Annotated in this window: 112 protein-coding genes, 2 tRNA genes, 1 other RNA gene and 1 pseudogene (2 of these 116 only partly in view); 45 read left to right on the top strand and 71 right to left on the bottom strand. The window is 46.9% G+C overall.

All coding sequences use genetic code 11. From position 1 onward, the window contains the following. The 14 genes and pseudogenes from ICV32_RS02400 to gyrA all read right to left on the bottom strand — a co-directional run. Positions 1-207 carry the start of a ComEA family DNA-binding protein gene (locus tag ICV32_RS02400; protein ID WP_215371624.1) on the bottom strand. It extends 240 nt beyond the left edge of the window, so only the first 207 of its 447 coding nucleotides appear in the window; it begins with the start codon at positions 205-207; its stop codon lies beyond the left edge, outside the window. 95 nt (positions 208-302) lie between these two features. Next, positions 303-1,322 (bottom strand): ADP-glyceromanno-heptose 6-epimerase, encoded by a 1,020-nt coding sequence (gene rfaD / locus ICV32_RS02395; protein WP_215371622.1) that lies wholly within the window; start codon positions 1,320-1,322, stop codon positions 303-305. Next, entirely contained in the window at positions 1,319-2,251 is a 933-nt protein-coding gene (gene rfaE1 / locus ICV32_RS02390; RefSeq protein WP_215371620.1) for a D-glycero-beta-D-manno-heptose-7-phosphate kinase, read from the bottom strand. The genes rfaD and rfaE1 overlap by 4 nt, the downstream gene beginning before the upstream one ends. Positions 2,252-2,273: 22 nt before the next feature. Continuing rightward, positions 2,274-3,638, bottom strand: coding sequence for a UDP-glucose/GDP-mannose dehydrogenase family protein (locus tag ICV32_RS02385; RefSeq protein WP_215371618.1), 1,365 nt, complete (start codon positions 3,636-3,638; stop codon positions 2,274-2,276). 48 nt (positions 3,639-3,686) lie between these two features. Then, positions 3,687-4,898 (bottom strand): lipopolysaccharide assembly protein LapB, encoded by a 1,212-nt coding sequence (gene lapB / locus ICV32_RS02380; RefSeq protein ID WP_215371617.1) that lies wholly within the window; start codon positions 4,896-4,898, stop codon positions 3,687-3,689. 115 nt (positions 4,899-5,013) lie between these two features. Then, positions 5,014-5,310, bottom strand: a pseudogene (locus tag ICV32_RS02375) (integration host factor subunit beta); the annotation flags it as partial. Positions 5,311-5,349: 39 nt separating this feature from the next. Continuing rightward, on the bottom strand, positions 5,350-7,023 hold the full coding sequence (gene rpsA / locus ICV32_RS02370) for a 30S ribosomal protein S1 (protein ID WP_215371615.1): 1,674 nt from the start codon (positions 7,021-7,023) through the stop codon (positions 5,350-5,352). Between the two features lie 110 nt (positions 7,024-7,133). Continuing rightward, the gene (cmk, locus tag ICV32_RS02365; protein WP_215371613.1) at positions 7,134-7,799 is read right to left on the bottom strand and encodes a (d)CMP kinase; all 666 of its coding nucleotides are present in this window, start codon (positions 7,797-7,799) and stop codon (positions 7,134-7,136) included. Between the two features lie 23 nt (positions 7,800-7,822). Next, a complete protein-coding gene (gene aroA / locus ICV32_RS02360; protein WP_215371612.1) occupies positions 7,823-9,142 on the bottom strand; it encodes a 3-phosphoshikimate 1-carboxyvinyltransferase in 1,320 nt (439 codons plus the stop codon). Then, on the bottom strand, positions 9,142-10,011 hold the full coding sequence (locus ICV32_RS02355) for a prephenate dehydrogenase/arogenate dehydrogenase family protein (RefSeq protein ID WP_215371610.1): 870 nt from the start codon (positions 10,009-10,011) through the stop codon (positions 9,142-9,144). Before ICV32_RS02355 ends, aroA begins: the two co-directional genes overlap by 1 nt. Beyond that, on the bottom strand, positions 10,008-11,144 hold the full coding sequence (hisC, locus tag ICV32_RS02350; RefSeq protein ID WP_215371608.1) for a histidinol-phosphate transaminase: 1,137 nt from the start codon (positions 11,142-11,144) through the stop codon (positions 10,008-10,010). The genes ICV32_RS02355 and hisC overlap by 4 nt, the downstream gene beginning before the upstream one ends. A gap of 11 nt (positions 11,145-11,155) precedes the next feature. After that, positions 11,156-12,238 carry a prephenate dehydratase gene (pheA, locus tag ICV32_RS02345; RefSeq protein ID WP_215371606.1) on the bottom strand — a complete coding sequence of 361 codons (1,083 nt, stop codon included), beginning with the start codon at positions 12,236-12,238 and terminating at the stop codon, positions 11,156-11,158. After that, complete coding sequence (gene serC / locus ICV32_RS02340) at positions 12,238-13,332, bottom strand: 3-phosphoserine/phosphohydroxythreonine transaminase (RefSeq protein WP_215372501.1); 1,095 nt, start codon at positions 13,330-13,332, stop codon at positions 12,238-12,240. The genes pheA and serC overlap by 1 nt, the downstream gene beginning before the upstream one ends. Before the next feature lie 28 nt (positions 13,333-13,360). After that, entirely contained in the window at positions 13,361-16,042 is a 2,682-nt protein-coding gene (gene gyrA, locus ICV32_RS02335; protein WP_215371604.1) for a DNA gyrase subunit A, read from the bottom strand. 146 nt (positions 16,043-16,188) lie between these two features. On the opposite strand from gyrA, the gene ompA reads away from it, so the two are divergent. The 4 genes from ompA (at position 16,189) to ssrA (ending at position 18,666) form a co-directional block, all read left to right on the top strand. After that, positions 16,189-16,791: an outer membrane protein OmpA gene (gene ompA / locus ICV32_RS02330; RefSeq protein ID WP_215371602.1), complete on the top strand. Its 603-nt coding sequence runs from the start codon at positions 16,189-16,191 to the stop codon at positions 16,789-16,791. A 92-nt stretch (positions 16,792-16,883) separates the two neighbouring features. Continuing rightward, complete coding sequence (ubiG, locus tag ICV32_RS02325; RefSeq protein WP_251371906.1) at positions 16,884-17,582, top strand: bifunctional 2-polyprenyl-6-hydroxyphenol methylase/3-demethylubiquinol 3-O-methyltransferase UbiG; 699 nt, start codon at positions 16,884-16,886, stop codon at positions 17,580-17,582. Continuing rightward, a complete protein-coding gene (locus ICV32_RS02320) occupies positions 17,579-18,250 on the top strand; it encodes an HAD family hydrolase (RefSeq protein WP_371817067.1) in 672 nt (223 codons plus the stop codon). The genes ubiG and ICV32_RS02320 overlap by 4 nt, the downstream gene beginning before the upstream one ends. A 57-nt stretch (positions 18,251-18,307) precedes the next feature. Further along, positions 18,308-18,666, top strand: a transfer-messenger RNA (tmRNA) gene (ssrA, locus tag ICV32_RS02315). Positions 18,667-18,701: 35 nt separating this feature from the next. Here the strand turns inward: ssrA and ICV32_RS02310 are convergent. Then, entirely contained in the window at positions 18,702-19,010 is a 309-nt protein-coding gene (locus ICV32_RS02310; RefSeq protein ID WP_251371905.1) for a hypothetical protein, read from the bottom strand. 122 nt (positions 19,011-19,132) lie between these two features. Between ICV32_RS02310 and ICV32_RS02305 the strand changes: the two genes are divergently transcribed. Next, positions 19,133-19,711: a hypothetical protein gene (locus tag ICV32_RS02305; RefSeq protein WP_215371596.1), complete on the top strand. Its 579-nt coding sequence runs from the start codon at positions 19,133-19,135 to the stop codon at positions 19,709-19,711. Here the strand turns inward: ICV32_RS02305 and ICV32_RS02300 are convergent. From ICV32_RS02300 to ICV32_RS02290, 3 genes are read right to left on the bottom strand one after another with little or no spacing between them, the layout of a single operon-like run. Continuing rightward, positions 19,689-21,041, bottom strand: a complete 1,353-nt coding sequence (locus tag ICV32_RS02300; protein WP_215371594.1) for an NAD(P)H-dependent oxidoreductase — start codon at positions 21,039-21,041, stop codon at positions 19,689-19,691. The two genes, ICV32_RS02305 and ICV32_RS02300, sit on opposite strands and share 23 nt — an antisense overlap. Before the next feature lie 9 nt (positions 21,042-21,050). Then, entirely contained in the window at positions 21,051-21,908 is an 858-nt protein-coding gene (locus ICV32_RS02295; RefSeq protein WP_215371593.1) for a pirin family protein, read from the bottom strand. A gap of 3 nt (positions 21,909-21,911) precedes the next feature. Continuing rightward, a complete protein-coding gene (locus tag ICV32_RS02290; RefSeq protein ID WP_215371591.1) occupies positions 21,912-22,469 on the bottom strand; it encodes a carboxymuconolactone decarboxylase family protein in 558 nt (185 codons plus the stop codon). Between the two features lie 62 nt (positions 22,470-22,531). On the opposite strand from ICV32_RS02290, the gene ICV32_RS02285 reads away from it, so the two are divergent. Further along, positions 22,532-23,326: a sulfurtransferase gene (locus tag ICV32_RS02285; RefSeq protein WP_215371589.1), complete on the top strand. Its 795-nt coding sequence runs from the start codon at positions 22,532-22,534 to the stop codon at positions 23,324-23,326. A gap of 6 nt (positions 23,327-23,332) precedes the next feature. Here the strand turns inward: ICV32_RS02285 and ICV32_RS02280 are convergent, their stop codons facing one another. After that, positions 23,333-23,635 (bottom strand): antibiotic biosynthesis monooxygenase, encoded by a 303-nt coding sequence (locus ICV32_RS02280; RefSeq protein ID WP_215371587.1) that lies wholly within the window; start codon positions 23,633-23,635, stop codon positions 23,333-23,335. Positions 23,636-23,703: 68 nt separating this feature from the next. Here ICV32_RS02280 and ICV32_RS02275 point away from each other — a divergent pair, with 68 nt between their 5' ends. The 3 genes from ICV32_RS02275 to ICV32_RS02265 are packed head-to-tail and all read left to right on the top strand — an operon-like array spanning position 23,704 to position 25,738. Beyond that, positions 23,704-24,681 (top strand): D-2-hydroxyacid dehydrogenase family protein, encoded by a 978-nt coding sequence (locus ICV32_RS02275; protein WP_215371585.1) that lies wholly within the window; start codon positions 23,704-23,706, stop codon positions 24,679-24,681. A 5-nt stretch (positions 24,682-24,686) separates the two neighbouring features. Next, positions 24,687-25,217: a chromate transporter gene (locus ICV32_RS02270; RefSeq protein ID WP_215371584.1), complete on the top strand. Its 531-nt coding sequence runs from the start codon at positions 24,687-24,689 to the stop codon at positions 25,215-25,217. Further along, on the top strand, positions 25,214-25,738 hold the full coding sequence (locus ICV32_RS02265) for a chromate transporter (protein ID WP_251371904.1): 525 nt from the start codon (positions 25,214-25,216) through the stop codon (positions 25,736-25,738). The genes ICV32_RS02270 and ICV32_RS02265 overlap by 4 nt, the downstream gene beginning before the upstream one ends. On the opposite strand, the gene crcB is transcribed toward ICV32_RS02265, so the two are convergent. Genes crcB through ICV32_RS02250 form a run of 3 tightly spaced genes read right to left on the bottom strand, consistent with a single transcriptional unit; the run spans position 25,731 to position 26,532 of the window. Continuing rightward, positions 25,731-26,117: a fluoride efflux transporter CrcB gene (crcB, locus tag ICV32_RS02260; RefSeq protein WP_215371580.1), complete on the bottom strand. Its 387-nt coding sequence runs from the start codon at positions 26,115-26,117 to the stop codon at positions 25,731-25,733. The two genes, ICV32_RS02265 and crcB, sit on opposite strands and share 8 nt — an antisense overlap. A 35-nt stretch (positions 26,118-26,152) precedes the next feature. Next, positions 26,153-26,290 carry a hypothetical protein gene (locus ICV32_RS02255; RefSeq protein ID WP_215371578.1) on the bottom strand — a complete coding sequence of 46 codons (138 nt, stop codon included), beginning with the start codon at positions 26,288-26,290 and terminating at the stop codon, positions 26,153-26,155. 53 nt (positions 26,291-26,343) lie between these two features. Then, positions 26,344-26,532 carry a hypothetical protein gene (locus ICV32_RS02250; protein WP_215371576.1) on the bottom strand — a complete coding sequence of 63 codons (189 nt, stop codon included), beginning with the start codon at positions 26,530-26,532 and terminating at the stop codon, positions 26,344-26,346. A 1-nt stretch (position 26,533) separates the two neighbouring features. Between ICV32_RS02250 and ICV32_RS02245 the strand changes: the two genes are divergently transcribed. Continuing rightward, positions 26,534-27,202, top strand: coding sequence for a site-2 protease family protein (locus ICV32_RS02245; RefSeq protein ID WP_215371575.1), 669 nt, complete (start codon positions 26,534-26,536; stop codon positions 27,200-27,202). An 85-nt stretch (positions 27,203-27,287) separates the two neighbouring features. Continuing rightward, positions 27,288-27,749, top strand: coding sequence for a cytochrome c (locus ICV32_RS02240; RefSeq protein ID WP_215371573.1), 462 nt, complete (start codon positions 27,288-27,290; stop codon positions 27,747-27,749). 30 nt (positions 27,750-27,779) lie between these two features. On the opposite strand, the gene ICV32_RS02235 is transcribed toward ICV32_RS02240, so the two are convergent. Genes ICV32_RS02235 through ICV32_RS02225 form a run of 3 tightly spaced genes read right to left on the bottom strand, consistent with a single transcriptional unit; the run spans position 27,780 to position 31,162 of the window. Then, complete coding sequence (locus tag ICV32_RS02235) at positions 27,780-28,433, bottom strand: cytochrome b/b6 domain-containing protein (RefSeq protein WP_215371571.1); 654 nt, start codon at positions 28,431-28,433, stop codon at positions 27,780-27,782. Position 28,434: 1 nt separating this feature from the next. Next, positions 28,435-29,376, bottom strand: a complete 942-nt coding sequence (locus tag ICV32_RS02230; protein ID WP_215371569.1) for a 3-hydroxyacyl-CoA dehydrogenase family protein — start codon at positions 29,374-29,376, stop codon at positions 28,435-28,437. A 1-nt stretch (position 29,377) separates the two neighbouring features. Beyond that, positions 29,378-31,162, bottom strand: a complete 1,785-nt coding sequence (locus tag ICV32_RS02225) for an IlvD/Edd family dehydratase (RefSeq protein ID WP_215371567.1) — start codon at positions 31,160-31,162, stop codon at positions 29,378-29,380. Positions 31,163-31,234: 72 nt separating this feature from the next. Between ICV32_RS02225 and ICV32_RS02220 the strand changes: the two genes are divergently transcribed. The 4 genes from ICV32_RS02220 to ICV32_RS02205 all read left to right on the top strand — a co-directional run bounded on the left by ICV32_RS02220 (position 31,235) and on the right by ICV32_RS02205 (position 36,194). Then, positions 31,235-32,164, top strand: a complete 930-nt coding sequence (locus ICV32_RS02220; protein WP_215371565.1) for a 2-hydroxyacid dehydrogenase — start codon at positions 31,235-31,237, stop codon at positions 32,162-32,164. 12 nt (positions 32,165-32,176) lie between these two features. Next, positions 32,177-33,097: a dihydrodipicolinate synthase family protein gene (locus ICV32_RS02215; RefSeq protein WP_251371903.1), complete on the top strand. Its 921-nt coding sequence runs from the start codon at positions 32,177-32,179 to the stop codon at positions 33,095-33,097. 67 nt (positions 33,098-33,164) lie between these two features. After that, positions 33,165-34,115: a TAXI family TRAP transporter solute-binding subunit gene (locus ICV32_RS02210; RefSeq protein WP_215371563.1), complete on the top strand. Its 951-nt coding sequence runs from the start codon at positions 33,165-33,167 to the stop codon at positions 34,113-34,115. A 63-nt stretch (positions 34,116-34,178) separates the two neighbouring features. Continuing rightward, a complete protein-coding gene (locus ICV32_RS02205; RefSeq protein ID WP_215371562.1) occupies positions 34,179-36,194 on the top strand; it encodes a TRAP transporter fused permease subunit in 2,016 nt (671 codons plus the stop codon). A gap of 62 nt (positions 36,195-36,256) precedes the next feature. On the opposite strand, the gene ICV32_RS02200 is transcribed toward ICV32_RS02205, so the two are convergent. After that, the gene (locus ICV32_RS02200) at positions 36,257-37,390 is read right to left on the bottom strand and encodes a mandelate racemase/muconate lactonizing enzyme family protein (RefSeq protein WP_215371560.1); all 1,134 of its coding nucleotides are present in this window, start codon (positions 37,388-37,390) and stop codon (positions 36,257-36,259) included. Between the two features lie 46 nt (positions 37,391-37,436). Beyond that, positions 37,437-37,694, bottom strand: coding sequence for a hypothetical protein (locus ICV32_RS02195; protein ID WP_215371558.1), 258 nt, complete (start codon positions 37,692-37,694; stop codon positions 37,437-37,439). Positions 37,695-37,808: 114 nt separating this feature from the next. On the opposite strand from ICV32_RS02195, the gene ICV32_RS02190 reads away from it, so the two are divergent. The 12 genes from ICV32_RS02190 (at position 37,809) to ICV32_RS02135 (ending at position 48,146) form a co-directional block, all read left to right on the top strand. After that, positions 37,809-39,248, top strand: a complete 1,440-nt coding sequence (locus ICV32_RS02190; RefSeq protein ID WP_251371902.1) for a M23 family metallopeptidase — start codon at positions 37,809-37,811, stop codon at positions 39,246-39,248. A 6-nt stretch (positions 39,249-39,254) separates the two neighbouring features. Further along, positions 39,255-39,881: a cytochrome c biogenesis heme-transporting ATPase CcmA gene (gene ccmA / locus ICV32_RS02185; RefSeq protein ID WP_215371556.1), complete on the top strand. Its 627-nt coding sequence runs from the start codon at positions 39,255-39,257 to the stop codon at positions 39,879-39,881. Then, complete coding sequence (gene ccmB, locus ICV32_RS02180) at positions 39,878-40,564, top strand: heme exporter protein CcmB (protein ID WP_215371555.1); 687 nt, start codon at positions 39,878-39,880, stop codon at positions 40,562-40,564. Before ccmA ends, ccmB begins: the two co-directional genes overlap by 4 nt. Before the next feature lie 65 nt (positions 40,565-40,629). Further along, positions 40,630-41,367: a heme ABC transporter permease CcmC gene (gene ccmC, locus ICV32_RS02175; RefSeq protein ID WP_215371553.1), complete on the top strand. Its 738-nt coding sequence runs from the start codon at positions 40,630-40,632 to the stop codon at positions 41,365-41,367. Further along, positions 41,367-41,546, top strand: a complete 180-nt coding sequence (gene ccmD, locus ICV32_RS02170) for a heme exporter protein CcmD (RefSeq protein ID WP_215371551.1) — start codon at positions 41,367-41,369, stop codon at positions 41,544-41,546. The genes ccmC and ccmD overlap by 1 nt, the downstream gene beginning before the upstream one ends. Positions 41,547-41,561: 15 nt before the next feature. After that, the gene (ccmE, locus tag ICV32_RS02165; protein ID WP_215371549.1) at positions 41,562-42,035 is read left to right on the top strand and encodes a cytochrome c maturation protein CcmE; all 474 of its coding nucleotides are present in this window, start codon (positions 41,562-41,564) and stop codon (positions 42,033-42,035) included. Next, the gene (locus ICV32_RS02160; RefSeq protein ID WP_215371547.1) at positions 42,032-43,969 is read left to right on the top strand and encodes a heme lyase CcmF/NrfE family subunit; all 1,938 of its coding nucleotides are present in this window, start codon (positions 42,032-42,034) and stop codon (positions 43,967-43,969) included. Before ccmE ends, ICV32_RS02160 begins: the two co-directional genes overlap by 4 nt. Position 43,970: 1 nt before the next feature. Next, the gene (locus ICV32_RS02155; RefSeq protein ID WP_215371546.1) at positions 43,971-44,495 is read left to right on the top strand and encodes a DsbE family thiol:disulfide interchange protein; all 525 of its coding nucleotides are present in this window, start codon (positions 43,971-43,973) and stop codon (positions 44,493-44,495) included. Then, complete coding sequence (locus ICV32_RS02150; RefSeq protein ID WP_215371544.1) at positions 44,492-44,977, top strand: cytochrome c-type biogenesis protein; 486 nt, start codon at positions 44,492-44,494, stop codon at positions 44,975-44,977. The genes ICV32_RS02155 and ICV32_RS02150 overlap by 4 nt, the downstream gene beginning before the upstream one ends. Then, complete coding sequence (gene ccmI / locus ICV32_RS02145; RefSeq protein ID WP_215371542.1) at positions 44,977-45,843, top strand: c-type cytochrome biogenesis protein CcmI; 867 nt, start codon at positions 44,977-44,979, stop codon at positions 45,841-45,843. The genes ICV32_RS02150 and ccmI overlap by 1 nt, the downstream gene beginning before the upstream one ends. A gap of 235 nt (positions 45,844-46,078) precedes the next feature. Continuing rightward, the gene (locus ICV32_RS02140; protein ID WP_215371540.1) at positions 46,079-46,495 is read left to right on the top strand and encodes a DUF2177 family protein; all 417 of its coding nucleotides are present in this window, start codon (positions 46,079-46,081) and stop codon (positions 46,493-46,495) included. 7 nt (positions 46,496-46,502) lie between these two features. Beyond that, on the top strand, positions 46,503-48,146 hold the full coding sequence (locus tag ICV32_RS02135) for a SulP family inorganic anion transporter (RefSeq protein WP_215371538.1): 1,644 nt from the start codon (positions 46,503-46,505) through the stop codon (positions 48,144-48,146). Here the strand turns inward: ICV32_RS02135 and ICV32_RS02130 are convergent. Genes ICV32_RS02130 through ICV32_RS02120 form a run of 3 tightly spaced genes read right to left on the bottom strand, consistent with a single transcriptional unit; the run spans position 48,143 to position 51,418 of the window. Beyond that, complete coding sequence (locus ICV32_RS02130; RefSeq protein WP_215371536.1) at positions 48,143-49,363, bottom strand: nitrate/nitrite transporter; 1,221 nt, start codon at positions 49,361-49,363, stop codon at positions 48,143-48,145. The two genes, ICV32_RS02135 and ICV32_RS02130, sit on opposite strands and share 4 nt — an antisense overlap. Positions 49,364-49,374: 11 nt before the next feature. Next, positions 49,375-50,109, bottom strand: a complete 735-nt coding sequence (locus ICV32_RS02125) for a 2OG-Fe dioxygenase family protein (RefSeq protein ID WP_215371535.1) — start codon at positions 50,107-50,109, stop codon at positions 49,375-49,377. Between the two features lie 7 nt (positions 50,110-50,116). Further along, positions 50,117-51,418, bottom strand: coding sequence for a TAXI family TRAP transporter solute-binding subunit (locus tag ICV32_RS02120; RefSeq protein WP_215371533.1), 1,302 nt, complete (start codon positions 51,416-51,418; stop codon positions 50,117-50,119). Between the two features lie 44 nt (positions 51,419-51,462). Between ICV32_RS02120 and ICV32_RS02115 the strand changes: the two genes are divergently transcribed. Continuing rightward, entirely contained in the window at positions 51,463-52,230 is a 768-nt protein-coding gene (locus ICV32_RS02115) for an SDR family oxidoreductase (RefSeq protein ID WP_215371532.1), read from the top strand. Positions 52,231-52,234: 4 nt separating this feature from the next. Here ICV32_RS02115 and ICV32_RS02110 read toward each other — a convergent pair whose 3' ends face one another. Then, positions 52,235-53,320, bottom strand: coding sequence for an extracellular solute-binding protein (locus tag ICV32_RS02110; protein WP_215371530.1), 1,086 nt, complete (start codon positions 53,318-53,320; stop codon positions 52,235-52,237). Between the two features lie 88 nt (positions 53,321-53,408). Beyond that, the gene (locus ICV32_RS02105; RefSeq protein WP_215371528.1) at positions 53,409-54,992 is read right to left on the bottom strand and encodes an iron ABC transporter permease; all 1,584 of its coding nucleotides are present in this window, start codon (positions 54,990-54,992) and stop codon (positions 53,409-53,411) included. A gap of 81 nt (positions 54,993-55,073) precedes the next feature. On the opposite strand from ICV32_RS02105, the gene ICV32_RS02100 reads away from it, so the two are divergent. Next, the gene (locus tag ICV32_RS02100) at positions 55,074-56,144 is read left to right on the top strand and encodes an ABC transporter ATP-binding protein (RefSeq protein ID WP_215371527.1); all 1,071 of its coding nucleotides are present in this window, start codon (positions 55,074-55,076) and stop codon (positions 56,142-56,144) included. 4 nt (positions 56,145-56,148) lie between these two features. Here the strand turns inward: ICV32_RS02100 and ICV32_RS02095 are convergent, their stop codons facing one another. The 7 genes from ICV32_RS02095 to rpsU all read right to left on the bottom strand — a co-directional run bounded on the left by ICV32_RS02095 (position 56,149) and on the right by rpsU (position 62,780). Continuing rightward, the gene (locus ICV32_RS02095) at positions 56,149-57,069 is read right to left on the bottom strand and encodes a DMT family transporter (protein ID WP_215371525.1); all 921 of its coding nucleotides are present in this window, start codon (positions 57,067-57,069) and stop codon (positions 56,149-56,151) included. Positions 57,070-57,092: 23 nt separating this feature from the next. Beyond that, complete coding sequence (locus ICV32_RS02090; protein ID WP_215371523.1) at positions 57,093-57,260, bottom strand: hypothetical protein; 168 nt, start codon at positions 57,258-57,260, stop codon at positions 57,093-57,095. Positions 57,261-57,346: 86 nt separating this feature from the next. Further along, positions 57,347-57,423, bottom strand: a tRNA-Ile gene (locus tag ICV32_RS02085). Positions 57,424-57,434: 11 nt separating this feature from the next. Beyond that, positions 57,435-59,861 (bottom strand): RNA polymerase sigma factor RpoD, encoded by a 2,427-nt coding sequence (gene rpoD, locus ICV32_RS02080; protein WP_251371900.1) that lies wholly within the window; start codon positions 59,859-59,861, stop codon positions 57,435-57,437. A gap of 233 nt (positions 59,862-60,094) precedes the next feature. After that, the gene (dnaG, locus tag ICV32_RS02075) at positions 60,095-61,987 is read right to left on the bottom strand and encodes a DNA primase (RefSeq protein WP_215371521.1); all 1,893 of its coding nucleotides are present in this window, start codon (positions 61,985-61,987) and stop codon (positions 60,095-60,097) included. An 11-nt stretch (positions 61,988-61,998) separates the two neighbouring features. Next, positions 61,999-62,445: a GatB/YqeY domain-containing protein gene (locus ICV32_RS02070; protein ID WP_215371519.1), complete on the bottom strand. Its 447-nt coding sequence runs from the start codon at positions 62,443-62,445 to the stop codon at positions 61,999-62,001. A gap of 122 nt (positions 62,446-62,567) precedes the next feature. Beyond that, a complete protein-coding gene (rpsU, locus tag ICV32_RS02065; protein WP_011903537.1) occupies positions 62,568-62,780 on the bottom strand; it encodes a 30S ribosomal protein S21 in 213 nt (70 codons plus the stop codon). Positions 62,781-62,866: 86 nt separating this feature from the next. Here rpsU and tsaD point away from each other — a divergent pair, with 86 nt between their 5' ends. Beyond that, a complete protein-coding gene (gene tsaD / locus ICV32_RS02060; RefSeq protein WP_215371517.1) occupies positions 62,867-63,940 on the top strand; it encodes a tRNA (adenosine(37)-N6)-threonylcarbamoyltransferase complex transferase subunit TsaD in 1,074 nt (357 codons plus the stop codon). Here tsaD and folE2 read toward each other — a convergent pair. Genes folE2 through xseB form a run of 4 tightly spaced genes read right to left on the bottom strand, consistent with a single transcriptional unit; the run spans position 63,927 to position 67,888 of the window. After that, a complete protein-coding gene (folE2, locus tag ICV32_RS02055; RefSeq protein ID WP_215371516.1) occupies positions 63,927-64,751 on the bottom strand; it encodes a GTP cyclohydrolase FolE2 in 825 nt (274 codons plus the stop codon). The two genes, tsaD and folE2, sit on opposite strands and share 14 nt — an antisense overlap. 57 nt (positions 64,752-64,808) lie before the next feature. Next, positions 64,809-66,719 (bottom strand): 1-deoxy-D-xylulose-5-phosphate synthase, encoded by a 1,911-nt coding sequence (dxs, locus tag ICV32_RS02050; RefSeq protein ID WP_371817066.1) that lies wholly within the window; start codon positions 66,717-66,719, stop codon positions 64,809-64,811. 13 nt (positions 66,720-66,732) lie between these two features. Further along, positions 66,733-67,641, bottom strand: coding sequence for a polyprenyl synthetase family protein (locus tag ICV32_RS02045; protein WP_215371512.1), 909 nt, complete (start codon positions 67,639-67,641; stop codon positions 66,733-66,735). A 19-nt stretch (positions 67,642-67,660) separates the two neighbouring features. Beyond that, positions 67,661-67,888: an exodeoxyribonuclease VII small subunit gene (xseB, locus tag ICV32_RS02040; protein ID WP_215371510.1), complete on the bottom strand. Its 228-nt coding sequence runs from the start codon at positions 67,886-67,888 to the stop codon at positions 67,661-67,663. 193 nt (positions 67,889-68,081) lie between these two features. On the opposite strand from xseB, the gene ICV32_RS02035 reads away from it, so the two are divergent. Together ICV32_RS02035 and ICV32_RS02030 are read left to right on the top strand one after the other, a co-directional pair. After that, a complete protein-coding gene (locus ICV32_RS02035; RefSeq protein WP_215371509.1) occupies positions 68,082-69,188 on the top strand; it encodes an SRPBCC family protein in 1,107 nt (368 codons plus the stop codon). 23 nt (positions 69,189-69,211) lie between these two features. Then, positions 69,212-70,045 carry a sulfurtransferase gene (locus ICV32_RS02030; RefSeq protein WP_215371507.1) on the top strand — a complete coding sequence of 278 codons (834 nt, stop codon included), beginning with the start codon at positions 69,212-69,214 and terminating at the stop codon, positions 70,043-70,045. 26 nt (positions 70,046-70,071) lie between these two features. On the opposite strand, the gene ICV32_RS02025 is transcribed toward ICV32_RS02030, so the two are convergent. From ICV32_RS02025 to polA, 3 genes are read right to left on the bottom strand one after another with little or no spacing between them, the layout of a single operon-like run. Then, positions 70,072-70,833, bottom strand: coding sequence for a ZIP family metal transporter (locus tag ICV32_RS02025; protein ID WP_215372493.1), 762 nt, complete (start codon positions 70,831-70,833; stop codon positions 70,072-70,074). 50 nt (positions 70,834-70,883) lie between these two features. Further along, complete coding sequence (locus tag ICV32_RS02020) at positions 70,884-71,783, bottom strand: dienelactone hydrolase family protein (RefSeq protein WP_371817065.1); 900 nt, start codon at positions 71,781-71,783, stop codon at positions 70,884-70,886. 37 nt (positions 71,784-71,820) lie between these two features. Next, complete coding sequence (gene polA, locus ICV32_RS02015) at positions 71,821-74,583, bottom strand: DNA polymerase I (protein ID WP_215371505.1); 2,763 nt, start codon at positions 74,581-74,583, stop codon at positions 71,821-71,823. Positions 74,584-74,705: 122 nt separating this feature from the next. Between polA and ICV32_RS02010 the strand changes: the two genes are divergently transcribed. The 3 genes from ICV32_RS02010 to ICV32_RS02000 are packed head-to-tail and all read left to right on the top strand — an operon-like array spanning position 74,706 to position 76,904. Further along, positions 74,706-75,116: a hypothetical protein gene (locus ICV32_RS02010; protein WP_215371504.1), complete on the top strand. Its 411-nt coding sequence runs from the start codon at positions 74,706-74,708 to the stop codon at positions 75,114-75,116. Positions 75,117-75,124: 8 nt separating this feature from the next. After that, complete coding sequence (locus tag ICV32_RS02005; RefSeq protein WP_215371502.1) at positions 75,125-76,102, top strand: homoserine kinase; 978 nt, start codon at positions 75,125-75,127, stop codon at positions 76,100-76,102. A 16-nt stretch (positions 76,103-76,118) separates the two neighbouring features. Further along, positions 76,119-76,904, top strand: coding sequence for a BPSS1780 family membrane protein (locus ICV32_RS02000; protein ID WP_215371501.1), 786 nt, complete (start codon positions 76,119-76,121; stop codon positions 76,902-76,904). Positions 76,905-76,913: 9 nt separating this feature from the next. On the opposite strand, the gene ICV32_RS01995 is transcribed toward ICV32_RS02000, so the two are convergent. Then, positions 76,914-79,250 (bottom strand): UvrD-helicase domain-containing protein, encoded by a 2,337-nt coding sequence (locus ICV32_RS01995; RefSeq protein WP_215371499.1) that lies wholly within the window; start codon positions 79,248-79,250, stop codon positions 76,914-76,916. 24 nt (positions 79,251-79,274) lie between these two features. On the opposite strand from ICV32_RS01995, the gene ICV32_RS01990 reads away from it, so the two are divergent. After that, a complete protein-coding gene (locus tag ICV32_RS01990; protein ID WP_215371497.1) occupies positions 79,275-82,175 on the top strand; it encodes a valine--tRNA ligase in 2,901 nt (966 codons plus the stop codon). Positions 82,176-82,188: 13 nt separating this feature from the next. Here ICV32_RS01990 and ICV32_RS01985 read toward each other — a convergent pair whose 3' ends face one another. Together ICV32_RS01985 and ICV32_RS01980 are read right to left on the bottom strand one after the other, a co-directional pair. Beyond that, positions 82,189-82,500: a HigA family addiction module antitoxin gene (locus ICV32_RS01985; protein ID WP_215371496.1), complete on the bottom strand. Its 312-nt coding sequence runs from the start codon at positions 82,498-82,500 to the stop codon at positions 82,189-82,191. A gap of 20 nt (positions 82,501-82,520) precedes the next feature. After that, positions 82,521-82,799: a type II toxin-antitoxin system RelE/ParE family toxin gene (locus tag ICV32_RS01980; RefSeq protein ID WP_215371493.1), complete on the bottom strand. Its 279-nt coding sequence runs from the start codon at positions 82,797-82,799 to the stop codon at positions 82,521-82,523. A 140-nt stretch (positions 82,800-82,939) separates the two neighbouring features. Here ICV32_RS01980 and galU point away from each other — a divergent pair, with 140 nt between their 5' ends. Continuing rightward, complete coding sequence (gene galU, locus ICV32_RS01975; RefSeq protein WP_215371492.1) at positions 82,940-83,812, top strand: UTP--glucose-1-phosphate uridylyltransferase GalU; 873 nt, start codon at positions 82,940-82,942, stop codon at positions 83,810-83,812. A 3-nt stretch (positions 83,813-83,815) separates the two neighbouring features. Here the strand turns inward: galU and dnaE are convergent, their stop codons facing one another. Continuing rightward, complete coding sequence (gene dnaE, locus ICV32_RS01970) at positions 83,816-87,406, bottom strand: DNA polymerase III subunit alpha (protein ID WP_215371490.1); 3,591 nt, start codon at positions 87,404-87,406, stop codon at positions 83,816-83,818. Between the two features lie 34 nt (positions 87,407-87,440). On the opposite strand from dnaE, the gene gluQRS reads away from it, so the two are divergent. Beyond that, positions 87,441-88,403, top strand: a complete 963-nt coding sequence (gene gluQRS, locus ICV32_RS01965) for a tRNA glutamyl-Q(34) synthetase GluQRS (protein WP_251371899.1) — start codon at positions 87,441-87,443, stop codon at positions 88,401-88,403. Here gluQRS and ICV32_RS01960 read toward each other — a convergent pair whose 3' ends face one another. Together ICV32_RS01960 and ICV32_RS01955 are read right to left on the bottom strand one after the other, a co-directional pair. Further along, a complete protein-coding gene (locus ICV32_RS01960; protein ID WP_251371958.1) occupies positions 88,404-89,750 on the bottom strand; it encodes a DEAD/DEAH box helicase in 1,347 nt (448 codons plus the stop codon). Between the two features lie 85 nt (positions 89,751-89,835). Further along, the gene (locus ICV32_RS01955; protein WP_215371487.1) at positions 89,836-90,252 is read right to left on the bottom strand and encodes a heme-binding protein; all 417 of its coding nucleotides are present in this window, start codon (positions 90,250-90,252) and stop codon (positions 89,836-89,838) included. A gap of 122 nt (positions 90,253-90,374) precedes the next feature. Between ICV32_RS01955 and ICV32_RS01950 the strand changes: the two genes are divergently transcribed. After that, a complete protein-coding gene (locus ICV32_RS01950) occupies positions 90,375-93,443 on the top strand; it encodes an FAD-binding and (Fe-S)-binding domain-containing protein (RefSeq protein WP_215371485.1) in 3,069 nt (1,022 codons plus the stop codon). A 24-nt stretch (positions 93,444-93,467) separates the two neighbouring features. On the opposite strand, the gene ICV32_RS01945 is transcribed toward ICV32_RS01950, so the two are convergent. The 5 genes from ICV32_RS01945 to queG are packed head-to-tail and all read right to left on the bottom strand — an operon-like array spanning position 93,468 to position 96,567. Then, positions 93,468-93,860: a type II toxin-antitoxin system HicB family antitoxin gene (locus tag ICV32_RS01945; RefSeq protein WP_215371483.1), complete on the bottom strand. Its 393-nt coding sequence runs from the start codon at positions 93,858-93,860 to the stop codon at positions 93,468-93,470. 1 nt (position 93,861) lies between these two features. Further along, positions 93,862-94,053, bottom strand: coding sequence for a type II toxin-antitoxin system HicA family toxin (locus ICV32_RS01940; RefSeq protein WP_215371482.1), 192 nt, complete (start codon positions 94,051-94,053; stop codon positions 93,862-93,864). Positions 94,054-94,097: 44 nt separating this feature from the next. Beyond that, a complete protein-coding gene (locus ICV32_RS01935; protein ID WP_215371480.1) occupies positions 94,098-94,481 on the bottom strand; it encodes an AzlD domain-containing protein in 384 nt (127 codons plus the stop codon). Beyond that, on the bottom strand, positions 94,478-95,341 hold the full coding sequence (locus ICV32_RS01930) for an AzlC family ABC transporter permease (RefSeq protein WP_251371898.1): 864 nt from the start codon (positions 95,339-95,341) through the stop codon (positions 94,478-94,480). The genes ICV32_RS01935 and ICV32_RS01930 overlap by 4 nt, the downstream gene beginning before the upstream one ends. Before the next feature lie 17 nt (positions 95,342-95,358). After that, positions 95,359-96,567, bottom strand: a complete 1,209-nt coding sequence (gene queG / locus ICV32_RS01925; protein WP_215371478.1) for a tRNA epoxyqueuosine(34) reductase QueG — start codon at positions 96,565-96,567, stop codon at positions 95,359-95,361. Positions 96,568-96,613: 46 nt separating this feature from the next. On the opposite strand from queG, the gene tsaE reads away from it, so the two are divergent. The 3 genes from tsaE to ICV32_RS01910 all read left to right on the top strand — a co-directional run bounded on the left by tsaE (position 96,614) and on the right by ICV32_RS01910 (position 98,804). Further along, a complete protein-coding gene (tsaE, locus tag ICV32_RS01920; RefSeq protein WP_215371476.1) occupies positions 96,614-97,159 on the top strand; it encodes a tRNA (adenosine(37)-N6)-threonylcarbamoyltransferase complex ATPase subunit type 1 TsaE in 546 nt (181 codons plus the stop codon). 8 nt (positions 97,160-97,167) lie between these two features. Beyond that, positions 97,168-98,550 (top strand): N-acetylmuramoyl-L-alanine amidase, encoded by a 1,383-nt coding sequence (locus ICV32_RS01915; protein WP_215371474.1) that lies wholly within the window; start codon positions 97,168-97,170, stop codon positions 98,548-98,550. 178 nt (positions 98,551-98,728) lie between these two features. Beyond that, positions 98,729-98,804, top strand: a tRNA-Lys gene (locus ICV32_RS01910). Between the two features lie 49 nt (positions 98,805-98,853). On the opposite strand, the gene ICV32_RS01905 is transcribed toward ICV32_RS01910, so the two are convergent. The 7 genes from ICV32_RS01905 to ICV32_RS01875 form a co-directional block, all read right to left on the bottom strand. Continuing rightward, the gene (locus tag ICV32_RS01905) at positions 98,854-99,087 is read right to left on the bottom strand and encodes a hypothetical protein (RefSeq protein ID WP_215371473.1); all 234 of its coding nucleotides are present in this window, start codon (positions 99,085-99,087) and stop codon (positions 98,854-98,856) included. 31 nt (positions 99,088-99,118) lie between these two features. Then, on the bottom strand, positions 99,119-99,931 hold the full coding sequence (locus tag ICV32_RS01900) for a hypothetical protein (protein WP_215371471.1): 813 nt from the start codon (positions 99,929-99,931) through the stop codon (positions 99,119-99,121). 212 nt (positions 99,932-100,143) lie between these two features. Further along, a complete protein-coding gene (locus tag ICV32_RS01895; RefSeq protein WP_215371470.1) occupies positions 100,144-101,025 on the bottom strand; it encodes a hypothetical protein in 882 nt (293 codons plus the stop codon). Positions 101,026-101,108: 83 nt separating this feature from the next. Beyond that, positions 101,109-101,555: a hypothetical protein gene (locus ICV32_RS01890; protein WP_215371469.1), complete on the bottom strand. Its 447-nt coding sequence runs from the start codon at positions 101,553-101,555 to the stop codon at positions 101,109-101,111. Between the two features lie 23 nt (positions 101,556-101,578). Beyond that, positions 101,579-101,965 carry a type II toxin-antitoxin system VapC family toxin gene (locus ICV32_RS01885; RefSeq protein WP_215371467.1) on the bottom strand — a complete coding sequence of 129 codons (387 nt, stop codon included), beginning with the start codon at positions 101,963-101,965 and terminating at the stop codon, positions 101,579-101,581. Beyond that, the gene (locus ICV32_RS01880) at positions 101,962-102,210 is read right to left on the bottom strand and encodes a type II toxin-antitoxin system Phd/YefM family antitoxin (protein WP_215371466.1); all 249 of its coding nucleotides are present in this window, start codon (positions 102,208-102,210) and stop codon (positions 101,962-101,964) included. The genes ICV32_RS01885 and ICV32_RS01880 overlap by 4 nt, the downstream gene beginning before the upstream one ends. A 115-nt stretch (positions 102,211-102,325) precedes the next feature. After that, positions 102,326-102,523, bottom strand: a complete 198-nt coding sequence (locus ICV32_RS01875) for a hypothetical protein (RefSeq protein ID WP_215371465.1) — start codon at positions 102,521-102,523, stop codon at positions 102,326-102,328. 107 nt (positions 102,524-102,630) lie between these two features. On the opposite strand from ICV32_RS01875, the gene ICV32_RS01870 reads away from it, so the two are divergent. Continuing rightward, positions 102,631-103,650 carry a YqaJ viral recombinase family protein gene (locus ICV32_RS01870; protein ID WP_215371463.1) on the top strand — a complete coding sequence of 340 codons (1,020 nt, stop codon included), beginning with the start codon at positions 102,631-102,633 and terminating at the stop codon, positions 103,648-103,650. Next, positions 103,647-104,297, top strand: a complete 651-nt coding sequence (locus ICV32_RS01865; RefSeq protein WP_215371462.1) for a recombinase RecT — start codon at positions 103,647-103,649, stop codon at positions 104,295-104,297. Before ICV32_RS01870 ends, ICV32_RS01865 begins: the two co-directional genes overlap by 4 nt. Positions 104,298-104,707: 410 nt before the next feature. Here ICV32_RS01865 and ICV32_RS01860 read toward each other — a convergent pair whose 3' ends face one another. After that, a complete protein-coding gene (locus ICV32_RS01860; protein ID WP_215371461.1) occupies positions 104,708-106,711 on the bottom strand; it encodes a nucleoside-diphosphate sugar epimerase/dehydratase in 2,004 nt (667 codons plus the stop codon). 446 nt (positions 106,712-107,157) lie between these two features. Beyond that, complete coding sequence (locus ICV32_RS01855) at positions 107,158-107,853, bottom strand: acetyltransferase (RefSeq protein ID WP_215371459.1); 696 nt, start codon at positions 107,851-107,853, stop codon at positions 107,158-107,160. Between the two features lie 430 nt (positions 107,854-108,283). Between ICV32_RS01855 and ICV32_RS01850 the strand changes: the two genes are divergently transcribed. Beyond that, the gene (locus ICV32_RS01850) at positions 108,284-109,603 is read left to right on the top strand and encodes an MBL fold metallo-hydrolase (protein ID WP_215371458.1); all 1,320 of its coding nucleotides are present in this window, start codon (positions 108,284-108,286) and stop codon (positions 109,601-109,603) included. A 12-nt stretch (positions 109,604-109,615) separates the two neighbouring features. Here the strand turns inward: ICV32_RS01850 and ICV32_RS01845 are convergent, their stop codons facing one another. The 5 genes from ICV32_RS01845 to ICV32_RS01825 form a co-directional block, all read right to left on the bottom strand. Further along, a complete protein-coding gene (locus tag ICV32_RS01845) occupies positions 109,616-110,803 on the bottom strand; it encodes a DegT/DnrJ/EryC1/StrS aminotransferase family protein (protein WP_215371456.1) in 1,188 nt (395 codons plus the stop codon). Between the two features lie 633 nt (positions 110,804-111,436). Next, positions 111,437-112,024, bottom strand: coding sequence for a sugar transferase (locus ICV32_RS01840; RefSeq protein ID WP_215371455.1), 588 nt, complete (start codon positions 112,022-112,024; stop codon positions 111,437-111,439). Further along, positions 112,021-113,232: a glycosyltransferase family 4 protein gene (locus ICV32_RS01835; protein WP_215371453.1), complete on the bottom strand. Its 1,212-nt coding sequence runs from the start codon at positions 113,230-113,232 to the stop codon at positions 112,021-112,023. Before ICV32_RS01835 ends, ICV32_RS01840 begins: the two co-directional genes overlap by 4 nt. A gap of 21 nt (positions 113,233-113,253) precedes the next feature. After that, positions 113,254-114,384, bottom strand: coding sequence for a non-hydrolyzing UDP-N-acetylglucosamine 2-epimerase (gene wecB, locus ICV32_RS01830; protein WP_215371452.1), 1,131 nt, complete (start codon positions 114,382-114,384; stop codon positions 113,254-113,256). A gap of 1 nt (position 114,385) precedes the next feature. Then, positions 114,386-115,343, bottom strand: the 3' portion of a protein-coding gene (locus ICV32_RS01825) for an NAD-dependent epimerase/dehydratase family protein (protein ID WP_215371451.1). 149 nt of this gene lie beyond the right edge of the window; 958 of the gene's 1,107 nt are visible here — the last part of the coding sequence; its start codon lies off the right edge, out of view; it ends in the stop codon at positions 114,386-114,388.

Below are 115,343 nucleotides of genomic sequence, written 5' to 3'. Positions count from 1 at the left end.
TCGCTCAGCAATAATTGCCTTTGCTTTTGAGGGTCCCAGTCCACGAATGCTCTCTAGCTCAGTTTGACTTGCCGTGTTGACGTTGACTGGAGCAGCATTTACAAAGGATGTACTAAGCGGCAATGCCAGCGCTAAAGCCATCATGCCAATCATCGATTGTTTGGATAAGGCGTTAGCGGATGTATGAAACAAAGACGATAAACCCATATATTTCTCCTTTGCGGTTGATGAATAATCCATGACGAATGTGTCACGGCTTTCCTCAACGCCCAATGGTCGATTGGGTTGACGAAATAAATGATCTAGAGGGGATTTGCTAAAAAATCAGAATTAGCCGATAGCCATTTGATATATTGACTGACACCGTGCTCAACATCTAGGAAGTGATCCGTATAACCTGCGGCCCTCAATTGTGTGAGATCAGCTTGGGTAAAACACTGATATTTACCTTGTAAATCATCCGGGAAAGGAATGTATTGAATAAGTCCCTGCTGAACTAGATCCGCTAAGGGTAACGCCGACTGATTGGCGAGCTTGCGCATAGTATTCACGGTTGCCAGTGCAACGTCGTTAAAGGGTTGAGCGCGACCGGTACCCAGATTAAAAATACCACTCTTATCTGGATGATCCAAGAAGAAGAGGTTCACTTTCACCACATCTTCAACGGAAACAAAGTCGCGCGATTGCTGACCTGGTGCGTAACCGCCATATTCTCCAAATAATTTGACTGTTTGGTTTTTTTTGAACTGATGGTAATGATGGAATGCAACCGAGGCCATCCGCCCTTTATGAGATTCGCGCGGTCCATATACATTGAAATACCGAAATCCTACAACTTGAGCTGTCGGAGCCTTCTCGGCCATACGTGCACGCATGTATTGGTCAAATAGGAATTTTGAGTACCCATAAATATTTAACGGCTTCTCATATTGCCGATCTTCCACAAACGTATCGGACCCTCCATAGGTTGCAGCCGATGATGCATATAGAAATGGAACCTTTTGATTAGTACAAATCTCGTAAAGATTGATGGAGTACTGATAATTATTGTTCATCATGAAAACTCCATCAGCCTCCATCGTGTCCGAACAAGCCCCCTCATGAAAAACTGCTTTTACTTTTCCAAACCAGCCTTCATGAAATCCCTCTAAAAAATCATTTTTATCAACGTAATCTGCGATATCCAAATCGGCCAAATTGCGATATTTGTCTGCAGGTCGCAAATCATCGACCGCAATAATATTTTTTTCACCACGGGCATTTAAAGCACGAACAATATTGGCGCCCACAAATCCGGCGGCACCAGTCACAATATAGGTCACTGTAGCTCCTCTGCACAAACGGTTGCCGTTCCCAGTTTACCGACCACTATGCCTCCAGCGCGATTGGCCAAGGCCATCGCACGCTCCAGAGGCCATTTGGCAGCCAATGCGACTGCTAAAGTAGCGATCACGGTGTCCCCAGCGCCTGACACATCAAATACCTCCCGCGCCTGGGCACGAACATGACTTGCGCCAGCCGATGTAAATAATGTCATGCCCTCCTCAGAGCGGGTTAACAGTAAAGCGTCGATCTCAAGCTGCTCTCTCAAGGCCTGAGCCTTTTGATTAAGCTCTGCTTCGCTCGACCACACGCCGACCACTTGCCGCAATTCGCTGCGATTGGGAGTTAATACGTTCGCACCTTTGTACTTCGCGTACGCATCACCCTTTGGGTCGACCAGAACAATCTTTTGTTTTGCCTTGGCTAGCGCAATCATGCTGGTCACTTGCTCTAAGGCGCCCTTACCGTAATCCGATAAGATGACAACATCGGTCTCGGGCAGTAATGTCTCAAACTGCTTGAGCTTCTGAGCCAGGGAACCCGAACTTGGAGCCTCCTCGAAGTCTAAACGAATCAATTGTTGCTGCCGGGCTATGACCCTTAATTTAACGGTAGTAGGCACCTGCGAATCCGTCTGTAAGCAGCTATGCACGCCACTGTCGTGCAATAAGGCTTCCACTCGTTTGCCGGCCTCATCAACTCCAATTACCCCTAGTAGACTAGTTTGCGCTCCCAAAGCAGAAGCGTTACGAGCTACGTTGGCTGCACCGCCTAAGCGCTCATCGATCTTGCCAACCTGCACCACAGGAACTGGGGCCTCAGGCGATATGCGACTCGTATCGCCAAACCAATAGCGATCGAGCATGACATCACCCACTACCAAAAGGCGGGTTTTGCTAAATTGTGTACGGTCGGCTTTTTCGGTCATCGCTCTAGATTCAATTCATAACTCAATTATGCCGACCAATACCGTAATACTCAAAACCAAGCTCAGTCATCGACTGGGGCTCATACAGATTACGCCCATCAAAAATGATCGGATTTTGCATTGCTTGCTTTAGGTGATCAAAATCGGGGCTACGAAATGCCTTCCACTCGGTCACAATGATTAATGCGCTAGCCCCTGCTAAGGCATCCTCAGGAGTCTTTACTAAAGAAACCCGCTTAAGTTCATCGGGCTTTGTCTGAAAATCCAATTCAAGTGCATGTTGGGCCTCGGTCATTGCTACTGGATCATGAGCGACCACTTGGGCACCCCGCTTAACCAGCTCCGCAATAATGAAGCGACTAGGCGCCTCTCGCATATCATCGGTATTCGGTTTAAATGCCAAACCCCACATTGCAAATCGATGCTTAGAAAGATCATTACCAAAACGTTTAGTGATCTTTTCAATTAATATCGTCTTTTGCTCGCGATTAACAGCCTCGACAGCCTCTAAGATTTTTAGATCTCGTCCATGCTGTAAGGCAGTTTTGGATAAGGCCGACACATCCTTAGGGAAACAAGAACCACCATAGCCAGTTCCTGCGTATAAAAATCCATAGCCAATCCGCGAGTCCGAACCAATACCCTGACGTACCGCTTCAATATCAGCGCCAACCGCATCCGCTAAATTAGCAAGCTCATTCATAAACGAGATACGCGTGGCCAACATCGCATTAGCAGCGTATTTTGTCAGCTCAGCACTCTTTACATCCATGTAATAGGTGCGCTCGTGATGCCGATTAAATGGCGCATAAAGTTTACGCATGAGTTCTTTAGCGCGCAGACCTGCAGCATCCTGATTAGTGCCAATCACAATGCGATCTGGGCGCATGAAGTCCTCGACTGCAGCACCCTCTTTCAAGAACTCCGGGTTAGAAACCACCGAGCACCATGCAGGATCTAAATTACGTTTTTTTAACTCCTCAACAATCGCTGCCGTGACTTTTTCAGCTGTACCGACCGGCACCGTCGACTTATCAACAATGACCTTTGAACAATTCATGTATTTACCGATATTACGAGCCGCAGCAATCACATACTGCAGATCCGCAGAGCCATCTTCATCCGGGGGGGTACCTACGGCAATAAACTGAATTTCACCATGTTCAACAGCCGCCGCAACGTCGGTTGAAAATTGAATGCGCCCTGCAGAGCGATTGCGAGCAATCATTTCTTGCAATCCGGGTTCGTAAATTGGGACTCCGCCAGAATTTAAGATATCGATCTTTTTTTGGTCGAGGTCTAAACAAAAAACCGTATTACCAAGTTCGGCTAAACACGCCCCGGTAACCAATCCTACATAGCCACTGCCAACGATAGTAACTTTCAATCCTTACCCCTAAATATCGAATATTAACTGGATGATTTGCATGATTTATTACATCGACGGACCACTTGGAACTGCGCCTTCAGTCCGTCGCGGTGAGTATGCCTCCCAATGATTACAGCCAGGGCATTGCCAATAAAAACGCCTTGCTCGAAATCCGCAATTTCCACAGGTATAACGTGCTAAGGCGGTTGTCCGCTGTTTTAACAATCCAAGAGTGGATTTAAGATCAGCCACCCGCGTTTCTGGACCAGTCACCTCTGCTAAGGCTAAACGGGTTTCCGCTAACTTTGATAATGCACTGAGCGTCGGTGAATGTTGCATCACATCGACCAACATCACCTCGGCCGCCTGAGCCCCCCGAATTTGCATCATATGCTTATGCACAATATCCAAGAGCTCACCAATTGCTTGTGTTTTTAGGAGGCCAAGTAATTGATCCAAGCCGAGATTCACCTGATTTACAGCATGGTGTGCCGCCATCCAACGATCAGCCACTAAGTGCATATAGGCCGGATTTTCTCTCGCCACGATTGCCCAGACATCGATCGCTTGTTGGGGGCGCTCATTCGCTAAATAGAAATCCCCTTGCAATATTAGAGCGCGCGCATGATTTGGAATTGCCGATAGCGCGTGATGGATTGCTCCCTCTGCCTCAGGAAAATCAGTCCGTCGCAAAGCCTCCTGAGCAATCTCACAGTAGAACTGCGCGATTTCTAATTGATGGCTTTTGTCTTGCAAACCCTGCAGTTCGTTAGCAGCAATGATTGCTTTTTTCCAATCCTTCTCAACCTGGTACATCTCTAAAAGACTCTCTTTGGCCGGTATGGCATATTTACCCGCACCGACTTGATTGAGAGACGCTTCAGCGCGATCCAATAAGCCTGCTCGCAAAAAATCACGGCCAAGCTCATAAGCAGCATGATCTCGATCACGCGGCTTTAAATCTTCACGGTTGGCCAGATGTTGATGAACGCGAATTGCTCGCTCGGTCTCACCACGACGACGAAATAGATTGCCCAGGGAAAAATGCAAATCAACCGTTTCTGGATCCAATTGAGCGACCTTGACTAGGGTTTCGATCGCCTGATCCGGTTGTTCATTGAGTAATAGATTTAAACCCTTGAACGTAGAGCGCTGCTGTTTTAGTCGCTCACGCTCATCCTGGCGTGCCTCTAAGCGCAAATCCCAGCGCGAAGCCAGCCAACCCAAACCAAAGAATATGGGGATCAGGAGTAACCAACCGGTTTCAATTTGAATCATTTCAGTGGCGAATGAATAGACGTACTATTTTTAGATCCTTGGGAGATCTACCACCACAGGATTAGGCACCCGAACTTCCTGAATCAAGAATAATTTTTTGATCGAGCGGCTTGTAATCAACGCGTTCACGAAGTTCCTTACCTGGTTTGAAGTGAGGAACGCGCTTTTCTGGAATGAGAACCTTTTCTCCTGACTTGGGATTGCGTCCGGTACGAGCAGGTCGATGATGCAATACAAAACTGCCCACACCCCGCAGCTCAATACGCTTTCCCTCAGCTAAAGCTTGGGTCATCGTATCAAGCAAGGTTTTTACTGCTAGCTCCACATCCCGAGGCAAGAGTTGCGGAAACTGCTCCGCAAGGCTCTCTACAAGCTCAGAACGGGTTATCGCTTGGTGCTCTTGATCTGACATATCTAATTAGCCCGCCACCGCATGGATGGCGGAATCACCTTAGTTTTGATTATCCATCTTCGCTTTCAACAGGGCGCCAAGATTAGTCGTGCCAGAGCCAGCATCGCCCTGTAACTTATTCATAGCATCTTGTTGATCAGCGCTATCTTTTGCCTTGATCGATAAATTAATCGAACGTGATTTGCGATCAATATTAATGATCATGGCGGTGACAGAATCGCCCTCTTTCAGAGCATTGCGTGCATCTTCAACACGATCAGTCGAAATCTCGGAGGCGCGCAGATAACCCTCCACCTCATCAGCAAGAGCAATCACAGCGCCCTTCGCATCAACACTCTTCACGGTACCAGTGACCATACTGCCTTTGTCACTCGTCGAGGTAAAGTTATTGAAGGGATCGCCTGACATTTGCTTGATACCAAGTGAGATGCGCTCTTTCTCAACATCAATTGCTAATACAACGGCCTCTAGCTCATCGCCTTTCTTAAATGCCTTGACTGCTTCTTCGCCTGGTTCATTCCAAGACAAATCAGATAGGTGAACTAAACCATCGATTCCACCAGGCAAGCCAATAAAGACGCCAAAATCGGTAATCGACTTAATAGCCCCTTTAATCTTGTCACCCTTTTGATGGCTACGTGAGAACTCTTCCCATGGATTTGCTTTGCATTGCTTGATACCTAAGCTAATACGACGCTTATCTTCATCAATATCCAAGACCATGACTTCCACTTCAGTTCCTAAGGAAACTGCTTTGCTTGGAGCCACGTTCTTATTGGTCCAATCCATTTCCGATACGTGAACCAAACCTTCAATGCCGCTCTCGATTTCAACGAATGCGCCGTAATCGGTCAGATTAGTAACCTTACCAAAAAGACGTGTGTTTGGAGGGTAACGACGCGCAATACCAACCCAAGGATCGTCGCCTAACTGCTTAATACCCAAAGAAACACGGTTTTTCTCTTGATCAAACTTCAGAATCTTCGCAGTTACCTCTTGACCAACGGTCAGCATCTCGCTGGGGTGGCGTACACGACGCCATGCCAAGTCGGTAATGTGAAGAAGACCATCGATACCACCGAGATCAACGAATGCGCCGTAATCGGTAATATTTTTAATGGTGCCCTGAACAACACTACCCTCTTGGAGGTTAGACATCATCTTCGCACGCTCTTCACCTTGGCTGGCCTCAACCACCGCACGGCGCGAGAGAACGACGTTATTGCGCTTACGGTCCAATTTAATGACCTTAAACTCCATCGTCTTACCTTCGTAAGGACTGGTATCTTTGATTGGACGGGTATCAACGAGCGATCCAGGCAAAAAGGCACGAATACCGTTCACCATCACGGTCAATCCACCTTTTACCTTGCCGGTAACAGTACCAGTAACGATCTCAGCCCCCTCGAGGGCTTTTTCAAGGTTCATCCAAGATGCAAGGCGTTTTGCCTTATCGCGTGACAAAATCGTATCGCCATAGCCATTTTCTAAGGCATCAATTGCGACGGATACGAAATCACCAGGGTTAACTTCGAGCTCGCCCTGGTCATTTTGGAATTCTTCAACGGGTATAAATGCTTCGGACTTAAGGCCGGCATTAACAACCACAAAATTATGATCAATACGAACGACTTCAGCCGAAATAACCTGGCCGGTTTTCATATTAGAACGAGTTAGGGATTCTTCAAATAGTGCTGCAAAAGATTCAGACATGAGGTTCACTTTGTGCCGTCAACTACTGACGGGTTAGGTTAATCAAACTCAAGTTAGCGGATTTTTTACCGTAGGAGCTAACTTAAGCACCAAACTTCAACTTCTAATTTCTATTTACGACTTGCAACTTGGTACCAAGAAAGTACCTGCTCAACTGCTTGATCAACGGATAACTTCGAGGTATCGAGCAAATAAGCCCCTTCTGCTTGCTTCAAAGGCGCGGTTGCTCGTTGAATGTCGCGGGCATCACGTTCCTGCAAATCTTGCAAAAGGACATTCATTCTAGCAGAAATTCCCTTAGCGATCAATTGCTTATATCGACGCTCCGCCCGAGCCTCGACACTAGCAGTTAAAAATACCTTTAAAAGGGCATTGGTAAAGATCCGGCTCGCCATATCTCGGCCATCGGCCACCAAGCCTGGACTCCTTCGAAACCCCCTCTGGAGGGCTAATAGAGCATCTCGTACCTCTGGATAAACTGCAATTTGAGATGCCAAAACCCCAATCGACTCATCTCGAATGGCCTCTGTGACATCCAGATTTCCGAGGAAAACTAGTCCATTTTTAAATTCAATCTGCATGGTGAGGGCAAGCTCACCCAAAGCGCCGTAATCGGATGGCGAAATACCATTTTGCTGGCTGGCAAGAGCCACTAGACGATACAGGGCACCGCTGTCCAGGTAATGAAATCCAAGGTGATTTGCAACGTGCATAGCCACTGTCCCTTTACCAGAGGCAGTAGGTCCGTCGATTGCAATAACTGGGGGCTGGTTCAACCCAAGTACTCCTTCACGAGAAATTAATTAGCGATTCGTGCTAACTCTGAAAAGTAATGCGGAAAGGTTTTAGCAACGCAAAGCGGATCATTAATCACGATTGGCTTCGGACCAAAAGCTGCTAACGAGAAACACATCGCCATGCGGTGATCGTCATAGGTATCGATTCCCATTGGTGGAGTCTGCCATTGCCCATTACTTAATGGATGAATCTCAATGAAATCATCACCCTCATGAACCACAGCCCCTAATTTGCGCAGTTCGGTTGCCATGGCTGCAATCCGATCGGTTTCTTTCACCCTCCAACTCGCAATTTTCTCTAATCGTGTTTTTCCTTGAGCAAATAATGCCATCACAGCTAAGGTCATCGCTGCATCTGGAATCGTTGTACAGTCAATTGTGATCCCTCGCAACATTCCATCAAGATGATTTACACCGCAAGTCTCTAAAAAATCATCGCCACGCAACACGCGTGCTCCCATTTGCTCAATGGCATCTGCAAAAGCAATATCACCTTGAATACTATTTTTACCAACCCCAAGAACGCGCACCGGACCACGGCCAAGTACACCGGCTGCCAAAAAATAGGATGCGGAGGATGCATCACCCTCAACCCAGAGGGTTTGTGGGCTCTTGTAAACGGCTCCCGTTTGGGTGGGGGCAATCACAAACTGATGCGGCGTAGGATTCTTAACCTTCACCCCAAACTGAGCCATTAATTGAATCGTAATGTTGATGTATGGCCTAGAAATGAGCTCGCCAATTACTTCAATCTGAATCGGTTTGCGCGTCACCAGCGGAAGCGCCATCAACAAAGCAGTTAAAAATTGGCTGGAGACATCGCCCCGCACTCGAATTACTTCAGGTGGTGCAACCCTAGCTGCATGGATTTGGATTGGTGGATAACCAACCGCTTGCTCGTAAGTAATCTGTGCACCAATTTGCTGAAGTCCATCAACTAAATCGCCAATCGGTCGCTCATGCATCCGCGGCACCCCAGAGAGCCGGTATTTGCCCTCTTGCATGACCAATGCTGCCGTGAGAGGCCGAATCGCGGTTCCAGCATTACCCATAAATAAATCAGCGTGCTTCACTGGAAAAATGCCAGCACAACCCGTCACTTCACAATCACGACCATGATCCTCAACCTTCACACCCAATTGGCGCAAGGCATTACGCATCACCTGGGTGTCATCCGCATCAAGTAATTGCTTAAGAGTGGTCGTACCGCTTGCTAATGCTGCGAGTAACAATGCCCGATTCGAAATACTTTTTGATCCAGGCAAGGTCATCTGACCCTTAGCGCCTTGAAAAGGTCCAATCTGCAATGACTCGCTCGCCATTACGACTCTTCCCACCGCTTGCGCGCTTCACTGGCTTTAAGAAAAACCTTCTCAAGCGCTTGCGAATCCTCTTTAGCAATCAGCTCACGTAGAGCCTTTGCAATCACAAGATATTGGTCCAGTTCCTGCAAAATCGCTGATTTATTAGCAAGGCAAATATCACGCCACATCTCTGGGCTGGAAGCGGCTATTCGCGTGAAATCCCTAAATCCTGCGCCTGCGTGACCAAGTTTTTGCTCCGCATCCTCAGAATTGAGAACGCTCGTCATTAATGCATATGACAACAAATGGGGCAAATGCGAAACCGCTGCGTAGATTGCATCGTGCTGAATTGCCGATATCCGTTTGATACGCGAACCCAGTGCCTGCCAAAAACTCTCGACCAAAGCCACATCCGCAGCAGAGTTCTCTTGCAACTGACAAATAATGGTTTGCTTTCCCTGAAATAAATTAGCTTTTGCGGCAACAACGCCATGCTGTGCCCCACCCGCAATCGGATGGGCTGGAACAAATTGACAAACCTTCTTACCCAAAATCTCCTTGGCCGCCACAATCAGGTCGCTTTTAGTGCTGCCTGCATCCGTAATTAAAGTGTGCGGATTTAAATGCGGCTCAATCGTTTGAAAGCATGCGCGCATTTGCGCAACGGGAACGCACAAAACGATCCACTGGGCTTGTTTACATGCGCCCTCAAGATTATCGATGCGATCAATCGCACCTAATTTTTTAGCCTCTTCTAGATTGCTTGCGCTTCGACCCACCCCGATCACTTCAGTGACAACCCCGGCATCCTTTAGTGCCAAGCCAATCGATCCGCCAATCAAACCAACGCCAACGATGGCGACCGTTCCAAACTGATTGCGACTCATGCCGTACCTTGTGGCTGATTCAAAATAGCGTTGAGGGCTTGAATGCAAATAGCATTTTCTTCTGGCAAACCGATCGAGATTCTGAGCCATTGGGGTAGCCCATAGTTACCAACGGGTCGCACGATCACACCCCGCTTTAATAACTCGCGGTTAACGCGTGCACCCGCTTCATTGTCATTGCCCACCTTCACTAAGACAAAATTTCCTGATGAGGGTAAGTAGGTTAAACCCATCTGTTCAAAAGCATTTGTCAACTGTTCATAACCGGCTCGATTTAATTCATAGCCCCGCTGTAAAAATGCGTCGTCGCCTAGGGCTGCAATTGCGGCAGCTTGTGCCAAGCTATTGACATTAAACGGCTGTCGAATTCGATTTAGCAGATCCGTTAAATGGGGCTGTGCAATACCGTAGCCAATCCGCAGTCCTGCCAATCCGTAAGCTTTCGAAAAGCTACGTGAGACCACTAAGTTGGGGTATTTTTTTACCCAAGCGATTGCGTCGTAGCGCTGCTCTGGGGCAAGGTACTCGTTATATGCCTCGTCTAGTACCACCACGACATGAGGTGGTACTTGAGTGAGAAATGACTCAATGACTTTGGGTTCAAGATAACTACCGGTAGGATTATTTGGGTTCGCTACGAATACCAACTTGGCAGTTTCCCCGAGTGATCGCAGGGTCTGTAGCATAGCCGGCAGATCGTGTCCGTACCTTGCATCGGCGGCAACTTCCACTGCTTTGGCACCAATCGCTTGAGTTGCCAAAGGGTAAACCGCAAACGCGTGTTTAGAAAATACGACAGCATCGCCAGCGTGCGCTACTGCTCTAGCAGTGAGCTCTAAAATATCATTGCTGCCATTTCCCAAGGTAATCCAGTCTTCTGGAACCCCAAGACGTTTTGATAAAACCTGCTTGAGTTCAAAGCCATTGGAATCAGGATAACGGCCCAGATCATTGGCGGCACGCAACATTGCTTCTTTGGCCGATGTTGGCATTCCCAAGGGATTTTCATTAGAAGCCAACTTCACAATCGCGCTTTCGTCTAAACCAAACTCGCGCGCTACCTCGCTAATGGGTCTACCACCAACATAGGGTGCAATCGCGTGCACATGGTCTAAGCCAATTTTTTTGGTCATGAATCAGACTCTTAATTTTTAGCGCGGGGATAGGAACCGAGGTTTTTATAAAAAGCAGCAATCGTTTTTAACTCAGCAATCGCAGTGGCTACCTTGGCATCACTGGTATGCCCTTCAATATCAATATAGAAATGGTATTCCCAAGATCCCTTGCGGGCTGGTCGCGATTCAAACCGTGTCATGGAGACGCCATGCTTAGCCAATGGTCCCAATAAGTGGTGAACAGCCCCAGGTTGATTGGCAACCGACAGTACCAAAGAGGTCTGATCTTGTCCGCATGGCTGGCAGGCATATTGGCCGATCACGACAAATCGTGTGCGGTTATTGGGATCATCCTGAATCTGCGCTGCAACGATTTGCAAACCATACGCCAATTGGGCTGGCTCACCTGCAATCGCAGCAATACTTGAATCCTTGCTCGCCATCCGCGCAGCCTCTGCATTACTACTGACGGCTTGACGCTGTAATTGCGGGGCATGCACACTTAACCACTGTTGGCATTGGGCCAAAGCCTGGGCATGGGCGCAAACCGTTTTTACGCCATCTAAATTTCCATGCTTTGTTAACAAATGATGCCGGATGGGCAACACAACTTCACCACTAATTTGCAGTGGGCTCTCTAGCAGCAAATCTAAGGTTCGAGAAACAGCGCCTTCGCTGGAATTCTCAACCGGCACAACGCCAAACGTGGCGGCTCCTTTTTCAACGGCTTTGAAGACCTCATCCAAACTCACGCATGGCAAACCAGAAATCGACTGGCCAAAGAATTGATGCGCCGCTTGCTCCGAGAAGGTACCTGTTGGCCCTAAATATGCGATAGTTTGCTTAGATTCCAAGGCGCGGCATGCGGACATGATTTCGCGCCAGATCGAAGCAAGGCCCTCAGCCAGTAACGGACCGGGATTTTTTTGCAAAACATTCTGGATCACCTGATTTTCTCGTTCAGGACGAAAAATAGGCGCAGATGACTCATTCTTAATATGGCCGACTTCTTGAGCAGCCTTTGCTCGCTTGGATAAAAGCTCTAATAGCTCTTGATCAATCGCATCAATTTGAGCGCGAAGCGGAGTCAATCGTTGATCATCATTTGACATTAGGCACGCCTTTCAAACTCTCGCATAAACTCCACCAAGGTCTTAACGCCCGCAACTGGCATCGCATTGTAAATACTAGCGCGCATCCCTCCAGCGGCCTTATGACCTCGTAAGGCCGCCAGACCAGCGGCGCTCGATTGTTCCAAAAACTCTGCATTTAAACCTTCGTCTTTCAGAAAGAAAGTAACATTGGTTCTCGAACGGCACTTTGGATCCACACGACTTTCATAAAGCGAACTTTGGTCAATAAATTCATATAGCATCGACGACTTTTGCTGACTACGACGCTCCATTTCCGCTACTCCACCTTGCCGCTTAATCCATTCAAATACTAAGCCGGAAACATAAATTGGGAAAGTGGGTGGAGTATTAAACATCGATTGATTTGCTGCTTCCTTTGCCCAATCCCAGATTGAAGGGGTAATGGGCATCGCATGACCCATGAGGTCTTTGCGCACAATCACAATGGTCACGCCAGCAGGACCAATATTCTTCTGAGCGCCTGCGAAAAGTACGCCACACTCGCTCACATTCATTGCTTTTGAAAGAATATTGCTCGAGATATCAGCAACCAAAGGGGTTTTACCAAGCTTTGGAAACTTAGCAAATTCAACGCCACCGATCGTCTCATTCGCACAAATGTGTACATAGGCTGCATCTTGGGATAAGGTCCATGTGCTTTGATCGGGAATCGATCGAAATCCCTGTGCTTGCGAACTAGCAGCGATATGAGCTTCCCCATATTTTTGCGCTTCCTTCACTGATTTCTCAGACCAAATTCCAGTCACTACAAAGTCTGCTTTGGGTTTACTTGCTAGCGGCATCAAGTTCATTGGAATTGCCGCATTCTGACCGATACCACCACCTTGTAGTAACAAGATTTCATAATCGCTTGGAATAGCCATGAGCTCACGAAGATCGGCTAGAGTTTTTTCATAGACCGCCATAAACTCTTTGCTGCGGTGACTAATTTCCATCACACTTGTACCGAGACCCTGCCAGTTCAAGAGTTCGTCGCGAGCTTGCTCCAAAACCTCATCGGGTAGGGTTGCCGGGCCCGCTGCGAAGTTATAAATGCGGCGGTCAAAACTCATCATGCAGTCCGGTTAGTCGAGGCTCAGCTTAGGCATCAGGCGATACATCTGACTCGCTATTGCTTTGCTCATCGCCCATGTCATCGCCTTCTTCATCCGAATCACTCTCCGCAATGCGTTGCAATCCAGATAAATGGGTTCCTTCATCGACGTTAATTAGAGTGACGCCCTGTGTGGCACGCCCCATCTCCCGAATCTCGGATACCCGCGTACGAACGAGCACTCCACCCGTGGTAATTAACATGATTTGATCTTCTGGTGAAACTAGGGCTGCGGCAACGACCTTACCATTTCTCTCGCTGGTCTGAATTGCAATCATGCCCTTCGTACCGCGCCCATGACGAGTGTACTCAGCAATCGGGGTGCGCTTACCGTAACCATTCTCGGTTGCGGTTAGAACACTATTTGGCGCTGCTGCATCTTCAACTGCCGCCACAGCCCCCTCGGCAACTTCCGCAGGAGCAACTAGCATGGCAATCACCTCTTGCCCATCCGAGAGATTCATGCCACGAACACCGCGGGCGGTGCGACCCATCGGTCGCACATCATTCTCATCAAAACGAACAGCTTTACCTGCATCCGAGAACAACATCACATCATGCTTACCGTCTGTAATAGCCGCTCCAACTAAAAAGTCGCCCTCATCTAAATCAACCGCAATGATTCCGGCTTTGCGAGGATTCGAAAAGTCTGATAAGCGAGTTTTCTTAACGGTGCCCCGGCGAGTTGCCATAAACACATAGTGATCATCTTCATAACCCTGAATCGGCAAAATCACAGTGATCTTTTCGCCCTCGACTAAGGGGAACATATTGACAATTGGTTTGCCGCGCGATGTTCGGCTTCCCTGTGGAACTTCCCAAACCTTTAACCAATACATCCGACCCCGGTCGGAGAAACACAAAATCGTATCGTGCGTATTGGCGACAAAAAGAGTGTCAATCCAGTCTTCATCTTTTGTTGCTGCCGCTTGCTTGCCCCGGCCCCCACGCTTTTGTGCCCGGTATTCGCTCAAGGGTTGGCTCTTCATGTACCCAGCGTGAGAAAGTGTTACCACCATATCGGTTGGGGTAATTAAATCTTCAGTAAAGAGCTCTGTGGCATTCATTTCGATGAATGAGCGACGACCTGAATCGCTGCCATCAGCACCAAACTCCGCCTTTACTTCGAGCAACTCGGTCTCAATCACTTTGGTAACGCGCTCAGGCCTTGCAAGCAGATCCAATAGATCAGCAATTTGATCCATCACTTCTTTGTACTCGTTCACGATCTTGTCTTGCTCAAGACCAGTCAAACGCTGGAGGCGCATTTGCAGAATTTCTTGGGCTTGATCATCGGATAAGCGGTAGAGTCCGCTGTCTTGCATGCCATATTCTGGCAAAAGACCTTCGGGTCGGAAGGCGTTACGACCACCTGGAGCCTCGCCTTCAGCGCGGGCTAGCATCTCGCGAACTAACGATGAGTCCCAAGCTTGAGCCATTAACTCCTGTTTGGCAACCACTGGATTAGCTGCTGCCTTAATGATGGCAATAAATCGATCGATATTGGCCAGGGCAACAGCAAGACCTTCAAGAACATGGCCTCGTTCACGCGCTTTACGTAACTCAAAAATGGTACGTCGTGTAATCACCTCGCGGCGATGTGCCAAGAAATACTCAAGCATTTGCTTAAGGTTTAGTAGACGAGGCTGATTGTCTACCAGAGCCACCATATTCATACCGAAGTTGTCTTGAAGCTGGGTGCTCTTATATAGATTATTGAGAACGACTTCGGGTACTTCACCGCGCTTCAGTTCGATTACAACGCGCATTCCCGATTTGTCAGACTCATCGCGCAAATCCGAGATGCCCTCAATTTTTTTCTCATTGACCAACTCGGCAATGCGCTCAAGCAGGTTTTTCTTATTCACTTGATAGGGCAACTCATCCACAATGATGGCTTGGCGCTGCCCCTTATCCATATCCTCAAAATGGGTCTTAGCACGCATCACGACTCGACCACGTCCAGTCCGATACCCCTCACGAACTCCCTGAACGCCGTAAATGATTCCAGCGGTTGGAAAATCGGGTGCCGGAATAATCTCAATCAATTCATCAATGGTGCAGTCCGGCTGATGCAGGACATGAAGGCAGGCCTTGATGACCTCGTCCAAGTTGTGAGGTGGAATATTGGTGGCCATTCCTACCGCAATGCCGGAGGAGCCATTAATTAACAAGTTGGGAACCTTTGCAGGAAGGATCAGCGGTTCTTTTTCACTGCCGTCATAGTTCGGCCCAAAGTCAACGGTCTCCTTATCCAAATCCGCTAATAGCTCATGGGCGATCTTACGAAGCCGAATCTCGGTGTACCGCATTGCCGCTGCATTATCACCATCGACCGATCCGAAGTTACCCTGACCGTCGACCAACATGTAGCGCAATGAGAAATCCTGGGCCATGCGGACGATCGTGTCATAAACCGCCGTATCGCCATGAGGGTGGTACTTACCGATCACGTCACCCACAATACGTGCAGATTTCTTAAAAGCCCGGTTCCAATCGTTGTTTAATTCATACATGGCGTATAAAACCCGGCGGTGTACGGGTTTTAACCCATCCCGCACGTCCGGCAAGGCTCTGCCGACAATTACGCTCATGGCGTAGTCCAAATAGGACCGCCGCATTTCGTCTTCTAGGGATATCGGGAGTGTTTCTTTAGCGGCTTGTTCCATCTCGAAATAATATCATTTCGTAGACACATAACCTGTGCTAATATTCTGATAGTTAGTACCTATTTATGTTGTAGCGCTTTAGGCTTTTTTGGGCTTTTAGGCGATTCGGTTGCATTAATTTATTAAATGTTTTTTGAGGATAAAAAATGAACAAAACCCTAAAACTGATACTCGCTGCAGTGATTACGATTTCTGCCGGTTCAGCGATGGCCCAGCCAAAGAATGTTGATAACTGGGTTAACTCCACTGGTACACCATGGAGAAACGGCGATGGCACCCTGTGCTGGCGCGATGCGACTTGGACCCCAGCAACTGCTGCTCCAAATTGCGATGGCTGGCTCGCTCCTAAGCCTGCTGCTGCTCCTGCTGCTGCAAGCAAAGTGACCCAGAAGAAAATTACTCTGCAAGCAGATACCTTGTTTGATTTTGACAAGTCCACTCTAAAGTCGGCTGGTGTTGCGACTTTGAACAAGCTTGCTCAAGACATCAAGAAGATGAAGCTTGAAGTAGTCATTATTGTTGGTTATACCGATAGCGTCGGTACCGATGCCTACAACATTGCCCTCGGCCAGCGCCGTGCCAATGCAGTTAAAGCATTCTTGACCAATGATGGCGGTGTAGAAGCAACTCGTGTTTATACCGAAAGTAAAGGTAAAGCCGATCCAGTTGCCAGCAATGCAACTGCCGAAGGCCGTGCCAAGAACCGTCGTGCTGTGATCGAAGTAGTTGGCACCCAAGCTGTTAAGTAATTTAGTCCTCTGGACTGCAAAAGCCCGGTTCGCCGGGCTTTTTTATTGCTTTTTTTGTATAGTCTTACTTATTCTTTTAAATGGGCTTTCCAATGAGCAATGTCGACCACAGTGAGATTGATAAATTTAGTGCCCTAGCGCATCGCTGGTGGGATCCGACTAGCGAATTCAAACCCCTGCATGCCATCAATCCCCTGCGGCTCGGCTGGATTCAATCGATTACCAATTTACAAGGCAAACGAATACTTGATGTGGGATGCGGCGGTGGGATACTTGCTGAGTCGCTCTCTAAAGCAGGAGCGACCGTAACTGGCATTGATTTATCAAGCAAGGCCCTTAAAGTTGCTGAGTTACACCAGCTTGAAAGTGGCACCTCTGTTCGTTATCTAACGATTTCGGCCGAAGACTTGGCAAAGGAAGAATCCCAATCGTATGATGTAGTTACTTGCATGGAGATGTTGGAGCATGTTCCCGATCCATCTTCAGTAGTTCAAGCATGTGCAAAGCTATGCAAACCCGGTGGGCATATTTTCTTTTCCACCCTTAATCGCAATCCAAAGTCCTACCTTTTTGCCATTATTGGCGCGGAGTATATTTTGCAACTGCTTCCAAAAGGTACCCACCAATATGAAAAATTTATTAAGCCGTCCGAGTTGGCTCAATTTACTCGGGCAACTGGTTTGGAAGTCATCGAGCTCAAGGGGATGACCTACAACCCCATCACACAAATTTATCGCTTAGGCAGCGATACGGATGTGAACTATATGATGGCAACCCATAAGCCACAATGATGGGCACGCCCGTATTTGAGGGGGTTTTTTTTGATCTTGATGGCACGCTCGCCGATACCGCGCCAGATTTGGTTGCTGCAGCCAATCGTTTGCTGATCGCTAATCAACGCGCCCCCATGGCGTATGAGATCCTTCGACCGATGGCATCGGCCGGAGCTCGAGGATTGATTCAGAAAAGTTTTGGGATTTATCCCGATCACCCCGAGTTCCTTGCCTTGCGTGATCGCTTCTTAAACTTCTATGAAGAGGCTCTTTTAGTTCACAGCAAACTGTATGACGGTATGGAAGCGCTTTTACAAAAGCTTGAAGAATGCAAGATCCCTTGGGGAATTGTGACTAACAAACAGAAACGATTTACGCAGCCACTTACCGAGCAAATGGGTCTATTAAAAAGAGCGCATTGCGTAGTCTCAGGCGATACCACCCCCCACTCTAAACCTCACCCAGAACCCATTTTGCATGCCGCACATCTTGCAAAAGTTGATCCGAGTCGAGCCATTTATATTGGGGACGATATTCGGGATATTGTGTCTGGTAAAGCTGCTGGAATGCAAACAGTAGCTGCGCTCTATGGCTATTGCGGATGTGAGGAACCACCGCACACTTGGGGCGCAGACTACATGATTCATCACCCACACGACCTCAATCAAATTTTGTTTACAAATTAACAGTGCAATTTATTCACTAAAGACTTAAAATATGTGTCCTAATGTTGAAATAATTCCGGGGTCGACATGGTTTCGACGTGGATTACAAAGCATCAAGGGCATACCGAGGACCCGTTATCTCGTAAATCAATGGGAATGCAATAACTGCTAACGACGAACGTTACGCACTAGCCGCTTAAATGCGGCTGCCCCTGAACTGATTCTCTCTTGGGTCAGGTAGCGCAAGCTACATCAGGGTCATTTACAAGAGATAAGATCAACTCGTGTCACGAGGGTTGATACGAAAATTTAGTGAATCGCTAATGCAAAGCGTGTCGATTCGCGTTGCCTTGGTTAAATTAAATAATTAGACTAAGTATGTAGAACTTGTTGTAGCGTGTTTGCGGACGCGGGTTCGATTCCCGCCGACTCCACCAATTTAGTATTGGGGCTATACAGAAATAGTTGCCAACTACCGTGTTTGTAAAACACTCTCCATTTGCATGGAGAGCTTTTCGTAGTGGCTCAAAGCTAATTTTGTTGGAATGATATGTTTTTTACGAGCATCGGCTTTATCAATTGATAATTTGATATAGCCCATTACTTGTAAATTTTTAATACGTCCGTGAAGGGTTGCTTGAGATCCAAGCTCATGGGCAGTTAATAAATCACCAACCAAAATTGTTTGTTCACGATCCCAAGCCAACATCACCCGATTTAATAACTGCTCCTCTGTAAAATCTAATTTCTTACCTGGATTAATGCGATCAAGAGCATCCAAGCAATTCAGAAAACGTAAATAAGACAAAGAGCGTTGTGGCATGAACTTTATTAGTTAAAAAAGAATAATATGCACACTATACTAAAAAATAATTTATTAACAATAATCATCGTCAACTTTTCATGGGTACGGCAAATTCTTCAACAGAATCAGTGATTTCTGCAAAAACGATTATTGCTTGTGCCCTCACTTATACCCTCTTGTTTTATCTAAATGATTGGCTGACCGCGTTCTTAGAAGTCGCCCCCGGCGTGAATTGGATTTATCTGCCAGCTGGACTCCGACTATTTTTAGTACTAATTTTTGGGTTGTCCGGAGCAATTGGCATTTCTATTGCCTCTACATTGATCACCTTTGAACGCGATCTGGACGATGACATCATTAGTATGATTGGGATTGGACTGATCTCAGGGTTTGGCCCTTACATTGCTCGTCTAGTGGTTGTTCGCAATCTCAAAATTAATGCTGATTTGAGTAACCTTAACATCCAGATGATCGCCATTAGCGTGCTGGTCTTTGCTCTTTTGAGTACCGCTCTACATCAGCTATGGTTTGTGCTAATCGGTATACCGAGTGGCAGCCTCTCCAATGCGATTGCAATGCTGGTTGGCGATGTTTTAGGAGCTCTGTTGTTTATCTCCCTTTGTAAATTTGGAATTGATCTTTATAAGAAATTGACTAAGCGCGAATCGCTTCTTTAAATAATCGCTCCATCTCCATTCGAATTTTGTAAGCATCGGTTTTTTTATCGATGAGCACATCATCCCAACAAAGACTTTGTCCTTTTTTTACCGGTCTGATGACTTTAATCTGGTGTGCCAAGCCCAGAGGTAATCCACCCATTGCACTCGATTTATTCGCGGGTAATAACTTCCCCCATACGGTATAGCCACCCTCACCATCGAGGACATCGCCTGGATTGAGATCACGTTTTGCGGTGGCAATGACATCGGCATTCCAACAATAGGGCACTCCGGTAGCCTCCTTACGAAGGGCCACACTTGCAACAGACAGACCAACCTCAAGCCCGATTAAATGCCAACGCTTATAAAGCGTGAAATACCGTCCGCTCGGATCGGTATGAGCTTTGTATTCCTCAAAGCAATTCTTAATGTAATCGGTTTCAGCCTCAACCGTGACCCAAACCCCCATCCGAATGTCGTAAGGCACCCTTCTGCCATCTTTTTCTAATGAAGAAATTACTTCGACCATTCCCTTTTGTTCCAAATGCCCACCCTCAGAAATAGGCCGTGTGACGACAGGGATATCTTCGATACTGGCTGGAGGATACAAGAGACCATTACTCGGTACGGCTAATCCGGTGGCATTAGCGACCGCAGTTGATTCAATAGCAGGCTTTGAGCCATCCAAAAAACTATTAAACATTTTGGGATTAAGACCGCCCCGTTTTGCCTGCTCAGGAGTTAAACCGTAGTAATTCCAAACTGTTTCTGGGGTTGAGTCGGCATAATGCGGCAACCATTGGTGTCCTCTTCCGGCTGCCACGACTGGGAACCCACAGGTGCGGGCCCAATCTACCAAATCGCAAATCAGTGCGGGCTGATCTCCAAAGGCAAGGGAGTAAATGACGTTCGCATCTCTTGCTTTTTTGGCCAACAAGGGTCCACAAAAAGCATCTGCCTCCACAGTGACGTTCACAACATGCTTACCCTCTGAAAATGCGCGCAAACAATGCTCGACCGCTGCAATCGGATTGCCTGTGCATTCGACAACAACGTCAACTGCTGGATGCTGCACAATCGCTTGCCAATCATCCGTCACATAGCATGTACGATCACGAAGCGCCAAATCAATCGATGAAGCCTCCAATTGAGCGGCATCCCAACCAACGGTGCATAAATTCTGTTTAGCAACAGCGGGCATCAAATCTGCTACTGCTACTAACTGCACTCCAGGGGTCTTTGGGATCTGAGCTAAATACATCGAACCAAATTTACCAGCGCCAATTAATCCAATCCGAATTGGTTTTTGCTCAGCGGCACGCTGAAGTAGTTGTTGATAAAGACTCATGACTTGCTCTTAGGGCGTAGTTAATCGATTTTGTTGATAGTCTGTGATCGCTTGCATGATCTCTTCTTGGGTATTCATAACAAAAGGGCCATGTTGCACAATTGGCTCATAAAGCGGTTTTGCTGCAAGCCAAATGGCTTTAGCCCCATTCGCACCAGATTGCATAGTCACTTGATCGCCCTCACCCAAAATGAGAGCTGCCTGACGTGGGGCTTGCTGCGCTTGATCGCCAATTGATAAATCACCTTCATAAACATAGATAAAGCTATGATGCGAGCTTGGTACCGGATGGCTAAAGACCTCATCACTGGATAAATGAATATCAAAGAACAGGGGTTCAGTACTTAAGCCGTGAATTGGGCCTTGAATGACCGTACCATTCGATGACTGGCACCTCCCAGCAATCACCTTTATTAATCCACCATGCGGTAAATGAAATCTCGGAATGGATGCATCTTGAATATCTTGATACCCCGCAGGCTTCATTTTTTCGCGCGCGGGTAAATTAATCCACAACTGAAACCCACGCATTACACCACTTTCCTGCTGTGGCATCTCGGAATGAATGATTCCGCGACCAGCGGTCATCCACTGGACACCCCCACTTTTTAAGTGACCACGATTGCCCAAATGATCTTCATGCAACATGTGACCCTCGAGCATATAGGTCACGGTTTCAAAACCACGGTGCGGATGAGCCGGAAATCCCGCAACATAATCATTCGGATCATTAGATGAAAACTCATCGAGCATCAAAAAAGGGGCTAAACGTTGCCGATGATGACCACCCAAACTGCGACGCAAGCGCACTCCCGCCCCGTCAGAGGTTGCAATACCCGGTATCACTTGGATAATCTGCCGATTCATAACTTACGCCTTTGGAGCTTGATCTTCAGGATGAATATCTAAGGCAATGAGGAATCGAGAGACCATGTTGTACGCTGCAATCACGGTCACCAGCTCAACTAAAACAGTATTACCAAAAGCCGCCTGCAGTCGTTTCATTAATTCAGAATCAACCTGAATCGTTCGGGTCATTTGCAAGGTTAACTCGAGAACATCCCGCTCCAATAGGCTAAACGGTGTTGGATCAAAATCATCCTCCCCCAAATGCCGCATTGCATCGACCTGCGCTTGGGTGCCTCCTGCTTTTAAAAAAGGTGGCGCATGATGGAAAAACTCATACTCAGCGCCATTGAGAACTGCGACACCACACATTCCGAGTTCGCGTAACTTAGGATCAAGTGACAGTTGTTGACGTACATTGCCAATAAAATGATTCCAGCCACGCGCTACTGGCTCGCTATGCAATAGCATTCGATCCAAATTAATGAGTTGGCCACCTCGCCGCTTACGAATCTCAGCGACCAGATCGGCCGGTTCTGCAAGATCTTGGGGCTGGTATGGAATTAAACGATCGTTTGTCATTGGAATCAGAGATGTGTTTTAGTGATAGTAGTGTACCCATAAACTTGATCGATAATAGTGCCATGAATCAAGAACATTTGGGTCCCAATGCCCTTCCCATCCTCAATATTGCCGGCTATCAGTTTGTCCGGCTTGATGAGCTCGATCGGCTCAGAGAATCTTTTTATCAAGCTGCTTCAGACCTGCGCCTTAAAGGGACCATCTTGTTATCGGAGGAAGGCATCAATCTATTTTTAGCTGGGCTAGAAACCAATATTCAGAGTTTTCTTTCCTTTTTGCGAAATGATCCTCGACTGGCATCGTTTCAAACAAAGGATAGCTGGTCAGCAACGCAACCATTTCGTAAGCTGTTGATCAAGATTAAAAAAGAAATTATTCGCATGAATCATCCGACCATCGCCCCAGAAAAAGGGCGGGCGAAATTTATTTCTCCTAAGAAATTAAAAGAATGGCTCGATCGCGGCCAAGATGATCTTGGACGTCCTGTTGTGATGATTGATACTCGAAATGGATTTGAAGTAGAGTACGGGACTTTTAAGAATGCGTTGCACTTTAATATCACTAAATTTAGTGAGTTTCCTCAAGCAATTGAAGAACGTCTACCCGAATTAAGCGATAAAACCCTTGTGAGCTTTTGTACCGGCGGAATCCGCTGTGAAAAATCAGGCCTCTATTTGCGCGAGCGCGGTCTTGAACACAGCTATCAATTGGATGGCGGGATCTTGCAATACTTTGAGGATATTGGTGGGGGTCACTTCGTGGGCGATTGTTTTGTCTTTGATGAGCGCGAAACCCTAGAGCCTAGCCTTTCTGCGAAGCCCCAGGGTCGACTCAAGCCTAAGAAAAGTCAGGCTTAGTCAAACTTAGTCAGATTTACCCACTAAGTTGAAATGCTCAACAGCGGGTGGTTGAGTGAAAAATGGGCCCACAATGCTTCGCCACTCGATAAACGCTGGGGATCCCCGAAAATCCACCATATGGTTCTCAAGGGTGTCCCAATAAATCATGAGTAGGTAGCGATTAGGCGACTCAATGCTGTGATTGACTTTAAAGCCCCGAAACCCTTTAGCGGGTGCGATCGCAGTGCGAACCCCCCGTAAAATTGCCTCATTAAACTCATCTTGCTTGCTTTCGTCGATACGAATATCAACCACTTCTAGAATCATTTTGCTTCCTTAGGATGAAGATTAAACATCAATTATCATCGATTTATTAATTAATTCTCCGAATTCCTATGCATACCAAACCCATCATTGCCGTCTTAGGAGACTATGAACGCTGCTTACAACACTATGCAGATTGGTCGCAAATTCAAGCACGTGCTGAATTGCGATTTTTTCATGAGCCCCTTGTTGGCGAATCACTCTACCAAGCCGTTCAAGATGCGCATGCCATTGCACTAATCCGTGATCGGTCCCCATTTGATGCATCGCTCATCAAACGCCTACCAAACCTCAAGTTATTTGTTTTTACTGGAGTCCGTAATGGCTTACTCGATCATGCGGCTTTGCTAAACCAAGGAGTAACGATTGCGTGTACGCGCGGCGGGCCCTCTAAAGAGACCACTGCCGAACTCACTTGGGCTCTTATTCTTGCTGCAAGCAAACAGATGGTCAATCAATCCCAGATGATGACTAGCGGGCAGTGGCGGAATGCCCAGTCCGTATTACCCATGCTTCACGGTCAACGTCTTGGCATTATTGGACTCGGTGGTATTGGCAGCTTAGTGGCCAAGGTAGGCGCTGCATTTGGGATGGATTTGGTTTGCTGGAGCCCGAATATGACCAAGGAGCGTGCGAATGCAGTGGGATGTGAGTTCTTGCCACTGGAAACGGTTCTACAAACCTCAAAAATTGTGAGTTTGCATTTGGTGGCTGGCGAGCGTACCAAAGGACTCATGCATCAAGATCGCTTAGCGATGATGCGCAATGACTCGCTGTTGGTCAATACCTCCCGCTCGAGTCTGATTGTGACCGAGGACCTAATCGCAGCACTGAGGCGTGGTCGACCAGGACAGGCTGCCCTCGATGTCTTCGATCAAGAACCGCTACCAAAAGACTCAGAACTGCATCGCATTCCAAATTTACTCATGACCCCCCATCTCGGCTTTGTGGCTGAGCCTATTTTTAAGACCTTTGCTTCGGGCCTTGTCGATACACTGGATGCCTGGCTTCATGGTAAGCCCGTACCGATGCCCTTCCCGTCAAATTAGAAGTTATGCAGCGAAGCCCGGCCCATTTATTCATTACGTTCACACTAATTGGTTTATCGGGCTTTGGGGGCGTACTACCATGGGCCCGAAGAACCCTAGTTGAGAAAAAGCAGTGGCTCACCTCGCAAGAGTTCAATGCGCTATTAGGTGTTTGCCAATTAGTTCCGGGGCCCAACATTGTGAATTTAGCAGTGTGTGTGGGCGAACGCTTTGGAGGGGTGCGAGGAGCATTTGCCGCCGTTGGGGGATTAATGCTCGCGCCAATGACCATCGTGATTTTGCTTGCTTTACTCTACGATCACTACGGCGAGTTTGAGCGCGTACAAGGTATTTTGCGAGGCATCTCTTCTGTCGGTGTTGGCTTAATCGCAGCTACGGGATTTAAGATGCTTAAAGACGAACTGGATTACCCACCAATGCTGGCGGTAATTGCCATCAGTATCGTAATTGCAACCATCTATCAGTTAGCGCTTGGCTGGGTTGTCGCCATCACCTTGCCGCTCGCTCTAGCGGTTGCGTGGAGAAAAGCACGATGATGATCGGCCTAGTTGGACTGTTTATCAAACTGTCCTTATTCTCATTAATTGCGTTTGGAGGGGTCAATGCCCTACTTCCAACCTTGTACGACATCTCAGTTAATCAAGAGGGTTGGATTGATCCTGAAACGTTTATTCATTATTTTGCAATTGCCCAGGCAGCCCCAGGTCCCAATTTATTAACGGTGACCTTGATTGGCTGGAATGCTTTTGGCTTAGCCGGCGCCGTAATGGCGACTCTAGCTGTTTGCTGGCCATCGTGTATCTTGATTTTTTATTTACAGCGGGTAATCGCTAAACTTCGGCATTTGCAGTGGAAGAAAACCATTGAGTACTCTGCCAGCGCTCTTGCGGTAGGCTTGGTGCTAGCATCTGCCTGGCAGATCGCCATCCGCATTAATGGCAATTGGGCAGCCTATGCATTAACTGTTTTTAGTATTCTGTTTGTCTTACTAAGTAAGCGCCATCCTCTTTATTTGATTGGCTTGGGTGCAATCCTAGGATTCTTTGGGCTTATTTGAAAGTGTGAACAGTCCAAATTCCAAGAAAGGTTAGCAATAAAGATCCGCAGACATGCATTAAGGCAAGGCCTAAAGCAAGCAGCAACTGATCGCGCTGCATCAATTGCACGACTTCAGCAGAAAAACTTGAGAATGTGGTCAAGCCACCCAGAAACCCGGTGATGATAAAGAGACGCCATTGGGGTGAAATGGTTGGTTGATCAATAAAATACGCCAGAGCAATACCAACTAAATAAGCCCCTAGAAGATTCGCAATCAATGTTCCTATTGGAATCGATGAAGAAAATGATTCTGCAAGAACATTGAATAAAGCGCGCAAGAGCGCACCAAGACCTGCTCCAAAAAAGATGGCGATGATCGATACAGAAGCGGTAGACATTACCGATTACTTCATCGCACTAATTGCATAGGCGTCTAGCCAAATACGTAACCCATGTGCGCAGCAACTAAGGCAAACAAAATCGCTAAGCTCGTTGCAGCCGCCAACATCACAACCAAGGTAATCATCTTTTTATTGATAACGTCTTTGCTCTCGTTTTGCCATTCGTTCATGGTGTACCCCTTTATCTAATCAATATAGGCCACATTATCCATATTTTGGGGGCCTATCGGCCTCGGCCGGCTTTACGCATCATGCCCTTACCACCTCCAAACCCTTGTTGTGGCTTACCCCCCATGCTTTGAGGGCCCTTACCTACGGGCGGGCGGGCTGGAAGCTTGGGAGCCTTCACGGCAGATTTAGCTAGGGGTTTCTTCTCATCGGTCACAATGGTCTCCTCTCGATATGATCTCAATATGATTTCTGACTATTCTATCCAAGCTATTGCAATTAATGCGATTCCCTTAGTTTTTGCCATTACGATCCATGAGGCTGCTCATGGCTACGCTGCTAAACGCTTTGGCGATAACACGGCTTTTCTTCTTGGTCGCGTCACACTAAATCCTATCAAACATATTGACCCTATTGGCACCGTTTTAATCCCGATCGCACTGATTTTGGCAAACTCTCCTTTTTTAGTTGGCTACGCCAAGCCCGTTCCAGTTCGTTTTGATCAATTACGCAACCCTCGGATCGACATGATCTGGGTGGCACTGGCTGGGCCCGGCTCTAATTTTTTCCAGGCGATCGCTTGGGCCATGGCTTGGATTGCACTCCAGGGATTTGGGGTTAATGAGCCATTTCTGATTTCCATGGCCAAAGCAGGTGTCTTTTGGAATATTGGCCTCTTGGTTTTTAACTTATTTCCCCTGCCGCCATTGGATGGTGGTCGAATTTTGGCCGGATTACTTCCTTACCGCCAAGCCCTTTTATTAGGCAAATTAGAGCCATGGGGCTTCTTTATTGTCTTGGGCTTAGTATTCACCGGAATTATTTCTCAATGGTGGATGATTCCTTTGAGCGATTTTTTTATCGCAATCGTTCGAGGATTAACCTATCCCCTAAGGATGCTTTTTGGGGCTTAGCTCCTTCAAACCCCGTGAAATATTTGCAGCCTAAAATTGGAGTATTCTTATTTGGATCAATTCTGATTAGTCTCTTGGAGGATTTATGAATAGTCAATTACTTCGCGTTTCCCTAAAAGCCCTCATTCCAGCCCTAACCCTGAGTATTGCCACCCCAGCAATGGCCCAATTTGCTAAGCCAGAAGATGCTATCAAGTACCGCCAAAGCGCCTTTGCGTTAATGGGCGCTCATATGGGTAGGCTCTCAGCAGTCGTCAAAGGTGAGGTTCCTTACAACAAAGATGATGTGGCGCGTAACGCTGCCATCATTAGCACCCTCTCAAGCCTGCCTTGGCAAGCATTTGGCCCCGGTACCGAAGGTGGCAAAGCTGAACCGGCCATTTGGAAAGAAAATGCCAAGTTCAAGTCAGCCGCTGATCGGATGCAAGCTGCGGTTGCTGAGCTCAATACTGCAGCGCAATCTGGTAACCCTGAGAATTTGAAGAAAGCCTTAGGTGCAACAGGACAAACCTGCAAAGCCTGCCACGACGACTTCCGCAAGAAGTAACTTCTTGATCACTCGGCTTGGATAATCCGATCAGGCGATCAAAAAATATAGGCCGAGGCTGATTAGCAAGAACACTGCCAGCGCGAGCATGCGCTGGCGAAACGAATCAATCTCCACCTCGAACGGTGGTTTAGTTGCAAGCGATTTATCCCCTGTGATCATTGGTCGGATTAAGTTTTCTCGTTTAACCAAGTGATAGTACGAAATTGCAGCAATATGCAACCCGACCAAAGCAAAGATGAAATACTGATTGAAGCGATGAATACTGGTGAGTAACGCTACTGTGTTATTCGATACGTATTTTGCGAATGGCCCCTGAAAAAAAATATCGTCATCTGCAAACAGGCCTGTCAAAGCCTGAATCAAAATCACGCTTAGTAAGGCAATCACCGAGAGCGCGCCAAGCGGATTATGACCAAGACCGCCATCGACTTGGCCTTGAAGAAAGGTCATTAGCTTGGCTGGACTGGGAATGAAATTAGTAAAGCGCGCATACCAAGATCCTATAAATCCCCAAATTACCCGAAACAGGATAAGTGCGAGTGCGGCATATCCGCAATAGGCATGCCACTGCATGGCATTACCACCGATTTTGACAAACACAATACCGAGCACAATACAGATTGCTAAAGTCCAATGAAATAGACGAGTGGGTAAATCCCAAATGCGAGCCGGTATGTTCACTTTATTTAATTTCAGGAAGCTCTTTTTGCAAGAGCTTTAGCCCAGCACGAAGCAAATCATCATAACGTTGACGCTCTGCATTAATCGCATTTGCATCCCAGGAATAAAACCCTTGGCCCGTTTTCATTCCGAGTTTCCCAGAGTCGACCTTTTCTTTGAGGCACTGCGCAATCTCACCCTTATTATTCAGTGAGGGATAGATGCTGGCCCCTGCGGCAGCATGAATCTCGACACCGGCATGATCGCGCTGCAATACAGGGCCTGCCGCTAAATAACGAAACCCAAAACCAAAGCGCACCGCTTTATCAACATCCTCCGGAGTCACAATCCCCGCGTCAATTAAGTCAAAAGCTTCGCGCGAGAGCGCGTGTTGCAAACGATTGGCCAAAAAGCCGGGCAAGTCCTTTTTAACCGTTACCGGAACCATGCCACAGGCGGTCATCAAACGACTTAAACTTTCAGCCACCAAACGCGAGGTTTTTTCACCATAGATCACTTCCACGCACGGCACAAGATGCGCTGGCATAAAAAAATGCAGGCCAATCATGCGCGCAGGGCTTTTTAAACCATTGGCAATGTCACTAATTGGAAAACTAGAACTATTGCTAGCAAGTACGGTTTCAGGATTAACCACCTGCTCAAGTTGGGCAAATAAATCCTGCTTGACTTCGAGTTTTTCTGGAACGCACTCAATGACTAAATCAATTTCGGACCAATCAAAATGATTAAGTGACGCAACTACCGAAATTAAATGCAATCGGTGTGGATAACCAATTTCTTGTAATTTGGTTTCAAAATAATTCGGTAATATGGCACGGCGCTCAGGGCTTGCCTCAAAAACTTGGGTGGCACATCCCCCGCGCGCGCAGACGAGGGCAACATCCGCCCCCATCGTTCCACCGCCCACAATTAATACTTTGGTCTCAGCAGGATTAAATAGCATCTCAATTTCCCTTCAGTAGAGGTACTACGCCGTGTGCGGAAGGAACCATAAAATCAAAGTCACATCCCACATCCGCTTGTGTAACCGTTGTTTGATAGAGATGCCGATAACCAGTTTTTGGAATATTTAAACGCTTTGCTGGTGCCTCAAGAGCAGCAATTCGGCGCTGAATTTCTGCATCATCGAGCTCTAATTGCAATAGCCGTTTTTCAACATCGAGCGAAATCATGTCGCCGTCTTGAACAATAGCAAGCGGTCCATTCTCGGCTGATTCTGGAGCGACATGCAGCACAATCGTGCCAAAGGCGGTGCCGCTCATGCGTGCATCCGAAATCCGGACCATATCCTTAACGCCTGCTTGAGCAAGTTTTTTGGGAATTGGTAGGTATCCCGCTTCAGGCATTCCTGGCGCTCCTTTGGGACCAGCGTTTTGTAAAACCAAGATGTCGTCTGCCGTGACGTCAAGATCTGGACTATCCACGCGCAAGGCCAAATCCTCGAGAGACTTAAACACGACCGCTCGACCCCGATGTTTAAGCAGATTAGGACTCGCTGCTGAATGTTTAATTACCGCCCCGCGTGGCGCTAAATTACCTTTCAAAACAGCCAAACCACCCACGGGGTAAATTGGATCACTGGCAATCCGAATCACTTTACGTGCTTTCGTAACCTTTGCTGCATCAATCTCCTCGCCCAACGTTCTGCCAGACACCGTGAGGCAATCCAAGTACAAATGGGGTTTTAATTCCCGTAAAACTCCCATTAGGCCACCATCTTCGTAAAGGTGTTCCATGTAATGGGAGCCGCTGGGCTTTAGATCAACCAATACCGGAATATCTCGACCCAAGCGATCAAAGTGCTCCAAATCAAGTTTGATTCCCAAGCGCGCGGCAATGGCTGTGAAATGAATCAGCGCATTTGTTGAACCGCCGATCGCATGCAACACAACCAATGCATTGGTCATTGCTTCGGGACTTAAGATGGTGCGCGGTGAGAAGCGACCTTCGCTGGCTGTTTTACCTAGCTCAACGGCTCTGCGTCCAGTCAGCTCCGATAAACGAAAGCGTTCGGCAGTGACTGCTGGGGCAGCGGCTGTACCAGGCAAACTCAAACCGGCGGCCTCAACCATGCAGGCAATCGTGCTAGCGGTTCCCATCACCATGCAGGTCCCAGTGGTTGGCGCTAATTTGCCATTGATTTCATCAATTTCCGCTTGATCAATTTCGCCCGCCCGAAATTTCCCCCAGTAGCGACGGCAATCGGTGCAAGCCCCCAAACGATCACCTTGATGTAAGGTGGTCAACATTGGGCCCGTCGGAATTGATAACACTGGCACATCAAGACTGGCCGCAGCCATTAATTGAGCAGGAATGGTTTTATCGCAACCACCGACAAGCACCACAGCATCGACCGGCTGCGAGCGCATCATCTCCTCAGTATCGAGCGCCATCAAATTGCGTAAATACATGCTCGTTGGAAACGCAAACGACTCATGAATGGAGATGGTTGGAAATACCATTGGCATGCCGCCCGCTTGCATTACGCCGCGCTTGATGGCCTCAATCATTTGCGGAACATTGCCATGGCAAGGGTTAAAGTCACTAAAGGTATTAGTGATCCCAATGATCGGTCGGTCTAAGGCGTTATCACTAAATCCCATCGCTTTAATGAAGGCTTTGCGGAGAAATAATGAGAATTCAGTATCGCCATAGCGCGTCAAGCCCTTACGAATTCCGGTTTGAGGATTATTCTTCGGTGCGGTTTTAGAATGGTTATTTGTGCTCAATGGGTGGTATCCAAAGTAATAAAAATATCGACTTACAATGTCACATTATTCCAATAAAAATAGAATCGAGACATGATTCCAGTCAATAGCGTATTACAAGTGGGATTTTTCCCTGAAATCATGCAAGATGAGGTCTTGCGGCGCCTAACGCCAGTGATGATGCCTGACCCCAAGGGATCAATCCCTCAAAGGGATGTTCAGGCCATATTAACAAGACCAAGCTATCCCATTGCCCCCGCTCTTTTAGATCAATTACCACAGGTCAAAATGATTGCCTGCTGTGGAGTTGGATACGACAATCTCCCGCTTGATTATTTAAAACAAAAGGGAATCATGGCATCGAACACTCCAGGGGTGCTCAACGATGCAGTATGTGAACTCACAATCGGTATGCTATTTGCCCTGCTACGCCAAATTCCTAGGGCGCATGAATTTGTTAGCAAAAAACATTGGGTCAATGGAGCATTTCCGTTTACAACCTCCTTGGCAGGCAAAACAATCGGTATTGTGGGCATGGGCAGAATTGGTCAAGAGCTGGCAGATCGCCTTAAGGCTTTTAAGGTAAAGATTGCTTACCATGGTCCACGCGACAAGCATCTACCCTACCCCTACATTTCTTCCTTAGTCGAGCTGGCAAAATGGAGTGATGTGTTGATCCTGTGCTGTCCTGGTGGCAAAGAAACTGAACGCATGATTCATAAAGAGGTACTCGATGCTTTAGGTCCCTCGTCCTATTTGATCAATGTTGCTCGCGGTAGTGTCGTCAATGAATCGGATCTGCTATTTGCCTTGCAAAACCAAATCATTGCTGGAGCTGCCTTGGACGTATTTGAGAACGAGCCAAATCTGGATCCCCAGTTCTTAGAGCTCTCTAATGTGTTGCTCACACCGCATATTGGCAGTGCCACCCAAGAAACACGCCAAGCGATGACCAACTTGGCGATCGATAATTTAGATGCTTTTTTTAATCAACGCCCCTTACCAACCCCTATTGCCATGTAATTGGAGATTGCGATGCCTGTTCACCCATCAAGTTTTTCTGCCGTTTTATCCCCGGTACTAACACCATTCAACGCGGATGGAAGTCCCAATGCCAAAAAACTTCTTCGCCAGTGCCAATGGTTGCAAAGTCACGGAGTAGGTCAGGCAGTATTTGGAACCAACTCAGAAGCAAATTCAATGTCGGCGCGCCAAAAGATGACAGTGCTGGAAGAATTAATTGACGGTGGACTAAACCCCAAGAATGTAATGCCCGGCACCGGCGCCTGCTCAGTCGACGATGCGGTCACGATGACGCGTGCCGCTGTGAACGCAGGATGTGCTGGGGTTTTGATGCTACCCCCCTTTTATTACAAAGACATCTCTGACGATGGCTTATTCGCGTTTTATGCAGAGGTCATCGAGAAAGTTGCCGATGCGATGTTAAAAATTTATGTCTACAACATTCCTCCGGTAACTAAAATTGGTCTGAGCCTCCCTTTATTGGAGCGCTTAGTGAAGACTTACCCCAACACCGTCATTGGAATGAAAGACAGTTCGGGAGATTGGCCATATACCGAATCAGTCATTAAGGCTTTAGCGGGTTCAGGATTTCGGGTCTATGCAGGCAGTGAAGTATTTCTACTACGCACCTTGAAAGCCGGGGGTGTCGGTTGCATCTCGGCCACTGCCAACGTGAATCCAAAAGCGATTGCCCAACTTGCCAAACGTTGGCAAGAGCCAGATGCCGATGCCTTACAAGAATCCCTCTCAGCCGTGCGGGCCATTTTTGCCCAGTTTCCAATGATCCCTGGCATGAAAGCGGCCGTTGCTCACTATAGCGGTGATTCGGATTGGCTTCGCGTAAGGCCACCCCTTCAATCCCTAACCGCAGAACAACAAGCCAAATTAGTGGGCGACTTGGGGAAAATTAACTTCCAAATGGAAGGGCTTTAGCCCAATTAAATTGGTATAGACTTATAGTCTGTTGTAACTATAAATAATGATCCCAGGAGATAACTTCATGAAATTACTTAAATTGTTGCCACTGTGCATTGCACTGCTTTGGGGCAGCGTCCAAGCACAAAATCTTTCCGTAGCGACTGGCGGTACTGGTGGTGTTTATTACCCCATGGGTGGCGGTTTAGCAGCCGTGCTGTCCAAAAAAGTACCTGGCATGTCTGCAACTGCCGAGGTGACTGGCGGCTCGGTCGATAACCTCAATCTCATCGGTACGGGTAAGCCTTACATCGGCTTCTCCATGGCGGATGCGGCCAAGGATGCGCAAACCGGTCAAGGCAAGTTTTCTGGCAAGAAGGTTGATTTAAGCACTTTATTAGTCCTCTACCCCAACCGGATGCATATTGTGACCACCGAGGCATCGGGTATTAAAACGATGCAAGACTTAAAAGGGAAGCGGGTAAGTACTGGAAGTCCAGGAAGCGCAACCGAAGTAATGGCTTTTCGTGTCATTGAAGCTGCCGGTCTTGATAAAGACAAAGATATGAGACGCGAGCGTCTTGGTGTGGCAGAGTCTGTTAATGCTGTGAAAGACCGCAAGATTGACGCATTCTTTTGGGTGGGCGGTTTACCAACTGCTGCAGTCACAGACTTGGCCAATACGCCTGGTACTAAGATTGTGATGATTGATCACTCTAAAGAGGTGGATGCCATGAACAAGAAATACGGCAACCTGTACTTTAAGGACGTGATTCCAAAGACCACTTACAAAGGCATGGATAAAGACAACAATGTAATCTCTGTAGCTAATATTTTGGTTACTAGCTCAAAGATGTCTGAAAAAGAAGCCTATGACATTGTCAAGGCGGTGTTTGATAACAAGATCGACTTGGTCCGCTCGCATTACGAGTACATCAATGTAACCCCTGAAGGTCAGAAATCTGCAGCAACGCCGGTACCATTTCACCCAGGTGCCCTAAAGTATTTCAAAGAGAAAAACATTAAAGTAAATTAATTCGATTCATCGATTTATTTGAATGGCCGCTGATGCGGCCATTTTTCAATAGAGACCAACATCATGAGCCAAAGTGCAATCGATAGCGCAACCCAAGAAAAATTAGACGCGCTGATTAAACAAGAAGAGGGCGACTCCAATAACTACAAAGGGATGTTTGCAATCTTTTTGACCCTAGTCGCAGTTGGCATGTCCCTGTTCCATTTGTATGCCGCCTACTCGATTGTTCCAACTCAGGTATTGCGAACCGTTCATGTTAGCTTTGTTCTTTTTCTAGTTTTCTTAAGTTTCCCTCTGATGGCGCGTTATAAGAATCGCTTAATGTGGTGGGATATTATTTTTGCGCTTGCGTCGATTGCGATTGCGTATTACGCAATTTCAGGGGGGGATGACTTTGGTGATCGCAATACCGCACCCAACCCAACCGATGTCCTTTTTGGTTCAGCCCTCATCCTATTAATCTTAGAGGCCGTCCGTAGAACCAATGGAATGATCTTGCTTACCGTCACCGTTTTATTCTTACTCTACGCATTATTTGGTGACTCACTACCAGCTCCATGGACCCATAAAGGCTATTCAGTTGATCGTTTGGTTGGGTTTATGTATATGACCCTTGAGGGCATCTATGGCACTGCCGTTGACGTATCTGCCACACTCATTATTCTGTTTACGATCTTTGGGGCATTCCTGCAATTTACGGGTGCGGGTAAGTTTTTTATTGACTTCTCGTTTGCCGCCATGGGTGGCAAATCATCCGGCGTGGGACGCACAATTGTTCTCTCTTCGTTTTTACTCGGCGGCCCCTCTGGCTCGGGTGTAGCCACCACCGTCACCGTGGGCTCTGTCGCCGCCCCCATGCTTAACAAAGTCGGTTACGAGAAAAATGCCGCAGGAGGGCTTTTGGCTGCAGGGGGCTTGGGTGCGATTATTTCCCCACCGGTATTAGGGGCGGCCGCCTTCTTAATTGCTGACTTTTTAAAGATCTCGTATTTAGACGTCTTATTGATGTCAATCATTCCGACTATTTTGTTTTACCTCGGACTCTTTACGATGGTGGAAATCGATGTTCGTAAATACGGCATGAAAGCGATGCATTTTGCGGCCGTGGAAAGTGCATGGTCACTCAGCAAAAAATACTGGTTTCATTTCTTCTCGTTAATATCGATTGTTCTTTTTATGGCGATGGGTTTTACGCCAGTCATGTCTGTGCTTTGGGCAACGATTATTTCTGCATTAACTAGCATGCTGCGTAGAGATACGGCCATCATTCCATATGATTGGTTCATGGGTAAACAACCCATCCTCAAAGGACTCTATGAGTCAAATTTCACAAAGGCGCTCGCCTCAGGCTCAACCGGCGTTTTAGCCATTGCGGCAACCTGTGCTGGTGCGGGTCTTATTGTTGGTACGGTGGTTTTGACGGGTTTAGGATTAAAGTTCAGCTCCATTGTGATCCAGTACGCTGGGGGCTCTCTATTACTCACCGCTATTTTTACCGCCTTTATTGTCTGGATTGTCGGTCTTGCTGTTCCAGTAACCGCTTCATACATCATCTGTGCGGTAATTGCAGCACCTGCACTCATCAACTTAGGCGTCCCAGCATTTGCAGCGCATATGTTTATTTTTTACTACGCCGTGTTATCCGAGGTCTCACCGCCAACCGCCTTATCTCCATTTGCAGCGGCAGCGATTTGTAAGGGCAATCCATACAAAACAACCTTGCAAAGTTGGAAATACGTAGCACCTGCGATTTTGGTGCCGTTTATGTTTGTCCTTGACAAATCAGGTGTGAGCTTGCTGCTCATGGGATCCACCACTGCACTGGCTCAGGCGAATTGGATGGAGATTGTTTGGTCAACACTAACTGCCATCGTTGGTATTGTTGCACTTGCTGGTGGTTTACAAGGTTGGTTTATTGAGAAGACCAATCTCCTTGAGCGCACCCTGATGATTGTTTCTGGTGTGGCACTCGCCTATACCTCACCAACTGCCGACATGATTGGTTTTGCTGGTTTTGGCTTAGTATTAGTTCTGCAGTTCTTTAAATACTTTAGGGCCAAACCCAAAGAGAGTGCATAGAACTGCATGAACAAAAAGCCGCTTTCATCAAGCGGCTTTTTTTAATTCTAGTTTTAATCTTGTTATGTGATTTTTGCCCAAGCTGATTTGCCGGCGTATTTCTTCACCGCCGTTTCATCAAACTCAAATCCTAAGCCTGGTGTTTTATGTAAGATGAGATCGCCATTCTTAAATGCCAACTGCTTATTGATGAGGCGTCTAAAGTTTAAAACTTGATTGTCTGGAAAAAACTCCACAAAGCGGGCATTGGGTGTTGCTGCAACTAAAGGGGCATGGAGATCATGGAACCAGTGCGGGCAAACCGTAATCCCTTTGGAATCGGCATAGGCAGCAATCCGTCTGAATTCACTAATACCGCCACAGACTGCCGCATCTGCCTGCAAGATGGTTGCGCCACCGGCATCAACCAGTTCACGAAAGCGCCAACGACCCACTTCGATTTCGCCAGTAGCGATCGTAATCGACGTATTTTTTGCTAAGCGAGCATGCAAATCGATGGCATCGGGGGAAAATGGTTCCTCTAGCCAATAGGGGTTGTATTTCTCGAAGCGGCGTACGTACTCCATCGCGGTTGGCAAATCGCGCCACGCATTATTAGCATCGAGCGTTAAGAGGACATCGTCACCGACTGCACTGCGAGCTGCTTTGACTCGAGCCTCCTCCTCGCGAGGGGATAGGCGACCGACTTTCATCTTCACCGCCTTAAAGCCAAGCTTTACAAACGCTTCCATCTCTTTACCTAATTTTGCAGGGGTTTTACCTTCCAAGTAATACCCTCCGCTGGCATAGGCAGGAACACGATCATCTACCACGCATCCCAAGTATTGATGCAGGGGGAGGCCCACCGATCGCGCATTAAGATCCCAAATCGCAGTATCCAAAATTGAGATGCCTCGCATGACAGCACCTGAACGGCCCTGCAAAATTGATTCGGCATACATCTCAGACCAGAGACCTTCGCTACGATGGCTATTTTGTCCAATTAGTTTCGGAGCCAATAGTTGCTCAACGGCAACTTTAGCGATACTCCCTGCAGCTGAACCAACATAGCAAAAACCCACTCCTTCATGACCATCTTTACTACGTACTTTGACGATGCAGTAATGACGCTCACTCACGGTTCGTGTTGCAAACGATGTGACAACATCGAGGGGAACGGGCACGCTAGCCACTTGAACGGATTCAATAATCGGCATTTTTTCCTCTTCTTGGTTAACCAATCAAAGAAAACGATTGTAGCGATTATTTGCCGATGGATTCAGCTAGACACCGTTTCATAAAACTCTCTTTGGCCACATCGATTAATTTACGATCGCGGGCGGTACGCTCGCAATCCATGCGGGCTTGCTTAACACAATCGTCATAGCTCACGGTCTTTGATCGAGGGCGAGAGGTATCTTGTGACGCCAGTTGTTCAGAGCAACTCTTCGCCCATGGCTGCGAAAGCGGTACGCTTAATAGGCAGGCGGCGGTCATCAAACGAATCATCACGGCTTGCATCGACTACCGCTCCCAGAAGGTCAATATCTGATCATACCTAGTTTCTGGATATAAAAATGCTGCACTACGGCATAAATGCGTCGGTGACTTCGCTTGATATTGGATAATTAGGCTGTGCATCAAACCCATAACTCTCGATTTTGTGTTCGATCTTTGGCTCTTTGGAGCAAAGTATGTTTTGGAATTAGCCTATTGCTATGCAGTCAACTTGCTCTGCCTCAATCAAATCAAACGACCAAACCTAATCCAACGAATAAAAAAACAGTTGCCCCCCAAAAAGGAATTCAGGTAAATCAACGCCTGCCGAGTAAAGCAGCCAATAGTGGCTCTGGCTTGCAAAGCAAATCCGTTGCAGATCAAAGTCAACTACTAACTGATCCCGGTACCGAGGAATACAGTCAATTTGATGCAGCCCCCGATTTTCAGGTGCAACGTGGTTGCATGAAACGAGGGTTTCGAGAAAGCAACCTTCCAAGTCGGATTGGAATCAACGATCCTGAATTCTTGGAGTACTTCAAGAATCAAACGGTACGGTTCTTCGACTCAGCGAGTGGTTCGTGCACTCCCTACGTCGTTGCTTTTGGAAAACGGGGTCGCCTCGAGTCGCTCAGTATCATGAATGGGCCAAACCGTAATGAGAAATCGCAGATTTTGACTTTTACCTCTTCCGGGTTTGGGGGGTACTTAGTTCAAGAAGAAAACTTGGCGACCCAGATGCAATTCTGGACAGAGCTATTTATTCCGTTGCAAGAGGTTCTGTATGACCCCCAGCGTTTAGGGGATAAATTACCCGTTGAGCTTGCCTGGGAACTCAATTCGATCGTAAAGCAACTCTATCCGGATGACTCTGCCTCGTTAGAAAATAGTCCTAAGCAAGTGCGTGTCATCGTTGATTTTGGTACTCGGGATCGCTGGGCACAAATTTGGGCGATTGAGATTCTTGATCTGGCAACGAATCAAGTACTAGCTGATGCCTTTTGGTTAAATCGTGATGATATTCCGGGATCATTCTTTACTGCCAACGGCGACTCCATCGAACGCAGCTTTTGGACTAATCCCTTAAGCTATCGACGAATCTCGCGGGGAGTTGGGCAAGTTCCGATTCGCTCTCGAACCAATCCCAATAATCCGCAAGCCCAAAGCAAAGACCGTCGCTATCGAACCCATATGGGAATTGACTATGCAGCTCCAACAGGCACGCCGGTATTTAGTGTAGCTAATGGCAAAGTAGCTTTTCTGGGATACAGCGGAGCGTACGGGAAACTGATCATCATTGACCATCCCGGTAACTATCGCACCTATTACGCTCACTTGAGTAATTACAATAATGAATTAGTTGTTGGTAACGATATACGGCGGGGAATGGAGATTGGTTACGTTGGCTCTACTGGTCGCTCCACTGGCCCACACTTGCATTATGAATTACGAAAAAATGGCATTTATGTTGATCCCTACAACCCAAAAATTCAACTGGATTTATGGACCATGCGCCCAAGTGACAGTGGCTCGTTCACCAAACAACTGTTAATGTTGGGTAGTATCCCCAAAGAATGAATGCGCATGTCTAAATCCTTACGACTCGAGTCCATTACATGCGTGCGAGGGGATCGCACCTTATTTGAAGAGTTAAACCTTGAAATCAACCCCGGATCCATTCTTCGTATCTCTGGGGATAACGGCTCTGGTAAGTCTAGTCTTCTGCGCATTCTTTGTGGTCTACTCACACCACATGCGGGCAAAGTGTTTTGGGGATCCGATCCAATCACCGAAGATCGCGATCAATTTCATGGTGAACTGATTTATCTTGGGCATATTCCAGCCTTAAAAGCAGACTTCAGTGCCATTGAGAATCTCATGTCGTTGGCACTACTTGGTGGCCAATCAATCTCCAATGAAGAGGCGATGAACGCTCTTCGCGAAGCGGGTTTGGATCGCCAGGCCCATCGCTTTATTCGAACTCTATCCCAAGGCCAAAAGCAACGCATCGCCCTCAGTCGCTTACTTCTTCCTCAGCCGAAATCAATTTGGATTTTAGATGAACCGTTTAACGCCTTGGATCGTGATGCAAATCGTGCGCTACAAAACCTACTCATCAACCATGTCAATCGTGGAGGAATCGTGGCGCTCAGCAGCCATCAAGATCTACAAATCGATGACAATGCTCGTGTGATTCGGTTAGAGCTATGAGTGCAAACGCTTCTGGATTCAAAATTTTCCAAGGTGTGATTGCTCGCGATCTACGACTTGCGCTGAGGCGCAAAAGCGATAGCCTGGCAGTGCTGATCTTTTTTGCCGTCGTTGCCAGCCTCTTTCCCTTAGGTATTGGGCCCGAACAAAATCTGTTGATGCAAATTGCACCCGGTATGCTTTGGATTGCTGCTCTTTTAGCTGCAATGTTATCGCTTCATAAGATATTTTCTGAAGACTTTATGGATGGCTCTCTAGATCAAATTGCATTAACCGCCCTACCTTTGCCGCTCGTTGTCCTTGCTAAAACGATTGCACATTGGATAAGTAGTGGCTTATTACTGGCCCTGATTTCACCAATCCTTGCTTTGCAATTTAATTTACCCATGGATACGGTTGGCGTGCTATTTATTTCGCTACTACTTGGAACCCCACTACTTAGTCTAATTGGCTCGATCGGCGCCGGATTAACGTTAGCGAGTCGTGGCGGCGGAACCTTATTAGCCTTGATTATTTTGCCGCTCGTGAGTCCTGTCCTAATTTTTGGAGCTGGGGCAGTGGAATCCTACCAAAGTGGACTTGGGGTTGCCGCCCATTTTTCTTTACTTGGTGCCATGCTTGCCATCGCATTATTTTTAGCCCCTTTTGCCAGTGCGGCTAGCATTCGAATTGCCTTGGAATAAAAGACGATCGCACTCAATCGACTTACAATACTTTTCAACTGATTAATCTGTTAGGTTTTACTACTTTGTCATTACTCAATCTAAATTGGTTTAAGTACGCAGCCCCGCAGCGTTTTTATGGGCTTGCTGGATCACTAATCCCCTGGTTTGTGGTGAGCGGTGTGATCCTGACCATCATTGGGTTAGTGATTGGCTTAGGTATTGCACCCACTGATCATCAACAGGGTGATTCATACCGCATTATTTTTATTCATGTTCCTGCAGCCTGGATGTCGATGCTGATTTATCTGGTCATGGCATTTTGGGCAGCAATTGGCCTTATCTTCAATGCTCGGCTAGCGAGCATGTTGGCGCTTTCTCTCGCCCCCACTGGGGCCATCATGACCTTCATTGCTTTGTGGACCGGTGCCGTTTGGGGAAAACCAACCTGGGGTACCTGGTGGGTCTGGGATGCTCGCCTCACCTCTGAGCTCGTCTTGCTTTTTCTGTATTTTGGTTTCTTGTCACTGCACGCATCAATTGAGGATGTTCGCAAAGCGGATCGAAGCGCAGCATTATTAGCGATTGTGGGCGTGATCAACGTTCCCATCATTTATTTCTCGGTTAAATGGTGGAATACCCTCCACCAAGGGGCTTCTGTAAGTCTGACCAAAGCCCCGACCATGGCCACCCAAATGTTAACCGGCATGCTCATTATGGTCTTTGCCTTTTGGATGTATTCCATCGCGGTTGCCTTGTATCGGTGTCGAAACCTGATTCTGGAACGTGAGCGCCATGCCGACTGGGTTAAGGAGATTCTGTAATGTTTTATTGGTCGAGCTTCTCCGACTTTCTTCACATGGGTGGCTATGCCCTCTTTGTTTGGGGGTCTTATCTGGTCACCATTTTGGCACTAGTCATTGAGATAGCCCTGCTGCGAAGTCGGAATAAGGCACTTCAAAAAACCCTAATTTCTGAAATTCGCGAGTCCGAGAGAAATTAGGCAAAATAGGGGGTTATGAAACCCCGTACAAAGCGCGGTCTTGCGATCGCTGGTGGTCTAGCCTCATTAGGTGTTGCAGCCTATTTAGTATTGCAGACCTTCCAAAGTAATTTAGTGTTCTTTTTCAGTCCATCCCAGGTCTATGCCAATGAAGCACCGAAAAACAAATTATTTCGAATTGGTGGTTTGGTTAAAGAAGGCAGCATCGTTCGAGACCCTGGTGGTTTGAAGATGAACTTCATTGTTACTGATACCGCACACGATGTCCCAGTCCAGTACGAAGGTCTTTTGCCTGATTTATTTAAAGAAGGTAAAGGGGTGGTTGCCCAAGGACAGCTTGATCAAAAAGGAGTCTTTCAGGCCAAACAAGTCCTTGCCAAGCATGACGAGAATTACATGCCACCTGAAGCCGCCGAGGCTCTTGAAAAAGCTAAATCAAAAGATCCCCAAGCCGCACCTACTCTGAAAGAGTATGGGGGTAAAAAATGATTGCTGAAATTGGCCAATACGCAATGATCTTAGCGCTGGTTACAGCGCTCATCCTATCCGTCTTCCCAATGGTGGGGGCACAAACCAATCGTCCACATCTAATTGGCATTGCCCGACCTGCCTCTTGGGCTCTTTTTATTTGGGTCATCATCGCTTTTATTTGCCTAACAATCAACTTCATTCAAAATGATTTCAGCGTGCTGTATGTGGCACAAAACTCTAATTCCAATTTACCCCTGATTTATCGCATCTGCGCTGTCTGGGGCGGTCACGAAGGCTCGATTTTGTTATGGGCTCTCATGCTGGCGGCATGGACCTTAGCTGTCGCTGTTTTCTCTAAGCATCTTCCAGACAAAATGATCGCGCGCATTCTGGCGGTCTTGGGTATTTTGAGTGTGGGTGTTTTGCTATTTACAATTTTGACCTCTAACCCCTTTGATCGACTCTTTCCGCCAGCGCCTGAGGGACGTGACCTCAATCCGCTCTTACAAGACCCTGGGATGATTATTCATCCACCTTTTCTTTACATGGGCTATGTCGGCTCAGCAGTCGCTTTCGCATTTGCAATTGCCGCTCTTTTATCAGGACGACTCGATGCTGCTTGGGCGCGTTGGTCGCGTCCATGGGTTACTACGGCTTGGTGTTTTTTAACCATTGGTATTGCCCTTGGAAGTGCTTGGGCCTACTACGAACTCGGTTGGGGTGGCTGGTGGTTCTGGGACCCTGTTGAGAATGCCTCATTTATGCCCTGGCTGGTCGGCACTGCATTGATGCACTCGCTTGCCGTCACTGAAAAACGTGGTGGCTTCAAAATGTGGACTGCCCTTTTAGCGATTTTGGCCTTTTCACTTTCTCTATTGGGAACCTTCTTGGTTCGCTCTGGCGTGATCACCTCGGTTCACGCTTTTGCCACCGATCCTGAACGGGGTGTATTTATTTTGGGATTTTTGGGACTCGTGGTGGGTGGCTCATTATTACTATTTGCATGGAGAGCCCCAAAAGCCAATATCGGAGGGAACTTTGAAACCGTCTCGCGCGAAGGTATGCTGCTGGTCAACAATGTTCTATTACTGGTTGCAGCAGCTGCAGTATTGTTGGGCACCCTCTATCCACTTATCCTAGACGCCTTAAATCTTGGCAAGATCTCGGTGGGCGAACCTTACTTTGAGGCAGTATTTGTGCCACTCATGACGCCTGCTTTATTTTTAATGGGAGTCGGACCAATTGCGCGCTGGCGCCAATCACCCCCCATTGAACTCGCCACCAAACTGAAGTGGGCCTTTGCCGCAAGTGCGATTTCTGCGATTGTTGCTCCGCTTGTGTTGCGATCTTGGACCCCAATGATCGGCTTTGGGCTCTTAATCGCCGCTTGGATTATTAGCTCCGGAGTAACTCAATTAATCGATCGCGCTCGAATTAATCCCAGCAGGACATGGTGGCAAAACCTCCGTATTCAACCGGCTGGTTACTACGGTATGCTCGTAGCGCATTTTGGAGTCGCTGTATTTATCATCGGCGTCACTGCAGTACGTGGATTTGAAACTGAACAAGATGTGCGCATGCAGATTGGTAGCGTATCCCAGTCTGGTGGCTACGACTTCAAAATGGTTAGCTTGAAAACCATCAACGGTCCTAACTATGCAGCAATGCAGGGGCAGTTTGATGTAACAAAAAATGGCAAACCAGTCACAAGTCTATTTCCTGAAAAACGCATCTATACCGCAAGTCAAATGCCCATGACTGAGGCTGCGATCGATTCTGGTCTAACACGCGATTTGTATGTATCGTTAGGCGAGCCAATTAATGACCGCGAATGGAGTGTTCGCATTTATCACAAACCCTTTATCGATTGGATCTGGGGCGGGTGTTTCTTAATGGCGCTTGGCGGCTTCTTGGCGATTACTGATCGTCGCTATCGCAAGAAAGAAGCGTAAGATGCGGCGTTATCTCATTCCCTTCGTGATCTTTTTGGGATTATTCATTTTTTTGGGAATCGGTTTGCAACTTAAACCGCGTGAGGTACCCTCGCCATTTATTGGTAAACCTGCGCCGATGTTTAACTTACCCATACTTGGGAAAGAGGAGTCGAGTTTTTCTCCCGATCAAATGAAGGGGCAAGTCTGGGTTCTGAATGTCTGGGCTTCTTGGTGTGTAGCCTGTCGAGAGGAGCATCCTTTGCTGGTTGATTTTGCAAAAACCCACAGTACACCACTCATTGGGCTTGATTACAAAGATAAACCCGATGCTGCCCAAAATTGGCTCAAGCAATTTGGCGACCCTTACCGCCTCTCGGTATCGGATATGAAGGGACAGGTCGGAATTGATTATGGGGTCTATGGTGTTCCCGAGACCTTTGTGATTGATCGCGCTGGCGTGATTCGTCTAAAACACATCGGGCCACTGACCAAAGAGGCGATTGAGAAAAAAATTATTCCATTGATTGCTAGCCTACAGTCATGAAGCATCTCTTTATTCTCTTAGCCGGACTCACGATTGGTTTTGTAACTCCTGGTGTGGCGTTTGCACAAAACAATACAGCCCCCTTAGTCTCTGACAATCCAGCGCTTGAGAAGAGAGTTTTGGAAGTTTCCAATGAATTACGCTGTTTAGTTTGTCAAAACCAGACCATTGCGGACTCCAATGCCGATCTCGCTGTGGATCTCAAAAATCAGGTTCGACAGCAATTGAGTGAAGGACGCTCAAAGCAGGAGATTCTGAACTATATGACTGAGCGTTATGGGGACTTTGTGTTGTATAACCCACCCTTTAATGCTGCCACCTTGATGCTTTGGGTTGGTCCATTCTTGCTGATGCTACTCGGTCTCATCGTATTGGTTCGTCAAATTAAGCAACGTAAACAAGAACTGTCCAAAGAAACATTTTCGGCCCAAGAAATTGAGCGCGCCAGACAATTGCTGGATCGCAAACTAGGAAACCAGTAATGACTCTTTTCATCCTGATTGCAGTATTGATGACCGTGGTTGCGGTACTGCTTATCGTTATTCCGTTTCGAAAAAATAAGATAAATCCAGAAAAAATTAGTCTAGAACAGGATGAAAATATCGCTATTCTTCGCAATCAGTTGCGTCAGTTTGAACTCGACTGCCAAGAAGGCCGGATTTCTCAAGAACAGCTGCAAGAGTCAAGGCTTGATATTGAAAAACGCTTACTTCAAGAAGAGCGGGCGATCGCCGCAGATCAACTCGTTCTAAATGGTGAGCAACATCAACGCAATAAAAGATGGTCGACCATTTTTATTGCTAGCACCTTACCGATTGGGGCGATTGTTTTATACCTTTTTGTGGGGTCTCCATTAGCGTTGTACTTACCTGAGGCTAATCAAGGTCAACCGCAGCTGACGCAACAGGATATTGAGGGAATGGTCGAGCGCTTAGCCCAGCGACTTGAAAAGGACCCCAATAATGCCGAGGGCTGGCAAATGCTAGGGCGCTCTTATGCTGCCTTACAACGTATGCCCGAGGCACTAGCTGCTTATAAAAAAGCTTTGGCACTCAACCCTAACAATGCCCCTCTCTTAGTTGACTACGCTGATCTCTTGGCGTTTGAGAATAAAAGTATTAAGGGAGAGCCAATACGCCTTGTGCAAAAAGCTCTACAGATCGATCCCAATAATCTTAAAGGGCTTGCCCTTGCGGGCACTGCCTCCTTTGAAACGGGTGATTATAAAAAAGCGGAAGAATATTGGTCCAAGGCGAAAGGCTTAGTTCCTGCTGATAGTGAGTTTGCACGCGGTATGGATGAAAATATCGCCGCGGCCCGCGCTGAGTCAAATCAACGAAAAAAGTAAGCTTTAGCCGAAAACTAGAACCGAGCTGGTTTGTTATGCACGGTCGTCATAGATCGGATACATAAACCAAAGTAACTTTTGCGCCATTTACCCTTACTTAGACTGACATCGTCGCCATCAACGGGTTCGACTAAATTCTTGAACATTGCAGCCCCCGATTGGATGGTTGAACGATTTATACTGTTATTACTATGTCAAGTCTGATTAACGGTCTACACGACTGGTTCTGACCAAAATGCTTAAGTATTTAATCCCCTACTTTGCTTTTCTGCTCTGCCTCTTAGTAATTGATTTAATTTGGTTATTAGGTATTGCCAAGAGTCTATACCGCAACGAAATGGGCTCCTTAATGTCTCCTAATCCAAATCTGATTGCGGCTTTAGGCTTTTATCTTTTATACGGTCTTGGGGCGTTTATCTTTGTCATCTATCCAGCTCTGCAAAAGCAAGTGTGGCTTGATGCACTCATTTATGGTGCGCTTTTTGGACTCTTTTGTTATATGACGTACAACCTCACTAATCTAGCGGTAATTCGGGATTTTCCAAGTAAGCTCGCACTCATCGATATCGCTTGGGGCACCTTTCTAACGGCGATATGTTCGGTACTAGCCTATGGAATTACCCAGCGGTTAGGGGATTGGTTTAAAACCTAAAGTCATAATGGCTTTTTTTCGACCAGCCATCCTTGATTCATTTACAGGGTATTCACGTCAACAGTTCTCTAGCGATGTACTAGCGGGTATTACCGTTGGAGTCATTGCCCTGCCATTGGCAATGGCATTTGCGATTGCCAGTGGTTTAAAACCCGAGGCCGGCATCTTTGCCGCCATTATCGGAGGATTAATTGTTGCCCTTCTAGGAGGAACTAAGGTACAAATTGCTGGGCCAGCTGGTGCATTTATTGTGATTGTTTATGCCATTGTCGATCGGTATGGTGTTGCCAACCTTCTACTAGCAACCACCCTCTCTGGAGTTTTTTTATTTCTGATGGGGCTATTTCGTTTAGGAACCTTAGTTCGCTTTATTCCAATAGCGGTAATTGTTGGCTTTACCAATGGTATTGCCGTCCTGATTATTCTGTCGCAAATTAAGGATTTCTTTGGACTGCAAATCCCGCAACTACCATCGCAATTTTTTAGCATGGTCCAAACACTAATTGATCGTGCTAGTAGCTGGAGTCCAGCGACGCTAGTCCTATCAATATCAAGCTTGATTTTTCTGATTCTTTGGCGACTGTTTCATAAGCGCATCGGTAAGCTAGGGATGATTCCAGGGACCATATGGGTTCTAGTATTAGCGACTCTGGTAACGAGTATCTTTTCATTACCAGTAGAAACAATTGGTACTCGGTTTGGTGGTATTCCTGCTGGTCTTCCAAGCCCCCAATGGCAAGGCATCACTTGGGAGAGTGCCCAATTGGTGATTGCACCAGCGATGACCCTGGCACTATTGGGTGCCATTGAATCTCTTCTGTGCGCTCGGATTGCCGATGGCTTAACGCATGAGCGTCATCGCCCCAATCAAGAACTCATGGGCCAGGGAGTTGCTAACTTCGTGATGCCATTATTTGGTGGTATGCCGGTCACTGGCACCATTGCCCGCACTGTTACCAACATTGAATCTGGAGCCAGAACACCAATCTCTGCGATTGTTCATTCGATTACCCTACTACTCATTATCGTGATTGCTGCACCTCTAGCAAAAGATATTCCCTTGGCATGCTTGGCTGCCATCCTCATTTTTATTGCTTGGAATATGGGTGATTGGAAACAATTTATCGATTTCAAGCAATTTCGTCTGCCCTATCGAATTACTATGATCAGTGTATTTTTACTGACTGTTACGGTGGATTTGACTGTTGCTGTGCAAGTTGGATTAATCTTGGCGTTTGTAACCTTTGTGTATCGCATTTCCAGTCTCTCGCGCATTGAAACAGCCCCCGTCGCAGACTTTCCATTTCTTGAGGGCCAAGAAGATAAAGTGGCAGCGTACCGCATTTATGGTGCCCTCTTTTTTGGGGCTGTTCAATTACTTGAAAAAATCGAGCAACGGCTTCCCCAATGTGCAGTGGTATTGGATTTTAAGAATGTGATTTATATCGATGCCACTGGGATGGATAGCTTGATGGAGTTTATGCACCATTGCCAAACTCGGGGTGTGACAGTCTATATCTGCGGCTTAAATCATCAGACCCATGATATTGCCCTGCGCTCAGGCCTCTATGACAAGATGAGTGCGGAATTTTTCTGCCATGATCTAGCCACTGGACTACAAAAAGTCAGGAATGCTTTTTTAAAGCCTTAATGAACCCAGCCCTTGCGACGCTCATAGATTACAAATAGCAGTCCCCAAACTACGATTGAGGCATAGGCCCAGATCCAAGAGACTCGATCCAATTGTGATCCAGTAAGATCAAGGACAAAGCCAAAGATTGCTGGGCCTAATAATCCCCCGCCAAAACCCATGAGCGAATGCAAGCCCATTGCAGCCCCTTTGAGCTTCTCATCGGCGCTCGTCACCAGCCCTGCGGTCAGCGTAGCCGAATCCGCCATGATGAAAATGGCATGGCCAATCGCAAGCGTCAAAATAAGCCAGCTCGCATGCCCCATTGAGTATGCGAGAGTAACTCCAAAAATAGCGCTCGTGATCATCACAATACAAACCCATTTCTGACGGCCCACTTTTAAGGCAAGCTCGTTGCCTAAAATTGAAGCAGGTACCCCAAAGAAATTGATCACTCCAGCAAGTGTGGTTGCTGCCAAAATAAATTGCTCGCCTGAGAGCTGAGTGCTAAGAATAAAAAAAGCTACCAACCAACTACGAGAGGCAAAGAGTTCAAGCGAATGAACGGTGTATCCAAGAATGTATCCCGAGGCATTACGATTTTGCAAAACCTGTTGCCACTTACGAATCGGAAAAATATTGCGCCAATCGATGGTAATTTTTTCTTGCCAGTGAGAATGGCGTGTCGGCCGAATGAATGCAAGTACGATGAGTAAGGAAGTGGTTGGGCCTAAGGCAACCCAGCGGTACACACTGTGCCAGTCACCCATACTCAATACCCAACCCGAGATGACGTAAGAGAGTCCTGTACCCACTCCAAAGAATGCTGTGTAAAACGAAATGTGCCGGGTGATTTCGCCCTGGATGAGTCTATCGGATAGGATTTTGAGCCCCGGCATGTAGGTGGCCGCCAACCCTGCACCGCTTACCATCATGCAAGCGCAAGCGCTAATAAAGCCACTTGCTACAAAGCCCATCCCCAATTGACCTGTGATTGCGAAAAAACTTCCAATCATGTAAATGCGCCTTGCATCCATCTGATCGGTTAGAGCCGTGGCAAATGGTACTACGGCGATATATCCCACAAAAAATGCACTGGCGATTAGACCGGATTCAAAATTAGATAGGCCCCACTCGCGTTGCAAAGTTGTCAGGGTCACGGCATAAGCCGCAAAGCCCAATAAAGCCCCAACTTGGGCTAACAACATCCATGGTGTATTCCCCTTCAAAATGCTCATGACAAACTAATTTATTGATCTTGCCGGTGTGGTGGCTCTTGAAAACCATTACGCCGAAAGGTGACCACCAGGGTATCGCGATAGCCATAGGATCCGATTGGCTGAATTGGCGTGGTCTCATGAATCATCTTTGCATCATTTAGAACCAAAGCCGTCCAAGAATCCTGTAAGGTAAACCGCAAGCCAATTGAGCCTTGTGCTTCAAAAATCCGGGTTTCTCCACCCTTAACGCCGACTCGGTCAACCAAGATCACTACGACATAATCAACGCCATCGCGATGCGCTCCCTCGGGTGTGGGGCGTCCAATCCCATCGCTAGTATCAATCCGAAATGGATGGGCCTCGACGTACCATCTTGGTGAATCTGGAAATAAATACGATATCCCCAACATCAGTTTCTGCCAATTCTGATTCGCTTGTAGGGCGGGCTCCAGGGGCTCGAACCAGCGCTCAATTCCACCATGCAAAGCGTTGTAATCAAGCGATTGCCAATGCGCACGATGGGGAGCTAACTCGACCTGCCCTGGATTAATGACATAGCTCCCATGGCGACGAAAGCGATACCGTCCGCCATCTTTCAAATACGGGTCGCGAGGTAGATTGTTCCAATAGCTCTTGAGGTTTTGCAAATCCCCAAGATGAACCTTCACCAATTGGCTCAGGCTATCGGGGGATAGAACCGCATAACCCCGGTCTTGGAGGGAATGCTGCAGCTGTTCGAAGGGGGTAAATGGTGGCGCTAACATGCAAGCCTTATTTTGCCTGTTTTAACTGATCACGCACCAAGGCAATATGCATTCGTAGATCATAAAGTTCTTTTGACTGGATCGCAGACACATTCAAACGCTCTATACGATTTTCGAGATCATTGAGCCCAGACAATAACTCATCCGTATTTTTTGAAGCCGCAAATCGCTTTTCGATAGTCTTTAAGGTCTTATAAAGGCGACCCAGTCTTATCTTTAAGCTTAGGTTCAGAATCACGGGTAAATAGGTAAAGATGGGCAACAAAATAATCAGCAAGGGAATTAAGATCTTGATTACACGCTCTAACCACACCGCACCCCAAAACGGTAAATGCCGATAGAAAAACGAGGGGCCATCCTTTAAGAATATCTCGGCATCTAAATCAATTGGAAAATCTAAGCCCTTGCTCGATGGAAACTCACCAGGCTTTTGTAAGCGTGAGTAATTACGTAATATATCGTATGTGGTTCCCAACAGTAGACTCACCGTAGCAGGATTGATATCAGAGTGCGCAACCAAAGTGGCGGTAGGCGCAATCACATGAATATCTTGCTTAGGTAAATCATGGGCAATACTTACAAGGCCTCGAGGGATATCAACTCGATTGAGGTAAGGCAAAACTCGGGTGTAGGTCTCTGCTTGGTCAAAATCCATCAAGCGAATACCGGGTAATTGATAAAAATCTTTCAATAAAGGTGCTTCACCTGCCAAAACAATCATGGCAACATCAATTCCACCCTGGCGCAATTGCTTAATTGCCTCATCGGGACTAAGGCTAACTAGATTGAGTTGTGTTGACTCAATGTCATTGAGTTTAAGAATAGCTTGGGAGAGCATGTTCGTACCACTTCCCTCGTTGCCGATCGATACTTTTTTTCCTTTGAGTTGACTTAATTGCCGTAAAGACCCCCCGTCTTTGATAAAGGCGTCGGGCCGATACCAAACCCAAAGGGGTTCATAGAAAAGACCAGCTAATGCCGTGAGTTTTGGATACTGATTTGGATTACCCACACCACTTTGTATGATGGCTAAATCGACTCCGGATTTGGAATCGGCCATCAGTGCCAGGTTATCAACACTACCACCCGTATTCTGAATTCTTAGGACAATCTTTTCTTTGGCGAGCTCTACTTGTAGCTGTTTTGCAAACTGGTGATAAAGCCCGTCCGGAAATCCAGTCGCAATTGTTAGCGTCTTGGGGGGTCCTGGCAATAGCAACCAGATCGTCAAAAAAATACTTGCAATCAGTACGATAAACGCCGTAACCAAATAGGCAGGTCGGGAGGCGATCCGATACAAAATGGTCATGGCTTTATCATTCTATTTTTAACCATTATGCCCTGATTAAATCCATGCCAACGAACTCAAACCCCCTGCGTGTTGCCCTTGTTACCGGTGCTGGAACTGGTATTGGTAAAGCTGCAGCCAAAGCCCTTCTAAGTGACGGATTTTCGGTAGTGCTTACCGGACGCAATCTCGAACGTTTACAAAAAGCAATCAAGGAAATTGGTGGAAATACAACGAACTGCTTAGCAGTAGCTTGCGATGTGGGCAAACCCGAAGAGGTGAAGACCTTATTTCGTCAGCTTAAAGATCAATTTGGCCGCATTGATGTGCTATTTAATAATGCAGGAACGGGTGCGCCAGCAATTCCTATGGACGAGCTTTCCTACGAGCAGTGGATGAATGTCGTGAACAGTAATCTCTGCGGTGCATTTTTATGCTCCCAAGAAGCCATGCGCATGATGAAGTCCCAATCGCCCCAAGGTGGTCGCATTATTAATAATGGCTCAATTTCTGCGCATGCCCCAAGACCCAATACCGCACCATATACGTCCACCAAACATGCCATCACAGGACTCACCAAATCCATTGCACTTGACGGTAGGCCATTTAACATTAATTGCGGTCAAATTGATATTGGGAATGCCGCTACCGAGATGACCGAACGCATGGCTAACGGCATTATGCAAGCCGATGGTTCGATCAAAGTCGAGCCGCGGATGGATGTGGATCATGTTGGGCAAGCAGTTTTACAAATGGCCAAACTGCCGCCTGAAAGTAATATCTTGTTCATGACCATCATGGCCAGCAAGATGCCATTTGTTGGCCGGGGATAGCACTCTAGCGGTAACCCGCCTGATCCAAGATCCGCTGAGCTGCTACTTGATTGCGCCCGATCGCAGCGATTGATACCTTTTCGACTTGATAGGGTCCGAGCGCTTTCAAAGCAGGATTATCAAGCTTCACTCCCGCAACGACCGGCCATTCATTATTACCATCGGCTAAATAGATCTGCGCAGCGTCGCTTGCTAAATACTCCAAAAACTTCACAGCAGCCTGTGGATTGGGTGCATTTTTAGCTACGCCACCCCCAGAAATATTGATATGCACACCACCGGCATTTTGATTGGGCCAAATATGGCCTAGTTTGGCAAGCGCGGCAATATCCTCGGGCTTGGTCGAGCGCATTAAACGTGCCAAGTAGTAAGAGTTGGTTAATGCAACCGCGCACTCACCCGATGCGACAGCACGGATTTGATCGGTATCACCGCCTTTGGGCGCACGCGCCATATTGGCGACCATTCCTTTAGCCCACTTCTCAGTTGCCGCAGTGCCATCACGCTCAATCAGAGCACCAACCAATGACAACATGTAGGGGTGCGAACCGGAACGAGTGCATACCTTACCTTTATTGATTGGGTCAGCCAACTTCTCATAGGTGTTCACATCATCGGGTTTAATGCGATCTTTGTTGTACACCATAATGCGCGCCCGAGTTGAGAATCCATACCAGGTGGTGCCATCCGCATCGGCCTTGGCGCGAAGGTTGGCTGGTATACGCTGATCCAACACCTTGGACTGAATTGGCCTAAACATACCATTGACCTGAGCGCGCCACAACCGTGCGGCATCAACTAATAAAATCACATCGGCTGGACTTTTAACACCTTCGCTATTTAAGCGTTCGAGCAAGGCGTTGTCATCAGCTTCAATCCGGTTAATCTTGATACCAGTACTTTTTGTGAAGTTGGCATAAAGGGCTTCATCAGTTTGATAATGTCGCGCAGAATACAGATTAAGTACCGTATTTGGCTCAGCCGCATGATTTGGCGATGAACCCAAGGTTATAACAAGCCCAAAAACTAAACTCGGTATCAGGGAAATTTTTTTCAATACCGACGAATGCGCCCAGCCAATTTCATGCATATCAAACCATTCCTATTAACGAATACAAAAACTTTAGTGTAATACAAATGAGAATGATTATCAATCATATTGGTACTTCTGTGGTTTTTTACCGTTTCTGGGCAATCGCCCGCGATAGCAAGATAACCGGTAAAAGTCCAACTAAAACAATGCTTAAGGCAGGTAATGCGAGCTCGGTTAAGCGTTCGTCGGCTGCCAATTGATAGGTGGCAACTGCCAAGGTATCCAGGTTAAAAGGTCGCAACAGTAATGTGGCAGGCAGCTCTTTCATTACATCGACAAACACAAATAACAAGGCAGTTAAAACGCTACGCTTTAATAATGGCAAATGAATCCGCCAAATCATCTCCAGCGGCTTGGCGCCCAAGAGCGCAGCGGTGCCATCCATCGCAGGGGTAATACGAGTCAATCCGGTCTCAATACTTTGTAAGCCGGCAGATAGAAAACGAATTAGATAAGCGTAGACCAATACCCCAACACTTATCGACATTAACCATGCGATATCCAACAAACCCAAAAGAGACAAAATGCCAACGCCCAAAACTGCGCCGGGTAAGGCATAACCAACCGTGAGTAAGCGATTGACCCCTTGCAGCGTTTTACTTTGGGTAAGGCGTGCGGCATACGCCAAAAAGAGTGCGCAAAGTACAGCTAAGATGGCAGTAAATGCCGATAAGCTTAATGAATTCTTTAACCATGCCCAGTAGCGCGAATCCATTTCAAGACCCTGCTCGCTAACAAGATCAAATAAAACTGCCATTGGCAAAATGAATGCAAATATGAGCGTCAGGGCGCAGAATAAAAAGGCATAGAGCGCATGGGAACCCACTAAGCGTTTCGGGATGGCAGGTCGAGTATTTGTATTGGTAAGGGCATAGCGTTGCCTGGCTCGATTGTGACGCTCCCAATAAAACACTATTAAGACAAAACTCAGGAGCATTAGGGATAAATGCACTGCAGCACTTCGATCCCCAAACGATAACCAGGCCTTAAAAATACCGGTCGCAAAGGTTTGTAAGCCAAAGTAGGATACTGCCCCAAAATCAGCCAATACCTCCATAAGCGTCAAAGCAATACCGGTAAAGATCGCAGGCCTTGCCATGGGCAGTACCAGCTTGATAAATGCTTCCACACTGGTATAACCTAAGGTTTCAGCAACCTCCATAAATCGTGCACTGCGATCTAAAAAAGAGGTGCGCGCGACCAAATACACATAGGGATACAAACACATAGTGAAGGTCCACATCGCACCACCTAAGGAGCGCGGATCCGGTAATGACACTGTAAGACCTAAATTGTCACGTAACATGGTTTGCACGGGGCCAGCATGCTGCAAGAAATCCACAAACAAATACGCCATCACATAAGCAGGAACTGCGAGTGGCAAGATTAAGGCCCATTCAAAGATTGCCTTTCCTGGAAATTGATAGTTCGCTATCAGCCATGCATTACCCACCCCTAGAATGAAAACACCAATACCAACGCCGAAGCAAAGCAGGAGCGTTGTAACGATGTAATCCGTCAACACATAATTCCAAAGGTGGGTTAGCGTACTCCCAGAGACCATCCCGTCCGATCCGATTGGGCTGGGTTGACCCAATAGGGCAGCTAAGATCAACCCCAGAATAGGTAGGCTAAGAGTCAGAGCTAAGAAAATAGAGCTTATGCGCATTCAGTGCGGTAATGGATCGAATAAGTAGATGGGTTGTGGTGTTTATATGATTTTTTATGATTCAATGCGAAAATTATAGGGATGAATTCCAATCCAGCCCTGATTTCCCTCGAAAACATTGCGATCGAGTTTCCTAAACAGGAAGGCTCGGGCGTCATTCGGATTGTCAATAGCCTCAGTTTCCAACTTCCTAAAGGGGATATTGCCTGCCTCTTGGGCCCATCGGGTTGCGGTAAATCCACCGTATTGCGTGCCATTTGCGGCTTTGAGCCTGTGCAAACCGGTGAGATCAAAATCCATGGCAAAACGGTGAGCTCACCCAGCCAACGAATTTCCCCAGCAGAGCGCAAAGTTGGCATGGTCTTTCAGGACTTTGCTTTATTTCCACACCTTAGCGTTCTTGAGAACGTCATGTTTGGGCTACGGACAGGCACTAATGCAGAACGCCAGAAAATTGGTATGCATTGGTTGGAGCGGGTAGCACTTGACGACAGAGCAAGTGCTTATCCCCACGAACTCTCTGGCGGACAACAACAACGTGTGGCACTGGCACGAGCCATGGCACCCGAACCCGATCTGATCTTGCTCGATGAGCCATTCTCAAATTTAGATATCGATTTACGTGAGCGCCTGGCTAGTGAGATGCGCGATATCCTCAAAGCCAACGGGGTAACTGCCCTGCTCGTCACGCATGATCAATTTGAAGCCTTTGCAATTGCGGATCATATCGGAGTGATGAATGAGGGCAAGATCATTCAATGGGATACTCCCTACGATCTTTATCACAAACCGAATACACGCTATGTGGCCGAGTTTATAGGTCGGGGTGTCTTTATTAAAGGCAAAACCCAAGATGGAGGTGCCGTTGAGATTGAACTTGGACAACTGCAATTGGATCCAGGTGAAGCATTAAGTCCTGGAAAACAAATTGATGTGCTCTTACGTGCCGATGATATTCAGCACGACGATGAAAGTCCGATGCAAGCAGAGGTTGTGCGTAAGGCGTTTCGTGGTGCCGATTTTTTATACACCCTTAAACTCAATTCGGGCCAAGAGGTATTTGCCTTTGTCCCTAGCCACCACAACCATGCGATTGGCGAAAAAATTGGTATTCGCTTGGGCGCTGACCACGTGGTCACATTCAAAAATTAAGTCATTATTCGGCTGCTGCTGGGTTTGGATTGGACTTGCCAATCGATAACAAAATTGCAATTCCAATTAATACAATAGCAATTCCCGCAAGCTGTAAAGCACTCACTGGCTCGCTGAGGAAATACCACCCCAAGAATGCGGTGCCTACTGGACCAATCGTACCCGCCTGAGCAGTCAAGCTTGAACCAATGCGGTTAACGGCCATCATGATAAAAAGCATAGGGATAAAGGTACAAAACAAGGCGTTGATAAGCGCAAAGTAATAGACCTCGGGCTGCTGCACAAAAAGCTGACTGACGCCCAAGACAAGTGACTGAATGCAGGTTGCAGCCGTAGCTGAGGCGCTCGCAAGTGCCACCATTCGGATACTCCCTACCCGCCCTACGAGCTCACCGGCATAGATCAAATAGATCGAGTACGCCACGGCTGACAAAAAGACCAATATGCCACCCAAAAATACAGCACTCTGTCCATTGAACTGTATATCATGCAAAAAAACTAGGGTGATCCCAAGATAGGCGACGGCCATCGCCCAATATTGCCGCCGATCAATTGTTTTTTTCAATAAGAACTTTGACAGTACTAATACGATGGCTGGAATTAAATACAAAATCACGCGCTCTAGCCCAACAGAAATGTAATGCAGTCCGAGGAAATCTAAGTAGCTCGATACAAAATAGCCCAATAAGCCAATCGCACAGACTTTGATCACATCCTTTCTGATGAGTGGTTGTGGTGATGTGATCTGCTGGTTCCACCATACCGCTAGCCAAAAGATTGGGAGTGAAAATACCATCCGCAGGGTCAGAACGATATCTGCAGTAGCACCATACTGATAGGAAAATTTCACCACAATCGCTTTAGCAGCAAATAGTAATGCGCCTAAACTTGCGAGAATAATCGAGAGATAAAAACCAGACTGCACTAGTTTTTCCTAAGAATAAGCACCTATTCTTCCCATGGAAATCGTTGTCGAGATAACTCCTCCATGATCTCTCTCTTACTCATGGTAGGTTTAGGCTCAGGTTTAACCTCAAAACTATCCGAAGCCGAGATTTGATCATCTTGAGTATCTTGATTAGCTGAATTTGAATTACTTTGCTCGGATGGATTCATAGTGCTGAAATTGTAAGACTATCTTTATAGGTCACTACTAATCTATAAATAAACCCCCATCGTGGTCGATGAGGGTTTTTGTTTTCTGGTGGGCCCACCAGGACTTGAACCTGGGACCAAAGGATTATGAGTCCTCTGCTCTAACCAACTGAGCTATGGGCCCCTAAGACTTGATTAATCTTCTTCGAGGAAAGTCTTCAGCTTATCACTGCGGCTGGGGTGACGCATTTTCCGTAATGCCTTAGCCTCAATTTGACGGATCCGCTCACGGGTCACATCAAACTGTTTACCAACTTCCTCGAGGGTGTGATCGGTGCTCATCTCAACACCAAAACGCATCCGCAATACCTTTGCCTCGCGTGGTGTTAAAGAGTCAAGAACATCCTTCACTACATCGCGCATCGAGTCATGCAATGCAGCCTCGGCTGGAGCTAGGGTATTGGAGTCTTCAATGAAGTCACCCAAATGCGAATCTTCATCATCGCCAATTGGGGTTTCCATCGAGATTGGCTCTTTCGCAATCTTCATGATCTTACGAATCTTATCTTCTGGTATCTCCATCTTCTGAGCCAAGGTTGCTGCGTCAGGCTCATGTCCTGTTTCTTGCAAAATTTGACGGCTAATACGATTCATCTTATTGATGGTTTCGATCATATGCACCGGGATACGGATCGTTCTAGCTTGATCCGCAATCGAGCGCGTGATCGCTTGACGAATCCACCATGTTGCATAGGTTGAGAACTTATAACCGCGACGATACTCAAACTTATCCACTGCTTTCATGAGGCCGATATTGCCCTCTTGAATCAAATCCAAGAACTGTAAGCCGCGGTTGGTGTACTTCTTAGCAATTGAGATCACCAAGCGCAAGTTTGCAACGGTCATCTCGCGCTTTGCTTCACGCGCCCGCTTCTCACCCGCAATCATTTGCTTGTTGACTTCTTTGAGCTCATTGAGTGGTAAGACCACCTTGGTTTGAATATCGATCAATTTCTGTTGCAGCTCTTGAATTGCAGGCACATTCCGCTCCAAGAGGGCGCTATAGGGTTTTGGATCCTTAAGAAGATTTGCAGTCCAACGCAAGTTCATAGCCATTTTTGGAAATGCTTGCAGAACTTCAGCGCGTGGGATTCCGATCTTATCAACCAGAATGCTCACAATGCCGCGCTCAAGCTTCCATACTTCATCCACTTGCGCACGCATGGTATCGCAGAGTTTTTCAACACTCTTCGCCGTTAAACGAAAACCAAGTAACTCATTGCGAATCGCATCTTGGGCTTTTAAATAACCGGGTGAGTTATACCCATCGCGATCGTGGGCACGACGCATCTTGTCAAACTGAGCCCGAATCACCGCAAACTTTTCAAGAGAACGTTGCTTTAACTCCTCGAGTTGTTTGGCACTTGCAGTACTTGCACCACCGCCGCCACCTTCCTCATCATCCCCCTCCTCGCCCTCTTCCATGAGCTCGAGATCCTCGGGCTCATCAGCAGCCATCGGGATATCTTCGGCATTTGGATCGACTAAGCCATCAACAAACTGATCAATTTCCATTTCACCTGAAACGATCTTGTCTACATTAGCTAGGATCTCTGAGATTGTTACTGGGCAAGCAGACAAAGCCATCACCATGTCCTTAAGGCCAGCTTCAATCTTTTTGGCAATGACGATTTCGCCCTCACGGGTCAACAAATCAACGGTACCCATCTCACGCATGTACATGCGCACAGGGTCGGTGGTTCGTCCAAATTCGGAGTCAACCGTTGAGAGGGCAGCTTCGGCCTCTTCCTCAGCCTCCTCTTCTGAAGTTGCAGTGGGTCCATGCTCATTGAGCAAAAGGGTTTCTGCGTCTGGCGCTTGCTCGTAAACAGTAATGCCAATGTCATTGAGAAGACCGATCAGAGTTTCTAGGGCATCTACCTCAGATAACTCATCGGACATCACATCGTTCATCTCGCCATGGGTTAAATACCCTTTGGATTTACCCATCTTAATGAGGGTCTTCAAGCGCGAGCGGCGTAATTCTTGCTGCTCCTCACTACCCAATTGTTGCGCAGCAAACTCTTTTAGCAGCGCCTTTTCTTTTGCTTTGCGATCGCGCGCCTTCTGCCGATCAGTTCGGTTGTCCACGCCTGGCTCAGTAACTACTTCGGCCTTGGGTTTTCGACCACGCGTTTTTTTGATCGGCTGCCCATTTTCATCGAGCTCAACAGCTGCTTCTTTTGCTTTTAATTTGGCAGCTTTTGCCTCCGCCTTCGCTTGTTCTTTGGCTGCTTTTTCTTGTGCCTTCTTTAATGCCTTTTCTTCAGCTGCCTTTTTTGCCAATTCCTTGGCGGTTAATTTGGGGGCTGGTTTTACCGATTTGGCATTAGCCTTTGCATTCTTTGCAATTGGCTTCACAACCTTGGAGACCGCTTTTTTTGCAGGCGCTTTAGATGATTTGCTAACTTTTTTTACTAGTACCTTCGTGGGCTTCTTTGCAGCAACTTTTACGGCCTTCTTAACAGCCGCAACAGGCTTTGCCTTTTTAATTGCAGCTTTTGCCTTCGCAATAGGTTTTGCTAATTTTTTAGGAGCAGCTTTGGTAACTGGTTTTTTCATGGGTATCTTTGCAATCGATCAATCTAATAAGTTAGTGATTACTTACTTAGGCCATATGTCCTGACGATCTGGTTCATTTACCCGTATCGATCATCCAAAGGTTCTCAGGCCAAGGAGGTAAGTGGCTGATTCAAATAGTTTTTTCTGGAAATGCGTATTATACTCGATTGAGTCAAGCAAGACCTACAAAAGCATAAAAAATATCGTTTTATGCCATCAATTGTCTAAATTTCCTACCGTTTACTCAAACGCTGACTAATTTGCCGATACCGTTCTAAATCCCCGGGATTTGCTGTGCCTTGGGTCATTTTTCCCGTAATTTCAGTCATTTCGGCTTTGAGATTAACAAGTTCCAACTTACTTAAAACCCCGATTAAATCCTCTTTTGCTCCAATAAGCTCAATCTCAGAGCCTAAGATCCGCTGCCTTAGGATTTGGTACAAATCAGCCAATGGACTGGTAGCCAACTGATCCTGAAAAACGGCAAAGGAGGAATTTTGATTTTCTTCTCCAAGCTCTAAAACATCGCATTGGTGAATTAGATCGCCCATTAGGTCATGGGCCTTATCCGATCGTTTTTTAGCAATTTCAAGCGCCAGTTGACGCTGTTCCAAAGTCATTTCTTTTCCCAGAATCGGAAACTGAATCAACAAACGCATGATGTGTTCCGATAAATCAGTTGGCTTGGGTGGCTCAACGTTCGGACGGGATTGCTTTGCCGATCGAGGGGTGATGGGTTTTGTCATTGCCGGTCTAATAGCCTGCGGTTTTGTTTGGGCTTGAGTGTTAGGGGCTGGTGCTTTAGTCGCTGGCGTCAGCGCACAAAATTGCTCGAGCTCGCTCACACTCGATGCGGTGCGATTGGCAAGTTCTCGCAGCAGTTGAGAGCGCAAAGCAATGGCTGGCATCGATTGCAACCAGGGTTTTGCAACGTGATGGGTTTTTGCTCGACCCTCTGGAGTTGCTAGATCATTGCCATCACTAGCGAGCTTGAAAAAGAATCCCGATAAAGGCATCGCTTGGTTAATTGCTTGTTCAAAAGCCACTGATCCATACTGCCGAATGTAGCTATCTGGATCATGCTCACTCGGTAAGAATAAAAAACGAATTTCTTTATCGTCGGAGAGAATTGGCAAACATGCTTCTAATGCGCGCTGCGCGGCACGTTGACCCGCTGTATCACCATCAAATGAGAATACGATCCGATCGGTTTGGCGCAATAATGTCCGCACATGAAATGGTGTACACGCGGTTCCCAGGGTCGCAACGGCATTAGCAAAGCCCAGCTGGGCCAAGGCCACCACATCCATGTAACCCTCGCACACCAAAACAAATTCACGATCCCGAATCGCTAAACGTCCCTCAAATAAACCGTAGAGGGTATTTCCTTTAGAGAACAAAGGGGTCTCTGGAGAATTTAAATACTTGGGCTCGCCTTGATCTAAGATGCGCCCACCGAACGCAATGACCTGTCCCTTGGGATTACGAATGGGGAACATAATCCGATCTCGAAACCGGTCATAGCGCTTGGTCTTACCCTGGCTATCTGCCCCCTCCCCCTGAATAATTAAGCCAGCCTCAATTAGTAACTTGGCGGTTTCATCTTTAGCGTAAGAATCGAATACTGCCTCGAGACCCTGCCAGCCATCCGGTGCATACCCAAGGCCGTAGCGCTTGGCAATCTCACCCGTCAGACCACGGCCTTTAAGATAGTCAATAGCTCGTTGCGATCCTTTTAATTGTTGGGAGTACCAATCACTGGCCATTGTCATCACTTCACCAATGGCGAGGGCTTGCTTTTGAGCAATCACATCACGAACATTTCGTTCCTCACGGGGAACGGAGAGTCCTACGGAGCGGGCAAGATCTTCAATCGCATCAACATACGATTGGCCGGAATACTCCATCATGAAGCCGATTGCCGAGCCATGCGCCCCACAACCAAAGCAGTGATAAAACTGCTTCGAAGGGGATACTGAAAATGATGGTGACTTCTCCTGATGAAAGGGGCACAAGCCTTGATAATTAGCGCCTGCTTTTTTAAGTTTGACGTGCTTTCCAACGACATCGACAATATCGACCCGATTGAGCAAATCGGAGATAAAGGATTGAGGAATGAGCGCCATGGATTAAAGCATTATTTGGCGAGAGCGGCTTTTACCAATCCAGATACCATTCCCATATCAGCCTTACCAGCTAACTGAGCTTTTAGCGCCCCAATTACCTTACCCATATCTTGCGGACCACTCGCTCCCAAATCTGCGATGACCTTTTGAATGGCTGATTGCACTTCAGCGGCCGAGAGTTGTGCTGGCATATAGGCCTGCAAGATCCCCAGCTCTTTACTTTCTTGATCCACTAAATCCGTACGCCCTGCTTTTTGAAACTGCTCAATCGAATCTTTGCGTTGCTTGATGAGTTTTTCAATGATGGCGATGATACCGGCATCATCTACGGTAATACGCTCATCCACTTCTCGCTGTTTGATCGCGGCCAACAATAAACGAATGGTGCCAAGGCGCTCGGCCTCTTTGGCACGCATGGCTGACTTCATGTCTTCAGTAATTTGCTCTTTAAGAGTCATTCAAGTTCTCCAAATATCAGTGGAATAGATCCATTATCCAAGAGATTAAAAAAATAAAGCCCGCACAATGGCGGGCTTGAATCACGGGTTATTTCGGGAGTGCCCCGAAAATCCCAGAATACTTAGTAGAGCTTTTTAGGCAACATCTGGCTACGAATCCGCTTGTAGTGGCGTTTTGCAGCAGCTGCTTTTTTACGCTTGCGCTCGGCTGTGGGTTTCTCGTAGAACTCACGAGCGCGAAGATCGGTCAACAGACCATTCTTCTCAATGGTGCGCTTAAAGCGGCGTAATGCCACTTCAAATGGTTCGTTTTCGCGAAGGCGGACTGTGGTCATGCTGTTTTTACTCGCTTTTACTCTTTGATTGCTTGAAAATGATCAAAATTCACTAAAACACGGATTCTAGCACGTCCCCGCCTTCAATGATAGTCCTCGGTATTGAGACCTCCTGCGACGAAACTGGCCTTGCCGTTTACGACACTCGCCCCTGGGAGGCTGGAAAATCGGCCTATGGGGGCATCTTGGGGGCCGCATTGCACTCCCAGATTGATATGCATCAGGATTACGGTGGGGTAGTCCCAGAACTAGCCTCTCGTGACCACATTCGGCGCTTAATTCCTTTATTAAACAAGACCTTAACTGAATCCGGCTGCACGGTCGATGATTTAGATGGGGTTGCCTATACCCAAGGACCTGGTCTTGCTGGTGCCTTGCTAGTAGGATCCGCCTTTGCCAATGCCTTGGCAGTAGCGATCCAAAAACCGTTAATTGGAGTGCATCATTTAGAGGGCCATTTGCTTTCTCCGCTATTGGCAAACGACTCCTCAAAAAAGCCAGATTTTCCTTTTCTTGCCCTTTTGGTATCGGGTGGGCATACGCAGCTCATGTACGTTAATCGGATTGGCAACTACCAACTTCTCGGCGAAACGGTTGATGATGCAGCCGGTGAGGCGTTTGATAAAACTGCAAAATTATTAGGGCTCGATTATCCGGGTGGTGCCGCGCTCTCGAAATTAGCAGAAACTGGAAAAAATGCTGGATTTGATTTGCCCAGACCAATGTTGCATTCTAAGGATTTGGATTTTTCATTTTCAGGGCTTAAGACCGCGGTCTTACATCAAGTCAAAAAAGCGCAAAGTAGCGACTCCTATAACGCCTCGTTTCGAGCCAATCTCGCTTACGCATTTGTCGAAGCGGTGACCGACGTTCTAAGTCATAAAGCCATGGCTGCTTTAGAGCAAATGGAATGTCGTGATTTGGTGGTTGCTGGGGGCGTTGGTGCGAATACCCAGCTTCGTAAAAAACTCACTGCCATGGCGACTTCTCGAGGGTGTCAAGTTCACTATCCACCAATCGAGTTATGCACTGACAACGGTGTGATGATTGCGTTTGCAGGAGCACTTCGACTTTTACAGGGAAGCTCAATAAGTACTAATGGAGCATTTGATATTAAGGCGCGCTGGGATCTCAGCGCTCTCACTATTACGGCAAAGTAATTCTGGCAAATGCACTGTGATTATGGATGGACTCAAAGTTTTCCGCTTCCACCATTAAAGATAGGATTCGCTCATCGCGCTTTAGGCGAGTAGCAACATCCCGCACCAGATCCTCCACAAATTTCGGGTTTTCATAGGCATGCTCAGTGACCCATTTTTCATCGGGACGTTTTAAGATTGCCCACAACTCGCTAGATGCTTCTGTTTCTGCAATGCGGACTAACTCGTCAACACCAAGATTGGCATCGGCATCGAGCTTTACCAAAATCGTGACATGCGAGCGCTGATTGTGGGCGCCATATTCCGAAATCTCTTTTGAGCAAGGGCATAAGCTCATTACCGGAACGGTGGCTTTCAAATAAAGATCAACCTCAAGAATTTGATCAAGACTTTCTTTCACTTCAGCTAAATAGGTTACCTCGTAATCCATCCAACTCTCAACCGCGGAGATTGGGGCACTTTTTTTCACAAAGTGGGTGTATTGCATTTGCATACGGCCTTGCTTAGCCTGCAACAAAGGCAGCATTTTCTTAGCCATGTCCACAATGACTGCTCCATCATAGGCGCCCTGTTGATCTTGCAGTAACTGCACAAAGCGCGACATATGGGTACCCTTTTGATCCGCAGGTAATGCCACGTCCATCTCAAAACGAGCAACCGTTGGAAATGAACCAAAACCGCTTTGAACTTGAATGGGGTGCTTGATACCACGGATTCCAACACGCTCAATCGCTAGCGACCGGGCATCGTCGCTACCTTGAACGTCGGGTAGTGCTTGGGTATTGAGAAAGCTCGTGTTGAGATCATTCATACCATCATTTTCGCTCAAAACGATCCATCGGGTTCAGTAATGCGTTTTTAAAGCGCTTTACTTACCGACTGGGACCTGATCAGAAGGGGTCTTAAGTGACAGTGGTGAAGCACCTAAATCTGGAAAACGCCCAAGAATTGAGGCCTCCATTCCAGCGGCATCAAGCCCACATTGCGCCATCAGCAAGTTGTAATCCCCGTGCTCAATGAAAGAATCGGGCAAGCCCAAAGCCAAGAGTGGTTTGGCAATTCCCAAAAGATTCATGGCTTCCATGCAAGCACTTCCTGCGCCGCCTTGAACGCAACCATCCTCAACCGTTACAAAGTAATCGTGATTTCGAGCTAAGCTTTGAATTAAATCAATATCAAGGGGCTTCACGAAACGCATATTGACGACCGTTGCATCCAACTTTTGTGCAACATCGAGCGCTGGGTACAGCAACGTCCCAAATGCAAGAATGGCTAGGCGCTTGCCAGTCGTTTGGGCTTCTCGACGAATCTCGCCACGACCGAGTGGCAAGGTACGCAACTCTTTAGACGGCAGATTGCCGATTCCAGCACCACGAGGATAGCGAACCGCTGTGGGATGATTTTGATGATAGGCGGTTGTCAACAAATCACGGCACTCTGCTTCGTCGGCCGGGGTCATGATCAACATATTGGGAATGCAGCGCAAGTATGCAATATCGTATGCCCCTGCATGAGTTGCACCATCGGCACCCACTAATCCAGCACGATCAATCGCGAACACGATCGGTAAATCCTGCAAAGCCACATCATGAATTAATTGATCATAGGCGCGCTGTAAGAAGGTGGAATAAATGGCAACAACCGGCTTCATTCCTTCACAAGCCATACCAGCCGCAAACGTAACTGAATGCTGCTCAGCAATCCCTACATCGTAGTAACGATCTGGGAAACGTTTCTCAAACTCCACCAATCCAGAACCTTCACGCATTGCTGGAGTAATACCCACTAATTTTGGATCGGCTTGCGCCATATCGCACAACCACTCACCAAATACCTGGGTGAATGTTTTTTTACCGGCGCCGCTCGCTTTAATGCCTTCCTGAGGATTAAATTTACCGGGACCGTGATACAAAATGGGATCCGCTTCAGCCAACATATAACCTTGGCCTTTGCGAGTAATGACGTGCAAGAACTGGGGGCCGTTACCTTCTTTAGCTAGCCTGCGAACGTTTTGCATCATCGGAATTAAAGTATCCAAATCATGCCCGTCAATGGGGCCAAAGTATGTGAAGCCAAACTCCTCAAAGATAGTGGATGGTGATACAAAGCCTTTAGCATGGTCTTCAAGACGCTTGGCGAACTCGCGTAATGGCGGTGCCATCGAAGACAGAACCGAATCAATTCCTTTTTTAGTTGCTGAATAAATATTACCGCTTAGCAAACGCGCCAAATAACGATTGAGCGCCCCAACTGCAGGTGAAATTGACATGTCGTTGTCATTCAAAATCACAACCAGCGGCATGTTCTCGTAGACACCGGCATTGTTCATGGCTTCAAACGCCATACCAGCACTCATGGCGCCATCGCCAATCACAGCAACTGCAACGCGATCCTCGCCCTTGGTTTGCGCAGCCCGCGCCATTCCCATCGCTGCGGAGATGCTCGTGGAGGAATGCGCTGTACCGAAAGTGTCGTACTCACTTTCAGTGCGTCTTGGAAATCCTGAGAGCCCACCAAACTGTCGCAAGGTGTGCATCTGATCGCGCCTTCCAGTCAAAATCTTATGCGGGTAGCTTTGATGACCCACATCCCACACGATTCGATCATGCGGTGTATCAAACACATAGTGAAGTGCAATGGATAGCTCAACCGTTCCTAAATTAGATGAGAGGTGGCCGCCCGTTTTGGATACGGAATCCACGATGTATTGCCTTAACTCATCAGCTAGGGCTGGTAACTCTTCACGCGTTAACTTGCGTAAATCGCTCGGGTCATTCATCGAGTGCAACATACTATTTTTTGCGATCCACAACCAAATGAGCCAGATGGCGCAAGGCGTCCGCCTGTGGCCCAAACTCATTGAGGCTGTCTAACGCTCTCCCCTTTAATTCTTTAGCTAGTTCGTTTGCATAGTCTAAACCCTTCAGGGTCACATAGGTAGGCTTGTCTTGAGCCGCATCTTTACCTGCTGTTTTCCCAAGCGTTGCGCTATCGGCAGTGGCATCCAAAATATCATCAACCACCTGGAATGCTAAGCCCAAGGCCCTCGCATAGGTATTTAGGGAAGCCATGGAGGCAGGCAGTAATTGAGCCGCAATTCCGCCAAGCTGGACGGCACATAGGAGAAGAGCGCCAGTTTTCATAGCGTGCATTTCTTCCAAAGCGGGTAAATCCATTCTCTTACCCACATTTTGTAAATCAATCGCCTGACCACCGGCCATCCCTTTTGACCCCGAGGCATGAGCTAAGGATTGAATCATCTCCAGTTGGGCAAGACGGATTAAAGAGTCGGCGTCGATTACATTAGAGAGGATCTCAAATGCACGGGTTTGTAGAGCATCCCCCACCAGCAAAGCGGTCGCTTCATCGAAGGCTTTGTGCACTGTAGGCCGTCCACGGCGCAAATCATCATCGTCCATGCATGGTAAATCATCGTGCACCAGTGAATAGGTATGAATCATCTCAATGGCACAGGCGGCACGATTGACGAGCGACGCATCCACACGATCAATCGACCCTAATTCACTCGCAGCAAATACCAATAAGGGTCGAATTCGTTTGCCGCCACCAAGAACGGCATAGCGCATTGCGGTATGCAAATGTTGAGGTACTGCGGTATCCGGATCGAGGTACTGAAGGAGCGCGCTTTCTGCTCGCTGAGATTGGGTGGCCAACCACGCCTCGAATGAAAATGAACTCATCAATGCAAGGTTAATTGACTTAACTCTCAATCACTTTGACTTGCTGCTCGACTTGAGCCAATACACCCTGACAGTGTTTAAGCAGAGCAGCGCCGCGCTGATAGGCGGCCAGGGTCTCTTCAAGGGATAGCTTGCCAGACTCCATGGCCATCACCAAGGATTCGAGCTCCTTTAAGGCAGCCTCATAGCGCATTTGAGGGTCGATGGTGGATTCGGGTGAAACCGAAGTTGTTTTCTTGCTGGCCATTTCGTCATCTTAATACTGAATTGGGTCTTAGCCATTTTCGGGGGTCTACATGACCCACCGAAGGCTTCGCATATAGAGTCCTTCCAAAATATTTGCCCATGGGTATAATCCCTCTTCCTTTCCAATATCGACATGTCGATGGTTGGATTGGTTATTCCGCTTAGCTTCGGCTGACTTTTCGGGGGTGGGGAGAATGACTAATCTGGCTACCGCGCAATTTCTTGCGCCGTCCAATTTACAACTGCCGGTTTCGGCATATTTTGACGTTGATTTATTTCAGCGTGAGCTGCAATTGCTATTTCAGCAAGGGCCTGGCTATGTGGGCCATGAACTCATGATTCCCGAGACGGGTTCGTATCGAACCCTACTTGCGGAAAACGAGGGGCGCATCCTTGTTCGCAATCATGAAGGCCCCAATGGCGTGGAACTGCTATCTAACGTCTGCCGTCATCGTCAAGCCTTGATGCTCAACGGTAGCGGTAAAGTCGATACTATTGTTTGCCCACTGCATCGCTGGACCTATGACCTCGAAGGTCAATTATTGGGTGCGCCACACTTTGGCGATAAGCCTTGTTTAAACCTAGGTAAATCGCCTTTGCAAAACTGGCAGGGTTTATTGTTCGAGGGGCCTCGGGATGTCCAAGCAGACCTTGGGCAACTTTCTGTTGGTCGCGATTTAGATTTCTCGGGCTATATGCTCGACCATGTTGAAGTGCACGAGTGCAACTACAACTGGAAAACTTTTATCGAGGTTTATCTTGAAGACTATCACGTCGTACCTTTTCATCCAGGCCTAGGTAAATTTGTTTCTTGCGATGATCTCCACTGGGAATTTGGTCATTGGCATAGCGTTCAAACCGTGGGGATCCACAAGGAACTGAGTAAGCCAGGCACGCCAACCTACCGGGCTTGGCACGACGCTGTCCTTCGGCACCATCAAGGACAGATGCCAAAACATGGCGCGATCTGGCTGACCTACTACCCCAATGTGATGGTCGAGTGGTATCCAGGTGTGCTCTGCATTTCAACGCTGCATCCGATTGCCCCCAATAAGACCCGAAATATTGTCGAGTTCTATTACCCCGAGGAAATTACTCTTTTTGAGCGCGAGTTTATTGAGGCTGAACGAGCAGCGTACATGGAAACCTGCATTGAGGATGATGAAATTGCCGAACGAATGGATGCAGGTCGTGCGGCATTGCTTGCTCGTGGCCAAAACGAAGTGGGTCCCTATCAAAGCCCCATGGAAGATGGTATGCAACACTTCCACGAATGGTATCGTCGTGAAATGAACTACTAATTGATCTTCACTCAGGAGGCCATATGAATCCCATCATTACCCCAAATCAATTGGAAGAGCTCATCAATGAAGGTAGTGATGTATTGATCTGTGATTGCCGCTTTGATCTCACCAATGCCAATACCGGCTATGAAATGTACAAAAATGCGCACATCACTGGTGCTATTTATGTGAATGTCGATAAAGATTTATCGGGTCCAAAAACGGGCAAGAATGGTCGTCACCCACTACCAAGCCCTGAGGCTTGGGCAAAAACCCGTCAGCATTTAGGGATTGCCAATCACACCCATGTGGTCGCCTACGATAGCCATGGCGGTACCTTTGCAAGCCGTTTGTGGTGGATGCTACGCTCGATTGGCCATGCTTCGGTTCAAGTACTCGATGGTGGCTTAGACGCCTGGAATGGCAGTATTGGTCACACCGGTCGCGAACCCTCTCCCTTGGCGACGATGCCAGAGGCTTATCCCTATCAGGGCGTCGTGACGATTGACGAGATGGAAGAAAACGTCAAAGCCGAAGCTCGAAAAATGGTCATTGATGCTCGCGCGCCCGATCGCTTTCGTGGTGAGAATGAGACCTTGGATCCAGTAGGCGGCCATATTCCTGGAGCAACCAATCGCTGCTTTAAAGAGAATTTAGTATCCGGTAAATTTAAATCGGCAGAGCAACTCTATAAAGAATTTGTCCTACTGATTGGTCAGCAAAAACCAGGAACGATCATTCATTCCTGTGGGTCTGGGGTCAGCGCTTGCCATAATTTGTTGGCGATGGAAGCAGCGGGTCTGAGTGGCTCACGCTTGCATGTGGGCAGTTGGAGCGAGTGGTGCTCGGACCCAAGTCGTCCAATCGAGCGATAAATTTAGCTACTACTGACAGACTTGAATTAATGATTGTGGTCGGTCAGTAAAACGACAATCCCTACTCCGATTGCAATTAATGCAATTTGACGAAGCGACTCCTGCCAATGGGGGCGCCGATGCATCTGCGGAATTAAATCACTCACCGCAATGTAAATAAAGCTACTTGATGCAATCACCAGTAAATAGGGCATGACTTGGGTGGCTCGCTCTAGAAAGTAATACGCCAGTACGCCTCCGACCACTGCCATCAAACCGCTAACCCCGTTATAAAGCAGTGCACGTGCCCGAGAAAAACCTGCATTAAGTAGCACGATGAAGTCTCCAATCTCTTGGGGGATCTCATGCGCAATAATGGCTAAAGCAGTAAAGATACCGATTTGCACATCCACCATAAAGGCGGCAGCAATCAATACGCCATCCACAAAGTTATGAATGCTATCGCCCACCAAAATCATCCAACCACTACTACCAGCCTCTTCCTTATCGTGACCGTGATGATGGTCATGCCCATCGCCTTCGTGGTGATGGCTGTGACGAAGGAGTGCGATTTTCTCGAGGAGAAAAAACCCAAGTAATCCACCCAAAAGGGTTGCAAAGAGATAGTGAGTTTGTGCTCCAGGAATCTCAAATGCTTCAGGCAAGGAATGCAAAAAGGCTGTGGCCAACAAAATACCCACAGAGAGGCTCACCATATTGTTTACGATCTTGGCCAACAGGGTTAAGGAAAGACTTGCGGCAGCGAGCACACTCGCAAGCCCTGCACCTGCGGTGACCAAAACAATCATTTGAAGTGTGCTCAAACCCACAGACAATCCGCTCGATTCAATCGGTTTTTTTAAGAAACGCCGTACTGCTTAAACCAAGCTAAGCATTTTGCCCATCCATCTTTTGCGGGACCCTCGCGATAGGTATTACGATAGTCCGCATGAAAGGCGTGTGGCGCATCCGGATAGATCTCGAACTTCGATGCTTTAGCCGCAGGATTGGAGCTTGCTTTACCGAGCGCTGCTTTCATTTGCTCCACAGTATCAAGAGGAATGCCCGTATCAGCTGAGCCATAAAGTCCCAATACCGGCGCTTTGAGCTCGGCTGCGATCTCAACGGGTTGTCTAGGGTTATTGGCGGTCTTATCACCGACTAAACGTCCGTACCAAGCCACGCCTGCTTTCACCTCTGGAAGAGTTGCGGAGAGCCACGTAATACGCCCACCCCAACAAAATCCAGTGACGCCCACTTTTTTAAGATCACCGCCATTTTTTTCTGCCCAAGCAATCGCCGCCTTCAGATCAGCCAACACTTGAGCATCGGGGGTCTTTGCAACAATATTGCTCTGAATCTCGGCAATCGTTCCAAAGGTATTGGGGTCCCCTGCACGAGTAAAGAACTCTGGAGCAATGGCCAAGTAACCCAACTTTGCAAAACGGCGAGTGGTGTCAGCAATATACTCATGCACACCAAAAATCTCACTGACGACAATGATGATTGGCAATGGGCCGCTTGCTTTGTCAGGGCGAGAAATATAAGCCGGCATATTAAAACTACCAACCGGAATATCTTGCTCACCCGCTTTAATACCAGTAAAGTCGGTTTTAATCGCTTGGGCCAGAACCGGCTCCGAGGCAGCCACAAACCCTATCCCCAAGGCTCCGGCAGTCACCGTTGCGGTTGAGGCTTTTAATGAGGTCTTCATGAAATCACGTCGACCCAAATCATTTTGCATAGGATCATTACTCATCGTCTTGTCTCCTTATTTGATTTCAACAACGCATGCGCTAATGCGCTTCTTCCCAATTATCGCCAACTCCGATACTCACGATTAGAGGTACCTTCAGTTCGGCAATCGATCCCATGAGTTGAGGTAGGGATGATTTTAGATGCTCAAGCTCGTCAGGGGGAGCTTCGAAGACAAGTTCATCATGCACTTGCAAGAGCATACGGGTCTTGAGTTGCTCTTGTTCTAACCAATTTTGCACCGCTACCATCGCCAACTTAATAAGATCCGCCGCCGTTCCTTGCATTGGCGCATTAATCGCTGCACGCTCAGCGCCCTGACGTTTTGGTCCATTGGCTTTGATATCCGGTAACCATAAACGTCGCCCAAATACGGTTTCTACATACCCATTGGAGCGAGCCTCTTCTCGAGTTCGTTCCATATACTGAGCAACCCCTGGGTAACGGTCAAAATATTTTGCAATGTACTGCTGAGCAGCAGCGCGCTCAATCTTTAAATTACCCGCCAATCCATAAGCGCTCATGCCATAGATGAGACCAAAGTTAATCACTTTGGCATAGCGCCGTTGCTCCGAGCTCACTTGCTCAAGAGGAATCGCAAAGATCTCGGCGGCAGTCGCTTGATGAATATCCTTGCCGGCTTTGAACGCAGCTAATAAGTTTTCATCCTCGGCAATGTGCGCCATGATGCGCAGTTCAATTTGGGAGTAATCGGCCGAGACCAAGCGATAGCCCGCTTGAGGGACAAAGGCCTCCCGAATCCGACGACCCTCTTCCGTACGGACTGGAATATTTTGCAAATTAGGATCGTTTGATGCTAAGCGCCCCGTGACCGCAACGGCTTGGGCGTAATTGGTATGCACGCGCCCTGTTTTGGGATTGATCATGCGCGGTAACTTCTCAATGTAGGTTGACATGAGCTTTGCCAAACTACGGTAATCCAAAATCCGCGCTGGTAAGGGAAAGTCCTCGGCCAGTTTTTGTAAGACCTCTTCATCGGTCGATGGCGCCCCTGAAGGAGTTTTCTTAACGATGGGGAGTTGCAATTGCCCAAATAAAATTTCACCAATCTGTTTGGGGGATTGGATATTAAAAGGCTGACCCGCAAGTTGATGGATTTCTTTTTCGAGGACGAGGAGTTTTTTTCCAACCTCTTGCCCCTGAATGGCTAGCTTCTCACGGTCAATCGTGATGCCATTACTTTCCATGATGCCCAGAACGCGCATGGCTGGCATTTCGATTTGTTCATACACATACCGCAAACTTGGCATGCGTTCCAATTGAGGCCATAAATGGTGATGAAGTCTCAAGGTAATGTCGGCATCTTCAGCCGCGTACTCGGTCGCAGTTTTAAGATCGACTTGATCAAAACCAATTTGATGGACTCCTTTGCCACAGACCTCTTCGTATTGAATCGTTTTGATTCCCAAATGACGCTGCGCTAGATTGTCCATGCTGTGACTGAGGTGTGACTCCAATACGTAGGATTCGAGTAAGGTATCGTGCTCAACACCTTGCACTTGAATCTGATAATTACCAAAAACGTGCATGTCGTATTTGAGGTTCTGGCCTAATTTTTTGGCTAACGGATCTTCTAGCCAAGGCTTCATTTGTGCAAGCACCCAATCACGCTCCAGTTGCTCTTCGCCCGTGCGATGGGCAACTGGAATGTAACAGGCTTTACCCTCTTCAACCGATAACGAAATCCCAACCAACTCGGCTTGTAAAGCATCAAGGCTCGTGGTCTCGGTATCAATGCAGGTTAATTTGGCGTGTTTAATCTGTTCGAGCCATTCTAAAAATGCTTCTCGCGTTGTAACGCACACGTAGTCTCGATCAATTTCGCTTTGAGACGGCAGTTGAGGCTGGGGCTTGGACTGAGACTCTTGCAAAGATGAGTCTGAATGATTCGTTGTGCCCTGCGAAGTTAGAGTGGATGGACTCTTAGCATCAAGTTCTTTCAACCATGATTTAAATGCGTAGCGCTCAAAGAGTGCTCTTAGTTGGCTTGGGTCTTCGGGCTTAGCGTGTAAATCATGCAATGAGCTAATGTGTGGCTTGAGATCGCAGTCCAGCTTTACCGTGAGTAGCTCTCTGGCTTTGGGTAGCCAATCAAGGCTTGCACGTAAGTTATCGCCAACGACCCCCTTAATCTCGGTCGCACGGCCAATGAGTTGATCCAAATCACCATACTCAGCCAACCATTTATTTGCGGTCTTGGGTCCGGCTTTATGAACTCCTGGAACGTTATCGACGCTATCACCAATAATCGCTAGGTAATCCACAATGCGCTCTGGCGGCACACCAAATTTAGCTACCACACCCTGGCGATCCAATTTCTCATTGGTCATGGTGTTCACTAAAGTCACTTTGTCGTTGACGAGCTGGGCAAGATCTTTATCACCGGTAGAAATCACCGTTGACCAGCCCATCTCTGCGGCTTGTTGGGCAAGAGTACCAATCACATCATCCGCTTCCACGCCAGAGATCATAAGAATTGGCCAGCCGAGTGCTTTGACTACCTCATGAATCGGCTCGATTTGTGCAACCAGATCCTCGGGCATGGGGGATCGATGGGCCTTGTACTCCGGGTATAAATCCTCCCGAAAGGTTTTACCCTTGGCATCAAACACGCAAGCGATATGATCGGCGCCGATTTCAGAGCGAGCACGTCGCATCATATTGACCATTCCGTAAATCGCCCCCGTAGGCTCTCCGGCGCTATTTCGTAAGTCGGGCATGGCGTGGAAGGCTCGGTAGAGGTAACTTGAGCCGTCGACCAAGAGTAATTGGTGTGCTGACATCCCTCAATCGTACAATTTAGTTGTTCGGGTTTGGAAAATCCCTGATTTTGCTGGATCGGCGTCACCCTAGGATGAATCCTACTTTCTTAGGATAATAGGCAGAATTCTCAATTCATAAATAAATGATGATGGCTCTGAAATTACCTCTGAATCCTAGCCCGCTGATGAAGCGGCATGCAGTAATTGCGTGTCTTACCCTGCTCGTATCGCATGGGGTATGTGCGCAGTCATCAGGCACACAAGCGCTAAGCAAAGAAGATCTGAATCAGATTAACAATCAGCCATTAGCGCCATCATCGAGAAATCCTGCAGGTCTTGGCGTCAAGGAAGAGCGCAAACCCAGCTTTGAATACACCGATCCTTTTGGCACCCAAATCCGGGAATACCGAGATAGCAATTTACCAACCGAAATTGAAGTGAAATCGGCCTTCGGTACCTATGAAATGTCGCCACCACAAACCGTATTTCCAGCAGGCGGGATGTCATCCGATAATTTGATCAGCGTTCCGAGTATTCGGATTCCTCTAAAGTAATTTGGCGCATGGCGGTCTACACCCCCCTGACTCTTGACGAGATTGCGCCTCGGATTGCAAACGATTTTGCAATTGGCGATGCCATTGAACTCAAAGGTATTCATGGTGGGATTGAAAACTCGAATTTCTTTCTTGATTGCAAATTATCCGAAGTCAATCACTACGTTCTAACCATCTTTGAACGTTTAAGTGCCGCACAGCTCCCCTATTACTTGGAGCTCATGCTCCATCTTGCCAATCAAGGTATTTCGGTGCCTAAACCAATGGCTAATCATGTTGGGCGCTTATGGTTTGAAATTAAAGGAAAGCCAGCGGCTATCGTTAGTAAACTCTCAGGCCAATCGGAACTCACTCCGCAGGGCGAGCATTGTGACGCAGTTGGTAGAGAACTTGCCAAGATGCATTTAGCTGGTCAATCATTTCCACGATCCCAACCTAATTTACGCAGCCTCTCCTGGTGGCAAGAGACCGTTCCTGTGATCACGCCGCACCTCAATGCTTCTCAAAAAGAATTACTCTTATCTGAGATGCAATTTCAGGAAGCGTTTTTTCAATCTGCCGTTTATCAATCCCTGCCTGAGGGCCCCTGCCATTGCGATTTATTTCGGGATAATGTTCTTTTTACTACACACAACAGTCAGCAATCCTTAGGTGGGTTTTTTGACTTCTACTTCGCAGGCAATGACAAATGGTTGTTTGATTTAGCCGTCACTGCTAATGATTGGTGTCTTGAGGAACCCTTTACGAATGGCTCAGGTGCCCTCAATCGCGAGCGTTTACATGCCTTATTAGCATCCTATATGGCAGTGCGCCCACTCACCGATGGCGAAGAAGAATCGTGGGGCGCGATGTTGCGTGCCGCAGCCTTGCGATTTTGGATCTCGCGCTTGTGGGATTTTTATTTACCCCGCAATGCACAGATGCTCACTGCGCATGACCCCAGCCATTTTGAGAGAATTCTTCGTAACCGCCGTCACACAAGTTAAGGTAAGCTAAGCGCCTATGAATCTCAATCCCGTTGCAACCAATGAGGGCTATGTATGGGTCCGCCAGGGAGTTTGGCTCTTTAAACAAAACCCGTTGGGCTTTTTAATGCTGGTCTTTATGTATGTTTTTCTGGCTCAGTTGGCCATCCTGATTCCATTGGCCGGTGTGTTTGCGGTTCTCATTTTGACCCCCGCTCTATCGGTTGGCTTTATGACCGCGTGTCGTCAAACTATTCAAAAAGAGCGGATTTTGCCAACGGTCTATCTAGCTGCATTTCGCACGAATAATCCGGAGGTTAAAAAGCGCATCCTCCAACTGGGATTGGTGTATGCCCTCATGATCTTCACCATGAGCTTGATTGCCAGCATGGTGATTGATTTTCAGGCTCTCTTACCTTTCATTACCAATGACAAACCCATCACCTCCGAGGTCATGCAACAGTTGTATTACTCGCTGATGATCGGTGGCATTTTGTATATTCCAGTAGCCATGCTCATGTGGTTTGCCCCAGTTCTGGTAGCTTGGGCTGATATGCCACCCACTAAAGCCTTGTTTGCCAGTTGGATGGCCTGTTGGACGAACAAAGGTGCTTTCTTTTACTACATCACCATCTGGAGTGTGGTGTTAATTGTGATTCCGCTCACGCTTGGAATGTTCATGGATATTATTGGTTTGAGCCGTTACGCTTCTTTTGTGGTGGCGCCCTTCTCTATGGCTGCATTAACCGTGATGTATTGCTCGTTCTTTGCGACCTGGAAGGGTTGCTTTACCGGCAATGATTACGAGCAGTTGCCAAATTAGACCGGGGTATTAGGTCTCAACCGCCACTAGCTTAGCAATCGATAGCTGCAACCACTTTGCGCCATGGCGTTTGAAGTTCACTTGCGCTTTGGCATCGACTCCCTCGCCCTCTAGTGCAGTCACACGCCCTTCACCAAACTTCGTATGGAACACCTCTTGCCCCACCCGAAAAGAATGTCCGCGCTTCTTGTTTTGCTCTAACTGCAGAGGGCTCGTGACAATCGCGTTACTGGCCTGATCGTTTCGCACCGGTACATCGCTCTCGTTACCGCCCCACCACAACTCATCGACACTGTTTGTATTCGCAGATCGTCCTTTTTGCCACGATGCGGCGCCCCAACGCGCATCTTTTGCTTTGGGAGTTAAGTGCTTGAGACTCTCGGTGGGCAGTTCATCCAAAAAGCGTGAGGGCATGTTGTAGCGCACTTGGCCATGAAGCATGCGTGATTGCGTATGCGAAAGATACAAACGCTCTTTAGCACGCGTAATCGCCACATACATAAGGCGTCGCTCTTCTTCCAACCCACGGGGTTCTGAAATACTGTTCTCATGCGGAAATAATCCTTCTTCGAGACCAGTCATAAAGACTGCGGAGAACTCTAAGCCTTTGGCCGAATGCACGGTCATTAACTGAATCGCATCCTGACCGGCCTCGGCTTGATTATCCCCAGCCTCAAGCGATGCATGGGCCAAAAATCCGGCCAGCGGAGAAATGTCTTCCACCCCAGCTTGCTCAGGGCTGGGTGGCGTAGCAGCTTGAACGTCTTGACCATAACCCTCTTCGGCCACAAACGCGGTCGCAGCATTAATCAGTTCCTGTAAGTTCTCAACACGATCTTGCCCCTCACGCTCCGTCAAGTAATGCTGAATCAAGCCACTATGCTGAATCACGTACTCCACTGTCTCCGGCAAGGTATTGTGTTTGGTCGCGTCGCGCAGATGTTCAATGAGGCGCACAAACCCTGTGATGCTATTGCCGGCTTTCCCTTCGATGAACGAGGCTGCTGCATAGAATGAGCATTGATGCTGTTTGGCAGCGTCTTGTAAGGCTTCGATCGAACGCGCCCCAATCCCGCGCGCTGGAAAGTTCACAACCCGTGCAAACGAGGTATCGTCATTTGGATTCTCGAGTAAGCGCATGTACGCTAATGCATGCTTAATCTCGGAACGTTCAAAAAAGCGCAAGCCCCCATAAACACGATACGGAATATTGGCTGAGAACAGTCCGTGCTCAATAATGCGCGACTGGGCGTTGCTGCGGTAGAGCACCGCGATCTCACTGCGACTCATACCGCTACGAATCAACGCCTTGATCTCATCAATCAACCAAGCGCACTCTATGCCATCGCTGGCGGCCTCATAAATACGCACTGGCTCACCGACCCCGGCCTCAGTTCGCAGGTTCTTGCCCAAGCGATCTTGATTATGCGCAATCAAATGATTTGCGGCATCGAGAATATGTCCATGTGAGCGGTAGTTTTGCTCCAGTTTGACAGTGACGGGTTTAAACTGCTTCTCATAGAGCCGCATGTTCTCAACATCCGCACCCCGAAATGCATAGATACTCTGATCATCGTCACCAACGGCAAACACCGAGCTGCTGGTTATCTGACCATTGCCGGCCAGGAGTTTGAGCCAAGCATATTGCAAGGCATTGGTATCTTGAAACTCATCAATCAGGATATGTTTAAAGCGCTCCTGATAATGCGTGCGGATTAGCTCGTGATGTTTGAGCAACTCATAACTGCGCAACAAGAGCTCCGAAAAGTCGCACACTCCTTCGCGCTGACATTGGGCATCGTATGCCTCATACAACTGAATCATGCGGGCCTCAAAATCATCACCCGGATCGAGATCTTTGGCACGCTTACCCCGCTCTTTGGCATTGGCAATGAAATACTGCAATTGCCGCGGTGGGAATTTCTCATCATCAACATTAAGACTCTTTAGAAGGCGCTTAATCGCCGAGAGTTGATCTTGGGTATCCAAGATTTGAAAGGTCGATGGCAAACCTGCGTCGCGATGATGCGCGCGTAGCAATCGATTACACAGACCATGAAAGGTTCCCACCCACATGCCCCGGGTATTGATTGGCAGCATGGCACCCAGGCGGGTCAACATTTCTTTGGCTGCTTTATTGGTAAAGGTGACCGCCAAAACCCCAATCGGAGAAATTTGCCCGGTTTGAATAAGCCACGCAATACGGGTAGTTAAAACGCGGGTTTTGCCGCTACCCGCACCCGCCAAAATCAGTGCTGATTGAGGGCGTCCATCGGGGTGAGTTGGAGGTAAGGTTACCGCCTCCCGTTGTTCGGGATTAAGGTTCTCAAGTAAATCAGCGTACATCGTCCCAATTATAATTTGATGCTTATGCCTGACACCGCCAACTCCCCCGAAAAACCCTCGCCAGATCAAAATCCTGACTTAGCCAAACTAGCCAAGTCGTATGAGCCGGCTCCCATTGAAGCGTTCTGGGGACCCGAGTGGGAAACACGCGGCATTGCCACTGCTAAGGTGGATGATGGTAAGGATAATTTTTGCATTCAGTTACCACCACCGAATGTCACGGGCACCTTGCATATGGGTCACGCCTTTAATCAAACCATCATGGATGGCTTGGTGCGCTATGCACGCATGTCCGGCAAAAATACCCTCTGGGTTCCAGGCACCGACCACGCCGGAATTGCCACCCAAATTGTGGTGGAACGCCAACTCGATGCCCAAAAAATTTCTCGTCATGATCTTGGACGCGAAGCCTTCCTCAAAAAAGTCTGGGAATGGAAAGAAGAATCCGGTTCCACGATTACGCGCCAGATTCGGCGTCTAGGGGCATCGATTGATTGGTCACGTGAGTATTTCACGATGGATCCGAAGATGTCCGAGGCGGTGGTGGAGGTCTTTGTTACTCTCTTTGAACAAGGTCTAATCTATCGCGGCAAGCGTCTCGTGAACTGGGATCCGGTCTTAGGTACTGCGGTTTCGGATTTAGAAGTGGTCAGTACCGAGGAACAAGGTAGCCTTTGGCACATTCGCTATCCACTCTCCGATGGGAGTGGCCACCTAGTAGTCGCGACCACGCGCCCTGAGACCCTCTTAGGTGACGTAGCAGTGATGGTGCATCCGGACGATGAGCGCTACCGCCACCTGATTGGTAAAACTGTTGAGCTTCCTCTTTGCCAACGCAGTCTCCCAATTATTGCGGATACCTATGTGGATATGAGTTTTGGGACTGGGGTAGTTAAAGTCACTCCCGCCCATGACTTTAATGACTATGCTGTAGGTCAGCGTCATCAGTTACCACTCATTAATGTCTTAACGCTCGATGCGAAGATTAACGAGCATGCTCCGAAGGTCTATCAGGGGCTTGATCGCTTTGCCGCTCGTAAGCAAATTGTGGCTGATCTCGAAGCAGCCAATCTACTTGAAAAAGTCAACCCGCACACCTTAATGGTCCCACGGGGTGATCGAACTCAAACTGTGATTGAGCCCATGCTCACCGATCAGTGGTTTGTGGCGATGTCTAAAGCGAGTCCTGATAATCGTTACCAACCAGGTCAATCGATTGCAGGAGCTGCCTTGAATGCGGTTACCTCGGGCGACATTCAACTGGTTCCTGAGAACTGGATCTCAACCTACACCCAGTGGCTCGAGAACATTCAAGACTGGTGTATCTCGCGGCAATTGTGGTGGGGCCATCAAATCCCCGCATGGTATGGAAATAATGGCGAGATCTTTGTGGCGCGCAATGCCGATGAAGCCAAGGCCAAAGCCAAGGCTGCCGGTTATAGCGGTGAACTGAAGCGTGATGAGGATGTACTTGATACCTGGTTTAGCTCTGCCTTGGTGCCATTTAGTTCACTGGGGTGGTCCAAACAAACCAAAGAGCTTGATCACTTTTTACCCTCCTCGGTCTTGGTCACCGGCTTTGACATTATTTTCTTTTGGGTCGCGCGCATGGTGATGATGACCTGCCACTTTACTGGGAAGGTGCCATTTAAAACTGTGTATGTGCATGGCTTAGTGCGCGATGCCGAAGGCCAGAAAATGAGCAAGTCCAAAGGCAATACTTTGGATCCGATTGATTTGATTGATGGCATTGCGCTCGATGACTTGGTTCAAAAACGCACGTCTGGGTTAATGAACCCCAAGCAAGCCGAGAGTATTACCAAAAAAACCAAGAAAGAGTTTTCAGAAGGTATTCCGGCCTTTGGCACCGATGCATTGCGCTTTACTTTTGCCTCGCTTGCTTCATTGGGACGCAATATTAACTTTGATCAAAAACGTTGCGAGGGTTACCGTAACTTTTGCAACAAATTATGGAATGCCACGCGCTTTGTCCTGATGAGCTGCCCCGGTGATGAAAAAGACAATGGCTTTGCACCGTGCGATAACCAATGCGGTCCTGAAGGGTATCTGGATTTCTCGCCAGCGGATCGCTGGATCGTCTCACAACTGCAGCGCACCGAGGCCGATGTTACTAAGGGCTTTGCTGACTACCGCTTTGACAATATTGCACTCGCCATTTACCAATTTGTGTGGGATGAGTACTGCGATTGGTATTTAGAGCTCGCTAAGGTTCAGTTGCAACAGGGCACTCCTGCTCAGCAACGGGCAACCCGCAGAACACTCTTGCGTGTTCTCGAGACCATTTTGCGCCTAGCTCACCCCATCATTCCTTTTATCACTGAGGAATTATGGCAAACCATTGGTCCCAAGAGTGGTAAGGTGCTTGCCAATCAACCATCGCAATCGATTGCACTTCAACCCTATCCCGTATCGAAAAGTGACAAGATTGATCCAACCAGCGAGGCATGGATAGGTGAGGTTAAAAGCATTATTGATGCGTGCCGCAACCTACGCGGAGAAATGCAAATCTCGCCTGCTCAGAAGGTACCTTTATGGATTTATGGCGATAAAGAGTTTTTAACCAAAGCGGCTCCTTATTTAAGCGCACTAGCAAAGCTCTCCGAAGTGAAAATCGTGACCGATGAATCCACTTTGGAAAAAGATGCGCCTGGGGCGCCGATTGCTCTCGTGGGTCGCAATAAGTTATTGCTGAAGATTGAGGTTGATCCCAAAGCAGAGCAAGCGCGGCTTACCAAAGAAATTACGCGTCTTGCCAACGAGATCGCCAAATGCCAGAGCAAATTAAGTAATGAATCCTTTGTGGCTCGTGCTCCTGCCGCAGTTCTCGAGCAGGAGAAAAAACGGTTAGCGGATTTTGAAGTAAGTCATGCGAAGCTAAGTGAACAGCTTAATAAACTGAGCTAGTAGGCTTAGTCAATCAAGCGAAAGCTAAATTTGGGATTGGTTTAGGCAACTTCGCCGGGTCTTGCTTAAATCGTTGCGCAACATCCCATAGATCAACGGCAGATTGCATCTGCAACCAACTCTCCGGGGATCCGCCAATTGCCTTTGAGATGCGCATGGCCATTTCCGCACTTACGGCACGTTTTTCAAGCAAAATTTCAGACACCGTCAATCGGCTGACTCCTAAATATTCCGCTAGGGCTGCCTGACTGATTCCGAGTGAAGGCAAAATATCCTCACGTAGAACTGCGCCGGGATGCGTTGGCCTTCGGGAAGGATTACGCATACTATTTTTAATATTCTTCATTAGTGATAGTCCTCCAAATTAACATTAACTACATCGGAGTCCTTAAACTCAAAACTGATTCTCCAGTTACCAGATACCGAGACCGCATAGACCCCTTTTCGCCTTCCCTTTAACTCATGAAATCGATATCCTGGCAAATTCATATCATTAGGGCTCATCGACGAATCTAGTCGATCAAGAATCCGCTCTATCCGAGATGCAAACTGCACGGGAATTCCTTTATAACTGCCTTTTGTAAAAAATAATTGCAAACCACGATGTTTAAATTGGATAATCATTTATTAATTGTAATGCAAGTTATTACATTGTAATGGCATTAATTACAATATGTCAAATGTAATTAATTCACTATTTATGCTTTGCTTATTACTTACTAAAAACCCCAGGAATTACTTCTAATAAGGGCATAATTACAATTATGTTAACCAAACCGATTACCAAAGCAGTCTTTCCTGTTGCCGGCCTGGGGACTCGCTTTTTACCAGCCACTAAGGCATCCCCCAAAGAAATGCTCAATGTGGTGGATAAGCCATTAATTCAGTATGCGGTTGAGGAAGCCATTGCTGCTGGTATTACGGAAATGATTTTTGTAACTGGTCGCAGTAAGCGCGCCATCGAAGATCATTTTGATAAGGCCTATGAACTTGAGGCAGAACTAGAGGCGAAGAATAAGCAAAGTCTTCTAGAGATTGTGCGCAACATCAAACCCAGCCATGTGGATTGCGTCTATGTCCGCCAAGCCGAGCCATTGGGTCTTGGGCATGCGGTTTTGTGTGCCGAGAAATTGGTGCGTGATGAGCCTTTTGCCATTATCTTGGCCGATGATTTGTTGGATGGCAAAACTCCCGTACTCAAACAAATGGTTGATCTACATGCCAAACACAATGCTTCAGTCTTAGCTGTTGAGAAAATTCTGCCGGAGCAAACGAAGTCCTATGGAGTCGTAGCAGCCAAAACCCAAGGTACAGGAATTCACTCCGTTACTGGAATTATTGAAAAGCCTGCAGCTAAGGATGCCCCATCAAATCTTGGGGTGGTGGGTCGTTATATCCTTTCGTCCTCGATCTTTGGCCACATTCGTAATCTTAAGCCTGGTTCAGGCGGGGAATATCAACTCACCGATGCCATACAAACTCTCCTACAGGATGAGTCAGTACTTGCCTATGAGTACGAGGGTGTGCGCTATGACTGCGGTAGTAAATTGGGCTACCTTAAGGCAACGATTGAATTTGCACTCAAGCATCCTGAGCTCAAAGACGACTTTGAGATCTATCTCAAAAATCGGTCATAAAAGTTACGCATACTGAATTTCCACCGGATTAGGGCTTGAGCCTGTTTTGCTTCCCAAAATCTGATGCAAGTTACGTAGGCAATTGTCATCCGGGTAAAGACGCACGTCTTCTGGAAACTGAACTAAACAAGCCCCACCTTTGGCCATCACAGCAGCAGTTAATGGCAGTCCTTTTGGTGGATTTTGTGGGGCGTTCCCCATTGGGGCTTTGACTAAAAACGGATTGATCTGGGCTTTCAGAACTTTCAGATCAATGCCGGTATCTAAATTGAGATGAACGTTTCTCGCAAAACGCAAACGTGCGCCCACAATATCCATCACGCTCTCGGCAACAATTCGCAAGCCCCCTGAGAACTTATCGGGGCTTACGTTCACCTTGGCAATTAGTAGCTCGTCTTCTTTGAGCCAAGAGCGATTGGGTTCATACACTTCGCTATAGAGCGTGAGTTCAACCGCTGTAGTACCATCATCAATCGTGGCGATCATCATGCGCCCACGTTGCCCCATGAGCATCCGTGACGAGGTAATGATGCCAGCGACTAATTGATCCTTACCCTCGATGAGCTTGATGAGTGGTTGACGAATAAAGTGCGTCACTTCAGGCCGGTAGGCATCAAACAAATGTCCGGTTAAACATAGACCCAATGCCGCTTTCTCATCTTGCAAACGTTTCTTTTCCGAAAAAGGCAGTTCCTTCACGTACTCGGGTGCATGCGCTTGCGCCACATCCTCAGCATCAAAGAGGCTTACCTGATGCACCGAGGCTTCGGCTTGCTCGGCGGCTTCAATCGCACGTGAGAGCGATGCAAGAAGAGTAGAGCGAGCATCATAGTTATTCATTAGGCCTTTAGCGGCATCGGTCGTAATCGAATCAAACGCCCCCGCCCGAATCAAGGCTTCGATGGCACGGCGATTGACTTGGCGGCGATCGACCCGGGCACAGAAATCAAACAGATCTTTAAATGATCCATTCTTGCGAGCCTCCACAATGATTTGGATTGCACCCTCACCAGTCCCTCGCACCGCTCCCAAGCCATAACGAATCGTACGAATCCCCACGCTTTGGTCTTGATCATTAGGATCTGCAATCGGTGTGAACTCGTACATGCCGGTATTAATATCCGGCGGCAGGATCTTCAAACCATTGTGCAGACTATCGTCATACAAAATCTTCACCTTATCGGTGTCGTCCATTGAGAGCGATAAGTTGGCCGCCATAAATTCAGCGGGGTAGTAGGCCTTGAGCCAGGCGGTTTGATAAGCTAATAGCGCATAGGCAGCCGCATGGGACTTATTAAACCCATAGCCCGCAAAACGCTCCATGAGGTCATAGATTTCATCAGCCTTGTGCTCGGTGAGTCCATTTTTTTGCGCTCCCTCGCGAAAGATCTGTCGATGCTGCGCCATTTCTTCAGGCTTCTTTTTACCCATCGCGCGTCGCAATAGGTCGGCTCCCCCTAAGGAGTAGCCGCCAATCATCTGCGCCATTTGCATCACCTGCTCTTGGTAGACCATAATGCCGTAGGTCTCGCGCAATACCGGCTCAATGCGAGGATCGGGGTATTCAACCTTCTGTTGCCCGTGTTTGCGTTTAATGTAATCAGGGATGAGATCCATGGGACCCGGTCGATACAGCGCCACCAACGCAATAATGTCCTCAAAGCGATCAGGTTTGGCATCGCGTAGCATGCCTTGCATGCCCCGACTTTCCAGCTGGAACACGGCAACCGTATTACCGCGCTTTAAGAGCTCAAAGGCTTTTGGGTCATCGAGCGGAATATCACTGATGCTCCAATCTTTGTGTTCCGTATGTAGTTTTTGAATCCAACGCTCGGCCCCCGCCAAAATAGTGAGCGTCGTGAGCCCCAAAAAGTCAAATTTTACCAAACCAATTGATTCCACATCATCTTTATCGAATTGGCTAATCACACCCGCATTCGCATCGCCCCCATCTTGGGTATAGAGCGGGCAAAAATCGGTGAGTTTGCCAGGCGCAATTAACACCCCTCCGGCATGCATGCCCACGTTACGGGTCATGCCCTCGAGCTGCTGCGCAAGCGCCAAGAGTTGGCGCACTTCCTCTTCATTTTTTTCCCGCTCGGCGAGTTGCTTTTCTTCTTTCTTCGCCGATTCAATCGTGACCACTTGGCCTGGCTTAAACGGTACGAGCTTAGCAATGCCATCGACAAAGCCATAGGGCTGCTCAAGCACCCTTCCCACATCCCGAATCGCTGCCTTCGCTGCCATCGTGCCAAAGGTAGCAATTTGACTCACCGCATCTTTGCCGTATTTTTCTTTCACATAGGCAATCACGCGATCGCGTCCATGCTGACAAAAGTCGATATCAAAGTCAGGCATCGAGACGCGCTCGGGATTTAAAAAACGCTCAAAGAGTAAGTTGTAGCGTAAGGGATCCAGATCGGTAATCCCTAATGAGAAGGCGACTAAGGATCCGGCGCCCGACCCTCTGCCTGGTCCAACAGGCACGCCATTATTTTTGGCCCAGTTAATGAAGTCTGCGACGATCAAGAAGTAGCCTGGGAACCCCATTTGCGCAATCGTATTGACTTCAAAGCGCAAGCGCTCGCGATAGCGGGGCTCAAGGGCAGCTCGCTCTTCTTCCTTGGGATAGAGTCTGCGTAGATTTTTATCAAGCCCTAGTTCCGCCTGCTGCATCAAATATTGATCAAGAGGCATGCCATCGGGCGTTGGAAATTCTGGCAGGCGCGCTTGACCCAAGGTCAGGTTGAGATTGCACATCTTGGCAATTTCTGCCGTATTGGCAAGTGCTACAGGGAGATCCGCAAAACGCTCGTGCATTTGCGCTTGCGTGAGAAAATATTGCTCTTCGGTAAAGCGTTTGGGGCGACGTGGGTCGCCCAATAACTCACCTTCGGCAATGCACACGCGCGCTTCATGCGCAGTGTAATCTTCGGGCTTCATAAACTGAATCGGATGAGTTGCGACTACCGGAATTTTTAGATCACTCGCGAGTTGGCAAGCAAGCTGAATATGCGCCTCTTCTTGAGCATGACCAAAACGCTGGAGCTCCACAAAATAGCGGCCACCAAAGAGCGTTTGCCAGTGAGTGGCTGTCTCGCGCGCCCTTACCTCATCCCCATTAAGGAGCGCAACTCCCACATCCCCCTGATGCGCGCCTGAGAGCGCAATTAAGCCCTCAGCCAATGTTTTTTTCTTCGCTCCTTTGTCGTTTGCGGGGAGCGACTCACTGAACCACTGCGGATGAATCTCCGCTCTTCCATGGCGCTGATTATGGAGTGATGCTTTACTTAGGAGTTCACACAGATTGAGGTAACCGATATGGTTTTGCACCAAGAGCAACATGCGATAGGGTTGATCGGGCTCTTGGGTGTTGGTCACCCACACATCAGCGCCAGCAATTGGTTTGACCCCTGCGGAGCGGGCTGCCGAGTAAAACTTGATGAGGCCAAACAAATTACCCAGATCCGTGAGTGCCAGCGCACCCATCATGTCAGAGGATGCAGCCTCAACCGCATCATCGATGCGCACCACCCCATCGGTAATCGAGTACTCCGAATGCAAACGCAGATGGATAAATTGAGGGGGCGCCATATGAGATGATTTTAGCTGTGCGCACCCCCAAATCATGAGCCCCATGACCCGCTCTTTAAATCCCCAATTCAATCAAGGCACTAGGTCAGAGGAAGGCCCTGCGAGTAAGAGGCCCTACCGGGGGCGCTTTGCCCCATCACCTACGGGACCCCTTCACCTTGGCTCACTGGCGACCGCTTTAGGCAGTTGGCTCGATGCCAGAGCGCATGATGGAACATGGCTGGTTCGCATCGAAGATGTGGATGCCCCCAGAACAGTACCTGGGGCCGATCGGTTGATCTTGGATCAACTGCAAGCGTGTGGTTTGGAATGGGACGAGGCACCGGTCTGGCAATCTCAACGGACAACTCACTATCAAAACGCTCTAGAACAACTCATCACGATCGATCGCATCTATGGCTGTCAATGCTCCCGCAAGCAAATTGAAGAGGTCTTACAAAAGGAAGGTGTTCCGATTAAGCCTAATCAAGAATTGATTTACCCGGGGACGTGTCGAGAACGAAAGGTATCGATTCAAAATCATGCCTTGCGCATTCGCTTACCACACGAGTGCCAGATCAGCTTTACGGATCAAGATTTAGGTAAGCAAACCCAAGATCTTAATACGCAAGTGGGTGACTTTGTGCTACGCCGGGCCGACGAACTCTTCACCTATCAGTTAGCGGTAGTGGTCGATGATCATTTACAAGAGATCACGCATATCGTGCGAGGCGAAGATTTACTCAGCAACACCGCACGGCAAATCCATTTACAGCACTGCTTGGGTTATCAAACCCCGAGTTATTTGCATTTGCCACTCGTGACCAATGATGCTGGCGAGAAACTCAGTAAACAAACAAAAGCGACTGCAGTTGATATTGCTCACTCGGAGTCGGTTCGAGCCAGCCTCTGCCGTGCGGCAAATCACTTGGGATTACAAAATGATCCGATTGGTGGGAGTATTACGCAATGGTTAAACCTTAAGGTTCAAGAGTGGCGGGAGCGCCACATCATTTAGTTACTTTTTAGTACCGCCCAAAAGTGCCCCAAGCACTGGCTTTTTTTGATTGGCACTTGGCTTAATCGATGCACTCGTTGGTTCTTGCTTTGGTGCTGCCGCGGTTTGCCCAGGCTCATAAGGCATGTAGAAAAATGGGTCCGCTGCAATTGATTTGGAACCACTGCTTTTACTCTCACGCTCACTGGTTGGTAATCGCGCAATCGTCAGCTTGCGCTTCATAAGCTTCTCAATATCCTCGAGCAAACGCTTTTCACTATCGTCAACTAAGGCAATTGCATCACCTTTGCTTCCCGCACGCCCAGTACGCCCAATCCGATGAATGAAGTCTTCAGCGTTAAAAGGGAGTTCATGATTAATCACGCATGGCATATCCGCAATATCTAAGCCACGTGCCGCAACGTCGGTAGCCACCAAAGCATCGATTGCACCGGTCTTAAACGCTTCCAAGGTTGCCATTCGCTCGGTTTGGCTTTTATCCCCATGAATCGCAGCTGCTTTGATACCATCGCGCTCCAATGCAGTCGCTAACCGAGCACATCCCATTCGGCTATTGGTAAAGATGATGCACTGGCGACTTAATCCGGCCTTCGTACGATTCTGCAAAATCGCAACGATGGCTGAGCGCTTATGTTCGGAGGGCACCAAGTGCACTACTTGATTGACCGTATCGGCGGCGGCATTTTGCCGAGCCACTTCAATGGTCACGGGGTTACGTAAGTAGGTTTGTGCGAGCCTCTTAATCTCTGGAGAAAAGGTGGCAGAGAACAATAAGGTCTGACGTTGTGCAGGAATCAAATTGATGATCCGTTGCAGGTCAGGCAAGAAGCCCATATCCAGCATGCGATCGGCTTCATCCAATACCAAGAGTTGCACTTGCGATAGATCGGCCGTTTTACTGGTGATGTGGTCGAGTAGACGCCCGGGGGTTGCAATCAAAATCTCCACCCCCGATCGCAGCAACGCCGTCTGGGGTTTGATGTCAACACCTCCAAATACAACGGCTGTACGCAAATCAGTGAATTTGGCATAAAGGCTTGCGTTATCAGCCACCTGATCACTTAACTCCCGGGTCGGGGTCAAAATTAAGGCCCGAATGGGGTGGCGTGCGGGTGAGGTACTCGTGTTGGCCTGAGGCAAGAGCTTCTGAATAATCGGCAGGGTAAAGGCGGCGGTCTTACCAGTTCCCGTTTGGGCTGCGCCCATCACATCCCGACCTTCTAGGACGACTGGAATCGCCTTAGCCTGAATTGGAGTTGCCTGGGTATAGCCCTGCTCCTCAACTGCTTTGAGGATCTTGGGATCTAATTGGAAATCAGCAAAATTAGCGCTGGGCTCACTACCCAGATCAGGTAGGTTTGGATCGGTTTTTGTAGGCACCCCTTGATTTTACAGGGTTAAGCCCCTGGGTCTGGGGTTCGCGTGATTTACATTAGGATTTTGGCAAAATTGCCGCAATGCCGGCTCGAGCGATCCCTGCATCGTCGGCGGACTTGACACCAGAAACGCCTACCGCACCGATCGTATGACCATCTAAATCAATATTGACCCCACCTTCGAGCATACCCTTAATGTGAGGGACGGTCGCAAAAGCGGTTCGGCCGTTATTGATGATGTCCTCATACACCTTACTCTCACGTTTACCCATTGCAGATGAGCGTGCCTTGTCTTGAGCAATATAAGAAGAAACTGGAGCGCACCCATCGCGTCGAATCAGTCCCAACAAATGGCCGCCATCATCACACACGGCGATCGTGACCGCCCAGTTGTGTTTTTCGGCATGGGCATTAGCGGCATCTAAAATTTTTTGCACATCGACTTGGCGCAAATAGGGTTTATTGGCAAGCATAGTGGTCTCCTTGATATATGAGTAGTTTCTTTAGGGTCATTCTGCCATGGATTAGGGTCCTCCCCGAATTTAGCCCCAAATCAATACAATCAATTGTTTATTGATTTAAATTTGTTTGATTCATGACCACAATTGCACCCGATCCTAGCTTTACCTTAAGCAGCCTGCCACCCGAGATTTCCACCAAACTCCAACAGCACGTTGAAGGCGAGGTTTTGGTTGATGGTGCAAGTCGCGGGCGCTATGCGACCGATGCATCGATCTACCAACAATTCCCGGTAGCAGTTCTTGTTCCTAAATCGGCACACGATATTGAAGTGGCTCTTGGGGTTGCAAACGAGTCCGGCATTCCTGTTCTGCCCCGCGGTGGCGGCACCAGTCAATGCGGACAGACCACGGGCGCCGCACTCGTGATTGATAACAGCAAACACTTTCGTAAAATCCTCTCTTTCGATCTCACTGATCCAGATCATGCTACGGTGGAGGTTGAGCCCGGCATGGTGCTTGACCATCTCAATACTCACCTCAAATCCCATGGGCTTTGGTATCCGGTGGATGTCTCGACCGCTGCACAGGCCACCATTGGCGGCATGGCAGGCAATAACTCGTGTGGTAGTCGCTCGATTGCGTATGGCAATATGGTGCATAACGTTTTGGGGATTAACGCCTGGCTGGCTAATGGTGAGCTCGCTAGCTTTGGGGCATATTCCAAGAGCACAGGCCGTGCCAAAGTCTTGGGTGACTTTGTCAAACACTTGGTCGATGATCTCAAGCCCGAGATTGACGCACATTGGCCCAAAGTGATGCGCCGAGTCGCAGGTTATAACTTAGATGTCTTTCATCCCCAAAGCGAGCTGCCCTACACCTTGGATAACAGTGTCAATCTCGCCCATCTATTAGTGGGCAGTGAAGGCACCCTCGCCTACTTCAAATCCTTAACGCTCCAACTTTCGCGTCTACCCAAGCACAAGGTCTTAGGAGTCGTGAACTTTGCGAGTTTTTATCAAGCGATGGATAGCGCGCAGCACATCGTGAAATTAGGACCCACGGCGGTGGAGCTCGTTGATCGCACCATGATCGATCTTTCGCGTAACAACCCTGCGTTTCGCAAAACGATTGAGACGGCGCTCGTAGACGCCAACGCCAAAACCGTTGATGCGATTTTGCTCGTCGAGTTTAGCGGTGATGAGCATGCACCGCTTTTACAAAAACTCCAAGACCTCGATGCGCTCATGAGCGATTTGGGTCTACCTGGATCAGTCGTGATGATGCCCGACGCCGCCATGCAAAAAAACTTATGGGAAGTGCGCAAGGCGGGACTTAACATCATGATGAGCCTAAAGGGTGATGGCAAACCCGTGAGCTTTATTGAGGATTGCGCTGTACCACTTGAGTACCTAGCCGAGTACACCCAAGTCTTGACCGAGGTCTTTCGTAAGCATGGCACACGCGGCACTTGGTATGCCCATGCGTCTGTCGGCACGTTACACGTACGCCCGATTCTAGATATGCGCCGCGATGGGGCGCTCAAAATGCGCGCGATTGCCGAAGAAGCCGCTGAGCTTGTCCGTAAGTACAAAGGCGCCTTTAGTGGCGAGCATGGCGATGGTCTGTGCCGTGGCGAGTGGATCAGCTGGCAATTTGGTCCCAAGATTACCGAGGCACTTGCCAAAATCAAAACACGGTTTGACCCCAATGGGCTTCTCAATCCCGGCAAGATTGTCAATCCCCCCAAAATGGATGACAGTGCGTACTTTCGCTATCCGCCTTCCTATCAGGTCATTAATGTTCAACCAAAGCTCGATTGGTCCGCCTGGAATGTCCAAAACAATCCCGTGACCGAAGCGGTTACTGCAGCGGGCACCGGTGGCGATCCTGCGCAGGGTTTAGCCAAAGCGATTGAGATGTGCAATAACAATGGGCATTGCCGTAAATTTGATGCCGATGTGATGTGCCCAAGTTATCGCATCACCCGCAATGAAAAAGATCTCACCCGCGGTCGTGCCAACACCTTGCGGCTTGCCATCTCAGGACAAATTAGTCACACGAGTGATATACCCCCCGCCCATTTGCCACTCGCCACCCAAGCAGTGAAAGAGGTGATGGATTTGTGCGTGAGTTGCAAAGGCTGCAAACGCGAGTGCCCCACGGGCGTGGATATGGCTAAAATGAAGATTGAGTATTTGGCGCAATACAAAGAGTGCTTTGGTCATACCCTGCGTGATCGCTTGGTCGCCCACCTGCCCAACTACGCACCAGTGATTGCACGCATTCCTGCTTTGCCTGCGCTCATGAATCTACGTAATCACATCCCGCTCTTCGCCAAGATCCAGGAGTGGTTCACCGGAATTAGTGCTCAGCGCTCCTTGCCGGTCTGGAAAAGCAAGCATTTTTGGAATCAAGCACCCCTGCCATTTGCAACCCCCGAGGAACTCACCAAGCATGACAAGCGCGTCGTGCTCTTTGCCGATACCTTTAACGCCTATTTTGAGAATGAGAATCTTCACGCGGCGCTTGCTGTGTTACAAAAGTCAGGCTACGCGGTTCATGTGGCGCAACCTGCAAAAGATAAAGGTAAACAACAACCATTTTGTTGTGGTCGAACCTACTTAGCCTCTGGCATGGTCGACGAAGCGAAAACCCGACTCTCGGCTCTAGTTAATCATCTAGCACCCTATGCAAAAGAAGGGATAGCAATTGTGGGTCTAGAGCCCTCGTGCTTATTTACCTTACGCGATGAAGCGCTCACGATGGGCCTAGGTGAGCCTGCGCAAGTCGTGAGTAAGCACGCCCAACTCCTTGAAGAGTTTTTAGCCAGCGAACACAAAGCCAATCGGTTTGTGCCGAACTTCAAGGAGTCCGCTCAGCCAATTCTGGTGCATGGCCATTGCCATCAAAAAGCCTTTGCGGCAGTAAGCCCCGCCCTTGAATTACTGAAACTGATTCCGAATGCCAACCCCCAACTAATTGAATCCTCGTGCTGTGGCATGGCAGGCAGCTTCGGGTATGAGGTGGAGCATATCGAGGCTTCCAAACAAATGGCGGAACTCAGTTTATTACCACGCATTCGCAAGGAATCCAATGCAATCGTGGTTGCGGATGGTACGAGCTGTCGTCACCAAATTGCCGATGGAGCAAGCCGCGAGGCTGTGCATATTGCGAAGGTTCTAGAACAGCATCTAGTAAGCTAAAAACTAGTTCATGCTAGCTAAAACTCATGCGCACAGAGCCAAGTGCGCAATAAATCCTGAGCGAGTCTCGCCCGCTTTCTTGGCTTTTGCATCTAATCGGCTAAGCACTCTCTTCGGTAACGTAATGTTAATACGTTCAATCTCGTCGGATAGTAAAGCAGGATCGATCTCAGCAACTGCCCAAATCCAACCCTTAAATTCCTTTTTTTTCTGAAGATCAGTAATTAAGCTTGGTTTTGGAACTTCCATTCCCTTCTCAAGCGCGACTTCAATCCATAGCTCAATCGCTTCTTTTGCATTCTCGATCGCCTCATCAATTCCAGAATCAGCAGCAGAAAAGCAACCCGGTAGATCGGGTACCACAACGCCCCACGATTTTTTTAGACTACCGATCTCAATGGCAATTGGATATTTCATATTACCCACCTTTATTTATTCCAGCTTGTTTTAACAATTTCTGAACCAGCCCAATTCCTAAATCTTTTTTTGGGTGTGGCACACAAATATGTCCTAACTTCGTCGCATGAACAAAAACATGATGAGAACCTTTTGAGCTCCTTAACCTCCAACCATCGCGTAATAAAAGTTGGATGAGTTGTTTACTGGACATTCGTGTATTTTATACACATTATACACACAAAATACCTGGGGTCTTTACTTCCAAATCACCCCGATTGTGACCATCAATAAAGTACCGGTGAGCAATGCCGGCACCAAACGCCGATTGGGATTGGAAAGCATCACCCCCAAAGCCATTACGCACACGAGAATCCGCAGGTAGAGCGGTACGGTGGCCAAAAGTCCAATGGGCAAAAATATCAAGCGAATGGTGAGTGCTGCCACCATCGCATAGGTCACCGCCGAGAGCCAGCGAAAGAACTCGCTATCTTGACTCACTTGCCCCGAGAGCATTACTCCCACTGCGCGGCAGACATAGGTTCCAAGAGACGCGGCTAAGAGTGCAAGCCATGCGCCCCACCCCTGTTGAATCGCAAAGGCGGTATCGAGGTTTTGGGCTAGAGATGCTGTCACACTCATGAGGACGCCTTTCGGTCATAGCGCCGAATCCAGCGCCGATCAATCCAGTAGGCCAACGTACCGCCAATCAGTCCCGCGGTGAGTAGGCTTGTATCGCGATCGAGTAAATAACAGATGGGACCGGCAATGCTGCCAAGAAGAATGGCTAAGCGATAGCCACTCACCTTAATCTCAGTAAAGGTAAGTAAGAAAAAAAGGGGATTAATAAAGATGAGGCCCAAAGTAATGGGCATCGGCACTGAACCCGCAATTAAAAATCCCACAATCGTTCCCGGTACTGAAATCAACCAGCACAAGATCCCAAGCCCCACAAAGTAACTTAGGCGATGTTTAGATTCAATCGTTTGGAATTCTTTCAAAGAAACCGCCCACGCGGTCATCGCTAAAAGGTGCACTTTGGCATAGAGCGCCTTATTGCGATCGCGCTCATGGAGCATCGGAAAGAGGGTCGCGGTCATAGTCACAAAGCGGGTGGCGGTGAGCGTGGTCGCCAGCGCAATGGTGAGTGATGAGGCACCCACCAAAATCATCTCGAGCATCACAATCTGGCCTGGCAGTGCAAACATTAAAAAGCTCGTTGCCGTGGTAAACCACAGATCAAAGCCATTGGTGCGCCCCATCGCCCCAAAGCCCACCATTCCGGCAAAAAGCACCATCGCTGGCGCTCCACGGCCATCCCGCACCCCACTCCAAAAGGCATCGTGCGTGCTGGTAAAGCGTGAGGTCGCTACTGAATCGGTCGATGCATCAATCTCTGACTGATGCGACTCAAGCGGATCCATTTCGGTGGCAATACGATCGCCTGTGTGCTCAGCGCGTTTCGCTAGTAAATCATTTGGGTCGGTGGGTGAAGTGCTCATGATGAATCAACGCTATTTTAGCGGTCCAACCGTTCGGTACCTTGTGAGCTATCTTGACTCAGCGCCCAAGTGATGTGCTCGGCGACCAAGGGACTCGCGCTCGGTAACGCGTCTTGTAAGTGACAAATGATCTCTCTCTTTACTTCATCATCGAGGTTCGATGCCAAGGCGTTACCCAGAGCTACCGCCAGGTTGCGTCGCCAGCGCTCATAGCCAATTCGCAAAATGGCGCTACCCGCATGGCGCTCCATAAATTGCGCCTCGCTCCAGCTCCAGAGCTCCAGTAATGAGGCGCTTCCCAAGTGATGACGTTCTGCAAAGTCTGGAACGGTCGAGAGCTGGGCGTATTTATTCCAAGGGCATACGAGTTGGCAATCATCGCAGCCATAAACGCGATTTCCTATGGCACTACGAAACTCCACTGGAATTGCGTCGTGATGCTCAATTGTTAAATACGAAATACAACGCCGCGCATCGAGTTGATAGGGGGCAACAATCGCCTTTGTGGGGCAAATATCCATACACGCTTGGCACGAGCCACAATGCGCCTCCACTGGCGCATCGATGGGCAGCGGGATATTGACGAGGATTTCGCCTAAGAAGAAAAACGACCCGGAGTCGCGGTTCAAAAGCAAAGTGTGCTTGCCCCGCCAGCCCAAGCCAGCTTTGCGGGCCAACTCCACTTCCATGAGCGGTGCAGAATCGGTAAAGACGCGGTATTCCAAGGAATGACTCAATCCACTGAACGCCGCTTGTAGTTTTTCTTCCAGCTCCATAGCTAAGCTTTGTAAGCGCGAGCGAATCACCTTGTGATAGTCCCGCCCTCTGGCATAGAGTGAAATCACCGCTTGATCACTCTCCAAGAGACGCTTCTCTTCACACTGAAGGATTTGCTCGACTGAAGACACGCCTATCTCATGCGGCTCATGCTGCTCATGAAACTTACTTCGCTCACTTAAATACGGCATGGTGAGGCAAATGCTACGAATTGCGCCTGGCTCTAAGCGACTGGGGTCGGAACGCAGATCCTTATGGCGCTCCATATAGGCCATCTGGCCATGACGACCCTCCTCTAACCACTCTACTAAATGAGGGTGGGCATGACTGACATCGGTATCGGTAATGCGCACTTGCAAAAAGCCCAACTCCTTGGCACGGGTATTGAGCCATGCGCGCAACGCTCCCCAGTGGGTGTGCAATTCTTGCGAAAATGCGTGAGAATGCATGGGCAATTTAGAATCCATCCCTAAATGAGAGTGAACGCACGAGGTCATGACGCGCTTGGCAATAAACCATACGATCCATTGTAAAGATGAGAAGACTACTGCAAAGGCAGTACAAATGCTCGCCAATGCAATCCTCGGGTTTTATGCCTCTACCTCTGAAAAACCTCAATCACTCTTTATGAGTCTTCATGGGGATCTGGGAGCGGGCAAAACCACCGCCACCCGTTACCTCCTTCAAGCGATGGGCTATGGGGGGAAAGTCAAAAGTCCGACCTATAGCCTGTGTGAAGAGCACATTTTGGATTTGCCCAATCAAGCACTCCACGTCTTTCACTTTGATCTCTACCGCATGCAAAGCCCAGCCGAATGGGTCGACGCTGGTCTCTTAGAGCACTTCACGCATTCCGAGTATCCGACGTTGTGCATCATTGAGTGGCCAGAGAAAGCCGAACACACGCTTCCCACCATGGATCTGGCGATCACCCTGATTCATCCCCATGAGACTGAATCGGAACTGGCGAGAACGGTAGCGATTGCTGCACAAAGCTCAAAGGGTGAAGCCGTCCTTCAATCGCTCAACGCTGATTCATGAATCAATCCATGAACCCCAAACGTCGCCAGGTCATCTCACAAGGCCTGCAATCGATGGGCTCACTGGGTGCGCTTTACCTCTTACTGACTGAGAGTGAACTGGTCCAAGCGAATAGTGGCGCCAAACTCTTAGGGGTGCGGATCTGGCCCTCGGAGGACTACACGCGCATTACTTTAGAGTCGGATAAGTCGCTGCCCATTTCTCATCAACTACTCACAGGTCCTGATCGACTGGTCGTTGACATTGATGGCTTAGAACTCAATCCTACCCTCAAAGACTTAGTCGCGAAGGTCAAACCCAATGATCCCTATGTGGCGCAAATTCGGGTGGGGCAATTTCAACCGACCGTGGTACGACTCGTATTTGATCTCAAAGAAGCAGTCAAGCCCCAGCTCTTTACCCTAGAACCTATTGCCGAGTATCAATACCGCTTGATCTTTGATCTCTACCCCACCAACCCGCCCGATCCGCTCATGCAACTTGTCAAAGAGTCGGCCAGAAAAGAGAAGTTACTGGCAGAAGAACAGGCGAAAAATCCAAAAGGGATGGCTACGGAAGAAGATCCGATTGCGGCCTTTGCCAAGAAAGATGCTACCCCCAGTAAAAAGAGTGGTCCCAGTACCGCTCAACAAAGTCCACAAAGCACACCCAGCGCCACCACTGCTAACACCCAGCGCATTCCATTTAAGCGCTTAATTACCGTGGCGCTTGACCCCGGTCACGGGGGCGAAGATCCTGGGGCGATTGGTGTGCGAGGGTCGCACGAGAAAAACATCGTTCTTTCGATTGCCAAGCGCCTAAAGAACAAAATCGATCAAGAAGACTCGATGCGGCCCTTTTTAACCCGCGATGGTGATTACTTTGTGCCCCTGCACCGCCGCGTCTTTAAAGCACGGCAAGTGGAGGCTGATTTATTTATTTCCATTCATGCGGATGCGTTTATTCAGCCGCATGCCAAGGGGGCCTCAGTATTTGCCCTTTCGCAACAAGGGGCGACGAGCTCCGCTGCCCGCTGGATGGCGAATAAAGAAAATGCCTCGGATCTGATTGGTGGCATCAACATTAAAACCAAAGATAAGCAAGTCGCGCATTTACTCCTTGATATGTCAACCACTGCGCAGATCAACGATTCTTTGCAGGTGGGCAACTCGGTGCTTCGCAATATTGGTAACTTTGCGCCACTGCATAAGAACCAAGTCGAGCAAGCCGGCTTTGCGGTCTTAAAAGCCCCCGACATTCCCTCGATCCTGATCGAGACCGCGTTTATTAGCAATCCCCAAGAAGAAAAAAAGCTCAATGATGAGAACTATCAGGAGCGGATTGCGGAGGCAATTTTGGCGGGGATCAAGGATTACTTTGCCAAGAACCCGCCGGTGGCCAGGCGCGGCTAAGGAGAACTGGGCATTGGTGAAGGTAAGTTACATGGCGGAATTAAAGGGTCAGATAGCCTTTTCACATCTTGCTATAATCTTGGTTTTGCCAAAGTAATGAATTAAAGCGGTTTTCATGCAGTGTTCTCATTTGGCAAATTCCTTGCTTATTCAGTATTGAATCTAGCAACACCACACTGGGTCGGTAGCTCAGTCGGTAGAGCAGCGGACTTTTAATCCGTTGGTCGCGAGTTCGAGTCTCGCCCGACCCACCATCGTCAAAAGGTATGTCCGATGTCCATTTCGTTTGGAACGAATTATGACTTAGCGCGTACAGTACTGGGATACCCAGCGCACAACTACTTTTTTCACGCCATCGTAACTGAGGGGATCAACCCGCTGGGGTGCGGGTTCGGTAAAGGTTTTGTCCACATAGGAACTCACCGCTGCCGAGACCGGGTTTTTGTCAGGCGCACAAATACTCTGAAATGTGAGCGTTACCACCACAAAAACAATAAGTAGCACGGCAATCAGGATTCGAAAGGTTCGATGGTCCATGGTCGCTTGACTCTCACTAATCCTAGTTCACCTAGAGCGCTGGTATTTTTTTGAGATCCACCTGAATCGTTGCGCCATATTGGTCGGACAAACCAATCACCGAACGAATCGGCAGATTGCGCCCTTGCGAAAACCAAATCTCAAACGTTGCCGTATCGTCTTTGGAGGTGGTTTTATAAAAGCGTTGGGCCTTGATTTTTTTCCCATCGATCGGGAACTCCCACACTTCGGCAGGCACCAAGGTGTAGCGCTTCACGGAGCGCGCATCACTCACCTGATAAGTCACGGGCTTCGTCGGTAGCGCTCGATCGATAAATTGATAGCCCACACTCACTAAATCAATTAATGATCCTTCCAAAGGAGTGCTACCGGTGGGACTGCGAAACGAGCCCTTATAAAAGGTAATGGTTTTTTTAGGGGGTTCATAGCGACTAATCAGCAGATCCGTATTGCCACGCTTTTCCTGATATACCAAGGACACGAGGCCCGAGGGACTGACGCTGCCCTGGGATTCGCGTACCAAGCGCTGGCCGCCCAGAGCAGTCGACATCCCCGCAATCAGATTCCCCACCGAGGTAATTTGATAGGTGCCGCCCGTAAATTTCACTTGATCAACGATATTGGCTACCTGCACACTGCCAGAGAGGACGGTGAAGACCTTCTCATAGGGACTCGGTTGCTCGTTCATTTTTTTGAGGTAGGCGGCGCGCTTACTCGCGTCCACACTGAGCTTGAGCTCATACTCAAAATTAGTATTGAGATCTTTAGGCGCTTGGGCCATCACTATCGACGCGCTAATGGCCCAAAGAAAAAATAGAGTCGATAGTTTTATTAAAGGTGCCATTTCATTCAATTATTAATAACATTCATTTCAAGCGAAAAGAGGCTAATATTAATTAGCTTTAAGCAATTAAGGAACTTTTGAATTTTACAAAAATTTAGAGACTGTTATTCGCACTCGGTACTTTGGGTCAATCGCAACTTATACCGCAGATCAATTGACAAGGCATTTCGTTTTGCAAAATGCCTTATCCACGCATCAACCCGAATCATTCATTACGATGATTCCGCGGCGCCCTCACCCTCCATCACTGTTTGAACATTCTGCGCCGATTTTGTCACTTGGGGTAGTGTCAGCGTTTTGGATAATTGCTCGTGCTGATCCATGAGCGCCAAGCCCTGAAAGCCCTTCAAAAGACGATTTTGTAGACTCACCGCATAGCGATTACTCTTATCCCAATCAATTAGTTCACGGACCTTAGCGCTTCGTAACCCGGCAATAATCATTTCATAGCGCTCGGGGTCTTGCGCCCAAATCAAATGGTCGCGATACTTCTCCGCAATTTCGGAGACAGCAGCACCCAAATTCAAACCCGGAGTGGCGAGTCGGTAGCGCTGACCCAACACTGCCAAAAAAGAGGTATTTTGGCGTTGACCCTCCATAATGTAGGCGTAGGCTTGGGGATATTGTGAAGCGATTTGTGCGGCCAATTGATCCGAAAAATGCTTTTGCAGGTGCTTGAGTTCGCAATACGCCATGTGAACCTGGACTGCAAACCCTTTGGTTTCGTCGGCATCTTCGGCAAAATACCAGCTGGGCATATTCATCGCTAAAAGCGGGTTCATACCCGCTGCCTTTGCAAAGGCTTGGGCCATATCCAAGGATTGCATCGCGCCTTCGATGATATTGCGCTCAGCGAGCATTTGCCGCTCGATGCCCAAGTAGGCTTGCTCAATGGTTCGCAAGAACATTAAACGCGATGGGTCCTGAGCGCCCCATTGCTCTGCCAAGGCCTCAAACTGCGCTTGCTTTGCAGAAATGTCCTCGCTGGGTAAATAGCCTTGAGTAAAAATCGCTGCTTTTTGGGCATTTTTGCTTGAGACTCGTTTGCCCTCTTCCGTTTTTGGACCGGTTTGGGGATTCATTAATGTACTCATATAAAACTCCTATCAAAAGTGAGTTCTCACCATGAAAACTCTGCAACCGATTCTGATTGGAGTAAACGGTTTTATACCCCCCGTTAAATCACCGCCCCGCGCACCACGGAAAACCCAGAATCGACCATGCATTTTTTGCGATAGGCGCGAAATTCCTCCAAATGATCCTCGATCTTGCCAATGCCTTCACGCATCAAAACTGCCGTTGCGAAGCGCACAAAGGGGCTCAAAGGGTAATTTTTATTATTAATGGTTGGATATTTACGAAAAGCCGCCGTCCAAGCCCGAAATACACCTGAAATCAGCAAGGCGCGCAACATGGCCTCAGATGGCCTACCTTTGCCTCGTTTGGATGTCAAATCCTCCGGACGCAATTTAGTCCCGCCTAACCGGGTCCGATACACCCGGCATTGACGCACCGAACGAACGATGGTTCTCTCCGCCAGGGCTCGTGTTGCATAGGGAAACTTAGCCTGTGCGATATCGGCACGCACTTGCTGACGAATATTTTTAGGGTTGACTAAAGCCATCTCTAATACCTCCTATTGATCATTCAAATTTTCAGAATCGGGCCGATGTACTGCGCAACCCGCTCATCGGCCGTAATTAAAGTGATATCCTCAACCCAAGCTTGCGCAATTAACATCCGATCAAACGGATCTTTGTGGTGATTGGCTAACGCGCGGGTAAACACGGCATGATCGCTACCAATCGGTAGCTCCTCGTATTCGTTTTCTAATAAGGCTTGGCGAAACTGCATCACGTCAATCTTAAAATCCTCCCGGTTTAAATCCTGCTTGATGGCAATCTCCCAAATACTGGCTGCACTAAAATACAACTGGTTTTGAGGATCCTGCAATTGTGCGCGTACCGACGGGCTTATTTTTTCGGGGTGAGCTGCTGCCCATAAGAGAACATGGGTGTCGAGTAAGTATTTCATACTCGCCCACTAAACAGTTGAGTAATTTTGTCTTCGCCCATGCGATCAAAATCGTCAGGGATAGCAATCTGGTTTTTAAAAAATCCCATGCGCTCATTTTTTTGAGCAGCTGGGGCATTAATCCGCACCACCTTAACCATGGGTTTACCGGCCTTGGAAATAATGAAACTGTCGCCTTTTTCGACCACATCCTCGACCAATCGAGAAAGTTTGGTTTTGGCTTCGTGGATATTAATTTTTTGCATTATTAGTGGCCTTACGATTTTGACTTAGTTTAATAAACTTAGTTTATTATAGCATGTAAATTGATATCATCAATCTCATTTTCAGATAAATTTTTATATCAATGAAATCAATGGATTAGGGTCGCCACCGAACTCCTGCCCCTGACTCTGGGGTGCCGATGAATTCAATTCCAGCTTCTTCAAAAGCGCTTTGAACTGACTGCAGCGTCTGAATCTTTCCAGCGGGCACTCCTTCCGAAGCTTCAAAGCGCATTAATGCTGAGATTCCAACTCCAGACTTTTTGGATAAATCATCGCGAGACCAATCAAGCATAGCTCGAGCGCCTCTAATTTGAGCACTTGTAATCAAACTAAATATATCCTAAAATGAATTAAATTAGTTCATTAAAGAACTAATTTTTTATAAAAAGGAACTTAAAAATGCTTAATAATCAAGATTTTACACACAATCGCGCTGCTTTCCTAGGTGGGAGCGATATTGGGGCGATTCTCGGAGTCTCCAAGTACCGCTCGGCCATAGACGTGTGGCTGGAGAAGACGGGTAAGCGCGTGGATACCAAAGATAGTTTTGCCATGCGCTTTGGTTCATTTGCCGAATCCTTTATTGCCGATGAATATACGTTCCTCACGGGTGAGAATCTGCTTGAGTATTCACAAGGTCTAGTTCATCCCAACTACTCATTTTGCGTGGGGCATATTGATCGCTTTGTATTGGAGAACAAAGAGTTACCCCTCTTTCATTCTGACGGAGGTCTTAATGCGAAAAAGCTCTTGGAATGCAAAACGGCTAACCACTACAGTCAGGGTGATTGGGGTGAACCGGGGACGGACGCCATTCCCCTACCCTACCTCTGTCAATGCTTATGGTACTTAGGGATTACTAATCTAGCGGAGATCGATGTCGCTGTTCTTTTAGGAGGGTCGGATTTGCGGATCTATACGATTACTCGAGATGTTGAGCTTGAGTCCTTATTATTTGAGAAAGCTGCTCTCTTTTGGACTGAGCATATTCAAAAAGACATTCCACCCAAACCCCAATCGATTGCCGATTGCCAAGCGCTCTTTCAAAGAAGTTGTTCGGGTAAATCAATGGAAGCTAACCCGCAGACGATCGCCTTAATCCAAGAGCTAAAAGCCTTGGAGTCCCAAACCCATGCTGAGGAGGAGCAAATCAATAGCATTAAGCAGCAACTCATGGAAACCATGTCGGACGCCGAAGTGCTTACTTACCTAGGTAAACCTATAATTACTTGGAAAGTTCCGAAAGTTTCCTATCGGATTGATACCAAACGCTTGGGTCTAGAGCATCCTGAACTCATCAAGGCTTACCAAAGTCCAATTCAGAGTAGTAGGCGCTTTGTGGTAAAGGATTTACCCGAGGAGCTGATGCCGCATGAACCAATCCTTGAGGAAAAAGTAATGGAAGGGGTGGCTTTATGAAGAGAGTCTCCATTCTAGATTTACCCGAGGATCTTTTGGATGGGGATCAATCTCATCGGCCCAGCGAACCCACACTGGATACATTGGTGACGAAGGTGGCCAATACCCTTGCGATAACCTCCCAGGAACTCAGTCATTGGGCCAAGGAAGCTGTGGTTCCCGAGGAGGCCTTGAAATTGATCTTAAGAACCGCTTTACGCTTTAAGCTCAGCCCCCTACTAGGTCAGATTGATTGGGAACTTAATCTGGATGGCGGCTATGAAGTCTACATTCCGATTGATGGCTGGGTTGCCATGATCCATCGAGAACCCAATTTTAAAGGACTCACCTTTAGCCAAGCCACTGAGACCGAAGAGGGCATTCCTATTTGGATGGAGTGCTCCATCTATCGCGCAGATCTCATCCAGCCAATTACCGTTCGGGAATACTACACAGAACTCAAAACCGATCATCCCATCTGGATGCAGATGCCCAGGCGAATGTTGCGACATAAAACCCTACAACAGTGTGCACGTCTCGCGTTTGGAATTAGTGTGCCGGAACTAAAAATACCGAACGCACCAGCAATCATGGAGAAGCCAACAATGGTGCGCGTAGGTCATAGCGCGCTTAATCGTAAAGAGCTGCTGAGACAAAAAATAGGATAGATAAGTTTAGTCTGATACATCACATATACAAGCAATCCACTAGTGAGGAGATCCATATCGATTAGAAATTAAAAAAAGGGCTGTTACTCGAAGCGAGTGAGCTTTGCATAAGATTGAATATTTGATAGAGATTCACGCAACGAGTAAGTATGTATTTGACAATCCACTCATTGGAAATGATTAATAGATTCAATGAGAGAATTCATATGCAAAATAAAATAGGCGCATTGAATTTTTTGTAGCCAGAATCGTTAGATTCGGATAGCCCATAAATATTGAAACACAAAACCGTTAATGAGCGCATGGGCTCAAAGAATTTTTTAATAAAATATTGAAAATTATTTAAAACCGAAAACATCATGATCTATAGCTACTCTCATATATAGCGAGATCTTGGTACAAAATCATCACTAAGTGGCGTACTCATAATTTTGGTTATTCCCCTTCTCATTCAGCCTCTCTGTATCAGGGTTAGGCTTGTAGCCGGGTACTAACTTTTTAAGCATATCTCTGATTAACTCAGAATCAGATGAATCCAAAGCCAATTTCAATCTTTCTAACTCTTGCTGTAACTCATCCCACGGTAAAAAATCTTCATGCGCCTTCATTATTTTTGGATGGGCAGTCGGTTGTGGATTATCACCAATCAGAAGCTCTTCATAGAGCTTCTCACCAGGGCGCAATCCGATCACTTTTATCTCAATATTACCCTGAGGGTGGCTTTCATCTTTAACCAAATGGCCTGACAGATAGATCATGTTGACGGCTAAATCATAAATTCGAACTGGCTCGCCCATATCCAGCACAAAAACATCACCCCCCGTAGCCATTGAACTTGCTTGAATCACCAACTGCGCCGCCTCGGGGATCGTCATGAAATACCGCGTAACGTCAGGATGAGTCAGAGTAACGGGGCCGCCAGCAGCAATTTGCGCATTAAATAGTGGAGCAACAGATCCAGATGAGCCAAGTACATTTCCAAAACGGACCATTGAAAATTTAGTTTTGTGGCCATCTATAGGGGCACAATTTTGCATTGCTTGCAGTACTAGTTCTGCGATACGCTTACTTGCACCCATGATATTTGTTGGCCTAACAGCCTTATCGGTACTCACCAGAACAAAATTAGGTACCCCACATTCTAAGCTTGCCTGGGCACAAGCTAATGTTCCAAAAACATTATTGCGAATACCTTCAGAAGGATTGTCTTCCACCAATGTAACGTGCTTGTACGCTGCCGCATGAAAGACTATAAATGGTTGATAAGTCTTAAAAATGTTCAGCAAGAGATTACTATCGCGCACAGAGGCCAAGCATGGCTCTAGTCTGGGCAATGAAGTTAGATCCAGGACAGCACTTTCATTACTATTTTCATTTGAAAGATCATTTTTTAGACTAGTGAGCTTTCTTTTTAATTCTTCATATATTAAATAAAGAGAATGCTCACTACTGTCAAGCAGAACTATGGTTTTAGGAGAAAAATTAATAATTTGGCGACATAGTTCACTACCAATAGAACCGCCCGCCCCAGTTACTAAAATCACTTGACCGCGAATGTTCTTTTCCAATAATTCTATATCGGGATTGACGGCTACCCTTCCGAGGAGATCATTCATATCTAAGTCATGTAGATCAGAAATTCGTACTCGGCCAGAGGCTAGATCAATTAGACTGGGCAAAGTCCGTACACGAACACTGAATCCATTTAATGAGGCAATGATTTCTCTCCTACGATCTTGACTAACAGAAGGAATCGCAAGAAATACGTCTGTAATACCTAATCGACGAATCAAATCCTGCAGGTTGCTGTTTCGATAGACAGTAATACCATTAATCGATCTCCCCTGCAAATGAACATCATCATCGATAAAGCCTTTAATTAAAAACTCTTTATTATTAGTTAAGACTGATGCTAATTGACGTCCAGCAGAACCAGCCCCATAAATTAGCCCAATGGACTGGGCCCTTTGATTAGAATCTTGAAAATTTCTGCTATCGCTTAACCAATACCGGACCAGATATCGGGTAATGCCAACCCCAAAAAACAATAACATTGGCTGAATAATCCCTATTGATCTTGGAACTCCATCCACGCCATAGAGTGTGAAAATACCGAAAAATAAGCCGGCATAAATGATAAAAACACGTATGATGGAAATAAAAGCAACTGTACCAATATATCTAAAAATAGCACGATATAGTTCAAAGGAGATAAAGAGGGGGAATGCTAATCCAATAACAACAAGGAACACAATCCACTGGTGACCCTGAAAATACCCCCAATTATCCTCACGCAGTCCAAACGCAAGCCACACACTCAATCCGCAAATGATAAAGTCTAAAAAAACTACTAAAGTTCTCTTAACTAAACGTGGTAGATTAAGCAGAAAATGCTTGAATATATTATTGAACATAAATTAATTATAAATTAGATATTCAAGTGGAATATAAAGTATTTCATCAAATTTATTAAAGTAAAAGCATTATCAAACTATCTGAAGCTTGGGTATTACCCAAACAACTAAAAAGATAATGAATGATTGTAAAACCAGCTGTTTTATTCTGGAAATTTAATATTATTAAGAAAGCACGGTAAGCAAATTAGATTTTGGTCAAATCAAAAAATATTTGGGAATGATAGTATCCGAAAGTATCGTTATACTGTTTTTTATTAATTGATTTTAGAGTTACTTTGTAGTTTGCTCAAAATACTGCTACTTTCAGGACTTCTCAATCTAGCATAACAATTCTTAGCTTTAGAACACTAATTGCATTATCTAGACTTTGTAATATAACAACAAAACAATGCCATATTGAGTTGAGTTTAATTATGCTTGAAGCTGCTATAGAGTTAATTTGATTATCTTAAGTATGCGTCACCAATCTTGTGAGCTCTGATCTGCTTTGCGGGCGAACCGTAAACAACTTGATTATTTGGCAAGTCTTTATTTAAGTAACTATTAGCCCCAATAACACAATCGTCTCCTATTTTTAATCCGTGTTTAATTGTTGCGCCAATAGAAATGGCAGAACGTTGTCCTATTATTACCATTCCTCCAGTTACAGCTGCAGGCCCTAATGAAGAATAGTTAAGCATGAGGCAGTCGTGGTCTATTGACGCTTGTGTATTGATTAAACAAAACATACCAACATTTGAGTTCGGGCCAATAACAGCTTTGGGCATTATAACTGACCCATCGCCAATGTTAGTAAAAAATGAAATAACTGCTGTCGAATGAACTAAAGGGGGGAAATAGAGGTTAGGTGTTGCTGCAATTAGCTCATTGTATTTTTTTTCTCTTACAGCATTATCCCCAATAGCTATTGCAAAGCTGTAGTTGTTAGTATTGTCAATCGCAGTTATATCTTCTATGATTTTATAACCTAATAAATCCAACCCTTTTCTATTTTTATCAACAAAGTACTTTATTGTGTATCCAGCAGATAAGGCAACATTTGCAACACTTACAGCGTGTCCACCCGCTCCAAATATTATAAGCGGTCGTAAGTGAGGTACATTACTAGCATTAGAGTTACTCTCTCTCTTACCATTCATTGCCTATCCTTTAATTATCATATTTGTATCTACTTTAATTGTGCGATCTGTAGCATAAGGTTTTTGTTTTTTGTTGTACAGCATTAAATTTTAGGTTTTTATAGTTTAGTAATTGTAATAGGTTACGTAAAGGTATGCTGCTACTATACATAACAAAAAGTCACGCAAAATATATATAAAATTATTTCGTAGTCTTAAATACTAAATTTTTACTATTCAACTAATGCGCGGGGCTAACAATTAAAACTTTCACTTATCTAACTGGAATTTCAGATAAAATCTCATGAAGTGTTAAATGCATAAGCTGAAGAAATTCAGCGACAAATAGTTGTAGAAAAAAATTAACATGTTAAGGCTTTGAAAAGAGTAAAGTGCCTTTGTAATATTTTGGGATGCTGAAAGGCGCCCTTGTCAATGGACGCAGTGAAAAATGAATATTCAATTTTTTTCTCATGCTTGTTTTTCAATTGAGAACGAGGAGGTCATCCTTCTTAATGATCCTTATTTAAATGGAACGGCATTTAATAATGGATGGGACTTGATCGTAGATGATGTTGTATTTGATCGATTTTCAGAAAAAAAATTATTTATCTATTATTCACACGAGCATCCAGATCACTTTTCAATTCCTTTTTTAAAATCAATAAACAATGAAATCCGAAGTTATATTACGATAGTTTTTCAGAAAACTCGTGATGGTAGAGTTAAGTCTTTTCTTGAAAGTCAAGGCTTTATGGTATTAGAACTCGAAAATAGAGAGAGAGTTCAAATTTCAAACGGCTTTTTTATCACTATTGGGCAAGTACCATTCTATGACTCATGGGCCCTTATAGAAGTGGATGGCAAAAAGATTCTTAACGCTAACGACTGTATCCTAGAAACGCCAGATCGAGTACAAGATATAAAGGAGACAACTGATTCCGTTGATATTCTTTTTACTCAATTTTCGTATGCAAACTGGGTTGAGGGTGGATCACTTGACGGAACAAGCAGAGCATTATTGGCGAATGAAAAACTACAGCGCATTAAAATACAATCTGATGTTTTAAGACCAGATTTTATTGTGCCATTTGCAAGTATGGTTAGATTTTGTCATACTGAAAATTCATATATGAATGATGAAATAAATACACCAGATAAAACTGTAGAGTTTATCAATCGTTATACAGATTCTGATCCATTTCTAATGGTGCCCTATGAAAATTGGGATGGCGTAAGCTCGAAATGCAATCTATCAGCAATTCAGTTTTGGAATGTAGCTTATAAAAAAGCATTAAATAGGCCGCTCCTTGAACCTAAAAATTTTTATGACTTTCCTAAATTAAAGTCCGTTTGTGAGGAAATGTGTCTAAGAGTGAGAATGCGGAACAATAAAGTGTTAATTTTTCTGTTATGTATATTCGAACTTCTGCCCAGTCAAAATATAAAAATTACTGATTTAAATTGTTATGTTAATTTTAGTTGGCGACGCGGTCTCAAGATAACTAATCGAGAAAAAAAACAACAATATTGTGAAATGTCATCTGAATCATTGTATTTTTTATTTAAATTTGATTTTGGAATAGATACACTTAATGTGAATGCAAGATTTGCAGGGTCCTTAGCACAAAAAAAATCTCTCATACGTACATTTTCCCCATTGGCCTTAAATAATACGGGTCGTTTTATTACATTTTCTGAGCTTCTATCAATCCTTTCTGAACCTGCCTTCATTAAGCAAGGGCTTAGGACGGTAGGACTGAAACGATAAAATTTTATTTATTTAGTATCTGCTTGCTTTTTCCATAACAATATTTATAGCGTTACAAGTCTCAAGAACTTCATAATTGGTTAATGTTGGATGAACCAAAAACACTAATGATGTTTCGCCTAATTCCTTTGCAATTGGCAACCTATCCTTAGGACGCCAACTGGTACCATCAAAGGCCTTCTCAAGATAAACTTCTGAACACGAACCCTGAAAACAAGGCACACCAAGAGCGTTAATCTCTTCAATTATTCTATCCCGCGACCAGCCATCTGCTAACATTTCTAGATTCACATAGCAATAACACTTGTATTGTGCATGAATAGATTTATTATTATGATTCTCAAACACCGGTACACGTAAAGCAGGATGCTTTTTACATGTATCCCATATTGCAATAGCATTTTTTGTTCGCTTAGCATTCCAATCAGACATTCTTTTGAGCTGAATACGTCCAATAACAGCTTGCATTTCTAGCATTCGCCAGTTAGTGCCAAACGACTCGTGTAACCATCGGAAACCTGGTGGATGTGTTCGGCTGTAAATAGCATCATAACTTTTTCCATGATCCTTAAATGACCACATTTTCGACCATAGTTCATGGTTGTTTGTAGTTACCAATCCACCCTCACCACCCGTTGTCATAATCTTGTCCTGACAAAAACTCCAGGCACCAATGTCCCCAAAACTACCTACAGATCTACCCTTATATCGAGCACCATGAGCTTGGGCACAATCCTCAATTACCTTGAGGCCATATTTTGATGCCAAATCGATTATCTGATCCATATCACACGGATAGCCGCCCAAATGAACTGGAATAATTGCCTTGGTCTTGGGTGTAATTACATGAGCAATTGAATCTGCAGATATACAACCACTATTGAAGTCAACATCAGCAAATATAGGTGTGGCGCCTGCATTAACAACACATGAAACACTTGCAATAAATGTACGGGGAGTTACGATAACCTCATCCCCAGATCCAATACCTAGTGCTTTTAATGCCAAATCTAAAGCCAATGTTCCATTCGCTAAGGCAATTGCGTGACTAACACCGCACCAAGCAGCAAACTCTTTTTCAAATTCACGGCATTCATCACCAGTCCAATAATTGACCTTATTGCTTAATAAGACAGCATGTACTGAATTAGCCTCTTCAGCAGTAAAATGTGGCCATTGCCAGAGTGATGAATCAATCATGCTTTATTCCAGTATTGTTATTTGATACTTTTCTTTGAACTTATAAAGAATGTTCAGCTATCCCCAATGTTCTTATTTATATATATTCCTACATAAATAATATTCGAATTCATAACTTACACCCCTGAGATGGTGGTTAATCTGATACAAAAAAATTAGCATCTCTTACCAAAAAATCTCCCCGAACTGGTAATCGATCAAATTTGCACAAGCTCTCGTTTGATCATGGCTCAATAACGAGTAAGATATCACAGTATTTAGATCGTCAATCTTTACATTAGGTTTAGTAATACAAAAAGAAGAAATAACATTACCAAGCCCCGTATAGGCAATATTAGAATGTGGGGTGTAGGTTGAGTTAGGTTTGAAAAACACTCAAAAAATTCTTAAGCAATTTTCGTCAGCTTTATGCCAAACAAGTAGTTGGCAGTGCTATATATGTATTTATTTGATTTTAAGAATTCATGCCACAATGAATCACCTAAAAATATACCAAAAAATCATAGCTTTCTACTTTGCCAACAAAAATAGAGCCGTCCAAATGAAGAACTCCTTCAATATTGATATTTCTTTACCATGAGATTTTATGCTCATCTAACCGTCAAATTAATTAGTTTTTTGTCAGAGGAAATTTTAAAAGTCGATAAATGGCGGCATTGTTACATGTCCATCAGCACAAATCTGCTTTCTTTGGAAAACTATCACAATAGTCTTAAGTATTATTTTAATATCGATCCACAAGTTATGATTATCTACATACCAAAGATCAAGTTCAAACTTTTCATCCCAACTTATGGCATTACGTCCATTGATTTGAGCCCAACCAGTCAAACCCGGTCGCACCTCATGCCTTCTAAGTTGCTCTGGTGTATAAAACGGAAGATACTCCATTAATAGTGGCCGGGGACCGACTAGAGACATTTCACCTTTTAAAATATTTAAAAGCTCGGGCAACTCATCAAGGCTTGAAGCTCTCAAAAATTGACCAAATCGTGTTAAGCGGAGAGCATCCGAAAGTAATAAGCCGTTTGGATCACATTGCTCTGTCATTGTTCTAAATTTGATTATTGTAAATGGCTTAGTATTTAAACCCGGGCGAGTCTGTTTAAAAAAAATTGGGTTACCAAGTTTAATGCGAACGATTACCATTAAGATGATCAAGGGTAGGGATAAAATAATCAAAATAATTACCGCAACTGAAAAATCAAACGTTCTTTTCATTGAAATTTCCTAAAAATTTTTACAAATTTACTAACTCCTATTTCTAAAGATAGGTGCTCGCTATAGTATTGTTGCGCTTGCTCTCCCATCCTTGTTAGTTCACATTTATCCAAAGATGCAAGACGGGCAATGGCCTGAGCCAATTCCCTGGGACTATCCGACTGAACAACTATTCCACCATTTGATTTGCTAACTAACTCTGATGCGTCTCCTTCAACCGCCATCAAAAGTGGTTTACCCACACACATGTACGCTTGAGTTTTCGAAGGAATAGTAATCCTAAATAGCGGATCTTTTTTCAAGTGCACAAGTAGAAGGTCTGCAGAAAACAAATAGTTACTCACTTTTTCCATGGAGACAGTTGGAAAAAAAACTACATTATTTAATAGCATTTCTGCTGCTCTACATTGAAGGCGGGAAACATCTAGACCTCCACCAATCATTACAAATACAGCTCGTGAGTTTGCTAACTTGAGTAAGGCAGCTGCCTCCAGAACCGCATCTAATCCCTGAGCTTTCCCCATATTTCCTGCAAATACTATCTTAAATGCGCTTTCGTCTGGAAAATTATTTGGTAACACTGCTTCACGGTATACCAATGCTTTTTCATTGGCCCAGTTATATATCACATCGATCTTATTCTGAGGAACCCCACGCTCTATCAGCAAACGCTTAAATCCAGGAGAAAGCACAACGATGTAATCAACATTATGATAAACCCAATTACAAACTTTACTAATTAGGTTTATTGTGCCGGGACTATTAATCATGCCGCTTGCTCGCAAGGTATCAGGCCACATATCTTGAATATCATAAACAACCGGAATCCCTCGGAAAAACCTGATAATACTAGCAACAATACCGACTGTTAAAGGAGGATGATAGGCGTACATTACATCTGCTCGCTTCAGTATGAACAAACCATAAAAAAGAGCCGAAGCAGCAAAACTAATGTAATTTAAAACTCGCCTAATTACGGACTGGTCGTGATTAGGGTACAAAGGTAAGCGAGTTATTTGAATACCATCAATAAAATCTTTCTGTAATAGTTTAATTCGATACCCTTTATATAACTTACCACCCGGGTAGTTAGGAAAACCAGTAATGACTTCAACCTCGAAATCCCGTCTTAATAGCTCATGAGCAAAAACAATTCCTTTGAAGGTTGGCTCTGGGTCAAACCACTGCGTTAGAAAAACTATTCTCATTCCTAGTAATCGTGTCTTAGTTCAGTACTTCTTCCAAACAATACGATTTACATAATCGGTATAACTGTGAATGATGCGTAGCACCTTATCACTCACATTTGGCATACCATAATCTGCAACCCGATGAATCAGACGTAAATCACCTTTAGGCTGAGTAGATAAAATATTCAGTCCCTGAAGCACACGTTCAATACTTAAGCCTACCAACATGACGGCAGCCTCCTCCATACCCTCTGGTCGTTCATGTACTTCTCGTATATTTAGCGCTGGAAAATTCATAATGGAAGATTCCTCATTAATCGTTCCGCTATCAGAAAGTACGGCTCTAGCTGAGACTTGCAAGCTGCAATAGTCAAAAAAACCCAAGGGTTTTAATAACTGAACTTTTGGGTGAAATTGGATGTCTTTAGCATCAATCTTTTTCTGGGTCCGAGGATGGGTAGACACAATTACTGGCATCCCATAATTTTCAGCTATGGTATTAAGTATGTTGATTAATTTCCTAAAATTACGCTCCGAGTCAATATTCTCTTCCCTATGAACGCTGAGTAAAAAAAATTTATCCGCCTCTATGCCCAGACGTTGCAACACATCAGATGACCTAATCTCTGGGCCGTAATGTGTCAATACTTCAAGCATAGGACTACCAGTTTTAATTATCTGGTCAGGCGGCAAGCCTTCGCGCAATAAATACTCACGTGCAATACTGCTATAAGTTAAGTTAATATCAGCTGTATGATCTATAATGCGTCGATTAATCTCTTCGGGAACGCGCATATCAAAACAACGATTGCCTGCTTCCATATGAAATATTGGAATCTTACGTCTTTTTGCCGAGATAATAGCCATGCAACTATTCGTATCGCCTAGCACGAGCATAGCATCCGGCTCTTCTAATTTCAAGGTATTATCAACTGCAACGATAACATTACCAATGGTCTGCGCTCCATTAGCTCCAGCTGCATTTAGAAAATGATTTGGCTTACGGATACCAAGATCATCAAAAAATATTTGATTTAATTCATAATCATAATTTTGGCCAGTATGTACAATTACATGGTCACAATACTCGTCCAACTTCGCCATAATACGGGATAATCTAATTATCTCTGGCCGCGTTCCAACTACAGTTATTACTTTTAATTTTTTCATACTAAACCTTACTCGCAATGGTGTCCGGGTTTAGACGATCAAAAATTTCATTCGCCCAAAGCATTACAACCATTTCATCCTTACCAATATTTGTTATGTCGTGAGTCCAGCCAGGTACGCTCTCTACCACTCGAGGATGATCTTCAGAGGTAATAAGCTCATAACGCTCATTACTTATAATATTACGAAAACCAAAACGGGCCTCACCTTTAATCACTAAAAATTTCTCGGTTTTAGTATGGTGATAATGACCACCTCGGGTTATGCCTGGGCGCGCAGTAAAAAAAGAAAATTGACCTGAATCTTTTGTTTTAAGCATCTCAACAAATATGCCTCGCTCATCCTCGTGTTTTGGTATGTCATATGCAAACTCTGTCGGTGGAAGATAACTAAGATAAGTTGCATATAAAGCACGAATCAAACCGGCTCCAACCTGCTCAGAAAATAAAGTACTACGGCAATTCTTAAAATTCTCAATTTGAGATGCTAGATCGCCCAAAGCTATCTCATAAACAGGTTCTATTTCAACAAATGTCAAACCGGGAGGCGTATTATCTAAAATACGTATGAAGGCTGATACAACATCATCCACATAAACCAATCGCACTTGAGCAGATCGATCATTTATCTGTATTGGCAAATGATTGGCTATATTGTGACAAAAAGTTGCCACCACTGAGTTATAATTTGGTCTGCACCACTTACCAAATACTCCAGGAAGTCTAATAATTACCACTGGGTTTCCCGTAACCGAGGAAAATTTTGCACATATCCCCTCCGCCCTTCTCTTACTTTCTCCATAGGGGTTGGATATTGAAGCTTGTATTGAAGATGCCATAATCAAAGGGATTTTGCGTCCTGTAGCGGCTATCTTTTCACACACAAGAGCCGTCAAATCCAGATTTACTTCAGTAAATTCTTTGATATCATCCGGCCTATTAACGCCTGCCAAGTGAACT

The sequence above is a fragment of the Polynucleobacter sp. MWH-UH24A genome (assembly GCF_018687475.1).
In the GTDB taxonomy this organism is placed as follows: Bacteria; Pseudomonadota; Gammaproteobacteria; order Burkholderiales; family Burkholderiaceae; genus Polynucleobacter.
Note: the sequence above shows the minus strand (reverse complement) of the source record. Positions and strands in the feature narration are given on the sequence as shown.

Coding starts and splice junctions, on each gene's coding strand:
- polA (WP_215371505.1), bottom strand. CDS start 74,583: ATGTCAGCACACCAATTACTCTTGGTCGACGGCTCAAGTTACCTCTAC.
- ICV32_RS02020 (WP_371817065.1), bottom strand. CDS start 71,783: ATGAGTAATGATCCTATGCAAAATGATTTGGGTCGACGTGATTTCATG.
- ICV32_RS01895 (WP_215371470.1), bottom strand. CDS start 101,025: ATGAGTACATTAATGAATCCCCAAACCGGTCCAAAAACGGAAGAGGGC.
- ICV32_RS02320 (WP_371817067.1), top strand. CDS start 17,579: ATGATGGGCACGCCCGTATTTGAGGGGGTTTTTTTTGATCTTGATGGC.
- ICV32_RS01900 (WP_215371471.1), bottom strand. CDS start 99,931: ATGGCACCTTTAATAAAACTATCGACTCTATTTTTTCTTTGGGCCATT.
- ICV32_RS02000 (WP_215371501.1), top strand. CDS start 76,119: ATGAATCTCAATCCCGTTGCAACCAATGAGGGCTATGTATGGGTCCGC.
- ompA (WP_215371602.1), top strand. CDS start 16,189: ATGAACAAAACCCTAAAACTGATACTCGCTGCAGTGATTACGATTTCT.
- ICV32_RS02200 (WP_215371560.1), bottom strand. CDS start 37,390: ATGCCGATTATTGAATCCGTTCAAGTGGCTAGCGTGCCCGTTCCCCTC.
- ICV32_RS02205 (WP_215371562.1), top strand. CDS start 34,179: ATGAGCCAAAGTGCAATCGATAGCGCAACCCAAGAAAAATTAGACGCG.
- ICV32_RS02130 (WP_215371536.1), bottom strand. CDS start 49,363: ATGAGCATTTTGAAGGGGAATACACCATGGATGTTGTTAGCCCAAGTT.
- ICV32_RS02275 (WP_215371585.1), top strand. CDS start 23,704: ATGCATACCAAACCCATCATTGCCGTCTTAGGAGACTATGAACGCTGC.
- ICV32_RS02135 (WP_215371538.1), top strand. CDS start 46,503: ATGGCTTTTTTTCGACCAGCCATCCTTGATTCATTTACAGGGTATTCA.
- ICV32_RS01915 (WP_215371474.1), top strand. CDS start 97,168: ATGAACCCCAAACGTCGCCAGGTCATCTCACAAGGCCTGCAATCGATG.
- dnaE (WP_215371490.1), bottom strand. CDS start 87,406: ATGGCGCCCCCTCAATTTATCCATCTGCGTTTGCATTCGGAGTACTCG.
- folE2 (WP_215371516.1), bottom strand. CDS start 64,751: ATGAATGATCTCAACACGAGCTTTCTCAATACCCAAGCACTACCCGAC.
- ICV32_RS01860 (WP_215371461.1), bottom strand. CDS start 106,711: ATGTTCAATAATATATTCAAGCATTTTCTGCTTAATCTACCACGTTTA.
- dxs (WP_371817066.1), bottom strand. CDS start 66,719: ATGAATGACCCGAGCGATTTACGCAAGTTAACGCGTGAAGAGTTACCA.
- ICV32_RS02255 (WP_215371578.1), bottom strand. CDS start 26,290: ATGAACGAATGGCAAAACGAGAGCAAAGACGTTATCAATAAAAAGATG.
- ICV32_RS02125 (WP_215371535.1), bottom strand. CDS start 50,109: ATGTTAGCGCCACCATTTACCCCCTTCGAACAGCTGCAGCATTCCCTC.
- ICV32_RS01865 (WP_215371462.1), top strand. CDS start 103,647: ATGAAGAGAGTCTCCATTCTAGATTTACCCGAGGATCTTTTGGATGGG.
- ICV32_RS02285 (WP_215371589.1), top strand. CDS start 22,532: ATGAATCAAGAACATTTGGGTCCCAATGCCCTTCCCATCCTCAATATT.
- xseB (WP_215371510.1), bottom strand. CDS start 67,888: ATGGCCAGCAAGAAAACAACTTCGGTTTCACCCGAATCCACCATCGAC.
- ICV32_RS02355 (WP_215371610.1), bottom strand. CDS start 10,011: ATGAGTCGCAATCAGTTTGGAACGGTCGCCATCGTTGGCGTTGGTTTG.
- ICV32_RS02070 (WP_215371519.1), bottom strand. CDS start 62,445: ATGACTCTTAAAGAGCAAATTACTGAAGACATGAAGTCAGCCATGCGT.
- tsaD (WP_215371517.1), top strand. CDS start 62,867: ATGATAGTCCTCGGTATTGAGACCTCCTGCGACGAAACTGGCCTTGCC.
- ICV32_RS02045 (WP_215371512.1), bottom strand. CDS start 67,641: ATGAGTTCATTTTCATTCGAGGCGTGGTTGGCCACCCAATCTCAGCGA.
- ICV32_RS01855 (WP_215371459.1), bottom strand. CDS start 107,853: ATGAATGGTAAGAGAGAGAGTAACTCTAATGCTAGTAATGTACCTCAC.
- ICV32_RS02090 (WP_215371523.1), bottom strand. CDS start 57,260: ATGAATCCATCCGAGCAAAGTAATTCAAATTCAGCTAATCAAGATACT.
- ICV32_RS01995 (WP_215371499.1), bottom strand. CDS start 79,250: ATGTACGCTGATTTACTTGAGAACCTTAATCCCGAACAACGGGAGGCG.
- ccmE (WP_215371549.1), top strand. CDS start 41,562: ATGAAACCCCGTACAAAGCGCGGTCTTGCGATCGCTGGTGGTCTAGCC.
- lapB (WP_215371617.1), bottom strand. CDS start 4,898: ATGATTCAAATTGAAACCGGTTGGTTACTCCTGATCCCCATATTCTTT.
- ICV32_RS01905 (WP_215371473.1), bottom strand. CDS start 99,087: ATGGACCATCGAACCTTTCGAATCCTGATTGCCGTGCTACTTATTGTT.
- ICV32_RS01870 (WP_215371463.1), top strand. CDS start 102,631: ATGCTTAATAATCAAGATTTTACACACAATCGCGCTGCTTTCCTAGGT.
- ICV32_RS01890 (WP_215371469.1), bottom strand. CDS start 101,555: ATGGCTTTAGTCAACCCTAAAAATATTCGTCAGCAAGTGCGTGCCGAT.
- ICV32_RS01980 (WP_215371493.1), bottom strand. CDS start 82,799: ATGATTATCCAATTTAAACATCGTGGTTTGCAATTATTTTTTACAAAA.
- rpsU (WP_011903537.1), bottom strand. CDS start 62,780: ATGACCACAGTCCGCCTTCGCGAAAACGAACCATTTGAAGTGGCATTA.
- ICV32_RS01955 (WP_215371487.1), bottom strand. CDS start 90,252: ATGCTTGCCAATAAACCCTATTTGCGCCAAGTCGATGTGCAAAAAATT.
- ICV32_RS01880 (WP_215371466.1), bottom strand. CDS start 102,210: ATGCAAAAAATTAATATCCACGAAGCCAAAACCAAACTTTCTCGATTG.
- aroA (WP_215371612.1), bottom strand. CDS start 9,142: ATGGCGAGCGAGTCATTGCAGATTGGACCTTTTCAAGGCGCTAAGGGT.
- ICV32_RS02160 (WP_215371547.1), top strand. CDS start 42,032: ATGATTGCTGAAATTGGCCAATACGCAATGATCTTAGCGCTGGTTACA.
- ICV32_RS02295 (WP_215371593.1), bottom strand. CDS start 21,908: ATGAATCGGCAGATTATCCAAGTGATACCGGGTATTGCAACCTCTGAC.
- crcB (WP_215371580.1), bottom strand. CDS start 26,117: ATGTCTACCGCTTCTGTATCGATCATCGCCATCTTTTTTGGAGCAGGT.
- rpsA (WP_215371615.1), bottom strand. CDS start 7,023: ATGTCTGAATCTTTTGCAGCACTATTTGAAGAATCCCTAACTCGTTCT.
- dnaG (WP_215371521.1), bottom strand. CDS start 61,987: ATGGCGCTCATTCCTCAATCCTTTATCTCCGATTTGCTCAATCGGGTC.
- ICV32_RS02030 (WP_215371507.1), top strand. CDS start 69,212: ATGAATCCCATCATTACCCCAAATCAATTGGAAGAGCTCATCAATGAA.
- serC (WP_215372501.1), bottom strand. CDS start 13,332: ATGAGTTTTGACCGCCGCATTTATAACTTCGCAGCGGGCCCGGCAACC.
- ubiG (WP_251371906.1), top strand. CDS start 16,884: ATGAGCAATGTCGACCACAGTGAGATTGATAAATTTAGTGCCCTAGCG.
- pheA (WP_215371606.1), bottom strand. CDS start 12,238: ATGTCAAATGATGATCAACGATTGACTCCGCTTCGCGCTCAAATTGAT.
- ccmD (WP_215371551.1), top strand. CDS start 41,367: ATGTTTTATTGGTCGAGCTTCTCCGACTTTCTTCACATGGGTGGCTAT.
- ICV32_RS01885 (WP_215371467.1), bottom strand. CDS start 101,965: ATGAAATACTTACTCGACACCCATGTTCTCTTATGGGCAGCAGCTCAC.
- ICV32_RS02110 (WP_215371530.1), bottom strand. CDS start 53,320: ATGCATGAAATTGGCTGGGCGCATTCGTCGGTATTGAAAAAAATTTCC.
- ICV32_RS01875 (WP_215371465.1), bottom strand. CDS start 102,523: ATGCTTGATTGGTCTCGCGATGATTTATCCAAAAAGTCTGGAGTTGGA.
- ICV32_RS02105 (WP_215371528.1), bottom strand. CDS start 54,992: ATGCGCATAAGCTCTATTTTCTTAGCTCTGACTCTTAGCCTACCTATT.
- ICV32_RS01840 (WP_215371455.1), bottom strand. CDS start 112,024: ATGAAAAGAACGTTTGATTTTTCAGTTGCGGTAATTATTTTGATTATT.
- gyrA (WP_215371604.1), bottom strand. CDS start 16,042: ATGGAACAAGCCGCTAAAGAAACACTCCCGATATCCCTAGAAGACGAA.
- ICV32_RS01835 (WP_215371453.1), bottom strand. CDS start 113,232: ATGAGAATAGTTTTTCTAACGCAGTGGTTTGACCCAGAGCCAACCTTC.
- ccmA (WP_215371556.1), top strand. CDS start 39,255: ATGTCTAAATCCTTACGACTCGAGTCCATTACATGCGTGCGAGGGGAT.
- ICV32_RS02230 (WP_215371569.1), bottom strand. CDS start 29,376: ATGCTATTTAATCCTGCTGAGACCAAAGTATTAATTGTGGGCGGTGGA.
- queG (WP_215371478.1), bottom strand. CDS start 96,567: ATGCATTCTCACGCATTTTCGCAAGAATTGCACACCCACTGGGGAGCG.
- ICV32_RS02270 (WP_215371584.1), top strand. CDS start 24,687: ATGCAGCGAAGCCCGGCCCATTTATTCATTACGTTCACACTAATTGGT.
- ICV32_RS02195 (WP_215371558.1), bottom strand. CDS start 37,694: ATGCAAGCCGTGATGATTCGTTTGATGACCGCCGCCTGCCTATTAAGC.
- ICV32_RS01935 (WP_215371480.1), bottom strand. CDS start 94,481: ATGAGTGTGACAGCATCTCTAGCCCAAAACCTCGATACCGCCTTTGCG.
- ccmB (WP_215371555.1), top strand. CDS start 39,878: ATGAGTGCAAACGCTTCTGGATTCAAAATTTTCCAAGGTGTGATTGCT.
- hisC (WP_215371608.1), bottom strand. CDS start 11,144: ATGACCAAAAAAATTGGCTTAGACCATGTGCACGCGATTGCACCCTAT.
- ICV32_RS02305 (WP_215371596.1), top strand. CDS start 19,133: ATGGGTACGGCAAATTCTTCAACAGAATCAGTGATTTCTGCAAAAACG.
- ICV32_RS01930 (WP_251371898.1), bottom strand. CDS start 95,341: ATGAGCACTTCACCCACCGACCCAAATGATTTACTAGCGAAACGCGCT.
- ICV32_RS02220 (WP_215371565.1), top strand. CDS start 31,235: ATGATTCCAGTCAATAGCGTATTACAAGTGGGATTTTTCCCTGAAATC.
- ICV32_RS01990 (WP_215371497.1), top strand. CDS start 79,275: ATGCCTGACACCGCCAACTCCCCCGAAAAACCCTCGCCAGATCAAAAT.
- wecB (WP_215371452.1), bottom strand. CDS start 114,384: ATGAAAAAATTAAAAGTAATAACTGTAGTTGGAACGCGGCCAGAGATA.
- galU (WP_215371492.1), top strand. CDS start 82,940: ATGTTAACCAAACCGATTACCAAAGCAGTCTTTCCTGTTGCCGGCCTG.
- ICV32_RS02100 (WP_215371527.1), top strand. CDS start 55,074: ATGAATTCCAATCCAGCCCTGATTTCCCTCGAAAACATTGCGATCGAG.
- ICV32_RS01985 (WP_215371496.1), bottom strand. CDS start 82,500: ATGCGTAATCCTTCCCGAAGGCCAACGCATCCCGGCGCAGTTCTACGT.
- ccmI (WP_215371542.1), top strand. CDS start 44,977: ATGACTCTTTTCATCCTGATTGCAGTATTGATGACCGTGGTTGCGGTA.
- ICV32_RS01950 (WP_215371485.1), top strand. CDS start 90,375: ATGACCACAATTGCACCCGATCCTAGCTTTACCTTAAGCAGCCTGCCA.
- ICV32_RS02215 (WP_251371903.1), top strand. CDS start 32,177: ATGCCTGTTCACCCATCAAGTTTTTCTGCCGTTTTATCCCCGGTACTA.
- ICV32_RS02245 (WP_215371575.1), top strand. CDS start 26,534: ATGATTTCTGACTATTCTATCCAAGCTATTGCAATTAATGCGATTCCC.
- tsaE (WP_215371476.1), top strand. CDS start 96,614: ATGACGCGCTTGGCAATAAACCATACGATCCATTGTAAAGATGAGAAG.
- gluQRS (WP_251371899.1), top strand. CDS start 87,441: ATGAGCCCCATGACCCGCTCTTTAAATCCCCAATTCAATCAAGGCACT.
- ICV32_RS01850 (WP_215371458.1), top strand. CDS start 108,284: ATGAATATTCAATTTTTTTCTCATGCTTGTTTTTCAATTGAGAACGAG.
- rfaE1 (WP_215371620.1), bottom strand. CDS start 2,251: ATGACCGAAAAAGCCGACCGTACACAATTTAGCAAAACCCGCCTTTTG.
- ICV32_RS02140 (WP_215371540.1), top strand. CDS start 46,079: ATGCTTAAGTATTTAATCCCCTACTTTGCTTTTCTGCTCTGCCTCTTA.
- ICV32_RS02025 (WP_215372493.1), bottom strand. CDS start 70,833: ATGATTGTTTTGGTCACCGCAGGTGCAGGGCTTGCGAGTGTGCTCGCT.
- ICV32_RS02115 (WP_215371532.1), top strand. CDS start 51,463: ATGCCAACGAACTCAAACCCCCTGCGTGTTGCCCTTGTTACCGGTGCT.
- ICV32_RS02010 (WP_215371504.1), top strand. CDS start 74,706: ATGATGATGGCTCTGAAATTACCTCTGAATCCTAGCCCGCTGATGAAG.
- ICV32_RS01940 (WP_215371482.1), bottom strand. CDS start 94,053: ATGTCCAGTAAACAACTCATCCAACTTTTATTACGCGATGGTTGGAGG.
- ICV32_RS02300 (WP_215371594.1), bottom strand. CDS start 21,041: ATGAGTCTTTATCAACAACTACTTCAGCGTGCCGCTGAGCAAAAACCA.
- ICV32_RS02120 (WP_215371533.1), bottom strand. CDS start 51,418: ATGACCATTTTGTATCGGATCGCCTCCCGACCTGCCTATTTGGTTACG.
- ICV32_RS02005 (WP_215371502.1), top strand. CDS start 75,125: ATGGCGGTCTACACCCCCCTGACTCTTGACGAGATTGCGCCTCGGATT.
- ICV32_RS02265 (WP_251371904.1), top strand. CDS start 25,214: ATGATGATCGGCCTAGTTGGACTGTTTATCAAACTGTCCTTATTCTCA.
- ICV32_RS02210 (WP_215371563.1), top strand. CDS start 33,165: ATGAAATTACTTAAATTGTTGCCACTGTGCATTGCACTGCTTTGGGGC.
- ICV32_RS02240 (WP_215371573.1), top strand. CDS start 27,288: ATGAATAGTCAATTACTTCGCGTTTCCCTAAAAGCCCTCATTCCAGCC.
- ICV32_RS02155 (WP_215371546.1), top strand. CDS start 43,971: ATGCGGCGTTATCTCATTCCCTTCGTGATCTTTTTGGGATTATTCATT.
- ICV32_RS02035 (WP_215371509.1), top strand. CDS start 68,082: ATGACTAATCTGGCTACCGCGCAATTTCTTGCGCCGTCCAATTTACAA.
- ICV32_RS01845 (WP_215371456.1), bottom strand. CDS start 110,803: ATGATTGATTCATCACTCTGGCAATGGCCACATTTTACTGCTGAAGAG.
- ICV32_RS01945 (WP_215371483.1), bottom strand. CDS start 93,860: ATGAAATATCCAATTGCCATTGAGATCGGTAGTCTAAAAAAATCGTGG.
- ICV32_RS02290 (WP_215371591.1), bottom strand. CDS start 22,469: ATGACAAACGATCGTTTAATTCCATACCAGCCCCAAGATCTTGCAGAA.
- ICV32_RS02280 (WP_215371587.1), bottom strand. CDS start 23,635: ATGATTCTAGAAGTGGTTGATATTCGTATCGACGAAAGCAAGCAAGAT.
- ICV32_RS02150 (WP_215371544.1), top strand. CDS start 44,492: ATGAAGCATCTCTTTATTCTCTTAGCCGGACTCACGATTGGTTTTGTA.
- rpoD (WP_251371900.1), bottom strand. CDS start 59,861: ATGAAAAAACCAGTTACCAAAGCTGCTCCTAAAAAATTAGCAAAACCT.